The 112383-nt window shown below is 62.1% G+C and carries 108 protein-coding genes and 1 pseudogene (1 of these 109 cut by a window edge); 54 read left to right on the top strand and 55 right to left on the bottom strand.

The window, feature by feature from the left end; all coding sequences use genetic code 11:
* Positions 1–192: 192 nt before the first annotated feature.
* From FGK64_RS03540 to FGK64_RS03515, 6 genes are all read right to left on the bottom strand, one after another.
* Positions 193–441, bottom strand: coding sequence for a hypothetical protein (locus FGK64_RS03540; RefSeq protein WP_138862401.1), 249 nt, complete (start codon positions 439–441; stop codon positions 193–195).
* Positions 442–587: 146 nt separating this feature from the next.
* Positions 588–1343, bottom strand: coding sequence for an ABC transporter ATP-binding protein (locus FGK64_RS03535; RefSeq protein WP_138862400.1), 756 nt, complete (start codon positions 1341–1343; stop codon positions 588–590).
* A 12-nt stretch (positions 1344–1355) separates the two neighbouring features.
* Entirely contained in the window at positions 1356–2111 is a 756-nt protein-coding gene (locus FGK64_RS03530; protein WP_138862399.1) for an ABC transporter ATP-binding protein, read from the bottom strand.
* 12 nt (positions 2112–2123) lie between these two features.
* Positions 2124–3335 (bottom strand): branched-chain amino acid ABC transporter permease, encoded by a 1212-nt coding sequence (locus tag FGK64_RS03525; RefSeq protein ID WP_138862398.1) that lies wholly within the window; start codon positions 3333–3335, stop codon positions 2124–2126.
* A gap of 3 nt (positions 3336–3338) precedes the next feature.
* A complete protein-coding gene (locus FGK64_RS03520) occupies positions 3339–4370 on the bottom strand; it encodes a branched-chain amino acid ABC transporter permease (protein WP_138862397.1) in 1032 nt (343 codons plus the stop codon).
* A gap of 114 nt (positions 4371–4484) precedes the next feature.
* Positions 4485–5825, bottom strand: coding sequence for a substrate-binding protein (locus FGK64_RS03515; protein WP_138862396.1), 1341 nt, complete (start codon positions 5823–5825; stop codon positions 4485–4487).
* A gap of 230 nt (positions 5826–6055) precedes the next feature.
* Here FGK64_RS03515 and FGK64_RS03510 point away from each other — a divergent pair, with 230 nt between their 5' ends.
* From FGK64_RS03510 to FGK64_RS03490, 5 genes are all read left to right on the top strand, one after another.
* Entirely contained in the window at positions 6056–7363 is a 1308-nt protein-coding gene (locus FGK64_RS03510) for a helix-turn-helix domain-containing protein (RefSeq protein WP_138862395.1), read from the top strand.
* A gap of 106 nt (positions 7364–7469) precedes the next feature.
* Positions 7470–7847: a response regulator transcription factor gene (locus FGK64_RS03505; RefSeq protein WP_138862394.1), complete on the top strand. Its 378-nt coding sequence runs from the start codon at positions 7470–7472 to the stop codon at positions 7845–7847.
* Positions 7844–8152, top strand: a complete 309-nt coding sequence (locus FGK64_RS03500) for a hypothetical protein (RefSeq protein WP_342773931.1) — start codon at positions 7844–7846, stop codon at positions 8150–8152. The genes FGK64_RS03505 and FGK64_RS03500 overlap by 4 nt, the downstream gene beginning before the upstream one ends.
* The gene (locus tag FGK64_RS03495; RefSeq protein WP_138862393.1) at positions 8152–10842 is read left to right on the top strand and encodes a sensor histidine kinase; all 2691 of its coding nucleotides are present in this window, start codon (positions 8152–8154) and stop codon (positions 10840–10842) included. The genes FGK64_RS03500 and FGK64_RS03495 overlap by 1 nt, the downstream gene beginning before the upstream one ends.
* A gap of 69 nt (positions 10843–10911) precedes the next feature.
* Positions 10912–12126, top strand: a complete 1215-nt coding sequence (locus FGK64_RS03490; protein ID WP_138862392.1) for a FliM/FliN family flagellar motor C-terminal domain-containing protein — start codon at positions 10912–10914, stop codon at positions 12124–12126.
* On the opposite strand, the gene FGK64_RS03485 is transcribed toward FGK64_RS03490, so the two are convergent.
* Positions 12105–12533, bottom strand: coding sequence for a protein tyrosine phosphatase family protein (locus tag FGK64_RS03485; protein WP_138862391.1), 429 nt, complete (start codon positions 12531–12533; stop codon positions 12105–12107). The two genes, FGK64_RS03490 and FGK64_RS03485, sit on opposite strands and share 22 nt — an antisense overlap.
* 271 nt (positions 12534–12804) lie before the next feature.
* Here FGK64_RS03485 and FGK64_RS03480 point away from each other — a divergent pair, with 271 nt between their 5' ends.
* The gene (locus tag FGK64_RS03480; protein ID WP_138862390.1) at positions 12805–13020 is read left to right on the top strand and encodes a hypothetical protein; all 216 of its coding nucleotides are present in this window, start codon (positions 12805–12807) and stop codon (positions 13018–13020) included.
* A gap of 16 nt (positions 13021–13036) precedes the next feature.
* On the opposite strand, the gene FGK64_RS03475 is transcribed toward FGK64_RS03480, so the two are convergent.
* The gene (locus tag FGK64_RS03475) at positions 13037–13255 is read right to left on the bottom strand and encodes a hypothetical protein (RefSeq protein WP_138862389.1); all 219 of its coding nucleotides are present in this window, start codon (positions 13253–13255) and stop codon (positions 13037–13039) included.
* Positions 13256–13421: 166 nt separating this feature from the next.
* On the opposite strand from FGK64_RS03475, the gene FGK64_RS03470 reads away from it, so the two are divergent.
* Positions 13422–13682 carry a DUF2312 domain-containing protein gene (locus FGK64_RS03470; RefSeq protein WP_138862388.1) on the top strand — a complete coding sequence of 87 codons (261 nt, stop codon included), beginning with the start codon at positions 13422–13424 and terminating at the stop codon, positions 13680–13682.
* A 14-nt stretch (positions 13683–13696) separates the two neighbouring features.
* Here FGK64_RS03470 and modC read toward each other — a convergent pair whose 3' ends face one another.
* From modC to FGK64_RS03450, 4 genes are all read right to left on the bottom strand, one after another.
* The gene (gene modC / locus FGK64_RS03465) at positions 13697–14785 is read right to left on the bottom strand and encodes a molybdenum ABC transporter ATP-binding protein (RefSeq protein WP_138862387.1); all 1089 of its coding nucleotides are present in this window, start codon (positions 14783–14785) and stop codon (positions 13697–13699) included.
* Complete coding sequence (gene modB, locus FGK64_RS03460; protein ID WP_138862386.1) at positions 14782–15480, bottom strand: molybdate ABC transporter permease subunit; 699 nt, start codon at positions 15478–15480, stop codon at positions 14782–14784. Before modB ends, modC begins: the two co-directional genes overlap by 4 nt.
* On the bottom strand, positions 15477–16232 hold the full coding sequence (modA, locus tag FGK64_RS03455) for a molybdate ABC transporter substrate-binding protein (RefSeq protein WP_138862385.1): 756 nt from the start codon (positions 16230–16232) through the stop codon (positions 15477–15479). The genes modB and modA overlap by 4 nt, the downstream gene beginning before the upstream one ends.
* Before the next feature lie 91 nt (positions 16233–16323).
* The gene (locus tag FGK64_RS03450) at positions 16324–17199 is read right to left on the bottom strand and encodes a hypothetical protein (protein ID WP_138862384.1); all 876 of its coding nucleotides are present in this window, start codon (positions 17197–17199) and stop codon (positions 16324–16326) included.
* A gap of 184 nt (positions 17200–17383) precedes the next feature.
* Between FGK64_RS03450 and FGK64_RS03445 the strand changes: the two genes are divergently transcribed.
* Positions 17384–18205, top strand: coding sequence for an MBL fold metallo-hydrolase (locus FGK64_RS03445; RefSeq protein WP_138862383.1), 822 nt, complete (start codon positions 17384–17386; stop codon positions 18203–18205).
* A gap of 71 nt (positions 18206–18276) precedes the next feature.
* Positions 18277–19689 (top strand): FAD-binding oxidoreductase, encoded by a 1413-nt coding sequence (locus FGK64_RS03440; RefSeq protein ID WP_138862382.1) that lies wholly within the window; start codon positions 18277–18279, stop codon positions 19687–19689.
* A 57-nt stretch (positions 19690–19746) separates the two neighbouring features.
* Here the strand turns inward: FGK64_RS03440 and FGK64_RS03435 are convergent, their stop codons facing one another.
* On the bottom strand, positions 19747–20286 hold the full coding sequence (locus FGK64_RS03435) for an adenine phosphoribosyltransferase (protein ID WP_138862381.1): 540 nt from the start codon (positions 20284–20286) through the stop codon (positions 19747–19749).
* A 269-nt stretch (positions 20287–20555) separates the two neighbouring features.
* On the opposite strand from FGK64_RS03435, the gene FGK64_RS03430 reads away from it, so the two are divergent.
* Positions 20556–20735 (top strand): hypothetical protein, encoded by a 180-nt coding sequence (locus FGK64_RS03430; protein WP_138862380.1) that lies wholly within the window; start codon positions 20556–20558, stop codon positions 20733–20735.
* Here FGK64_RS03430 and FGK64_RS03425 read toward each other — a convergent pair.
* The 3 genes from FGK64_RS03425 to FGK64_RS22700 form a co-directional block, all read right to left on the bottom strand.
* Positions 20732–21361 carry a LysE family translocator gene (locus FGK64_RS03425; RefSeq protein WP_138862379.1) on the bottom strand — a complete coding sequence of 210 codons (630 nt, stop codon included), beginning with the start codon at positions 21359–21361 and terminating at the stop codon, positions 20732–20734. The two genes, FGK64_RS03430 and FGK64_RS03425, sit on opposite strands and share 4 nt — an antisense overlap.
* 67 nt (positions 21362–21428) lie before the next feature.
* Positions 21429–22307: an S-methyl-5'-thioadenosine phosphorylase gene (locus tag FGK64_RS03420; RefSeq protein WP_138862378.1), complete on the bottom strand. Its 879-nt coding sequence runs from the start codon at positions 22305–22307 to the stop codon at positions 21429–21431.
* Positions 22308–22420: 113 nt separating this feature from the next.
* Entirely contained in the window at positions 22421–23329 is a 909-nt protein-coding gene (locus tag FGK64_RS22700) for a calcium-binding protein (protein WP_138862377.1), read from the bottom strand.
* Positions 23330–23572: 243 nt separating this feature from the next.
* Here FGK64_RS22700 and FGK64_RS03410 point away from each other — a divergent pair, with 243 nt between their 5' ends.
* Entirely contained in the window at positions 23573–25201 is a 1629-nt protein-coding gene (locus tag FGK64_RS03410) for a SulP family inorganic anion transporter (protein WP_138862376.1), read from the top strand.
* A 152-nt stretch (positions 25202–25353) separates the two neighbouring features.
* Here the strand turns inward: FGK64_RS03410 and FGK64_RS03405 are convergent, their stop codons facing one another.
* The gene (locus FGK64_RS03405; RefSeq protein WP_138863047.1) at positions 25354–25959 is read right to left on the bottom strand and encodes a flavin reductase family protein; all 606 of its coding nucleotides are present in this window, start codon (positions 25957–25959) and stop codon (positions 25354–25356) included.
* Between the two features lie 72 nt (positions 25960–26031).
* Between FGK64_RS03405 and FGK64_RS03400 the strand changes: the two genes are divergently transcribed.
* The 5 genes from FGK64_RS03400 to FGK64_RS03380 all read left to right on the top strand — a co-directional run bounded on the left by FGK64_RS03400 (position 26032) and on the right by FGK64_RS03380 (position 29761).
* Complete coding sequence (locus FGK64_RS03400) at positions 26032–26541, top strand: GNAT family N-acetyltransferase (protein WP_138862375.1); 510 nt, start codon at positions 26032–26034, stop codon at positions 26539–26541.
* 48 nt (positions 26542–26589) lie between these two features.
* A complete protein-coding gene (locus tag FGK64_RS03395) occupies positions 26590–27348 on the top strand; it encodes an EcsC family protein (protein ID WP_138863046.1) in 759 nt (252 codons plus the stop codon).
* An 86-nt stretch (positions 27349–27434) separates the two neighbouring features.
* On the top strand, positions 27435–27929 hold the full coding sequence (locus FGK64_RS03390; protein WP_246057666.1) for an NUDIX hydrolase: 495 nt from the start codon (positions 27435–27437) through the stop codon (positions 27927–27929).
* A 68-nt stretch (positions 27930–27997) separates the two neighbouring features.
* Positions 27998–28429 carry a DUF1178 family protein gene (locus tag FGK64_RS03385; RefSeq protein WP_138862374.1) on the top strand — a complete coding sequence of 144 codons (432 nt, stop codon included), beginning with the start codon at positions 27998–28000 and terminating at the stop codon, positions 28427–28429.
* 93 nt (positions 28430–28522) lie between these two features.
* Entirely contained in the window at positions 28523–29761 is a 1239-nt protein-coding gene (locus FGK64_RS03380) for an aspartate kinase (RefSeq protein ID WP_138862373.1), read from the top strand.
* Positions 29762–29812: 51 nt separating this feature from the next.
* Here FGK64_RS03380 and FGK64_RS03375 read toward each other — a convergent pair whose 3' ends face one another.
* Positions 29813–31465 carry a calcium-binding protein gene (locus FGK64_RS03375; protein WP_138862372.1) on the bottom strand — a complete coding sequence of 551 codons (1653 nt, stop codon included), beginning with the start codon at positions 31463–31465 and terminating at the stop codon, positions 29813–29815.
* Positions 31466–31656: 191 nt separating this feature from the next.
* On the opposite strand from FGK64_RS03375, the gene ptsP reads away from it, so the two are divergent.
* Positions 31657–33900: a phosphoenolpyruvate--protein phosphotransferase gene (gene ptsP / locus FGK64_RS03370; protein WP_138862371.1), complete on the top strand. Its 2244-nt coding sequence runs from the start codon at positions 31657–31659 to the stop codon at positions 33898–33900.
* 156 nt (positions 33901–34056) lie between these two features.
* On the opposite strand, the gene FGK64_RS03365 is transcribed toward ptsP, so the two are convergent.
* Complete coding sequence (locus FGK64_RS03365) at positions 34057–35421, bottom strand: formimidoylglutamate deiminase (protein ID WP_138862370.1); 1365 nt, start codon at positions 35419–35421, stop codon at positions 34057–34059.
* A gap of 74 nt (positions 35422–35495) precedes the next feature.
* Here FGK64_RS03365 and hutI point away from each other — a divergent pair, with 74 nt between their 5' ends.
* The 8 genes from hutI to FGK64_RS03325 all read left to right on the top strand — a co-directional run bounded on the left by hutI (position 35496) and on the right by FGK64_RS03325 (position 46239).
* Complete coding sequence (gene hutI / locus FGK64_RS03360) at positions 35496–36713, top strand: imidazolonepropionase (protein ID WP_138862369.1); 1218 nt, start codon at positions 35496–35498, stop codon at positions 36711–36713.
* Positions 36710–38215, top strand: coding sequence for a histidine ammonia-lyase (hutH, locus tag FGK64_RS03355; protein ID WP_138862368.1), 1506 nt, complete (start codon positions 36710–36712; stop codon positions 38213–38215). The genes hutI and hutH overlap by 4 nt, the downstream gene beginning before the upstream one ends.
* Complete coding sequence (gene hutG, locus FGK64_RS03350) at positions 38212–39006, top strand: N-formylglutamate deformylase (RefSeq protein ID WP_138862367.1); 795 nt, start codon at positions 38212–38214, stop codon at positions 39004–39006. Before hutH ends, hutG begins: the two co-directional genes overlap by 4 nt.
* Entirely contained in the window at positions 39003–40685 is a 1683-nt protein-coding gene (gene hutU / locus FGK64_RS03345; protein WP_138862366.1) for a urocanate hydratase, read from the top strand. Before hutG ends, hutU begins: the two co-directional genes overlap by 4 nt.
* A 251-nt stretch (positions 40686–40936) precedes the next feature.
* A complete protein-coding gene (locus tag FGK64_RS03340) occupies positions 40937–42106 on the top strand; it encodes a serine hydrolase domain-containing protein (protein WP_171053957.1) in 1170 nt (389 codons plus the stop codon).
* 386 nt (positions 42107–42492) lie between these two features.
* Positions 42493–44814 (top strand): cache domain-containing protein, encoded by a 2322-nt coding sequence (locus FGK64_RS03335; protein WP_138862364.1) that lies wholly within the window; start codon positions 42493–42495, stop codon positions 44812–44814.
* Between the two features lie 116 nt (positions 44815–44930).
* A complete protein-coding gene (locus FGK64_RS03330; RefSeq protein WP_138863044.1) occupies positions 44931–45569 on the top strand; it encodes a response regulator transcription factor in 639 nt (212 codons plus the stop codon).
* Between the two features lie 70 nt (positions 45570–45639).
* Positions 45640–46239 (top strand): response regulator transcription factor, encoded by a 600-nt coding sequence (locus tag FGK64_RS03325; RefSeq protein WP_138862363.1) that lies wholly within the window; start codon positions 45640–45642, stop codon positions 46237–46239.
* Positions 46240–46245: 6 nt separating this feature from the next.
* On the opposite strand, the gene FGK64_RS03320 is transcribed toward FGK64_RS03325, so the two are convergent.
* The 7 genes from FGK64_RS03320 to FGK64_RS03290 all read right to left on the bottom strand — a co-directional run bounded on the left by FGK64_RS03320 (position 46246) and on the right by FGK64_RS03290 (position 53333).
* On the bottom strand, positions 46246–47952 hold the full coding sequence (locus FGK64_RS03320) for an FAD-dependent oxidoreductase (protein WP_138862362.1): 1707 nt from the start codon (positions 47950–47952) through the stop codon (positions 46246–46248).
* Positions 47949–48740: an SDR family NAD(P)-dependent oxidoreductase gene (locus tag FGK64_RS03315; protein WP_171053956.1), complete on the bottom strand. Its 792-nt coding sequence runs from the start codon at positions 48738–48740 to the stop codon at positions 47949–47951. Before FGK64_RS03315 ends, FGK64_RS03320 begins: the two co-directional genes overlap by 4 nt.
* The gene (locus tag FGK64_RS03310; RefSeq protein WP_138862360.1) at positions 48733–49467 is read right to left on the bottom strand and encodes an SDR family NAD(P)-dependent oxidoreductase; all 735 of its coding nucleotides are present in this window, start codon (positions 49465–49467) and stop codon (positions 48733–48735) included. Before FGK64_RS03310 ends, FGK64_RS03315 begins: the two co-directional genes overlap by 8 nt.
* Positions 49468–49572: 105 nt before the next feature.
* Complete coding sequence (locus tag FGK64_RS03305; RefSeq protein WP_138862359.1) at positions 49573–50712, bottom strand: C4-dicarboxylate TRAP transporter substrate-binding protein; 1140 nt, start codon at positions 50710–50712, stop codon at positions 49573–49575.
* Positions 50713–50734: 22 nt separating this feature from the next.
* Complete coding sequence (locus FGK64_RS03300; protein WP_138862358.1) at positions 50735–52042, bottom strand: TRAP transporter large permease; 1308 nt, start codon at positions 52040–52042, stop codon at positions 50735–50737.
* Positions 52042–52581, bottom strand: a complete 540-nt coding sequence (locus FGK64_RS03295) for a TRAP transporter small permease subunit (RefSeq protein ID WP_138862357.1) — start codon at positions 52579–52581, stop codon at positions 52042–52044. Before FGK64_RS03295 ends, FGK64_RS03300 begins: the two co-directional genes overlap by 1 nt.
* The gene (locus tag FGK64_RS03290; RefSeq protein ID WP_138862356.1) at positions 52578–53333 is read right to left on the bottom strand and encodes an SDR family NAD(P)-dependent oxidoreductase; all 756 of its coding nucleotides are present in this window, start codon (positions 53331–53333) and stop codon (positions 52578–52580) included. Before FGK64_RS03290 ends, FGK64_RS03295 begins: the two co-directional genes overlap by 4 nt.
* A 166-nt stretch (positions 53334–53499) precedes the next feature.
* Between FGK64_RS03290 and FGK64_RS03285 the strand changes: the two genes are divergently transcribed.
* Complete coding sequence (locus FGK64_RS03285) at positions 53500–54216, top strand: GntR family transcriptional regulator (RefSeq protein ID WP_138862355.1); 717 nt, start codon at positions 53500–53502, stop codon at positions 54214–54216.
* On the top strand, positions 54213–54809 hold the full coding sequence (locus FGK64_RS03280) for a glutathione S-transferase family protein (protein WP_138862354.1): 597 nt from the start codon (positions 54213–54215) through the stop codon (positions 54807–54809). The genes FGK64_RS03285 and FGK64_RS03280 overlap by 4 nt, the downstream gene beginning before the upstream one ends.
* An 18-nt stretch (positions 54810–54827) precedes the next feature.
* Here the strand turns inward: FGK64_RS03280 and FGK64_RS03275 are convergent, their stop codons facing one another.
* From FGK64_RS03275 to FGK64_RS03265, 3 genes are all read right to left on the bottom strand, one after another.
* The gene (locus tag FGK64_RS03275; RefSeq protein WP_138862353.1) at positions 54828–56342 is read right to left on the bottom strand and encodes a peptidoglycan-binding domain-containing protein; all 1515 of its coding nucleotides are present in this window, start codon (positions 56340–56342) and stop codon (positions 54828–54830) included.
* Between the two features lie 140 nt (positions 56343–56482).
* Positions 56483–57547 (bottom strand): FAD-binding oxidoreductase, encoded by a 1065-nt coding sequence (locus tag FGK64_RS03270; RefSeq protein WP_138862352.1) that lies wholly within the window; start codon positions 57545–57547, stop codon positions 56483–56485.
* 5 nt (positions 57548–57552) lie between these two features.
* On the bottom strand, positions 57553–58788 hold the full coding sequence (locus FGK64_RS03265) for an aromatic ring-hydroxylating oxygenase subunit alpha (protein ID WP_138862351.1): 1236 nt from the start codon (positions 58786–58788) through the stop codon (positions 57553–57555).
* Between the two features lie 141 nt (positions 58789–58929).
* Between FGK64_RS03265 and FGK64_RS03260 the strand changes: the two genes are divergently transcribed.
* The 3 genes from FGK64_RS03260 (at position 58930) to FGK64_RS03250 (ending at position 61798) form a co-directional block, all read left to right on the top strand.
* Complete coding sequence (locus FGK64_RS03260) at positions 58930–59832, top strand: LysR family transcriptional regulator (RefSeq protein WP_138862350.1); 903 nt, start codon at positions 58930–58932, stop codon at positions 59830–59832.
* 131 nt (positions 59833–59963) lie between these two features.
* Entirely contained in the window at positions 59964–60335 is a 372-nt protein-coding gene (locus FGK64_RS03255; protein ID WP_138862349.1) for a hypothetical protein, read from the top strand.
* Positions 60336–60442: 107 nt separating this feature from the next.
* Positions 60443–61798 carry a PepSY-associated TM helix domain-containing protein gene (locus FGK64_RS03250; protein ID WP_138862348.1) on the top strand — a complete coding sequence of 452 codons (1356 nt, stop codon included), beginning with the start codon at positions 60443–60445 and terminating at the stop codon, positions 61796–61798.
* A 425-nt stretch (positions 61799–62223) separates the two neighbouring features.
* Here FGK64_RS03250 and FGK64_RS03245 read toward each other — a convergent pair whose 3' ends face one another.
* The 5 genes from FGK64_RS03245 to FGK64_RS03225 all read right to left on the bottom strand — a co-directional run bounded on the left by FGK64_RS03245 (position 62224) and on the right by FGK64_RS03225 (position 67387).
* Positions 62224–62988, bottom strand: coding sequence for an IclR family transcriptional regulator (locus tag FGK64_RS03245; protein WP_138862347.1), 765 nt, complete (start codon positions 62986–62988; stop codon positions 62224–62226).
* Between the two features lie 62 nt (positions 62989–63050).
* Entirely contained in the window at positions 63051–64154 is a 1104-nt protein-coding gene (gene tcuB, locus FGK64_RS03240; protein WP_138862346.1) for a tricarballylate utilization 4Fe-4S protein TcuB, read from the bottom strand.
* Positions 64144–65532 carry an FAD-dependent tricarballylate dehydrogenase TcuA gene (tcuA, locus tag FGK64_RS03235; RefSeq protein WP_138862345.1) on the bottom strand — a complete coding sequence of 463 codons (1389 nt, stop codon included), beginning with the start codon at positions 65530–65532 and terminating at the stop codon, positions 64144–64146. Before tcuA ends, tcuB begins: the two co-directional genes overlap by 11 nt.
* Positions 65529–66425 carry an NAD(P)-dependent oxidoreductase gene (locus FGK64_RS03230; RefSeq protein ID WP_138862344.1) on the bottom strand — a complete coding sequence of 299 codons (897 nt, stop codon included), beginning with the start codon at positions 66423–66425 and terminating at the stop codon, positions 65529–65531. Before FGK64_RS03230 ends, tcuA begins: the two co-directional genes overlap by 4 nt.
* Positions 66425–67387, bottom strand: coding sequence for an SMP-30/gluconolactonase/LRE family protein (locus FGK64_RS03225; protein WP_138862343.1), 963 nt, complete (start codon positions 67385–67387; stop codon positions 66425–66427). Before FGK64_RS03225 ends, FGK64_RS03230 begins: the two co-directional genes overlap by 1 nt.
* Before the next feature lie 71 nt (positions 67388–67458).
* Between FGK64_RS03225 and FGK64_RS22320 the strand changes: the two genes are divergently transcribed.
* From FGK64_RS22320 to FGK64_RS03185, 9 genes are all read left to right on the top strand, one after another.
* Positions 67459–67947, top strand: coding sequence for a hypothetical protein (locus FGK64_RS22320; protein ID WP_210236536.1), 489 nt, complete (start codon positions 67459–67461; stop codon positions 67945–67947).
* Positions 67944–68615 carry an alpha/beta fold hydrolase gene (locus FGK64_RS03215; RefSeq protein WP_246057665.1) on the top strand — a complete coding sequence of 224 codons (672 nt, stop codon included), beginning with the start codon at positions 67944–67946 and terminating at the stop codon, positions 68613–68615. Before FGK64_RS22320 ends, FGK64_RS03215 begins: the two co-directional genes overlap by 4 nt.
* Positions 68615–68827, top strand: coding sequence for an alpha/beta fold hydrolase (locus FGK64_RS22460; protein ID WP_246057664.1), 213 nt, complete (start codon positions 68615–68617; stop codon positions 68825–68827). The genes FGK64_RS03215 and FGK64_RS22460 overlap by 1 nt, the downstream gene beginning before the upstream one ends.
* Positions 68828–68850: 23 nt before the next feature.
* Positions 68851–70017: an ABC transporter substrate-binding protein gene (locus FGK64_RS03210; protein WP_138862342.1), complete on the top strand. Its 1167-nt coding sequence runs from the start codon at positions 68851–68853 to the stop codon at positions 70015–70017.
* A 66-nt stretch (positions 70018–70083) separates the two neighbouring features.
* Entirely contained in the window at positions 70084–70947 is an 864-nt protein-coding gene (locus tag FGK64_RS03205) for a branched-chain amino acid ABC transporter permease (RefSeq protein WP_138862341.1), read from the top strand.
* Entirely contained in the window at positions 70944–71912 is a 969-nt protein-coding gene (locus tag FGK64_RS03200) for a branched-chain amino acid ABC transporter permease (protein WP_246057663.1), read from the top strand. The genes FGK64_RS03205 and FGK64_RS03200 overlap by 4 nt, the downstream gene beginning before the upstream one ends.
* Entirely contained in the window at positions 71909–72682 is a 774-nt protein-coding gene (locus FGK64_RS03195) for an ABC transporter ATP-binding protein (RefSeq protein ID WP_138862340.1), read from the top strand. Before FGK64_RS03200 ends, FGK64_RS03195 begins: the two co-directional genes overlap by 4 nt.
* The gene (locus FGK64_RS03190) at positions 72672–73385 is read left to right on the top strand and encodes an ABC transporter ATP-binding protein (RefSeq protein WP_138862339.1); all 714 of its coding nucleotides are present in this window, start codon (positions 72672–72674) and stop codon (positions 73383–73385) included. Before FGK64_RS03195 ends, FGK64_RS03190 begins: the two co-directional genes overlap by 11 nt.
* Before the next feature lie 26 nt (positions 73386–73411).
* Positions 73412–74890: an aldehyde dehydrogenase gene (locus FGK64_RS03185; protein ID WP_138862338.1), complete on the top strand. Its 1479-nt coding sequence runs from the start codon at positions 73412–73414 to the stop codon at positions 74888–74890.
* Between the two features lie 274 nt (positions 74891–75164).
* On the opposite strand, the gene FGK64_RS03180 is transcribed toward FGK64_RS03185, so the two are convergent.
* From FGK64_RS03180 to FGK64_RS03165, 4 genes are read right to left on the bottom strand one after another with little or no spacing between them, the layout of a single operon-like run.
* Positions 75165–76994, bottom strand: a complete 1830-nt coding sequence (locus FGK64_RS03180; protein ID WP_138862337.1) for an acetyl-CoA hydrolase/transferase C-terminal domain-containing protein — start codon at positions 76992–76994, stop codon at positions 75165–75167.
* Positions 76987–79044, bottom strand: a complete 2058-nt coding sequence (locus tag FGK64_RS03175) for a 3-hydroxyacyl-CoA dehydrogenase NAD-binding domain-containing protein (RefSeq protein ID WP_138862336.1) — start codon at positions 79042–79044, stop codon at positions 76987–76989. The genes FGK64_RS03180 and FGK64_RS03175 overlap by 8 nt, the downstream gene beginning before the upstream one ends.
* On the bottom strand, positions 79041–80324 hold the full coding sequence (locus tag FGK64_RS03170; RefSeq protein ID WP_138862335.1) for an acetyl-CoA C-acetyltransferase: 1284 nt from the start codon (positions 80322–80324) through the stop codon (positions 79041–79043). The genes FGK64_RS03175 and FGK64_RS03170 overlap by 4 nt, the downstream gene beginning before the upstream one ends.
* On the bottom strand, positions 80321–82561 hold the full coding sequence (locus tag FGK64_RS03165) for an acyl-CoA dehydrogenase (protein WP_171053955.1): 2241 nt from the start codon (positions 82559–82561) through the stop codon (positions 80321–80323). Before FGK64_RS03165 ends, FGK64_RS03170 begins: the two co-directional genes overlap by 4 nt.
* A gap of 144 nt (positions 82562–82705) precedes the next feature.
* Here FGK64_RS03165 and coxB point away from each other — a divergent pair, with 144 nt between their 5' ends.
* From coxB to FGK64_RS03140, 5 genes are read left to right on the top strand one after another with little or no spacing between them, the layout of a single operon-like run.
* A complete protein-coding gene (coxB, locus tag FGK64_RS03160; protein ID WP_138862333.1) occupies positions 82706–83722 on the top strand; it encodes a cytochrome c oxidase subunit II in 1017 nt (338 codons plus the stop codon).
* A complete protein-coding gene (gene ctaD, locus FGK64_RS03155; protein WP_138862332.1) occupies positions 83719–86280 on the top strand; it encodes a cytochrome c oxidase subunit I in 2562 nt (853 codons plus the stop codon). The genes coxB and ctaD overlap by 4 nt, the downstream gene beginning before the upstream one ends.
* Entirely contained in the window at positions 86277–86681 is a 405-nt protein-coding gene (locus FGK64_RS03150; protein WP_138862331.1) for a hypothetical protein, read from the top strand. The genes ctaD and FGK64_RS03150 overlap by 4 nt, the downstream gene beginning before the upstream one ends.
* Positions 86678–87250: a cytochrome c oxidase assembly protein gene (locus FGK64_RS03145; RefSeq protein WP_246057662.1), complete on the top strand. Its 573-nt coding sequence runs from the start codon at positions 86678–86680 to the stop codon at positions 87248–87250. Before FGK64_RS03150 ends, FGK64_RS03145 begins: the two co-directional genes overlap by 4 nt.
* Complete coding sequence (locus FGK64_RS03140; protein WP_138862329.1) at positions 87247–88230, top strand: c-type cytochrome; 984 nt, start codon at positions 87247–87249, stop codon at positions 88228–88230. The genes FGK64_RS03145 and FGK64_RS03140 overlap by 4 nt, the downstream gene beginning before the upstream one ends.
* A 366-nt stretch (positions 88231–88596) precedes the next feature.
* On the opposite strand, the gene FGK64_RS03135 is transcribed toward FGK64_RS03140, so the two are convergent.
* The 6 genes and pseudogenes from FGK64_RS03135 to FGK64_RS03110 all read right to left on the bottom strand — a co-directional run bounded on the left by FGK64_RS03135 (position 88597) and on the right by FGK64_RS03110 (position 95179).
* Complete coding sequence (locus FGK64_RS03135) at positions 88597–89151, bottom strand: exopolysaccharide biosynthesis protein (RefSeq protein WP_246057661.1); 555 nt, start codon at positions 89149–89151, stop codon at positions 88597–88599.
* A 50-nt stretch (positions 89152–89201) separates the two neighbouring features.
* A complete protein-coding gene (locus FGK64_RS03130; RefSeq protein ID WP_138862327.1) occupies positions 89202–91391 on the bottom strand; it encodes a xanthine dehydrogenase family protein molybdopterin-binding subunit in 2190 nt (729 codons plus the stop codon).
* Positions 91388–92359 (bottom strand): FAD binding domain-containing protein, encoded by a 972-nt coding sequence (locus FGK64_RS03125; protein ID WP_138862326.1) that lies wholly within the window; start codon positions 92357–92359, stop codon positions 91388–91390. The genes FGK64_RS03130 and FGK64_RS03125 overlap by 4 nt, the downstream gene beginning before the upstream one ends.
* A complete protein-coding gene (locus FGK64_RS03120; RefSeq protein WP_138862325.1) occupies positions 92356–92880 on the bottom strand; it encodes a 2Fe-2S iron-sulfur cluster-binding protein in 525 nt (174 codons plus the stop codon). The genes FGK64_RS03125 and FGK64_RS03120 overlap by 4 nt, the downstream gene beginning before the upstream one ends.
* 130 nt (positions 92881–93010) lie before the next feature.
* Positions 93011–93232: pseudogene (locus tag FGK64_RS03115) on the bottom strand (integrase core domain-containing protein); the annotation flags it as partial.
* A gap of 1197 nt (positions 93233–94429) precedes the next feature.
* Positions 94430–95179 carry a sulfite exporter TauE/SafE family protein gene (locus tag FGK64_RS03110; protein ID WP_093451336.1) on the bottom strand — a complete coding sequence of 250 codons (750 nt, stop codon included), beginning with the start codon at positions 95177–95179 and terminating at the stop codon, positions 94430–94432.
* A gap of 82 nt (positions 95180–95261) precedes the next feature.
* Between FGK64_RS03110 and FGK64_RS03105 the strand changes: the two genes are divergently transcribed.
* Positions 95262–95969 (top strand): FadR/GntR family transcriptional regulator, encoded by a 708-nt coding sequence (locus FGK64_RS03105; protein ID WP_138862324.1) that lies wholly within the window; start codon positions 95262–95264, stop codon positions 95967–95969.
* Here the strand turns inward: FGK64_RS03105 and FGK64_RS03100 are convergent.
* Positions 95966–96913: a DMT family transporter gene (locus FGK64_RS03100; protein WP_244525516.1), complete on the bottom strand. Its 948-nt coding sequence runs from the start codon at positions 96911–96913 to the stop codon at positions 95966–95968. The two genes, FGK64_RS03105 and FGK64_RS03100, sit on opposite strands and share 4 nt — an antisense overlap.
* Before the next feature lie 142 nt (positions 96914–97055).
* Positions 97056–97466 carry an Rrf2 family transcriptional regulator gene (locus tag FGK64_RS03095; RefSeq protein WP_138862323.1) on the bottom strand — a complete coding sequence of 137 codons (411 nt, stop codon included), beginning with the start codon at positions 97464–97466 and terminating at the stop codon, positions 97056–97058.
* A gap of 121 nt (positions 97467–97587) precedes the next feature.
* Between FGK64_RS03095 and FGK64_RS03090 the strand changes: the two genes are divergently transcribed.
* A complete protein-coding gene (locus tag FGK64_RS03090; RefSeq protein WP_138862322.1) occupies positions 97588–98289 on the top strand; it encodes a 5-formyltetrahydrofolate cyclo-ligase in 702 nt (233 codons plus the stop codon).
* Positions 98282–98710 (top strand): PAS domain-containing protein, encoded by a 429-nt coding sequence (locus FGK64_RS03085; RefSeq protein WP_210236535.1) that lies wholly within the window; start codon positions 98282–98284, stop codon positions 98708–98710. The genes FGK64_RS03090 and FGK64_RS03085 overlap by 8 nt, the downstream gene beginning before the upstream one ends.
* A gap of 149 nt (positions 98711–98859) precedes the next feature.
* On the opposite strand, the gene FGK64_RS03080 is transcribed toward FGK64_RS03085, so the two are convergent.
* The 7 genes from FGK64_RS03080 to FGK64_RS03050 all read right to left on the bottom strand — a co-directional run bounded on the left by FGK64_RS03080 (position 98860) and on the right by FGK64_RS03050 (position 104004).
* Positions 98860–99741, bottom strand: coding sequence for a DUF2189 domain-containing protein (locus FGK64_RS03080; protein WP_210236534.1), 882 nt, complete (start codon positions 99739–99741; stop codon positions 98860–98862).
* 156 nt (positions 99742–99897) lie between these two features.
* Positions 99898–100779, bottom strand: a complete 882-nt coding sequence (gene ccoP / locus FGK64_RS03075; protein WP_138862321.1) for a cytochrome-c oxidase, cbb3-type subunit III — start codon at positions 100777–100779, stop codon at positions 99898–99900.
* Positions 100770–100940 carry a cbb3-type cytochrome c oxidase subunit 3 gene (locus FGK64_RS03070; protein WP_093450887.1) on the bottom strand — a complete coding sequence of 57 codons (171 nt, stop codon included), beginning with the start codon at positions 100938–100940 and terminating at the stop codon, positions 100770–100772. The genes ccoP and FGK64_RS03070 overlap by 10 nt, the downstream gene beginning before the upstream one ends.
* A 4-nt stretch (positions 100941–100944) precedes the next feature.
* Positions 100945–101721 (bottom strand): cytochrome-c oxidase, cbb3-type subunit II, encoded by a 777-nt coding sequence (gene ccoO / locus FGK64_RS03065; protein ID WP_246057660.1) that lies wholly within the window; start codon positions 101719–101721, stop codon positions 100945–100947.
* A gap of 4 nt (positions 101722–101725) precedes the next feature.
* Positions 101726–103378 (bottom strand): cytochrome-c oxidase, cbb3-type subunit I, encoded by a 1653-nt coding sequence (gene ccoN / locus FGK64_RS03060; RefSeq protein WP_138862319.1) that lies wholly within the window; start codon positions 103376–103378, stop codon positions 101726–101728.
* Position 103379: 1 nt separating this feature from the next.
* The gene (gene ccoS / locus FGK64_RS03055; protein WP_138862318.1) at positions 103380–103562 is read right to left on the bottom strand and encodes a cbb3-type cytochrome oxidase assembly protein CcoS; all 183 of its coding nucleotides are present in this window, start codon (positions 103560–103562) and stop codon (positions 103380–103382) included.
* A gap of 64 nt (positions 103563–103626) precedes the next feature.
* The gene (locus tag FGK64_RS03050) at positions 103627–104004 is read right to left on the bottom strand and encodes a DUF488 domain-containing protein (RefSeq protein WP_093450893.1); all 378 of its coding nucleotides are present in this window, start codon (positions 104002–104004) and stop codon (positions 103627–103629) included.
* A gap of 597 nt (positions 104005–104601) precedes the next feature.
* Here FGK64_RS03050 and FGK64_RS03040 point away from each other — a divergent pair.
* The gene (locus FGK64_RS03040) at positions 104602–104871 is read left to right on the top strand and encodes a DUF6522 family protein (protein ID WP_093450898.1); all 270 of its coding nucleotides are present in this window, start codon (positions 104602–104604) and stop codon (positions 104869–104871) included.
* A 611-nt stretch (positions 104872–105482) separates the two neighbouring features.
* Here FGK64_RS03040 and FGK64_RS03035 read toward each other — a convergent pair.
* Both FGK64_RS03035 and rnk read right to left on the bottom strand, forming a co-directional pair.
* A complete protein-coding gene (locus FGK64_RS03035) occupies positions 105483–106502 on the bottom strand; it encodes a mechanosensitive ion channel family protein (RefSeq protein WP_246057659.1) in 1020 nt (339 codons plus the stop codon).
* 370 nt (positions 106503–106872) lie between these two features.
* Positions 106873–107313, bottom strand: coding sequence for a nucleoside diphosphate kinase regulator (rnk, locus tag FGK64_RS03030; protein ID WP_138862316.1), 441 nt, complete (start codon positions 107311–107313; stop codon positions 106873–106875).
* A 926-nt stretch (positions 107314–108239) separates the two neighbouring features.
* Here rnk and napE point away from each other — a divergent pair.
* The 6 genes in view from napE to FGK64_RS03000 are tightly spaced (at most 6 nt apart) and all read left to right on the top strand, a layout consistent with a single transcriptional unit that may run on beyond the window.
* Complete coding sequence (gene napE, locus FGK64_RS03025) at positions 108240–108515, top strand: periplasmic nitrate reductase, NapE protein (RefSeq protein ID WP_342773929.1); 276 nt, start codon at positions 108240–108242, stop codon at positions 108513–108515.
* A 6-nt stretch (positions 108516–108521) separates the two neighbouring features.
* The gene (locus tag FGK64_RS22820; RefSeq protein WP_138862315.1) at positions 108522–109013 is read left to right on the top strand and encodes a ferredoxin-type protein NapF; all 492 of its coding nucleotides are present in this window, start codon (positions 108522–108524) and stop codon (positions 109011–109013) included.
* Complete coding sequence (locus FGK64_RS03015; protein WP_138862314.1) at positions 109006–109281, top strand: chaperone NapD; 276 nt, start codon at positions 109006–109008, stop codon at positions 109279–109281. The genes FGK64_RS22820 and FGK64_RS03015 overlap by 8 nt, the downstream gene beginning before the upstream one ends.
* Positions 109266–111773 carry a periplasmic nitrate reductase subunit alpha gene (gene napA, locus FGK64_RS03010; RefSeq protein ID WP_138862313.1) on the top strand — a complete coding sequence of 836 codons (2508 nt, stop codon included), beginning with the start codon at positions 109266–109268 and terminating at the stop codon, positions 111771–111773. Before FGK64_RS03015 ends, napA begins: the two co-directional genes overlap by 16 nt.
* Positions 111773–112231: a nitrate reductase cytochrome c-type subunit gene (locus FGK64_RS03005; protein ID WP_093450916.1), complete on the top strand. Its 459-nt coding sequence runs from the start codon at positions 111773–111775 to the stop codon at positions 112229–112231. The genes napA and FGK64_RS03005 overlap by 1 nt, the downstream gene beginning before the upstream one ends.
* Before the next feature lies 1 nt (position 112232).
* Positions 112233–112383, top strand: the 5' end (the start) of a protein-coding gene (locus FGK64_RS03000) for a NapC/NirT family cytochrome c (RefSeq protein WP_138862312.1). The gene runs 542 nt beyond the window's last position; the window shows 151 of its 693 coding nt (coding positions 1–151); its start codon is at positions 112233–112235; the stop codon falls past the right edge of the window.

Below are 112383 nucleotides of genomic sequence, written 5' to 3'. Positions count from 1 at the left end.
GGATTCCGGGCGAATCCGGCAAGCTTCGGGCGAGATCAGCGGAACATAAGAGGAAATCGGGACGCAGAGCGCGCGGAATCGGCCGGCAAACCGGGGCAGGACAATCGCGATGCCGCGCCGAGGTGCCGTCAATACGTGACGCGCGATGGTCGGACCATGATCGGAAAATCAGACAGTAGGCGCGGAAAGCGCCTACTCTTCTTCGATTTCCTTGGCCTGCCGCTCCAGAATTTCCATGATTTTCCGCTGCATTGCCGAGGGCGGTGCAGTCTGATCATCGGATTGGGACTGTGTTTGCGTCTGCGCGCCCTGAGCCGATGCCCCGCCGGCGACGGGGGCGACACGGCTGTCCGGCGTGGTCACCTCTGGTTCCGGCGGAAGGGCCGCCGGATGGCCGGTAACGGACGGTGCGACGATCGGTACGCCATATGAAATCTGCATTTGATTGCTCCACATCTAACCAAGCAGAGCCCTCACCCGGATGACAATATCATCGGGCTGGGTTGATAAAACGTAAAAAGGCAGGGATCAATCCTGCCTTTTTTCTTAAAGTTAATAGTACGCTGGCGTCCTGTTAGCGGGACGGCTCAGATCGCCAGATATTCGGCGCGCAGCTCTGCGTTTTCCAGCACCTCGGCGGCGGTGCCGTCGAACACCACGCTGCCGGTGTCCAGGATCACCGCGCGATCGGCCAGGTTCAGCGCGCGCACCGCGTTCTGTTCCACCAGGATCGTGGTCATGCCCAGTTCCTTGATGGTGATCAGCGTCTTTTCGATCTCGTCCACGATCACGGGCGCCAGCCCTTCATAGGGTTCGTCCAGCAGCAGTACCTTGATGTCGCGGCACAGCGCCCGCGCGATGGCCAACATCTGCTGTTCGCCGCCCGACAGCGTCACGCCTTCCTGCTTGCGGCGTTCGCCAAGGCGCGGAAACAGGTCATAGACCCGCTCGATCGACCAGCCGATCGGCGGGGCGATCTGGGCCAGTTGCAGGTTCTCTTCCACCGTCAGGCCCGCGATGATGCGGCGATCTTCAGGCACCAGCCCCAGCCCGGCGGCGCTGGCCTCGTGGCTGGCCATGGTGTGCAGCGGCTGGTGGTCCAACCAGATCTCGCCGGTTTTCAGCTCGGGGTCGCCGAGGCGGGCAATCGCGCGCAGAGTCGAGGTTTTGCCCGCGCCGTTGCGCCCCAGCAGTGCGAGAATTTCGCCCTCGTGCACGTTAAAGTTCACGCCCTGCACGATATAGCTTTCGCCGTAGTAGGCGTGCATGTCCCAGACCGACAGGAAGGCGGGCGCGGTCGAGGCCTGATTGGAATGCTTGGAAAAGTCGGGTTTGACGTTCATGGCAATGCTCCGTTACGCGCTTTCGCCAAGGTAGGCTTCGCGCACCTTGGGATGGCCCTTGATCTTGTCCGGCGTGTCTTCCACCAGCGGTGTACCCTGCGCCAGCACGGTAATCCGCTCGGCCAGGCTGAACACCACATGCATGTCGTGTTCGATGATCGCGATGGTGATGTCGCGCTCCTGCTTGATCTGCTTCAGCAGGTCGATGGTGTTGTTGGTGTCGGCCCGCGCCATGCCGGCGGTGGGTTCGTCCAGCAGCAGAAGGCGCGGTTCCTGCGACAGGCACATGCCGATTTCCAGCCGCCGCTTGTCGCCGCGCGACATCGAGGCCGCGTGCATGTGCCGCTTGTCGGCCATGTTCATGTCTTCCAGCATGTGCTCGGCGCGCTCGATGATGTCTTTCTGATTGCCGACCGAGTTCAGGGCGTTCAACTCGAACGCGCCGTCGCGCTTGGCAAAGCAGGGGATCATCATGTTTTCCATCACCGTCAGATCGCCAAAGATCTCAGGTGTCTGGAATACGCGGGAAATGCCCATCTGGTTGATCTCATAGGGCGAGCGGCCCAGCACCGACTGACCGTCGAACATCACCGATCCGGTATCGGGGATCAGCTTGCCAACAAGGCAGTTCAGCAGGGTGGATTTGCCCGCGCCGTTCGGCCCGATGATCGCATGCACGGTGTTTTCCGCCACCGACAGGTTCACATCGCCCAGGGCCTGCAGCCCGCCGAAGCGCTTGTTGACGTTCTTGACTTCGAGAATGCCCATATCTTCGCCTCCTTATTCGGCGGGGGTGGATTGGGTGGCGCGGTTGTCCGTATCCTTGGACTTGCGCCGGGACAGCAGGGCCGCGATCTTCTGGCCGCCTTCAACAAGGCCGCCGGGCAGGAAGGTGACAACCAGCATGAACAGCAGGCCCAGCGTCAGGTGCCAGCCGGGTCCGACAAAGTGTTCGACAACCCAGATCACCCCGTTTTCCAGCCCGTCGGGCAGGAAACCGAACCAGGCATGCAGCACACCTTCGTTGATCTTGGAAAAGATGTTTTCGAAGTACTTGATGAAACCCGCGCCCAGAACCGGCCCGATCAGGGTGCCTGCGCCGCCAAGGATCGTCATCAGAACCACCTCGCCCGATGCGGTCCACTGCATCCGCTCGGCACCGGCCAGCGGGTCCATCGTCGACAGCAGGCCACCGGCCAGCCCGGCGTACATGCCCGAGATGACAAAGGCCGCCAGAGTATAGGGCCGGGTGTTCAACCCGGTATAGTTCATCCGCTGCTGGTTCGATTTGACCGCCCGCAGCATCAGCCCGAAGGGCGAGCGGAAGATGCGGATGGCGACGTAGAAGGACACCAGCAGCAGCACCGCGCAAAGGTAGTAGCCCGCGTTGAAGGTGAACAGCCAGCTTCCCAGCTCCAGCTGATAGCTCGACCGCATGGTCAGCCCGAACAGATGCGGCAGGTCAGGTGCTCCCGCCGAGGCCAGGATTTGCGGGTCGGAGGTGTAGACCTGAAGCCCGGTTTCACCGTTGGTCAGGTTGAAATTCGACGTGGGGTTGCCCAGCACCGAATAGGCCATGTTGTAGGACATCTGCGCGAAGGCCAGCGTCAGGATTGAAAAGTAGATGCCCGAGCGGCGCAACGAGACATATCCGATCACGACAGAGAACAGCCCGGCGACGATCACGCTCAGGATGATGCCGGGGATCACGTTGTAGCCCAGCAGCTTGAACATCCACACCGCCGAGTAGGAGCCGACTCCAAGGAAGGCCGCGTGCCCGAACGACAGGTAGCCGGTCAGCCCGAACAGGATGTTGAAGCCCACGGCGAAGATGCCGAAGATCACGAACCGCTGCATCAGGTCGGGGTAGCCCGCGTTGAACTGCGCCATGGCGCTGCCTTCGGGGAAGGGGTTCAGCAGGAAGGGTGCGAACAGGGCCAGCGCCGCGACGACCAGCAGAAGGGTTGTGTCTTTTTTCTGAAGTCCGAACATCGCTTATTCCTCCATCACGCCCTTGCGTCCCATCAGCCCGCGGGGCCGGGTCAGCAGGATGACGATTGCGACAAGATAGATGATGATCTGGTCAATTCCTGGCAGGATCGACTTGATCTGGTTCATCGAGGCGAAGGCCTCGAGGATGCCAAGCATGAAACCCGCCAGAACGGCGCCGGGCAGGCTGCCCATGCCGCCGACAACCACCACCACGAAGGACAGCACAAGGAAATCCATCCCCATGTGATAGTTGGGCGAGTTGATCGGCGTGTACATCACACCCGCCATCCCCGCCACGGCGGCGGCCAGCGCGAACATCAGCGTGAAGCGACGGTTGATGTTGATGCCCAGCAGGCCAACGGTTTCCCGGTCTGCCATGCCTGCCCGCACAACCATCCCGAAGGTGGTGAATTGCAGGAAGGCAAAGACCGCGCCGATGATAACAACCGCAAAGGCGAAATAGACCATGCGCCAATAGGGGTAGATGATCGCATTCGGATCGAACCCAAGCATGACACCGAAATCAAAGCTGCCCTTGAACGCATCGGGGGCAGGCGTGGGGATCGGGTTGGCGCCATAGTAATGCTTTATGATTTCCTGAAGCACGATCGCCAGGCCGAATGTCACCAGGATTTGGTCTGCATGGGGGCGCTTGTAGAAATGCTTGATCAGCCCGCGCTCCATCACGATGCCGACGACAATCATCACCGGGATCGCCAGCAGAATCGCCAATGGCACCGACCAGTCGATAATCGCCGCCCCCATGTCTGGGCCGAACCAGCTTTCGACGTAGGGGGTTTTCACCTTGAGCGGGTTGCCAAGGAAATCTTTCTGCGTCTCGTCCAGCGTGATGTAGCTGAGGTTCAGCAGGCGCTGCATCGACACGGCGCAGAAGGCGCCGATCATGAACAGCGCGCCATGGGCAAAGTTCACGACACCCAGCGTGCCGAAGATCAGGGTCAGGCCAAGCGCGATCAGCGCATAGGCCGATCCCTTGTCGAGCCCGTTCAGAATTTGCAGGATGATTGCGTCCATCGGTCCCCACCTTGTGGTTGTCTGGCAATATGCGTTCAGCGCCGCGCGCAGGACTGCGGCGGCTGGGGGAGGCCCCGGCCATCCCATGATGGCCGGGGGTATTTTAAGGTTTGATTAAGCGCCGGGGTTGCAGCTGCCCAGTTCGCCGCCGGCGAACATCGGGTGGTCGGGCGCATATTCGACCTGTGCGCGGGGCGTGACTTCGACCACTTCCAGAAGGTCGAATTCCGAGGTCGGGTTGTCCTTGCCCTTCACGACCAGCACATCCTTGAAGCACTGGTGGTCGGCGGCGCGGTACAGCGTCGGGCCGTTGCCCAGGCCGTCGAATTCGAACCCTTCCAGCGCCTCGACGACACCGCAGGGGTTGAAGGTTCCCGCGCGCTCGCAAGCATCCGCATACAGCAGCGTCTGCGCATAGCAGGTGTGGGCGGCCTGGCTCGGCGGGAAGCCGTATTTGGTGCCGAAGGACTTCACGAATGCCTGCGAGGCTTCGTCCTGCAGCGACCAGTGCCAGTTGGTGGAACCAAGGATGCCCTTGACGTTTTCGCCCGCACCCTTCGCCATCAGGCGCGAGTAGAGCGGAACGACGATTTCAAAGTTCTTGCCGTTGACCTGCTTTTCGCGCAGGCCGAACTGCACGGCGTTGGTGAGCGAGTTCACCATGTTCCCGCCGTAGTGGTTCAGAACCAGAACGTCGGCGCCCGAGTTCAGAACCGGCGCGATATAGGACGAGAAATCGGTCGCGGCCAGCGGCGTGCGGACCTTGTTCACCGTTTCCCAGCCCATAGCTTCGGTCGCGGCGGCAATGGATTCTTCCTGCGTCCAGCCCCAGGTGTAGTCGGCTGTCAGGTGATAGGCTTTACGGTCGCTGCCATAGAGCTTCTGCAGCACCGGCGCCAGCGCGGCGGCCGACATATAGGCGTTGAAGAAGTGGCGGAAGCCGTTGGCTTTCTTGTCTTTCCCAGTGGTGTCGTTCGAGTGGGTCAGACCGGCCATAAAGATCACGCCGGCATCCTGGCACAGGCCCTGCACGGCCACGGCCACGCCCGAGGACGACCCGCCCGAGATCATGATGGCGCCGTCTTTTTCGATCATCGACTTGGCCGATGCGCGTGCGGCGTCGGATTTGGTCTGGGTGTCGCCGGTGACGAATTCCACCTTCTTGCCCAGGATGCCGTTGCCCTGAAGCGCCTTCGAGCTGAAGGTATTCAGCATGCCGCCGTCGCCTTCGCCGTTCAGATGCTCGACCGCCAGTTCAAACGCACGCAGCTCGTCCGCGCCTTCGTCAGCATAGGGGCCGGTCTGAGGCACGTTGAAGCCCAGCGTCACCGAGCTGCCGGTCGGCGCGTTCAGGTAACCCGTGTCGGCGCGCAGATACGTCGGCAGCGCGAGACCCGCGCCGGCAAGTGCGCCAGTACGCAGCACGCCACGACGTGAGACATGAAATTTGGACATACAATCCTCCCGTTTTTTGGAAAGCGCCACGCAAACTCCTCAATCAGCGTGGCACAGGCACAGGTGTGCAAACGCACTATGCCGCAAAGTTGGAAAATTTCGCAATAAACCCCTTGTCGTTAACGATTTTTTTGTAAACAAATACACATGCCGCACCAGTTTTGTGTAAATCACCTTATGTTGCGATGCAGAAACCGATTGAAAATGCGGCGGAAAAGCGGGGGCAAGGAATGGCGCGCGACAGTCTGACCGGCACGCGAATTCGTGATCGGCGCTCGGTCGCCGGGATCCGTCAGGCCGATCTGGCGCGGCAGATCGGGATTTCGGCCTCCTACCTGAACCTGATCGAACACAACCGGCGCAGAATCGGTGGCAAGCTGCTGATCAACATTGCGCAGGCGCTGGGCGTCGAACCGGCGCTGTTGACCGAAGGCGCCGAAGCCGCGCTGATTTCCACGCTGCGCGAGGCGGCCGCCGATCTGGGTCCAAACCTGGCCGAAGTGGACCGGGTCGAGGATTTTGCGGGTCGCTATCCCGGTTGGTCCGAGGTTCTGGTGCGCGCGCAGCGCCGTCTTGCGGGGATGGAGCGCACGATCGAGACGTTGTCGGACAGGCTGACCCATGATCCGCACCTGGCGGCCTCGCTGCACGAGGTGCTGTCAACGGCGGCGGCGATCCGCTCGACCGCGTCGATCCTGGCCGAAACCGGCGAGATCGAACCGGAATGGCGCGACCGGTTTCACCGCAACCTGAATCAGGACAGCCGCCGCCTGGCCGAAAGCAGCAAGGAACTGGTGCGCTATCTGGACGACAGTGACAGTGGCGAAGACCAGCGCGGCGTGCCCCGGGAAGAGGCCGAGGCGTTCATGGCGGCCCGCGGCTATCATTTTGCGGCGCTGGAAACCGGCGGCTCAACGCCCGAGGCGCTGATCCGCGCCGCGCCCGAGCTGACGTCGCAGGCGGCGCGGGCCATCGCGCGCGGGTTCCTTGCGCAATACGTCGAGGATGCCGCCCGCCTGCCGCTGCGCCGGATCGAAACGGCCATTGCGGATCACGGGGCTGACCTCGCGGCGTTGTTGCCGCGCATCGGGGTTCCATTACCGGTATTGTTGCGCCGCCTTGCCACGCTGCCCGAAGGCATGTTGACCGGCGGGGCTGGGGCCATCGTTTGTGACGGATCGGGCAGCCTGCTGTTCCGCAAGCCTGTGGCCGGATTTGCCATGCCACGATTTGGCGCTCCGTGCCCTCTGTGGCCTGTGTTCACGGCGCTGAGCCGACCTTTAGTTCCCGTGCATCGCGAATTGGTGCAGGTGGGCCGATCGTCTGCACGGTTCGCCTGCACGGCCATCGCCTGGCCCGAGGGCGAAGCCGGGCTGGAGGAAGATCCGCTGTATCGCTCGGTCATGCTGATCCTGCCGCTACCCGCTTCCGACGCCGCAGGCGACGGCCATCAGCAGGTTGGCAGCAGTTGCCGGGTCTGTTCCCGCGCCGCCTGTCGTGCGCGCCGCGAGCCTTCGATCCTGCGCGAAGAATTTTGACTTTTCCAAAACCGATTGGCTAAGGTTGCCAAAGTCTTGCAAAAGATGACACGACGGCGCGCTACCTGAGGAGGGGCCGCCGCGCTTCTGGGGGAGGAGGCGAAACATGGGTCGACACGTCCTGCTGATCGAGGATGAGCCGAATATCATTGAAGCAATGCGGTTCCTGCTGGTGCGCGATGGCTGGACAGTGGATACGCATTCCGATGGCACCGACGCGGTGGATGTGGCGCGCGCCGCGCAGCCCGATCTGGTGGTGCTGGACATGATGCTTCCGGGGAAAAGCGGCATGGACATCCTGCGCGAACTGCGCGAGATCGCCGAATTCGCCAATCTGCCGGTTCTGATGCTGACCGCGCGCGGCCAGTCGCGCGACCGCGAGATGGCGGAAAAGGCCGGGGTCAGCCGCTTCATGACGAAACCGTTTTCCAATGCCGAGGTTCTGACGGCGGTGCGCGATCTGGTTGCGCAGGCCTCGCGGTGAACGACACGGGTGCACCCGGGCCGATGCAGCGCAAGGCGCTGTTTCTGGAACGTGACAGCTATCGCCGCCGTCGCCTGATGGATGCCGCGCGAGTGCTGCCGGTGTTGGGTGCGGCGCTGTTCCTGCTTCCGGTGCTGTGGCCCGATGCCGACACTACCTCCGCCGAGCCGGTGCGCACCTCGAACGCGGTGATCTACATCTTCGGAACCTGGCTTGTGTTGATTGGACTGGCCCTCTGTCTTGGCCGCGCCGCGCCCGACTGGCTGGATGCCGGCGCGCAGGACGACACGCCGGACGCAGGCTGATGGCCTCGCTCAACCTGCTTGTGCTGGTCTGCATCGGCTATGTGGCGCTGCTGTTCATTGTCGCCTTCGCGGCGGACAGGGCGGCGGCGCGAGGGCGCAGCACATGGCTGCGCTCACCCCTGATCTACACGCTGTCGCTGTCGATTTATTGCACCGCTTGGACGTTCTATGGCGCGGTTGGCTACGCCGCGCGCTCGGGGCTGGAGTTCGTCACGATCTACCTGGGGCCGACGCTGGTGATGGTGGGTTGGTGGTGGGGGTTGCGCAAGCTGGTGCGCATCGGGCGCAGCCAGCGTGTCACCTCGATCGCCGACCTGATTTCGTCGCGCTATGGCAAGTCGAACACGCTGGCAATCGGCGTGACCGTGCTGGCCGTGATCGCGGTGACGCCCTATATCTCGTTGCAATTACAGTCGATCACCCTGTCCTTCGCGATCTTCGCCGCCGCCGATCCGCTGGCAGCGCCCTGGCAGGAATCCAGCGTGTTCTGGGTGGCCGCAGGGCTTGCGGTCTTCGCCATCCTCTTCGGCACCCGCAACCTGGACGCCAATGAGCGCCACCATGGAGTTGTCACTGCCATCGCGCTTGAGGCGGTGGTGAAGCTGGTCGCGCTGCTGGCGGTTGGCATCTTCGTGGTCTGGGGCGTGGCGGGGGGCGTGTCGGATACGCTGGCACGGATCGATGCCTCGGACATCGGGCAATGGCGGGTAGATGCCGAACGCTGGGCGATGATCACCTTCCTCGCGGCGGCGGCTTTCGTGTGCCTGCCGCGTATGTTCCAGGTGATGATCGTGGAAAACGATGACGAACGCCATCTGCGCACCGCCGCCTGGGCCTTTCCACTGTACCTGCTGCTGATGAGCCTCTTTGTCGTGCCCATTGCCGTCGTCGGGCTTGATCTGTTGCCGCCCGGGTCGAACCCCGACCTGTTCGTCTTGTCCCTGCCTCTTAGTCAAGGGCGCGAGGGGCTGGCGATGCTGTCGTTCCTGGGCGGGTTTTCCTCGGCGACCTCCATGGTGATCGTCGCGGCGATGGCGCTCTCGACGATGGTGTCGAACCATATCGTGATGCCGATCTGGCTGTCGCTGCGGGTCGACGGCGCCTCGCAATCGGGCGACGTGCGGCAGGTCGTGCTGCTTGCACGGCGGGTGTCGATAGGCGGCATCATGCTGCTGGGGGTGATCTATTTCCGGCTTTCGGGCGGGGGGGCCGCGCTGGCGGCCATCGGCCTGATCGCCTTTGTCGGGATTGCGCAGATCCTGCCGGTGCTGCTGGGCGGGCTGTTCTGGCGCGGATCGACGCGGATGGGCGCGCTGGCAGGGCTGAGCGTTGGCTTTGCGGTCTGGCTCTATGCGCTGCTGTTGCCGGGCATCGGCGGCAGCCTGATGAGCGAGCAGCTCATGTCGCAAGGCCCCTTTGGCCTGTCGTGGCTGCGGCCCTATGCGCTGTTCAACATCGATGGGCTGGACCCGATCGTGCATTCCGGATTGTGGAGCCTGTCGCTGAACACGCTGGCCTTTGTCGCGGTGTCGCTGGTGACTTTCCCGGGCCCGGTCGAACGGTTGCAGGGGGCGCAGTTCGTCAATGTGTTCGACCATTCCGCGGGCCCGCGCGGCTGGACCGGCTCGGTCGCGCAAAGCGAAGACCTGATGGTGATGACCCAGCGTATCCTTGGTGCGGCGGACGCCCGCGCGCTGTTTCAGGCCGAGGCGGCGTTACAGGGCGGGCACGGGCATCTGCCAGATCCCACGCCGCGCTTCCTTGAACGGCTGGAACGCAAGCTGGCCGGCTCGGTCGGCGCGGCGACGGCCCATGCGATGATCGGCCAGATCGTCGGCGGCAGCGCGGTCTCGGTGCAGGATCTGATGGCTGTGGCCGACGAATCAGCGCAGATGCTGGAATATTCCAGCCGCCTCGAGGCGCAATCGGCCGAGCTGACCCGCACAGCAGGCAAACTGCGCGAGGCGAATGAAAAGCTGACCCAGATTTCACTGCAAAAGGACGGCTTCCTAAGCCAGGTCAGCCACGAATTGCGCACGCCGATGACCTCGATCCGGGCCTTTTCGGAAATCCTGCGCGACACCGCCGATCTGAACCCAGACGAAAAACGCCGCTATGCGACCATCATCCACGACGAAGCGCTGCGCCTGACGCGGCTTCTGGACGATTTGCTGGATCTCAGCGTGCTGGAAAGCGGGCAAGTGCATCTGAACAGCCGTCTGGCTCGGCTGGACGAGGTGCTGGATCATGCGCTCGCCTCGGCCCTGGCGGGGTACGATCACCCGCTTCGCGTGCACCGCGACGCTGCAGGCGAACGGGTGATGCTGAATTCCGATATCGATCGGCTGGCGCAGGTATTCATCAATCTGATCGCGAACGCCCAGAAATATTGCGATGCTGCCGATCCCGAATTGCGGATCAAGATCGAGCATGCGCCGGACGGGTTGCATGTAGAGTTCCACGACAACGGCGGCGGCATTCCCGAGGGCGCGCAGGCGATGGTGTTTGAAAAATTTGCCCGGGTCAGCTCGGAAAAGGCTGGTGGGGCAGGGCTGGGGCTGGCCATCTGCCGTGAGATCATGGAGCGGCTTGGCGGTGACATCGCCTATCTTTCGGGCAGGCCGGGCGCGGTGTTTCGCGTCACATTGCCGGTTCGGGCCACCACAGAGGCACTATTGCAGCAAGCGTAAAGCCAATCGTAACCAACCCGCCCTAGACCGGAGATCGCATGAACGGGTGATTGGGGCCGGTTGGAGGCGATGAAGGATCAGGGCGTTGTAACCACCAAGCTGAGAAAGCTTGCGGCGGGCCGGGACGGCCCGCAGGGCGGCGGGGGGCGTTCGATACTGCGTGCCCTGCGGCTTGGTGCGGCGCGCGCCGGGCGTGACGTGTTCTCCATGGCGTTATCGGTGATCGGCATCACCCAGACCCGCGTGTTGCAGGATGCGCTGCCGGATCACCTGAGCGATGATACGCTGCTGATCCTGATGGATGGTCCCGAACGGCGCACTGGCGTGATGTCGCTGGATCGCAGCGGGTTGATGGCTCTGATCCAACAACAGACGATGAATGCGGTCTTTCCCGGCGACCCTTCTGAACGGGCCTATACCTCGACCGATGCGGCGCTGATCGCCCCGCTGGCCGAATCGATTTTGAACCTGTCGACCGATATCGCCGAAAGCCTTGCCGACAAGGCCTGCCTGCGCGGCTATCGATTCGGCGCGCGCTCTGCCGATGTGCGCTCGGTCATGCTGACCGTCGAGGCCGAGCGTTTCCGCATCTTCGATCTGACTTTGGAGTTTGGCGGAGGTGTTCGGCAGGGCAAAATGTGCATTGCCTTGCCCGAGGTCGATCCGCCCAAGCCCGCAGGCGACAAGGCAAACACGAGCCAGCGCATGATGGAGGCCGCCGTTGGCGCGGCCCGGGCCGAACTGGATGTGGTGATCGGCACGGTAAAAGGCACGCTGCAGGATCTGGCCGGGCTTCAACCCGGCGCGCTGGTCACGCTGGAACCGCGCCCCTCGCTTAGTCATGCCGTGATCTACGGGATCACAGGCAATCGGATCGCCACTGCGCGGCTGGGGCAGACGGGCGGCGTGCGTGCGGTTCGGCTGAATGAAACGCCGGGCATGGGGCAGGGGGCGCGCCCGCCCGCCGGGTTCAACCCCGGGGCCCTGCCCGGGGCCGAAGACATGCCCCCGGATATGGGCCAGATGCCCGAGATGCCAATGCCGGGGTCGATGGTGAATGGTCCGGCAGCCTGGGATGACGCCGGTGGCTCGGATATCGATCTGCCGATGTCACTGCCAGACGGGCTGGGAGAGGACGACGGCGAAGATGCCGCACCGCTGCCAATGGCCTTCGGCGATATATCCGACGACAACCCAGGCGACGATTTCGAAATGCCGGCGATGTCGACGATGGAGATTTCGTCGCTCGCCGGCCTGACAGATCAGGACGAAGAAGAAAGCTGAGTGAGCATCGGGCGCAGGTTTTCCAACTGATAGCCCGCCGCTGCCGTTGTCGACAAGATCGCGTCAACGGGCATTTCACCTGCTTGCCCCAGCGCCCAGATGACCGAACACCGCGTGCCCGACGCGCAATAGGCCAGAACCGGTCCGTTCGCCGAGTCGATCATCTCGCGCTGCTTGGCAACATTGTCGGGCGTCATCGTCTGGTGCGTCAGCTCCAGCACTTCGAATTCCAGCCCGGCCGCCTGTGCGGCCTCAGCCATGGCAGCGGCCTGCAGGGCGGGGGGATTCTCGGCATCGGGGCGGTTGCAGATCACCTTGGTGAATCCGGCCGCTGCAATGGCGGGCATATCCGTGGGCTCGACCTGGGGCGAGACGCTATAGCGGGGGGTTATCTGACGCGGGTCCATGTGGCGATGATTACGCCGTGGCCCGCAGCCTGTCCAGCCGGTGTCATTAGCCGCGGGCGCCCGTGCCGCGTTTGATTCGCTTTTATGCCTTAGCCAGAAATGGCGAGCCTGTCAGAATGCTGGGGATAAACCCGCCAAGGTTGCATAATTCCTTGGCGTTTTACCGGCGATTGCGCGAAATTTGGCTGGTGATCCAACTTGTCGCGCATCCCACTCAGGCGTCGTGCTACTCTGAATCGCAAGTTGGATCATGCCAAGAGGGGAGGCTGACATGACCGAACACGATTTGTCGCTGACTGCGCGCCAGCTAGAGGCGCGCATCATCGCCGGAAACCTACGACTACGCCTTGAACTTCAACCCCAGCTCAGCCGCGTTCTGGAGCGGCTTTCGCGGGATGGCGCGCATGTCCCGGCGCGCCTGCGAAACCTGAACGCGGTTCTGCTGGACGAGGCGATAGAACACCGGTTCGACAATATGCCGGTCTGACAGGGTGTCGGCGTAATCACCCCAGGATTACGCCGACCACCACCAACATCAGCCCGATGACCGACAGGAACAGTGCACCCATGTTTATGGGCAAAACCGCGCTGACGGCCGCGCGCAACTCTTCGTCGGACAGGCCGGCCCGCTTCGCGCGGGTCACCCGCAGGATGCACCACACCAGCCCGCCAAGGCCCAGCAGCGACAGGGCTGCACCAATCCAGATGATGATCTCGAACATGGTCCGCTCCGCTTTTACAGGTGTCGAGGCGGCGTAACGGATCGCCCCGCGTCGCGCAAGCGGTGCAAATCGCGGCTTGCCCGGCGTGCGGCGGGGCGCTATCCGACATGTTCAGGCATAGGCGCAGGCACAAACCCTGAGCCGCGAGCAGCAGGAGACGAACCGGATGAGCGAGATGGACACAGATTCGACCTATCGGGTGACGGCGGACGAATTGCGCCAGTTCATCGAGCGGGTCGAGCGTCTGGAAGCGGAAAAGAAGGACATTGCCGAGCAGCAGAAAGAGGTGATGGCCGAGGCCAAGGCGCGCGGCTACGACACCAAGGTCATGCGTAAGGTGATCGCGCTGCGCAAGCGCGACAAAGACGATATCGCCGAAGAAGAAGCGATCCTCGAGATGTACAAAGAAGCGCTGGGCATGGCCTGACGCCCCGCTGGCGATCAGCCCGCGCCCACATCGGCCCGGGCCACCGCCACGGATTTTATCACCGCGAACAGGGGCTTGCCGGGGCTCAGGTCCATGGCCGTGGCCGACCGTCGGGTGATCCGGGCCAACAACCTGTCATCCCCGCATTGCAGCTGTGCGATCATCCCCGGCCCGTCGCCTTCGCGCAACGACAGCACGGTAACGGGCAGGGTATTCAGTGCGGACATGCCCTGCGGCGCGTGCAGCGACAGGATCACGTCATGCGCCAGGATACGCACGCGCACCGGTGTCTCGGGCGGCTTGTCGATCCGGGGCAGCAGCAACCGCCCGCCCGAGAAAACAAGCTCTGACAGCCCGTCGTCGTGATGCTCTAGAACGCGCGTCGGAATGACGGCACCCGCTTCGCGCAGACCGATCTGGCGTACAACGGAAGGGTCCGACAGGATACGCTCGGCCGGCCCAGCGCCGGTGACCTTGCCGGCATCAATCAGCACAACCGTGGTGGCCAGCCGCGCGATTTCCGGCACCGAATGGCTGACGTACAGGATCGGCAGCCCGGTGTCGTCGCGCAGCCGTTCGAGATAGGGCAGGATTTCGGCCTTGCGCGCCGAGTCCAGCGAAGCAAGCGGTTCGTCCATCAGAAGCATCCGGGGACGCGACAACAGCGCCCGCCCGATGGCAACCCGTTGTTTTTCGCCACCGGAGAGGGCGCCGGGGCGCCTGTCTGTCAGGTGCGACAAGCCCAGCATGTCGCACACACTGGCAAGGTCTGGGCCGGTGGCGCCACTTGGGGCAAAGCGCAGGCCATAGGTCAGGTTCTGGCGCACGTTGAAGTGCGGAAACAGCCGTCCGTCCTGAAACACATAGCCCAGCCGCCGCCGTGACGGGGGCACATGCATCCCGCGCGCGCTATCGAACAGGACCTCTCCGTCCAGGGTTATGCGCCCTCTGTCGGGGCGCACCAGCCCGGCCACGGCGTTGACGATCGAGGTTTTGCCGCTACCGGATTTGCCCAGCAGCGCGGTGATGCCCTCGGGCGCATCGAATGCGGCGTCCAGCGTGAAATCGCCTTGTTGGCGGGTAATGGAGACAGACAGGCTCATGTCCCGCTGACCCTGCGCATCGCGCGCCGCGCCAGCAACTCCGACGCCAACAGCGCCAGCATTGCCACCGCGACCGAGACAAGCACCAGCCGCAGGGCAGATGCTTCTCCGCCCGGGACCTGGAGGAAGGTATAAATTGCCGAGGGCAACGTTTGCGTCTGCCCCGGAATGTTCGACACAAAGGTGATGGTGGCGCCGAATTCGCCCATCGCCTTGGCAAAGGCTAGAACTGATCCGGCGATGACCCCGGGCAGGATCAGTGGCAGCGTCACCGTGGCAAAAACCCAGGCGCGCGAGGCGCCCAGCGTCTCGGCCGCCTGTTCAAGGCGCGGATCGACGGCTTCGATCGCCAGCCGGATTGCCCGTACCATCAGCGGAAAGGCCATGATCGCGGCGGCCAGCACCGCGCCCGTCCAGCGAAACGCCAACGTCACGCCGAACAGCTGGTCCAGCCACGCGCCAATCGGTCCCTGGCGGCCAAAGACAATCAGCAGCAGGTATCCGGTGACAACGGGCGGCAGGATCAGCGGCAGATGCACAAGCCCGTTCAGGAGTTGCCGCCCACGAAACTCCCACCGGGCGAGCGCAAAGGCCACCAGCACCCCCAGCGGTAGCGAGACCAAAGTCGCCCAAAGTGACACCTTCAGCGACAGCGCCACGGCCTGCCACTCAGTGGGAGACAGCCAGTCGGTCACGGCTGTCCTTCGGGAAAGGAAAACCCGTTGGCCTTGAAAATCGCGCGCGCCGCGTCGGTTGACAGGTACTCCAGAAAGGCGCGGGCCTCGGGCGTATCGCCGCCTTTGACCAGCGCAGCGGGGTAAATGATGGCCGGGTGCAACGCCGTATCGAACAGCCCGAGCACACGCACGCGCGGCTCGGCCACGGCATCGGTGGCGTATACGATGCCCAGCGGCGCTTCGCCCAGGGCCACAAGGCGCAGCGCCGCGCGCACGTTGTCGGCCTGCGCCACCTGCGGTTGCACGCTGTCCCATTGCCCCAGCGCCGTCAGCGCGGCCTTGCCGTAAATGCCCGCAGGCACCGCGTCGACCAGCGCCATCGCCAGCCGCCCGCCGTTCAGGACGCCGGCCAGATCCATGTCGGGGCCGATGGGAAGAGCCACGTCGCTGCCGGGGGCGGCGATCAGCGCAAGGCGATTGGTCAGCAGATCGCGCCGCGTGCCGGGCGCGATCAGGCCAGAGTCTTCGACATGGTCCATCCACGCCGTATTGGCCGAGATAAAGACCTGCGCCGGGGCGCCATGTTCAATCTGCCGCGCAAGGGCCGAACTGCCCGCGTAGGATACGGTAACCCCCGGCTGGCCGCTGACCTCGACAATGTTGTCCAGCGCGGTTTTCAAGCTTGCGGCGGCAAAAACCGTCACATCGGCCATGGCTCCGGCAGGCAAAAGCAGGCAGCAGAACAACGACAACAGGCGGAGAGAGGACATTCTGGCAATCTTTGCTGGGACGTGGGATGCCTTGATATGGCAAGCGCCGATGCTGGGATGCAAGGGGCCAAGGGCCACTGGCTGCTCGCGATCAGGCCGTAATCAGCCGCACATCGGCCATTTCGGCGATTTCGTCCATGTCGTGTTCGTAAATCTCGGTCAGTTCCTCGACCAGCGACTCGCTCCACCCCGGCAGGTCGAGTTCTTCCTCCAGCGCGTCCTCGATGGCGTATTTACCAAGAAAGGCGATCATCACTCCGCGCTTCTGCGCCTCGGGCATGGTGGGGTAGTCTTCCAGATAGGCGCGGAACCGCTGCATCCCTTCGGGCGACATGATGGTGCGCAGGATGTCGAAGCCGCCGGTGATTTTCTGGGTTGGCGGCAGGCCACCGATTTCACGGATGATCTGCGCCCATGTCAGCGGCGTATCTTCGACGCACCATGCGGTGATCTTCAGCTGTGGCAGAGTGGTGCGGATGCGTTTCAGCATGTCGCTCCACAGCAGCTGTTCGAAATCGATGGTGCTGATCAGGTCGATCTGCTGCTGCTGCCCGGCTTTCGACAAGGCCATCGGCACGAACATCGCCGGATTGCGCAGGGCGATGAACAGCTCCAGATCGTCATCCAGAAACAGCTCCGACAGTTGCACCAGCCGCTTTTCCGCCAGAGGGTAGAAGGTGTTGTCGCCGATGGCAAACCGGGGCGAGCCGAAGAAATTCGCGTTCGACAGAACCAGCCGTTGGGCCGCGTCTTCGTCGAGGATCGCGTCCAGCAGGATATCGCGCGCCTCGGGCGAGGGCGGCGCCTTGTCCATCGCGATGAAGGCGTCTTTCAGCAGCGTCCGATAGCGACCCGGCCCGGGAACCGCCGTTCCGGCCTTTGCGAACAGGTCGGAGTTGCGCAGAAGGCATTTCAACAGCCTGTCTTCGTCGGTGTGATGCGCGCCGGCGTGGAGGACGATCTGCATGAAACTTCCCGTTGTTTTCAGGCCGCTCGGGCGGTTTCGACCTATCGGCAGATGACGCGCGCGTCAATTGATAAGGCGGCTTGCGCGCCTGCGCAGCAGGCACAGGGCCGGTCGATTGGGCCTGTGCGCGGCTGTTCACGGAAGTTTTGACTGACGAATCGGGTGCGGCCTGTAGGCTGATCGCATGTTGCGCCAGTTTATTGCCCTTCTTTCAATTACGCTTGCCGCGCAGACGGCCGCGGCGCAGGATCGCCGCCCAAGCCATTGCATTGCCATCGCCGATGCCGCGCCGGGGGTGGAGTATGTGCATAAGGCGGCGTGGAGCGATGCCGTGCCTGCCGACATCGTGCGCCTGCATTACGTGACCCATGCCAGTTTCCTGCTGCAGACCCCCGGCGGGTTGAACGCGGTGACGGATTACACCGGCTTCATCGGCACAGTGTCGATGGTGCCCGATGTGGTGACGATGAACCACGCCCATGAAACCCACTGGACGATGGCGCCCGACCCGGCGATTCCGCATGTGCTGGAAGGCTGGGGCGAGTTCGGGCAGGGGATCGACCATCATCTGGATCTTGGTGAAATGCTGGTGCGCAATGTCTCGACAGACATCCGCTCGCGCTGGGGCGGGACCGAGGACCGCGGCAATTCGATTTTCGTGTTCGAGGTTGGCGGGCTGTGCATTGGGCATCTAGGCCACCTGCATCATGTGCCGAACGACGAACAATTCGCCGCGCTGGGCCGGCTGGATGTGGTGATGGCGCCGGTCGATGGCGGGATGACGCTGCCCTTGGCCGACATGATCGCCACGCTGAAGCGGCTGCGGTCGTCCGTGGTACTGCCAATGCATTGGTTCAGTACCGCGGCGCTAGAGGATTTCGTAACCGGGATGCGCGATGACTTTGCCATCGAGCGACCCGGCGGTTCCGAGATCGTGGTATCGCTGCGCACCCTGCCGTCGCGGCCGACGGTGGTTATTCTATCGCCGTCTTACCTGATCGAATAGCGGTCTCACTCAGGAGGGCGCCGGACGGCTTCGCCATTGCGCAGCGCCCGAGCATTGGGCATTCATGGCACATGACATTGAATTCGCTTGATGACGATCTGACCAAACGGCTGCGCGCGGCGCTGCCTGACGACATTCTGCGCGACGTTGAACCGCGCTACCTGAGCGAGCCTCGTGACAGTTGGCCGGGGCAGGCCGGGCTGGTGGCGTTGCCGCGGTCCGTTGATGAGGTGGCCGCCGTGGTGCGCGTGGCAGGCGAGCTGCGGATCGGGATCATTCCGTACGGGGGCGGCACTGGTCTGGTGTCGGGGCAGGTGATGCCCGAGGGGCCGCTGCCGCTGGTCTTGTCTTTGGAACGGATGAACAAGGTGCGCGCGGTCTTCCCCGAGGAAAACGTGCTGATCGCCGAGGCCGGGGTGATCCTGGCCGATGTGCAGGCCGCAGCCGAAGAGGCCGGGCGGCTGTTTCCGCTGTCGCTGGCCTCGGAAGGGTCGTGCCGGGTGGGCGGGGTGCTGGGCACCAACGCCGGTGGCGTGAACGTCCTGCGCTATGGCAATGCGCGCGATCTGTGCCTGGGGCTGGAGGCCGTGCTGCCCGATGGGACGATCTGGAACGGGTTGACCCGGCTCCGCAAGGACAACACCGGATATGATCTGCGCAACCTTCTGGTGGGCGCTGAGGGCACGTTGGGGGTGATTACGGCGGCGACGCTGAAATTGGTTCCTGTGCCTGCGGAAACCGGCACGGCACTGCTGCATGTGGCCTCTCCGGCGGCGGCGCTATCGCTGCTGTCGCTGGCGCGTGACCAGCTGGGCGAAGGGGTCAGCGCGTTTGAGCTGATGCACCGGACTGGCTTCGAGTTTTTGTCAGAGGCGCTGCCCGATCTGCGCCAGCCCTGGGCGCAGGCCCCGGAATGGAGCGTGCTGATCGACGTTGGTCTGGCGCGGGGGCTGGACCCGCAGGCGGCGTTGGCCGAACTGTTCGAGGCCGCGGCCGAACATGAACTGGCCGATGACGGTTTGATCGCGCAGTCCAGGGGGCAGGCGGTGGATTTCTGGAACATGCGCGAACATATCCCAGAGGCAAACCGCAAAATCGGCTCGATCGTGAGCAACGACATCGCCTTGCCACTCGGCGAGGTGGCGGAGTTTATCGACCGTGCGCCGGGGGCATTGGCTGCACTGGGAGACTTCCGGATCAACTGTTTCGGCCATCTCGGTGATGGCAACCTGCATTACAATATCTTCCCGCAACGCGGCGCCACGCGCGCGGATTACGCGGGCGTGGCCAGCGATGTGAAGCGCGTTGTGCATGACCTTGTGCAAGAGATGGGCGGGTCGTTCAGCGCCGAGCACGGGGTCGGGCGCGCCAAGGTGGGTGATCTGGAACGCTATGGCGATCCGGCGCGGCTGGCGGCCATGCGCGCGATCAAGGCGGCGCTGGATCCGCTTGGCATCATGAACCCGGGGGCAGTTCTGGCCTAGATCGTCGGGACGGGACTGTTTGCCTTTGGCAAAGGCGCCCGCCCGCCGACCCCGGCGTTACGCGCCGTCGTAGGTGCACAGCGCGTGGACATCCATGCCCATGCCTTCAAGCCGTTTGCGCCCGCCCAAGTCGGGCAGATCGACGATGAAGGCGCAGGACAGGATATTGCCACCCAGTTTCTCGACCAGCTTGATACCCGCCTCGGCCGTGCCGCCTGTGGCGAGAAGATCGTCAACCAGCAGGATGGATTCGCCCTCGGAAATGACGTCGTCATGGATTTCGACCGTGGCCTCGCCGTATTCGAGTTTGTAATCCTGCGAGAGGGTCTTTCCGGGCAGTTTGCCCTTTTTGCGGATCGGGACGAAACCGACCGAAAGCTGATGTGCAATGGCGCCGCCAAGGATGAAACCGCGCGCCTCCAGGCCGACCACCTTGTCGATGTTCAGGCCCGCATAGGGATGCAGCATCTGGTCGATCGCCATGCGAAAGCCGCGCGGATCGGCAAACAGCGTTGTGACATCGCGGAACAGGATCCCCTCGTGCGGGAAATCCGGGATCGTGCGGATATAGTCGCGCACGGTTGTCGGCTTTGGCATGGGCGGGTCCCCGTCTGGCGGTTATGGCAGCCCGGGTGTGGCCGATTGCCGGTTCGGTTGCAAGGAAAAGCCGGGGCAACGGAGCGCCCTGCGATGAGCCGATCCACCGCCGGGGATGACACGGCGCATTGGGATGTGGAAAATGCACCAGCGCGTGGGGGAAAGCGAGAATTGCCAAGGCGCCTGTCAAGGTGCTAGGCCGGAGAGATCGACAAAAGATAGAAGCTGCATATTCAAAGTATATGCATTTTCGGGATCGGGAGAACCAGATGTCCAAGAAAGATGGCAAGGTGGCCAAGAAAAAGGACAGTCAGCTGATCCTGCGTCTTGGCAAGGAAGAGCGGGACGCATTCGTAGAGCTGTGCAAGACGCTCGATACCAGTGCCGCGCGCGAGGTGCGGCGGTTTATTCGCGAGTTCCTGAAGGAACACGAAGGGTCGGGCGCTTAACCCGGCCGGCGCAGCAGCCCGGTCAGCACGCCCATGGCCACCAGCGTCGCGCCTCCGGTGCGGGTGATCCATACGATCACGCGGGGGCGGGCGATGGTGCGACGCAGGCGGTCGGCCAAAAGGGCGTAGGCCAGCGCGTTCAGTCCGGCCAGAGTAACGAAGGTCGCGATCAGCACGGCGAACTGAGGCGCCAGCGCAGCCTGAGGTTGCACGAACTGCGGCACGAAGGCGATGAAGAAGGCGATGGATTTCGGGTTGAGCGCCGTGACCAGCGCGGCGTGGCGAAAGACCGAGCCTGCGGTCACGTCGGGTTTGGCGCTTGGCGCCATCCCTTCGGCATCCGAGGCCGAGCGCAGCAGGCGGAGGCCCAGCCACACGAGGTAGGCCGCACCGACCCATTTCAGGATTGAAAACAGCAGGGCCGATGTCAGGATCAGCGCGCCAAGTCCGACAAGAGATGCCGTCATCGCTATGAAATCGCCAAGCGCGACGCCCGCAGCCGAGGCCAGTGCGACCGATCTTCCCTTGGACAGCGCATAGCTGAGGACCAGCACGACCGTTGGCCCGGGAATCATCAGCAGGGCGAGCGTGGCGAGAACGAAGGTGATCCAGAGATCGAACGGCATGGGCGGCTCCTCAGGTGGTGTTCCGTCAGACAGCCACGAACACACCGGCCCGCGCAAGCCTGATATGTTACAGGACCCGCCCGGCGACCGCATCCAGCCGCGCCATCACCTCTGGCGCGCGTTTGTCCGGGGCGGTCAGCAGTGCATACTCCAGCGCCCTGTCGCACCCGTGTTCGCAGGGGGGGCGCGCCTCTCCGTCACGGGCAGCCAGGGCTGCGGGCAGTCGGGCGACCATGGCCCGCGCCTTGCCGGCATTGCCGGTCAGGATTTCGATGATGCGGGTCACGTCGACTTCGCCGTGGTCAGGGTGCCAGCTGTCGTAATCGGTGACCATGGCGACCGAGGCGTAGCACAGCTCGGCTTCGCGGGCGAGTTTCGCCTCGGGCATGTTGGTCATGCCGATCACATCCGCGCCCCAGCTTTCGCGGAACATGCGCGACTCGGCCAGCGTCGAAAACTGCGGCCCCTCCATCGCCAGATAAGTCCCGCCATCGTGGACCGTGATGTCGGCGTCAAGTGCGGCAGCGAGGCAGGCGGCAGACAGGCGCGCGCAGGTTGGGTGGGCAAGGCTGACATGCGCAACGCAGCCTGTGCCGAAAAAGCTGCTCTCGCGGTGAACGGTGCGGTCGATGAACTGATCGACCAGCACGAAGTCGCCCGGAGCCATCTTTTCGCGGAACGATCCCACCGCCGAGACAGACACCACATCGGTGACCCCAAGCCGCTTCAGCGCGTCGATATTGGCGCGGTAGGGCACGGTTGAGGGGCTGTGCACATGTCCGCGCCCATGGCGGGGCAAAAACACCATGTCGAGCCCCGAGAGCCGTCCGGTCAAAAGCTGATCCGATGGTGCGCCCCATGGTGTGTCGACGCTGATCCACTGCGCATCTTCCAGCCCGTCAATGTCGTAGATGCCCGATCCGCCGATGATCGCGAGTTTCGTCATGTGTTGGCTCCTGCCCGAAAGGGGGCCGCCCACAGGCGGCGTTGGCCAAGGCTTAGCCTATCGTCCCGGCAGGTGCCAACCGGTCGGTGCCCCCGATGTGGCCGCGGGCCGGGTCAGAGAATCGTGATGTCGCCCGCCGTCAGGTCGGCCAGCATAATGCCGGTCAGTTCGATCATGTGATCGCCCGAGGTGATCAGCACGCCGCCTGCGCCATCCTGCATGGCGACAGGGCCGTCCGAGGTGATGACGATGCGATCGAGCCCTGCGGTGAAATCGGTGATCGTATCGGTTTCGGCGCGGATGCCGAAGGCGCGAAACACGAAACGGTCGGCGCCGGTGCCGCCGGTCAGGGTGTCGTTGCCCGCGCCGCCGTCCAGCCGGTCGCGCCCGCCATCGCCCATCAGCACATCGTCGCGGGTGCCCCCGCGCAGCACATCGCGCCCGCGCCCGCCCGACAGCGTATCGAACCCGGTGCCGCCGGACAGCACATCGTTGCCCGCGCCCCCCCACAGCTGGTCGTTCCCGGCGTTTCCGCGCAAGATGTCATTGCCGCCCGCGCCATCGAACACGTCGTTGCCGTATCGCAGGGTCACGTCGTTATGGCCCGAATAGACCACCGGCTGGCCGTCGGCATTGGTCAGGCCGGATGTCACATTGGCCGGGACCGAATTGTCGATGATGGTCCAGTCCAGAGGGTAGATCAGGGTTTCGAGCGCGCCGGGATCGCCTGCTTCGGCCTGTGCCGCAGCGGCGAGTATGGCGGCGTCCAGCGTCAACTCGGTCATCTCAACGATATAGCCCGGTTGCAAGGTGTAGATGACGCTGTCGATGATGCCGCCCGTCAAGACGGTGCCGAAGGTCAGGCCCGTTCCCGAGACGGTGAAGCTGGCCGTGCCCAATTGAAACGTGGCCTGCACAGCGTCGCCGGACACCAGCGACGCGTCGAGGAACAGGGATTCGATCAACCCGTCGATCGAACGGTGTACGTTGGCCATACCTTCGGAAATCGAGTAGCGGGGCATCGGTGCCTCCTGATTGAAATGCGATACAAGAATTGGCGGGATGATAGCCGAAAAACGCCTAAAAATCGTGCGGAAAATGAAGGTGCAATCCGGGTACGGGCCAGACACCGAGGCCGCCCCAAGTCATTATCCGGTCGCAGAGCCCACGCGGCATGGCCTTTCCGGGCGCGATCTTGTAAGGGGCCGCGCAAAGCAGGGCCGCCCCCGTCGCCTGCCTCCGAACGACCCCGCAAAGGATAACCGATGCCCCGAGCCATTCTGGCCTCTTTCGCCCGCCGCCTGGCCAGTCAGGATCTTACCCTGTTCTCCGACGAACGGCTGACGCCCGCACGCCTGAGGATCGAGCTTTTGTCGGGGCTGACCGTCGCGCTGGCACTGGTGCCAGAGGCAGTAGCCTTTGCCTTCGTTGCCGGCGTGCACCCGCTGGTCGGGCTCTACGCGGCGTTTCTGGTCGGTCTGATCACGGCGCTGATCGGCGGACGACCGGGCATGATTTCAGGTGCCACCGGTGCGCTGGCCGTCGTGATGGTGGCGCTTGTTGCCACGCACGGTGTGGAATACCTGTTTGCAACCGTGGTGCTGATGGGGCTGCTGCAGATTTTCGCGGGCATCATGCAATGGGGCAAGTTCATCCGCCTTGTGCCCCATCCGGTGATGCTGGGCTTTGTAAACGGGCTGGCCATCGTGATTTTCCTCGCGCAACTTGGGCAGTTCAAGGTGCCCGGCAGCATGGAAAATACGGGTCACGGCATGGGCGGGGGCACATGGCTTTCAGGCGGGCCGCTCGCACTTATGCTTGCACTGGTGGCGGTGACCATGGCGATCATCTGGGTCATGCCCCGGATCACGCGCGTGATTCCGGCGCCTCTGGCGGGCATCGGAATCGTGGCGGCCGTGGTGATCGGCTTTGGCCTCGACGTGCCGCGCGTGGGCGATCTGGCCTCGATCCAGGGTGGTCTGCCACAATGGCACGTACCGATGGTGCCGCTCAACTGGGAAACACTTCAGATCATCCTGCCCTATGCGGTGATCCTTGCGGCTATCGGCCTGATCGAAAGCCTGCTGACACTGAACCTGGTCGGGGAAATCACCGGCAAACGCGGTGGCGCCAGCCAGGAATGCGTGGCGCAGGGGCTGGCCAATACGGTCACCGGCTTCTTCGGCGGCATGGGCGGCTGCGCCATGATCGGCCAGTCGATGATCAACGTCAAATCCGGCGGCCGCACCCGGATTGCAGGCATCGCGGCGGCGCTGTTCCTGTTGGTCTTCATCCTTTTCGCAGCCCCGCTGATCGAGCTGATCCCGCTGGCCGCTCTGGTTGGGGTGATGTTCATGGTGGTGATCGGCACATTCGCATGGAATTCCTTCCGCATCCTGCGCAAGGTGCCGCTGACCGATGCCTTCGTGATCGTGCTGGTCACCGTGGTCACGGTGATGGAAGACCTGGCCGTCGCCGTCGTCGTCGGCGTGATTGTCTCGGCGCTGGCCTATGCCTGGAACAACGCGCGCCGCATCCACGCGCGCACCCGCACAACACCCGAAGGCGCGAAAGTCTATACCGTGCAGGGGCCTTTGTTCTTCGGCTCTTCCGACGGGTTTGTCGAACTGTTCGATCCCGAGAACGATCCGGACACGGTGATCGTCGATTTCGCCGAAAGCCGCGTGGTGGATCAATCGGCACTTCAGGCAATCGAGGCGGTCGCCTCCAAATACGAGGCATCAGGTAAACGCATCGTGCTGCAGCACCTCAGTCGCGATTGCCACCGCCTGCTGACCCGCGCCGGCCACCTCGTGGTCGACAGCGATGACGATCCAGACTACGGGTTGGCGGTCAACTACGGCGTGCGGACGGGCATCCTCGGCGGACATTGATCGCGCTGCCGCGCGAGGCCACCCTAGCAAGGATAATTATTGCCTGAAGAAGCACGCAGGAATTCCCCTTCATCATTCCGAAAATACTCCGGGGGACTCCGCGCAGCGGAGGGGGGCAGAGCCCCCAGCGACAGTGCCTCTGAATGGTCTCCTCAGTCGTCGGGGCGGCGGAGCTCGAACACGCTCTCGATTTTGCCGTAATCGCGATAGCCCAGGCGGGTAAGCGGCTGGAAGGTCGTGACGTCAAATCGTCCGTCGACAAGGCAATTGTCGCGGATGTGAATGCCGGTGACTTCTCCAAGCACGAGCCGGTTGTTCTTGCCGGGCAGCTCGATGATCTGTGTCAGTTTGCACTCCAGCGAGGCGGGCGCCTGCGCCACGCGCCCGCAATCGATGGTGGCACATTCCGCCATCTCGATCCCGGCGTGTTCGAATTCATTTACCTCTTTGCCCAACATCGCCGAAGTGGCATTCATCACGTCGCGCATCGCATATTCGACGATGTTCACGCAAAACACGCCGCTGTCGCGGATGTTGGAGACGCTGTCCTTGCTGTCGTCGCGGTCTTCTTTTGTCGCGGTCGAGGAAAACATCACCTGCGCGGGCACATAGGCGATGGCGTTAAAGAACGAATAGGGCGCCAGATTGTTGTTGCCTGCGCTGTCGCGAGTTGAAATCCAACCGATCGGGCGTGGGGTCACGATGGCGTTGAATGGGTTGTGGGGCAGGCCGTGGCCTTCCTCGGGACGATAGAACATTTGTGTCACTCCAAGCGTTTGCCCCAGACCTACCCCCGTGCTAGGCGAAGTTCCACAGGCAAGGACAGACATGTGACAGGTTCCGTTTTCGATATCACGCCGGAAACAGGCGAGGATTGGTGGGAGGTCGAGGCGCTGCTTGACCTGTGTTTCGCCCCCGGACGCACGGCGCTGTCGTCTTACCGCCTGCGTGAAGACGTACCGCCGGTGCCCGGGCTGTCGCTGGTGGCGCGCGATGCGCTGCGCATCGTAATCGGCGCGATCCGGTTCTGGCCGGTGTTGGTGGGCGGGCAGCCTGCGTTGTTGCTGGGGCCTGTCGCGGTGCACCCGACCCATCAGGGCGAGGGGCTGGGCGGCCTGCTGATTCGCGATGCGCTCGAAATCGCGCGCACCTCGGGCTGGGAACGGGTCATGCTGGTGGGCGATGAACCCTATTACCGCCGGTTTGGTTTCACCCGACTGGACGATGTTGACATGCCTCCTCCCACCAACCCCGACCGGGTGCTGGGGCAGGATCTTGCGACCGGCGGATGGGAGGGGGTGGCCGGCGATGTCACCCGCTGGGACGGACGCGCATATTGATTTTCCCGCCCCCGGAGCCACATGATATTCATGTCAGAGGGGGCAGCCATGCAGGACATCACCTTTCCCGGCCCGGTCGATACCGAGGCCGAGCTTGACCGGATCGCCGCGCGTTATCGCCGCGCAGGCGGGGTGGGCATGAAGGTACTGAACTTGCTGGGAGGGCAGGCCGAGGGCTTGCTTGACCGTTTGCCTGCCTCGGTACGGGGCGGGCTTACCGGGGCCACCGAAAAGGCGCTGAACGTCGCGGTTGGCGTGGCGCAACGGTCGCGCGGGGCCATTCCCGATCAACCGGGCTGGGTCAACACCGCTGTCGGCACCGCGATGGGCGCGGCCGGAGGATTTGGCGGCTTGCCCTCGGCGCTGGTCGAGCTTCCGGCGACCACGACCTTGCTGTTGCGCACGATTCAGGGTGTGGCGGCGGAACACGGGTTCGATCCGGCAGAAGAGGGCGTGCAGTTCGAATGCGTGCGCGTCTTTGCGGCCGCTGGTCCGCTGGATCATGACAATGCCAGCGATCTTGGGTTCGTCTCGCTTCGCCTGACGCTGACGGGTGGGGCGATGCACAAGCTGATCGCGGCGGTTGCGCCACGGCTTGCCACCGTTCTGGGGCAGAAGCTGGCGGCGCAAACCGTGCCGGTGCTGGGCGCTGTCGCCGGGGCAACGACGAATTACATGTTCACGTCATATTATCAGGATATGGCGCATGTGCATTTCGGTCTGCGGCGCCTGGCGGTCGAATCGTCCGTGCCGCACGATCAGCTTGTCGGACAGCTTGCCAGCCGGATGCGAGTCACGCGGGCATAAGCCGATATGGCTGGCGTCGCGCTGTCAAAAACGTTTGTCGCGGGGAAAGTCCCGTGCCATCGTCCATCACAAGCGTCGGGCCGAGGATGACCCGGACAACCGGTTTTACAATGCAGGGTCCGTTGAAACAGCTACCGATCATCGTCAAGGCCGCCCGCAAAAGCGACGTGCGCAGCCAGTTCGCGGCGCTCTGTTACCGGCGCGAGCGCGGGAAGCTGCGCGTTTTGCTGGTGACCTCGCGTGGAAGCAAGCGATGGATCGTGCCAAAGGGTTGGCCGATGGACCGCATGACACCAGCCGCCTGTGCCGCGCGCGAGGCGTGGGAAGAGGCGGGCGTGGTCGGCCAGCCCTATGACCGATGCCTTGGACTCTATTCCTACACGAAACTCGACAGTAGCGGAGTGATGCTGCCCTGCGTCGCGATGGTCTATCCGATCCACGTCAAATCACTCTCGGATCATTTTCCCGAACATGATCAGCGTAAGCGCAAGTGGTTTTCGCCGAAAAAGGCGGCGCGCAAGGTGGACGAGCCGGAATTGGCGCGAATTATCCGCGATTTCGATGCACGCGGGCTTGGGTAACGCCTGCGGTAGCGCTTGAAAATGCTGCTGGGATCCATATTTTAGGTCAACGCAGTTTCGGTTACGGAATGATCCAATACTCACTCAAATGTGCCAAGGGGCACACCTTTGACAGCTGGTTCCAGTCGGCCTCGGCCTATGATCGCCTTGCCAAGGCGGGGATGGTCGAATGTGGCGTCTGTGGTGGCACCGATGTGGACAAGGCGGTGATGACGCCGCGTGTCGGCACTTCGCGCGCCGACGCACCGCCTGTGCCGCGCAAGCTGTCGGAGCCTGCGTCTCCCGCCGAACAGGCCATGGCCGAGCTGCGCCGCAAGATCGAAGCGAACGCCGATTACGTCGGCCGCGATTTCGCGCGCGAGGCCCGCGCCATGCACGAGGGCGAAACGCCCGAGCGTCCGATCTTTGGCGAGGCCGCCGTGGGCGAGGCGCGCAAGCTGCTGGAAGACGGCATTCCCGTCGCGCCGCTGCCCTTCCTGCCAAACCGCAAGACGAACTGAGCCGCCAGACGCGCGCCAGCCTGTGCAATTCATGTTGCCCTTGCGTCCCGTCACGCGTAAAGCGAGCGCGTTTCGTGGCATGAAGGAAGATCGATGCCTGTTCTGGTGATGAAATTCGGCGGCACGTCGGTTGCGACGCTTGACCGGATCCGCCGCGCGGCCAAGCGTGTCGGGGTCGAGGTGGCCAAGGGCTATGACGTGATCGTCATCGTGTCGGCCATGTCGGGCAAGACCAACGAGCTGGTCGGCTGGGTCAACGAAACCTCGCCCTTTTATGACGCGCGCGAATATGATGCCGTTGTGTCCAGCGGGGAAAACGTGACCGCGGGCCTGATGGCGCTGACGTTGCAGGAGATGGATATTCCGGCGCGCAGCTGGCAGGGCTGGCAGGTTCCGGTGAAAACCACGTCGAGCCATTCGGCCGCCCGGATCGAAGATATTCCGCCGGCCAACATCATGAACAAGTTCGCCGAAGGCATGAAGGTGGCCGTGGTCGCCGGGTTCCAGGGCGTCAGCCCCGAGGGCCGGATCACCACGCTGGGCCGGGGTGGCAGCGACACCACTGCCGTGGCCTTTGCCGCCGCCTTCGATGCCGAACGCTGCGACATCTATACGGACGTGGACGGGGTTTACACCACCGATCCGCGCATCTGCGACAAGGCCCGCAAGCTGGATCGCATCGCTTTCGAAGAGATGCTGGAACTGGCCTCGCTGGGCGCCAAGGTGTTGCAGACCCGCTCGGTTGAACTGGCCATGCGCTACAAGGTCAAGCTGCGCGTGCTCAGCAGTTTCGAAGAACAGTCGGACGAGGCGGGAACGCTCGTGTGCGACGAGGAGGATATCATGGAATCCAAGGTTGTGGCCGGTGTGGCCTATTCGCGCGACGAGGCAAAGCTGACCCTGCTGTCGGTCGCCGACCGTCCGGGTATCGCGGCGGCGATTTTCACCGCGCTGTCGGAGGCCAAGGTGAACGTCGACATGATCGTTCAGAACATCTCGGAAGAGGGGCGGACGGACATGACGTTCTCGTGCCCGACCGATCAGGTGGCGCGGGCCGAAAAGGCGCTGGCCGAGGCCAAAAGCAAGGAAGTGCTGAACTTTTCCGAAGTCGTGGCCGATACCGGCGTCTGCAAGGTGTCGGTCGTGGGCATCGGGATGCGCAGCCATACGGGCGTTGCCGCCAAGATGTTCCGCGTGCTGTCGCAGGAAGCCATCAACATCAAGGTCATCACCACATCCGAGATCAAAATCTCGGTGCTGATTGATCGCAAGTATATGGAACTGGCCGTTCAGGCGCTGCACGACGCCTTTGATCTGGACAAGGCGGCGTAACCTGCGCGTTTCGGAGCTGCCTGCGACCCATCAGGGCCGCAGGCAAGGCCGTCAGGCATAGATGATGGAATTTGCGGCCAAGTCGGCTTCGTTCGTGTCCAGAACGACAACGCTGCCGCCCTCATAGCGGATCAGCAGGTCGCTGCCCCGATCGGAAATCGTCAGGTCATCCTCGGTCAGGCCGCGGAACCGCAACGTATCCGCCGACACGTCGAAATCGGTGACACGGTCGCGCCCGTCGCCTGCGCGAAACTGGAACACGTCCTTGCCGTCGCCGCCAACAAGCCTGTCCCGGCCCTGCTGGCCATCAAGGATATCGCGCATGTTGCCGCCCTTCAGCACATCGTGCCCGGTGCCGCCCTTCAGAACGTCGCGACCCTGACCGCCGTAGAGCTTGTCGCTTTGGCCTCCGCCAAACAGGCGGTCGTTGCCCTTGTTGCCCGCCAGGATGTCCTCTCCGCGCAAACCGGAAATCACGTCATCCCCCTTGCGGCCCCAGACCCAGTCGGCGCGGCCGGTATCGCGGATGACGTCATCCGCGGCTGACCCGAAATAGCTGGCTTCGAACAGGATGGTTTCCACCTCGTAATTGGAACGCGAGGCGGTGTAGGTCACGGCGAAGCTTCCGTCGCTTTGAACCGAGATTGAAGGGTCGCGGAAGAAATCGGTCGCGTCCGAGACCACATCGGTTTCGTCGCCCACCCGGACACCGCGGGCATCAAACCGCTGCATCGCGATCGAATAATCCACGCCATAGTCGGCCCAGGCAACAATGTACCCGCCATCCGGCATGGCCACCACGTCGGATTCCATCTGGTCGCCAAAGGTTGTCGTGTTGACCTGCCGATTGCCGCCGACGGTCGCGCCCGAGGCATCGTAGCGTTGCATGAATATGCCCCAGGCTGAACCGTCGTGATCGTAGCCCGAGGTATAGGTCACCACGAACCCGCCATCGTTCAGGGCTGCAACACTGCCTTCCCACTGGGCGCCGTCGCCATCCCGGTTGATCTGGAATTCGCTTCCCAGCCGGTTGCCCTCGGCATCGAACCTCTGGCCAAACATGCCCTGCACATCGCCATCGACATCCTGCGTATCCCAAATGGCAACCTTTGACCCGTCTTTCAGCGTCACCGCATCCAATTCGTCAAAGAGTTTCCCGGCCGAGTAATCTGAGGCGACGGTCACCTGAACGGGTGTAGACTGATCGTCGATCACATAGGCATTCAGGCGCTGCGCGATCCGGGCGCCATCGGCATAGGGTGCGTTATAAAAAAACGTCAGTGACCCGTCGGCCTCAGCGATGCCGGGGGCCACTTCGCTGACGATGGGCGGGCGCAGATAGTTGGTATCGGTCTTTGTGCCATCGGACGAATAGCTTTCAAGATAGATGCCCGCGCCGTCAAAGTCCTGATCGTATTCTGAGTAATAGACAATGTCGAAGCCGCCATTGCGCGCCACAATCCCGGGATACCCCTGGTCGCCATATGTCCTTGCGCTGACCTGAAATTCATCGGTTCGGAAGCTACCATCGGCGTTCAGGACGCGCGCGTAGATGCCGTCTCCGTCGCCGTCCTGGTCAACGGATTCCCACGCGACCGCATAGCCTCCATCGTCAAGCGCCGTCATCACCGCCTTGGACTGGTGATTATCGGTGAAATCATTGACGTCGATAATCGGGCCGAGCGGCCGGTAAAATTGAACCACTGAATTTGGTCTCCTTGAAGCTTCAATAACATTACGTTTGGCACAGCAGTCGGTTCCGAATGAATTTCGATCTCTTGCCGGTTGCAGCGTGGGTTTAGGGTGCGAATTCCGTTTCGTTCCGGCCCGGTTTGTGTTCTATAGGCGTGGGTCGGGAGAACACCCCAAAGTTGCAAGAGGCGCCTGACACGGGAATGGCCGACGGAACGGAAACAGAAAGCCGCAAACTGTTGCGCCGGCTGCGCGATGCCATGGCCAGCGACGTCGCAGGGCAGGCCCGACTTGACAAGATTACCAATCTTATCGCCGACAGCATGGGGACCGAGGTGTGTTCGGTCTATCTGTTTCGCGATGAAGACACGCTTGAGCTTTGTGCCAGCGAAGGGCTGAAAGCCGAAGCCGTGCACCAGACACGGATGCGTCTTGGCGAAGGGTTGGTGGGCCGCGTGGCACGCACCGGCGCCGTGGTCAACACGCCCGATGCCCCGTCGGAACGCGGCTTCCGCTACATGCCGGAAACCGGAGAGGAACGCTATTCCTCGTTCCTGGGCGTTCCGATCCAGCGGCTGGGCGAAAAGCTGGGCGTGCTGGTGGTGCAATCGTTGGATGCCCGGCAGTATTCCGAAGACGAAACCTATGCGCTGGAAGTCGTGGCCATGGTTCTGGCCGAGATGACCGAACTGGGGGCCTTCGTGGGCGAAGGCGCGGCCCTCTCGGCGCGGCACCAGCAGGCAGTGCTGTTTCGCGGCACCTCGGGTCAGGAAGGCGCGGCAGAGGGGCATGTGTGGCTGCACGAACCGCGTGTCGTTGTGGCCAATCCCATCGCCGACGATCCTGCACGTGAACAGGAGCGGCTGACGGAGGCCGTCGAGGAACTGCGTGTCGGCGTCGACAAGATGCTGGCCCTGTCGCTGAACGGCGATACCGATCAGATTCAGGTGCTCGAAGCGTATCGCATGTTCGCCAACTCCAAGGGCTGGATGCGCCGGATGGAGGAAGACATCAGCCGCGGGCTGAGTGCCGAGGCGGCGGTGGAAAAGGAACAGTCCATCGCGCGTGCCCGCATGGGGCAGGTGCAGGATGCCTATCTGCGCGAACGCCTGTCCGATCTTGACGATCTGTCGAACCGCCTTTTGCGGATCCTGACGGGGCAGGGCAGCGAAACGGGCGCCGAGATGCCCGCTGACCCGATTCTTGTGGCGCGCAACATCGGCCCGGGCGATCTGTTGGAATACGGGCGCAGCCTGCGCGGCATCGTGCTGGAAGAAGGTTCAGTCGGCAGCCATGCGGCCGTGGTGGCACGTGCGCTGGCAATCCCGCTGGTGGTGCACGCCGGGCGGATCGCAACCGAGGCGCTGAACGGCGATCATATCCTTGTGGACGGCGATCAGGGCACCGTGCACCTGCGCCCCGACGACACGGTGGTCAGCGCGTTCCGCGACAAGATCGCGATGCAGGCACAGGCGCAGGAACGCTTTGCCTCAATTCGCGACAAACCCGCGACCACGCTGTGTGGCACGACAATCGGGATGCACATGAATGCGGGGTTGATGGCCGATCTGCCGTCGCTTGCGGGGTCGGGCGCCGAAGGCGTCGGCCTGTTCCGGACCGAGTTGCAGTTCCTCGTGCGCAACCAGATGCCGAAACGGTCCGAGCTTAGCGCGCTCTATTCCAAGGTGCTGGATTCGGCCAATGGCAAGCGCGTGGTGTTCCGCACGCTCGATATCGGGTCCGACAAGGTGCTGCCTTACATGAAGCCCAACGACGAGCCGAACCCCGCGCTGGGCTGGCGCGCGATCCGGGTCGGGCTCGACAAACCCGGCGTCATGCGGATGCAGTTGCAGGCGCTGCTGCGGGCGGCCAATGGGCGCCCGCTGACTGTGATGTTTCCTTTCGTGGCGCAGTTCGACGAATTCCGCGCTGCCCGGGCCGAGTTGGACAAGACAATCGCACGCGAACAAAAACTGGGCCATATCCTGCCGTCCAAGATTGAGGTCGGGGCGATGCTTGAAACGCCCTCGCTTGCCTTCGCCCCGCGCAAATTTTTTGAAGAGGTCGAATTCCTGTCGATCGGGGGCAACGATCTGAAGCAGTTCTTCTTTGCCGCCGACCGCGAAAACGAACGGGTCCGCCGCCGCTACGACACGCTGAATGTCAGCTTCCTGAACCTGATCGAACAGATCGTCGATCGCTGCAACGAGGTCGGCACCTCGCTCAGCTTCTGCGGCGAAGACGCAGGCCGCCCGATCGAGGCGATGTGCTTTGCCGCCATCGGCATCCGCAACCTGTCGATGCGCCCTGCGTCCATCGGCCCGGTCAAAAGCCTTCTGCGCCGGGTCGACCTGCAAGAGCTACGCAAGGTCATCGACGCATCGCGGGACAGTGGCGATCAATCCGTGCGTCCGGCCGTCACCGATTGGCTTCGCGCGCAATCCTGACCTGCGTCACTGAAATCGCGCTGCGCGCGATGGCCTTCGGCGGGGATATTTAACGCCTTAAAGAAGGATTGGGTTTTGCCTTCTTTAAGGTCCAAATATCCCGGGGGAATCCGCGAAGCGGGTCGGGGCAGAGCCCCCTTTTTTGCGCTCTCAGGATCAGATCGCCGAAGACAGACGGGCAAGTGTCTCGCCAAATGCGGCTGAAATCGCCTCGTGCTGTTTGTGCCGCCCCTGTTGGACCATATGGCGCCCGGCCGACCAGACATCGCTGACCAACCGGTCATCTCGGGCGAATATCCAGGTGTCCAACACCTGATCCTCTGAGCGCCCGGCGAGGTCCGGCGCGCTGCCGTCCAGTGCAATGAAGTCGGCCAAAGCGCCGGTGGCAATGCGTCCGCTGTTACGCGCCACGGCCTGGGCGCCGCCGGCACAGACGGCATCGAACAGCCTGCGTCCGGTGCTGCCACCGGGGTTTGCCAGAATGGCGCGGCCCCGGTCGCGCAGGCGTTGCGAATATTCCAACTGACGCAGTTCTTCCGACAGGGCGATGCGGATATTACTGTCCGACCCGACACCGATCCGCCCCCCTGATTCAAGCCAGCGCGCGCCGTCGAAAATTCCGTCTCCCAGCGAGGCTTCGGTGATCGGGCAGAGCCCGGCCACAGCGCCGGTGGCGGCAAGCGATTGCGTTTCTTCCGGTGTCATCTGCGTACAGTGGATCAGGCACCAGCGCGGGTCGGGCGGGCAGTTTTCCAGCATCCAGGTCACCGGGCGCGCACCGTAGGCGGCTTCGACTTCTTCTACCTCTGGCACCTGTTCCGCCAGATGCATGTGGACCGGCCCCTGCGCTGTTTTTGCTATCTCGCGCAGCGTATCGGGCGCAACGGCACGCAGCGAGTGCGGAGCCACGCCGATGGCCGTATCGGCGGGCAGGGGGGCTGCCGCCTTTTGGCTGGCCTCGAGCAATTTCAGGAACTGATCGGGCTTTGTGCCAAAGCGGATCTGCCCCGGCGCCAGCGGGCGCTGATCGACGCCACCGAACTGGTAATGCACTGGCAGCAGGGTCAGGCCGATCCCCGTCATCTGCGCCGCTTCGCAGATCGCCACGGCGGTTTCCGCCAAATTATCGTAGGGTGTGCCGCCCGGCTGGTGGTGCAGATAATGGAATTCGCCACTGGCGGCGTACCCGGCTTCCAGCATCTCCATCTGAACCATCGCGGTAATGGCGCGGATATCTTCGACGGTCAGCTGGTCGAGAAAGCGGAACATCAGCTGACGCCATGTCCAGAAGCTGTCGCGCCCCTGCGGGCCGCGCGTCTCGCTCAGGCCGGCCATCGCGCGCTGAAAGGCATGCGAGTGCACGTTGGCCGGTGCGGGCAGCAGCGTGGCAACCCGTATTGCCGTACCAGGAGCCGCATCGGTCGCAATCTGGCCGAAATGGCCGGATGGCGTGATTTCGATCCGCACATCGCGGGCCCAGCCTTCGGGAAGCAGCGCGGAGTCCGCGTGGAGAATTGTCATGACGGCACCTCTTGACGAGTCGGTTATATGCATACATAAAATTAATAACGCAGACATAACTGGGGTCAATCGCGATGTCACATTCAGCCGCAACATCTGACCGATACGTCCTGAGTGACGCGCAGATCGCGACGATGACAGCGCCAGAGGGCTACGGTCTGATCGAGCGGGGCCATATCGCGGTTGAGGGAGGAGTCATTGCGCACGTTGGGGCCGATCTGCGGCCCGACTATGCCGATTGGCCACGCGAGAGCCTTGGCGGCGCGCTTGTCACGCCTGGTCTGATCGACTGTCACACGCATATCGTGTTCGACGGCAATCGTGCGCGCGAGTTCGAGATGCGGCTTCAGGGGGCTACCTATGAAGAGGTGGCGCGTGCCGGGGGCGGGATCGTATCGACCATGGCGGCGACCCGGGATGCGACGCAGGACCAGCTGGTTGACGCGGCGTTGGCCCGGCTGGATTCGCTGATCGCCGACGGTGCCACGCTGATCGAGGTGAAATCCGGCTATGGTCTGGATCGCGATACCGAACTGGCCATGCTGCGCGCGGCACGGGCATTGGCGCAGCGCCGGGGCATTCGGGTGCGGACCAGCTTTCTGGGTGCCCATGCCATTCCCAGCGAATTCTCGGGGCAGGCCGACCGCTATATTGACACGGTCTGCATCCCGGCGCTGCGTGCGGCCCATGCCGAAGGGCTGGTGGATGCCGTAGACGGGTTCTGCGAGGGGATCGCATTTGATACCGCCCAGATTGCCCGCGTGTTCGACGTGGCGGTCGAACTGGGGCTGCCGGTCAAGCTGCACGCTGAACAGCTGTCGCATATGGGTGGCGCTGCTCTGGCGGCGCAATATGGCGCGCTCTCGGCGGATCATGTGGAATACGCAACCGAGGCCGATGCGCAGGCGATGGCCGCCGCCGGGACGGTGGCCGTGTTGCTGCCCGGGGCATTCTATACCGTGCGCGAAACGCAATTGCCCCCGGTCGATGCCTTTCGCACCCACGGCGTGCCCATCGCGCTGGCGACCGATTGTAACCCTGGCTCGTCGCCGCTGACCTCGCTTTTGCTGGCAATGAACATGGGCTGCACCCTGTTCCGCCTGACCCCGGCCGAGGCGCTGGCAGGCGTAACGCGCCATGCTGCGCGGGCGTTGGGGATGACGGATTGCGGGCAGATCGACCCCGGCCTGCGCGCCGATCTGGCGATCTGGGATGTCGAGACACCGGCCGAACTGGCCTACCGCATCGGCTTTAACCCGTTGAGAAAGCGTATTTTTGGAGGTGAGGCATGAAGCTGACACCGGGGCAGGTCACCCTGGCCGATCTTGAGGCACTCTTCCGCGAGCAATCCGCCGTCACATTGGCGCCAGAGGTGCGCGGTGCGATTGATGCCTCTGCCGCACGGGTGGCTCAGGCGGCGGCGGGCGATGTGCCGGTCTATGGGATCAACACCGGATTTGGCAAGCTGGCCAACCGCAAGATCGCCCCGCAAGATACGGCAAAGCTTCAGGAAAATCTGATCCTGTCGCATTGCTGCGGGGTTGGTTCGCCGCTGGATGCCCCGCTGGTGCGGCTGATGATGGTGCTGAAGTTGCTGTCGCTGGGGCGCGGGGCTTCGGGTGTCCGGTGGGAGATTTGCGCCCTGTTGCAGGACATGCTGGCAAAGGGTGTCGTGCCTGTGGTGCCGCATCAGGGATCGGTCGGGGCGTCAGGCGATCTGGCGCCGCTGGCGCATATGGCGGCGGTGATGATTGGAGCGGGAGAGGCCGTGTATCAGGGCGAGGTGATGCCCGGGGCGGAAGCGTTGGAACGGGCAGGGCTGACGCCGGTTGTGCTTGGCCCGAAAGAAGGGCTGGCGCTGATCAACGGCACGCAGTTTTCGACGGCGTTGGCCTTGGCCGGCGTGTTTGGCGCGCGGCGTGCGGTGCAGACCTCGGTCGTGGTGGCCGCGCTGTCGACCGATGCGATCATGGGCTCGACCGCACCGTTGACCGCCGAAATCCACACGCTGCGCGGCCACGCCGGGCAGATCGAGGTGGCGGCGCGGATGCGCGCGCTGATGGCGGGCAGTGAAATTCGGGAAAGCCACCGCGATGGCGATACCCGCGTGCAAGACCCGTATTGCATCCGATGCCAGCCGCAAGTGGTGGGAGCGGCGCATGACGTGATCGAAATGGCCGCCCGGACACTCGAAGTTGAGGCCAATGCCGTCACCGACAACCCCCTGATCCTCACGGAAACCGGAGATATCGTTTCGGGGGGGAATTTCCATGCCGAACCGGTGGGCTTTGCCGCCGACCAGATCGCCTTGGCGCTGGCCGAAATCGGAGCAATCTCCCAGCGTCGGGTGGCATTGATGGTGGACCCGACGCTGAGCCACGATCTGCCCCCCTTCCTGACACCTGCGCCTGGGCTGAATTCGGGGCTGATGATCGCCGAAGTGACGACTGCCGCTTTGATGAGCGAAAACAAACACATCGCCATGCCCTGCGTGACCGATAGCACCCCGACCTCGGCCAACCAGGAAGATCACGTCAGCATGGCGGCGCATGGGGCTTATCGCCTGCTGCGGATGATCGACAACCTTGCCGTGATCCAGGGGGTCGAGGCGATTTGCGCGGCGCAGGGTATTGAGGCGCGCGCGCCGTTGCAGACCTCGGATCTGCTGTCCAAGGCCATCGCGCGGCTGCGTGCCGACGTGCCCACGTTGAAGGAAGACAGGTATCTGGCCCCTGATATCGCGAAAGCCGCCGAATTGGCTGCGTCGGGCGCCTTGGCGGAGGCAGTGGCATGATCGAGATAACACAAGGCGATAGCCCCATTCTGCTGGGTCTGCCGCACACGGGCACCGATCTGCCTGAAGAGGTTGCGAAGGCGCTGAACGATACCGGGCGCGCGCTGGCCGATACCGACTGGCACATCGATCGCCTGTATGCCGGTCTGCTGGATAGCGTGACCACCGTACGCACGCCCATCCATCGCTATGCGATCGATGTGAACCGTGGCCCCGACGGGGCAAGCCTTTATCCCGGGCAGAACACCACTGGCCTGTGCCCGCTGACGGATTTTGACGGCCGCCCCATCTATCACGAGGGGATGGCGCCGGATGCCGACGAGATCGAGCGTCGCCGTCTGGCTTACCACGCGCCGTATCACGTCGCGATGCAAGAGGAAATCGCCCGGATCAAGGCGGCGCATGGTGTCTGTATCTTGTACGATTGCCACTCGATCCGCAGTGAAATCCCGTTTCTGTTTCCTGATACCCTGCCTGATTTCAATATCGGTACGAATTCCGGTCACAGTTGTGCGGCATCGGTGGAAAAGGCGGTGGAAAACCTGTGCGCAGACGCCGCTGGCTATTCCCACGTGGTCAACGGACGCTTCAAGGGTGGCTATACCACGCGCCAATACGGTAATCCGGCGTCCGGGGTTCACGCGATCCAGATGGAACTGGCCCAGTCGACCTACATGGATGAGACGCCGCCGTGGCGCTGGAGTGACGCACGCGCTGATCGCCTGCGCCCGATTTTGAAGAACATTCTGAACACCTTGCAAGACATAGCTCACTCAGGAGAGTTGCGATGACAAACCCTCGCCACAACCAGCGCGATATCTTTCCGCCCACTGGCACCACGCTGACCGCCAAAAGCTGGTTGACCGAAGCGCCCCTGCGGATGCTGATGAACAACCTGCACCCCGATGTGGCTGAAAACCCTCATGAATTGGTGGTGTACGGCGGTATCGGCCGCGCCGCGCGGACGTGGGATGATTTCGACAAGATCGTGGCCTCTCTGACCGATCTGGAGGGCGACGAGACGCTTCTGGTGCAGTCAGGGAAGCCTGTGGGCGTGTTCAAGACCCATGAAAATGCGCCCAGGGTGTTGATTGCAAACAGCAACCTGGTGCCCCACTGGGCCAATTGGGATCACTTCAACGAATTGGACAAAAAGGGCCTTGCAATGTACGGCCAGATGACGGCCGGTTCGTGGATTTACATTGGAACCCAAGGCATTGTGCAGGGAACTTACGAAACCTTTGCCGAAGCCGGGCGCCAGCATTACGGCGGCGACCTGACCGGCAAATGGATCCTGACCGGCGGCCTTGGCGGCATGGGCGGCGCGCAGCCGCTGGCCGCTGTTTTTGCCGGGGCAAGCTGCCTTGCGGTGGAATGCAACCCCGACAGCATCGATTTCCGCCTGCGTACCAAGTACCTGGATGAAAAGGCCGAAACGCTGGACGAGGCGCTCGAGATGATCGACCGCTGGACCAAGGCGGGCGAGGCGAAATCGGTCGGGCTGCTGGGCAATGCGGCGGATGTTTTCCCCGAACTCGTGCGGCGCATGAAAGACGGTGGCCCGCGGCCCGATATGGTCACCGATCAGACCAGCGCCCATGACCCGCTGAACGGGTATTTGCCCAGCGGCTGGGGCCTGGCCGAATGGCGGGCCAAGCGCGAAAGTGATCCGAAAGCCGTGGAGAAGGCGGCGCGCGCCAGCATGAAGACGCATGTCGCCGCAATGGTCGATTTCTGGAACGCGGGCGTGCCGACGCTGGATTACGGCAACAACATCCGGCAGGTCGCGCTGGACGAAGGGCTGGAAAATGCCTTTGATTTTCCGGGTTTCGTGCCGGCCTATATCCGCCCGCTGTTCTGTCGCGGGATCGGGCCGTTCCGCTGGTGCGCGCTGTCGGGTGATCCGGAAGATATCTACAAGACCGACCAGAAGATGAAAGAGCTCTTCCCGGAAAACACCCATCTGCATCAGTGGCTTGACATGGCGCGCGAACGGATCGCCTTTCAGGGCTTGCCAGCGCGTATCTGCTGGATCGGGCTGGGTGATCGGCATCGCGCGGGGCTGGCCTTCAACGAGATGGTCCGCAATGGCGAACTGAAGGCGCCGGTGGTGATCGGGCGCGATCACCTGGATTCCGGGTCCGTTGCCAGCCCTAACCGCGAAACCGAGGCGATGAAGGACGGCAGCGATGCCGTGTCGGATTGGCCGCTGCTGAACGCGCTGCTGAACACGGCAGGTGGGGCGACATGGGTGTCGCTGCATCATGGCGGAGGTGTCGGCATGGGCTTCAGCCAGCACTCGGGCATGGTGATCTGCTGCGATGGCACGGAAGAGGCCGACAACCGGCTGGCGCGCGTGCTGTGGAACGACCCGGCAACAGGCGTCATGCGCCACGCCGATGCGGGCTATGACATCGCGCTGGATTGTGCCGCCGAACACGGGCTCAACCTGCCCGGGTTGAAGCGCTGACTGTATGGAATGAGCGGGAACCGGTTGGTAAAGACCGGTTCTGCTTAAAGATGACAAATGTCTGTGGCACTGAAATCCCGGACGCCCGGAGGCTATGTGGGCGAGCGGATGCGGTTATTCTGGGTTAACCGGGGCCTGCGGGGGCAAAGGTTGACAGGCTGCCGGCAGATCGCCCATTGGGGGGCGAATTTCAGAGCGCGAGAGCGGGTATGGCCCGGCTCGCGCTGGTCCCGTGACAGAAAGGCCCGCGCGTGCAAAGTTTTCGTGACCGCAACGGATTTGACCGCGACGCGGTGACGCTGGCAAATTGGCGCACGTCGCCATACAGCCGTTGGGCTTTTGCCCATGCGGGCGAAATGATCCCCTCGACACGGATCGGCGGGGCGGGTGCAGACCCTCTGTCACGCGCGACCGCAGGTGGAATACCCGAAGAACATTTTGATTGCGTTGGATTTTCCGGTGATCTGCGCGGCTTTCTGAGCCACAGCCAGAGCGATGCGCTGCTGGTCGCCAAAGCCGGGCGGCTGGTGATGGAATGGTGGGCCGATCACGCCTATCCAAACCGTCCGCATCTGCTGTTTTCGGTAACGAAATCGGTGGCGGGCCTGGTTGCGGGCATTTTGCAGGACGCAGGCGAGTTGGATGTTGCGCGGTGCGTGGGTGATTATCTGCCAAAGGCGCGGGGTGGGGCCTATGGCGAATGCCCGTTGCAGGCGCTGCTGGATATGCGGGTGTCGCTGGATTTCAGCGAAAGCTATCTGGATCGCGCCGGAGATTATGCGCGGTATCGCCGGGCCATGCTGTGGAACCCGCCAGAGCCGGACATGGCGCCGGAAAATCTGGCCGAGATGGTGGTGTCGATTCGCAAGGGAACTGAGGCCCATGGCGGGGCATTTCACTATCAATCGCCCAATTCCGATGTGCTGGGGCTGGTGATCGAGGCAGCTGCGGGTGCGCGGTTTTCCGATCTGGTGTCCGAGTTGATCTGGCGCCCGATGGGTGCGCGCGGGGATGCCGAGATCACGGTGGATGCGGCGGGCCATCCGCGCACCGCAGGTGGTATGAGTGCGCTGGCCGAAGACCTGCTGCGCCTTGGGTTGCTGATGAACGCCGGGGGCGGGGGGCTTGTGTCAGACCGCTGGCTCGAGGATTTGCGCACAGGCGGAGACGATGCCGCCTGGGCCAAGGGGAATTACCACGATTACATCGTCGGCGGACGCTATCGCAATCAATGGTACATGTGGCCGCGCCCGTCGCGCACCGTTGCAGCGATCGGGATACATGGCCAATACCTCTGGGCCTGTCCGGAACGGGATGTGGTGATCGTCAAGCTTGGGTCGCAGGCGCTGCCGCAGGACGATGCGCTGGACGACGCAAACATCGCGTTTCTGCCGTGGCTGGCGGATCTCGTCGCCGGGTGATCCGCGACAGACATTCGGGTGAATTTTGAGTATGTGAGCAGAAAAGACCCATGGGTTCCGTGGACGACCGGGCGGTTCTTTCAGCGATGAAGCAAAAAAGGCCGGCGCCGAGTGGGGATTCCCGGCGCCGGTTAAAAATTATAAACTCTATAAGCGCTCCACTCACACGCGCCGCAAAATTACTCCCTCAAACCGCCGCTCCAACACGCATTGATGGGACATCACCACGCGCCAATTTCGACATGAACACAGTGCCATGGGCGCAGGGCACATGGAATTCGTGTGATTGCCTGCGTAATATTGCCTATATGCCAAGGGCCCTGCGCGGTTGCCCGAGGGGATGGAATATGGGACTGAACGTCAACCGGGTTTGACAATGGGGTAGGATGCGCAATTCGCTTGGGGCATTGCTGGCGATCGGCCTGGCCGGGCTGCAGTTCATCGCGGTTCTGGCGGTTGTGTTTTCGTCTTTCCTGACCTCGGAACGCGCGCTTCTGGATCACGCCCGCGAATTGCTGAGCGACGTCGGCACCAACACTATCGAACATTCGCGCGGTTTCCTTGGCCCCGCACGCGGCGCGGCGGAACTGTCGGCGCGGCTGGCGCAGGACCGGGTGATTGCCAGCGACGTGCCGGAATTGCTGGAACAGCTGCTGTTTCAACAGCTTCTGCTCGCCCCGCAATTTGCTGGCGTGTATCACGGCGACGAGGATGGCGGCTTTGTCTATGTCATGCGCTCGGACGGGCCGGGGCCGTTCCGGACCAAGATCATCCGCACCGACGGCGAGTTGCGCACCACCGAGTTGATCTGGCGGGACGAGAACTACCGCGTGATCGAGCGGCGCTGGGATCCCGACGATACCTATGATCCGCGAACGCGGCCGTGGTACACCCGCGCCCGCGACAGGCTGACCACGATCTGGACCGATCCCTATATCTTTTTCTCGTCGCAGCAGCCCGGAATCACGCTGGCCTCGCCCGTGCTGGATGGCCCTGATGCCATTCGCGGTATCGTTGGCGTGGATATCGAGATCAGCGACATTTCCGATTTCCTGGCCCGTCTGCGCATCGGGGCGACGGGCCGGGCCATGATCATCCACGAAAATGGCGATGTGATCGCCCACCCGAACAAGGATTTTCTGAAAACCCGAGACGCCGATGGCACGTTGCGGTTTGTAAATATCGCGGAATTCGAAGACCCCATCGCCCGGGCGGCGTTTTCGGGACTGATGCAGGGGGGACGCGCACAGGTTGAGGGGGAAACCCTGTCGCAATTCACCTACGATGGCGAAACCTATGTTTCGGTGGTGATGCCGCCGATCAGTGACAAGCTGCCGTGGACCATTGCCGCCTATGCGCTGGAGAGCGATTTTACGCAGGTGATCAAGGAAAACCGGCTTGTGAACATCTGGATCGCGGCGGTGGTGGCGGCGGTGACCGGCGTATTTGGCCTGTTGCTGGCCAATTTCATCTATAAGCCCGTGCGCGCCTTTGCCGTGCGCTCGGCCCTGATTTCTCAGGGCGAGCTGGATCCAGGCGACCCGCTGCCCAAGACTTATCAGGAGCTGGAAAACGCCAACCAGACGCTGATGCAGCAGATCGCGGCGCGGCGCGAGACCGAGATGGAGTACGGACGCACCTTTGCGCTGTCGTCGCGCGGGATGGCCCAGATCGATCCTGAAAGCGAACGGTTCCTGAGGGTGAATCGCAAGTTCTGTCGCATCACCGGCTATTCGGCCTCCGAGCTTGAGGGGATGACGTTTTCCGATGTCGCCCACCCCGAGGACCGCCGCGCCCTGATCGTGGCGCGCGATACCGATGGCAGTACCCGCGAGATTGCGCGCGATATTCGCTGCGTGCGTCGCAACGGGTCGGTGATCTGGGCCTCGGTCAACGCGATCCAGATCCTCAATCAGGAAGGCAAACCGCTGCATCTTGTGCTGACGATGGATGACATCACCCAGGCCAAGCTGAGCGAGGACCAGATCGCCGAGTTGAACAAGGACCTGTCGAACCTGTCGCGCGATCACACCATGGGGCAGGTAGCGGCGGGTCTTGCGCATGAGTTGAACCAGCCGCTGACTGCGATCACCCAGAATGCCGACAGTGCGCTTTATGCGGTTGATCAAATGGCGGGTGCTGATCCCGATCTGCGCGTGATGCTGGAAGAAATCGCCGAACAATCCATGCGCGCGGGCGAAATCATCAAGGCGCTGCGCAGCTTTATCCGCCGCGACGAAGGCATTCGAAGTGATTTTGATCTGCCCGAGCTGGTGACCCAGACCACCCGTCTTGTGGTGGCAGAGGCGCGCGCCGCCGATGTAAAGATCAGCGCCGATCTGGGCGCGCTGCCGCAGGTCAACGCCAACCGGATCCAGATCGCGCAGGTGCTGGTGAACCTTCTGCGCAACGCGATCGAGGCGGTGGCAGAGGCCGGTGGGGACAGCCGCAGCATCGTCGTGACAGCGCGCGTCGAAGGCGAACAAGTGCACGTTGCCGTCACCGACACGGGCCCCGGGGTCGATCCTGACATCAGCCTGTTCACTGATTTTGAAACCACGAAGGCCAGCGGGCTTGGGCTTGGGTTGTCGATCTGCCGCTCGATCCTTGCCTCGAACGGCGGTCGGCTTTGGCATGAACCGGTGGTCGAGGGTGGGGCGCGGTTTGTCTTTACGATTGATGTGGCAACGTCAGGTTTGTCATCCTGACAGTTTTGGAACGCTGCGTTTTTGCAGGTATTGACAAGGTTGGTCCGTTTTTGGTGTGACCATTCCCGGCCCTTGCTGCTAGGCTGGGCATGGAAAAACAGGGTGATGGCCTGCGGATGAATGATCAAAGACCACCGGTGTACGTTGTCGATGACGATCAGGATATACGCACATCCCTGTCCCGGGGTCTTGGTCAGCGCGGGTTCGACGTGGAATGTTTCGCCTCGGCCGCCGAATTTCTGGACGCCTATGACGGCGAACAGGCCGCCTGCCTGATTCTGGATTACGGGATGCCCGAGATGAACGGGCTGGAACTTCAGGCGTTGTTGACGCGCCGCGATCTGCCGCTGGCGGTGATCTTTATCACCGGCCACGGAGGTGTTCCGGAATCGGTACAAGCGATGAAGGGCGGCGCGGTTGATTTTCTGGAGAAGCCATTTCGCCAGTCGGTGCTTGTCGAGCGGATCGAAGCGGCGTTCGACATTGCGCGCGCTCATCAATCCGCACGCGGGCTGCGCAACGACATCCACGCCCGGATTGGCAGGCTAACGGCGCGCGAAAAGGAAATCGTCGATCATATCCTTGCCCACCCGGCCGAAGCCTCCAGCAAGGATATCGCCAATTCGCTGGGCATCAGCCCGCGCACCATCGACCACCATCGCGCGCGTATCCTCGAGAAACTTCAGGTGCGCTCGGTCGTGGAACTGGTCGATCTGGTCGGCAAGCTCAAGCAGAGCGAGCCGGGCCGCACCTGATCGGTGCGCATTAAGGATTTGTGCGGATTTTGCTGTCTAGTCTGGGGCCGGGTCGCATCGGGGCAAAGTCATGCGGATTCTTCTGGCCGACGATCACGGGCTGGTTCGCGAAACCATCGCGATGTTCCTGCAGGGCGCGGGCGTGGGCGAGGTTGTCTGCGCCGAGGATCTGGACGGTGCGTTGGTCGAAACCCGGACCAGGGATGGGTTTGATCTGGTGTTGCTGGATTACGAGATGCCTGGAATGAACGGGCTGACGGGACTGTCGCGGATGAAATCGGCGGTGGGCGATTGCCCTGTCGCGATTTTGTCGGGCACGGCCACGGCCACGATGGCGGCCGACTCCATCGCGGCGGGCGCGGCGGGCTTTGTGCCCAAAACACTGGCGTCACGGTCGATGGTCAGCGCGATCCGCTTCATGGCCGCCGGAGAGGTGTATGTGCCGCACGATCTGATGGTGCAGGGCGACGATGCGGCACCTGATCTGACAGAACGGGAAACATCGGTTCTGCGCGGGCTGTGCGAGGGCAAGTCGAACAAGGAAATCGCCCGCGATCTGGGCCTGCAAGAGGTGACGATCAAGCTGCACGTCAAGACGTTGTGCCGCAAACTGGAGGCGCGCAACCGGACGCAGGCGGCGATGATCGCCCGCGACCGGCGGATTTTTTGACGGGGGCTAGGGCGTGGATTTTGCCGCCTCGGCAATCGCATTGGCCGCGATATAGCCAAAGGTCAGCGCGGGGCCCAGTGTGATGCCTGGCCCGGGGTAAGACCCGGCCATGATCGAATTCATGTCGTTGCCGGCGGCATACAGGTTGCCGATGGGCGTGCCATCGGCGCCCAGCACCCGTGCAGTTGCATCGGTTTCCAGCCCGATACTGGTGCCGATATCGCCGGGGTAGATCGACAACGCATAAAACGGCCCCTGCTCGATCGGGCGCAGGCAGGGATTGGGCTGGTTTTCCGGGTCGCCAAGGTAACGGTTGTAATCGGTGCCGCCCTTGCCAAACGCGCTGTCGGTGCCGCGCGCCGCATCGGCATTGTACCGCGCCAGTGTATCGGCCAGCGCCTGCGCCGGCAGGTTCGTTTTGCGTGCCAGCTCGGCGATGGTGGCGGCGCGTATGACATAACCGCTGTCGATGAACGGCTTCAGTCGCCCGGGGAAGGGCCGAACGGCGCCCAGCCCGTAGCGGCGGATGAACCGGTGGTCGCAGATCAGACGAAATTCGCGTGCGCCTCCTTCCATCGCTTCGAGCATTCCGGCCACGAAATCGTGGTAGGATGCGCTTTCATTCACAAACCGTCCGCCGCGGTCGGTCACAGCGATCAACCCGGGTTTGGCCCGATCCAGGAACAGATGCGGGAAGGGCACGGTGGTTCCATCCGCGCGTTTCAGCCGCGAAACCGGCGTCCAGAAGGCCGGGTGCAGGTTGTTTCCGCCCTGGCTTGCGCCCAGCAGTGTGGCGGCGCGCTGGCTGTCGCCTGTGTTGTCCTCGGGCGACATCGAATAATGCGGGCCACGGCTGGCATGGGCCATGACATCCGCGCGCATCGTATCATTCTGCGGGAACCCGCCCGAGGCAAGGATAACACCGTGCCGCGCCGCGATGCTGAGCTCGGCGCCTGCATGGCGCACCGTCACGCCGGTGACGCGGCCATCGTCCTGCTTCAGCCGGACCAGCGCGGTGTCATAGTAGATGGGAATGCCCAGATCATGCACCGTCTTGCCCAGCCGCGCTGCCAGCGCGTTGCCAAGAACCGAACGCGTGCCCCGGCGAAAGCGCAGCAGGTCGGACCCGTGGCGTAGCACCACGCGCAGCGCATGGGCAAAGGCCTTGCCCGAGCGGTGCATTTTCGGCAGCAGGCCCAGATCGGCCCGGCCCACCATCATGCCGCCAAGAATGGTGAACTCGGGGATGGGATGGCGCAGGCGGGGCAGGGCGGCACCCAGCTCTCGCGCGTCGTAATCCAGCGGGTCCATCACCCGCCCCCCCAGCGAGGCACCGGGCCTGTCCGAATGGTAATCGGGTCCCAGCGCGCGGGCGGCGAATTTCACGGCGGTCTCGGCTTCCAGGAACCGCACCACGTCGGGGCCGGTGTCGAGGAAAGCATCGACGAGAGGGCCGTTCATCCGGTTGCCGATCTCGCCTTCCAGATAAGTGCGTGCGGCCTCGCGCGTGTCGGGGCGGCCCACCTCCTCGGAATGGGGATTGTCGGGAATCCAGACCGCGCCACCAGAGACAGCGGTGGAACCGCCGAAAAAAGCCGTCTTTTCAATCAGGATCGGCGCAAGGCCCAGCTTGTGCAGGCGGATCGCGGCACACATTCCCGCCGCGCCGGTGCCGACGACGATCACGTCGGCGGAGTCGGGCAGATCGCTCATGCCACAGGCTCGCGCGGGGGGGGCAGGATGCGCCCGTTCAGCCAGCCGCCATCGACTTTCAGCACCTCTCCGGTGATGAAACCGGCGCGCGGACTGGCAAGAAAGGCGATGGCCTCTGCCACTTCCTCGGGGCGGCCAGCGCGGGCCAGCGGCGTGCCCTCCAGCATGGTTTTCTGGAAATAGGCCCCGGTTTCAATGCGTTCGCGGGTCAGGGGCGTGTCGATCAACCCCGGCGCGATCCCGTTCACGCGGATGCCGTCGCGCCCGAATTCGCAGGACAGCTGCACCGTCAGCGCCGCCACCGCGCCCTTGGTCATGGCGTAGACGGAACTGCCGCCCACCCCGGTCAGGCCGAATACGGACGAGATGTTGATGATCGCCCCGCCGCCCTGCGCGCGCATCACCGGCAGTGCGGCGCGGCACATGCGGAATACGGCGGCGGCGTTCACGTCAAGGTAACGGTCCAGCCGGTCATCCTCGGTGTCCATGATGCTTGGCGCGGCGGCGATCCCGGCGTTGTTGACCAGCACGGCCCAGGGCAGTCCGCTGTCAGCGACGGCCCGGGCAATGCGTGCAGGCGTGTCCGGGGCGGTCATGTCGCCCACGACGCGCGCGGCGACACGGTTCCCGAATTCGGAGTCGGGCAGGGCGGCAAGCGCCGCCTCGTTCATGTCGGCCAGCACCATATGGGCGCCGCGCGCGGCCAGCAGGCGAGCGGTGGCAAGGCCGATGCCATTGGCCGCCCCGGTGACAACGGCCACGCCGTCAATGCGATCAGGCTCAGACATTGCCACCTCCGACAGAGCGGCCCCCATCCACCACGATCACCTGACCGGTGATGTAATCGGTGCGCGGGCTGGCCAGCATGGACACGATATTGGCCACGTCCGAGGGCTGCCCGATCCGGCCAACTGGCTGATAAGATGCGAGTTTCGCGCGTTCCTCGTCATCCCAGCCTTTCAGGATGTCGGTGTCGATCACCCCGGGGGCGACGGAGTTCACAAGGATGTTGTCGCCCGCCAGCTCAAGCGAAAGGCACCGGGTCAGCGCCACAACCGCGCCTTTCGAGGCGGCGTAATGCGCCACGTTCGGCCCGCCAAGGAACGAGCGCGAGGAGATGTTGACGATCCGCCCGCCGCCTGTTTCGCGCATCTTCAGCGCGGCGGCGCGGCAGAGTTCGAACAGCGCCACGGTGTTGATTTCATACATCTTGCGGAAATCGTCGCCGGTCAGCTCCAGCGCCGGTTTGGCCGAGAAGATGCCCGCGTTGTTGACCAGCGCGAATAGCGGGCCGCAGGCGTCGATCAGCGCGGCACGGTCATCCGCGTTGCCCAGATCGGCGCGCAGCACCTGAACCGAGCCTTCGACGGTTTTGGCCGCGGCCGTCAGCCGCGCCTCGTCCATATCGGTCATCACGACGTGGAAGCCGTCTTCGGCCAATCGCCGCGCGGTTGCCAGACCAATCCCACCGACCGCGCCGGTGACAAGGGCCGTTTTTCTGTTCTCGCCAGTCATGTCTGTCAGGTCTTTCAGCTGCGATTTGCAAAAGCGGGGGCAGGAAGGCATGCCCCCGCCCATTGTGCGGCCGCCCCGCGAGGGACGGCGCGGCCGCCGTCAGGATCAGTCGATCCCGTAGGTTGCGACGTCGATCGGATCGAACAGGTTTTCGCGGATCAGACCGGCGATCGCCTCTTCGTCGTGGCGGTCGACGCCGTCCAGCAGGCCTTCCCACTTGGCGACATATTCGCGGAAGCGGCTATAAAGGGCTTCGGGGTCGTCGATGCCGTGGGTGTCTTTCGCGATGTCGGCCATGCCGCCCACGCCACCGGCTACCCAGTCGTCATAGGCTGATTGCAGGCTGGCGTCAGGCTCGACCATTTCGATGCCGTTGGCCTTGGCTTCTTCCAGCGAGGATTCGACCGCCTTGTCATAGGTGATCTGCATCCGCGCCATCGCCAGCGCCGACTGGTCGAACAGGGTGCGGCGCTGCTCTTCGCTCAAGCCCTGCCAGAAGGTCGGGTTATAGGCATAGGTCACACCGGCGTAGAACGGGCTCATCTTCAGCAGGGTCACCGATTTGGCAACTTCCTGAAGCGTCGCGCCCGAGGTCAGGTGCGTGGGGTCGGATGCGGTACAATCGACCGAGCCGCGTTCAAAGGCCGTGTAGATTTCAGAAGAGGGCACGTTCACGCCGACCACGCCGATTTCCTGACCGAAGCGGGCCCAGCCGCCACCGGGCATCCGCACGCGCTTGCCCTGGATGTCTTCCAGCGTTTTCACCGGCTCGCGGCAGATGAAATAGTAGATCGGGGTGGAATAGCTGCCGCCAAAGATCACGCCGTTCTTGCGCCAGTCGTTATAGCCTTCTTCGTCGTTCATCATGAAATCGCCAAAGGCGAAGGACATGACATAGGCGTCGGGCGTTTCAAAGCCCATGTCGGCCAGTGCGTTGGCAACGGGCAGATCGGTGGGCGTATAGGTGGCGGTGTGAAAGCCAACCTGCGCAAGGCCGTCAGCGGTGCCCTGCATCGTCGATTTCGCCGGGATCAGCGCGCCGCCGACGAAGACTTCGAAATCGATCTCGCCGTTGGTGGCTTCCTTCACCAGCTCGGCCCAGCCCTGGTGGCCTTCGATGGTGATGATGTGGTTGGGTTCCAGCCAGGTTGACAGCATCTGCTGTGCCGATGCGCTGCCCGCAGTACAGGCCAGGGCAATCGCCGCGGCCGAAGCGGCAAGTTTCGTACGAAGGTTGGGTTTCATTTCAGGTCTCCTCTCCCATTTTTCATTTCATGAGGCTTGGCAGCCAGAGTGTGATCGCGGGGAACGCGACCAGGATCACGATGGTCAGTACGTCCATCGCCATGAACCAGAGCGCGCCACGAAAGATGGTGGGCAGCGGAACCTGCCCGCGCAGCGCGGAATTGATGACATAGACATTCAAGCCCACCGGCGGCGTGATCAGCCCGATCTCCAGCAGCTTGATGACGATGATGCCGAACCAGATCATGTTGACATCGGCCGCCGCCAGCAGCGGCATCAGGATCGGCAGCGTCAGCAGCATCAGCCCGATCGAGTCGATGAACATGCCCATCAGGATGTAGATGACGGCAATCATCAGGATCAGCGTGATCGGGTCGTCACCGATTGACAGCATGGTTTCCGATACCGCGCGCGGCACGCCGCTGAGGCCCATGAAGCTGGTGAACATGCTGGCGCCCATCGCGATGATGAAGATGACCGACGTTCCGGCGGCGGCATCCTTCAGCGCGCCGCGCATCATCGTTACACCCAGCCGGCCACGGGCGGCGGCAATCAGCAGCGCAAGGAACGCGCCCACGGCTCCGGCCTCTGTCGGGGTCATGATGCCCAGGAAGATGCCGCCCAGCACGCCGAAGATCAGCAGCGGCAGCGGCCAGATTTCCTTCAACGCGGCCTTCAGCTCTCCCTTGTCGATGGCTTCGGGGCGTTCAGGGGCCAGCGAGGGGCTGAATTTCACGCGCGCCACGATCATGCCCATGTAGATCACGGCCGACAGCACGCCGGGCAGGAAGCCCGCCATGAACAGCTGGCCCACCGATTGCTGGGTGAACACGCCGTACAGCACCATCAGGATCGACGGCGGGATCAGCGAGCCCAGCGTGCCCGAAGCCGCAACGCAGCCCGTCGCCAGCGCCTTGTCATATCCCGCGCGGATCATTTCTGGCACCGCGATGCGCGACATGGCGGCCGAGGTGGCAACCGAAGACCCGGACGCGGCGGCGAACAGCGCGCAGGCGCCTACGGTCGAACAAGCCAGCCCGCCAGGCAGCCGCGCCAACATCACCCGCATCGCGCGGAACAGCCCGTTGGTCAGCCCCGCGTGGCTGGCGATATATCCCATCAGCAGGAACATCGGCACCGCGCTGAACGACCATGTTGCGATGAACTGGTAGGGCACGGCGCGCACCAGCCCCCAGGCGGCGGTCAGGTTGGTACAGGCCCAGATGCCGCCAAAGCTGACGACGGCCAGCACAAGGCCGATAGGCATCCGCAGCCCGATCAGGGCAAGCACGATGGCCAGCCCGCTAAAGCCAATCTCGAGACGGTCCATCAGATATCTCCGCCTTCTTCATGCAGGTCGGTCAGCGCGTTGCGCGCGCTTTGGTCGGTCAGCATCCGGAACAGGTGGTAAAGGCACACCAGCGCCCCCAAGGCAAAGCTGATCGGCAGGACGAACCGGCTGGGCCAGACCACAACGGTAACAGGGCCCATCACGACCTCGCCCCGGGTGAAGGATTTGATCGCGTCGCCATAGGTGATCCAGGCAAGGCCGGAATAAATCGCAACGCACATGGCAAGAACGAAGGCCATGCAGGCGATCTGCGCCCGCCGCCCCATCATGCCATAGAACAGATCCACCGCGACCGAGCCGCGCGTGAGTTCGATAAAGGCGATGGGCAGGAACACGGTGCCGACCATGTAGTAATAGGATACCACTTCCAAAGTGCCCGGCACGGGCTGGTTCAGCAGATATTTCAGCGCCACGTCCAAAGTGACGTGCAGCATCATCACCAGCAGCAGCAGGCCCGAGATTTCAAGAAGGCGGTTCGACAGCCAGTCGAGGGTGGCAAGGGGGGCAGGGCGGGTCATTGCATCCGGAACCCGCCGTTCACGTCCAGCACGCCGCCGGTCATGTAGCTTGAATCAGGGGACAGCAGGAAGGCGACGGCGCCGGCCACATCTTCGGGGGTGCCGATGCGGCCCAGCGGGATATTTGCAGAGGCCGCGGCCTCGCTGCCCGGGGCCATCGACAGGCGCAGCATCGGCGCGTCGATCATGCCGGGCGCCACCGCGTTGCAGGTGATCCCGTCCGCCGCGCATTCCCGGGCGACCGCCTTGGTCAGCCCTATGACGCCGGATTTGGACGAGATATAGGACGATGAACTGCGGTAGCCGCCCAGCTGTGCGGCGCTGGAGGTAAAGGTGACAATCCGCGCATTGGATACAGGCGCGACCCGGCGGCGGCGCAGGAATTCGCGCACCGTCAGGAAGGTGCCCGTCAGGTTCACGTCATGGGTGCGCTGCCATTCGTCCAGTTCGGTGTCGATGATCGGGGTGCGTTCGCCCCCCTCTTTCAGCAGCAGGATCCCGGCGTTGCAAATCACCCCGTCGAGCGGCGCGGCAGCTTCGGCCACGTCATACCCTTCCGCGACCGAAGCCGCATCGGTGACGTTCATGGCAAAGCCCCGGTGGTTGGTGCCCGGCAGGGTGGCGGCAGCCTCTGCGGCGGAGTCGCCGTTCAGGTCGCCGATGGAAATGCGCGCACCATCACTGGCCAGTCGCCGGGCAATGCCCAGCCCAATTCCACGTGCGCCGCCGGTTATCAGGTAGTGTTTCGACACAGCTCCCCCTCTGTGTGAATATCAAGATTGGATGCAATTTGACCAATCTTGGCTTAAAGTCAAACCATAAAATGCACCTATTGGATATTTTGGATACGATCTTGCGCTGTGCCGTTTGCGGTGTATTCTGTGCGCCACCACCCGTCTGCCAAAGGATTTTCCCGCCATGGCCCATACAAGTACCGAGGAAAGCACGCGGATCCTGCGCGAACATATCATGAGCGGTCAGATCCATCCGGGCGAGCGTCTTCAGCAGGAAAGACTGGCCCGCGCGCTGGGCGTATCCCGTACGCCGCTGCGTACGGCGCTGTCGAATCTGGCAAACGAAGGGCTTCTGCAATACGAAGCGAATCGCGGTTACACGGTGCGCGAATTCGACCGGAAGGATATCGTCGACGGCTATGCCGCCCGCGCGGTGCTAGAGGGCCTGGCGGCGGCTTCGGTTGCTTCGACCGGGTTGGAATTCGGCGTGATCGAGAAGATGGAAGGTTGGCTGGAGGTTGGGGATAGCGCGCTGCAACATGGGCGATTGGATCCAATCGATATCGACCGCTATCGGAACATGAACGTCCAGTTCCACGATGAAATCCTGTTGCGCGCCGACAATCGCTGGATCGCTGAACTGGTGCGCCAGACCCAGCTTATTCCCTTTGCCTCGAACCGCATGATCGTCTGGCAGGACTATGACATCATGAAACGCACCCATGACGACCATCACCGCATCTGTGACGCGATCAAGCGGCGCGACCCGTTCCGCGCCGATTACCTGATGCGCGAACATGTGAATTTCGCCGGGGAATACCTGGCGGATTGCATCGAAACCGGGCGCATCACCACCACCGCGCCCGACCCGACACCCGACACATTGGAGACCGTGAAATGAAACTCTACCACTCGCCCGCCTCGCCCTATGTCCGCAAGGTCATGGTGGTTGCGATTGAAACCGGGCAAGAGGTTGACATCCTGGGCTCGGCCGCCAGCCCGGTGAACCGCGATGCCACCATCGTGGCGCAGAACCCCACCGGCAAGGTGCCGACCGCGCTGATCGACGGCGACCAGCCGCTGTACGACAGCCGCGTCATCACGCAATGGCTGGCCGCGCAGCAAAGCGCGGTGGCGATCTATCCGGCGGGCGATGCGCTGTGGCCGGTGCTGCGGCGCGAGGCGCTGGGCGATGGGCTGCTGGATGCGGCGCTGCTGGCTCGCTACGAAACCGCGATGCGCCCCGAGGCGCTGCGGTGGGAGGACTGGCTGCGCGGGCAGATGGAAAAGATCGAGTCCTCGCTTGACCAGATGAACGCCGAGGTCGCTGGTTTCGGAGAGGTCGACGCCGGGGTGATCGCCATCGCCTGCGCACTGGGCTACCTTGATTTCCGTTTCCCCGATCTGGATTGGCGCAGCTCGCGCCCGGCGCTGGCCGATTGGTTCAAGACCTTCAGCGCGCGCCCGTCTATGCAACAGACGCGCCCCGAATAGGAACCGTGGCTGGCCCCGTCAGGCCGGGGTCAGCTTTTTCTTCTTGATCTCCTGCGCCGCCATCAGCCCGATCATCTTGGCGCGCGCGGGCGAAATCAGCTTGTCGCGCAGCTCTTTCTCAAAGGCCGCAGGGGACATCGGGCCTTTGACCCGGTCGTAAATCTCGGCAATCACCTGATCGATGTTCTTGGCGACCTGATCGTTGATGATCTTTTCCACCAGATCCTTGGCGCGGTCGTTGATCGCGCCGATGTGGATCGTGTCGCCCTTGGCCTGTTTCGACAGTTCCTTCAGCACCACGTCCCAGATTTTCTGCTTGTCCTTGGCGTCCAGCTTGGCCGATGCCTTCTTGGCAAAATCGCCGATGATCTTGCCGAAGGGGCCCATGGCCGCGCCCTTCATGAAGTTGACGGCAAGGTTGTCGAGGAACTTGTCCACCGTCATCGTCTTGTCGCCCTTCACGGCGGCGGCCACGTCCTTCACCGCGTCTTCCAGCGTTTTCTTGGCGCCTTCGGTGATCAGGTACATCGTCGCCTTCTTCACCGTACCGGTCGAGAGCAGCTTGAACCCGGTTTCCTTGGCGAGCTTTGGCATGATCCGCGCGGCGGCGGCCTCGACGATGTTCTTGCCGCCCGATCCGCCCTTGGCGAAGAAGCCGATGATCGCGCCCACACCGGCATCGACCACGGTGTTCTTCAGCGCGCCGCCGGGTGTCCAGCCTGCGGTGCCCGCCGACCAGTTGCCCAATTCGCCAGCGGCCGTCTGCGTGGCCGAGACCGCCGCGCCGCCGATCATGGCAGAGGCGATCACCCCGGTGCCAAGCGCGGCGCCCGTGACCGGCGCGGCAAAGACGCCGACAAAGGTAAAGGCGCCGGTTTTGGTGAATTCCAGACCCGTGACCCAGTTGCCGCCGCCGTCGATCATCTGTTCGCGGTAGTATTTCATCTGCGCAGCGGCATTGTTGGCCAGCAGCTCGGCGCTGGGGTAGAGCTTGTGAAACTTGGCCAAATCGCCCGAGTTCACGGCCGATTCACATTGCTTGTAGGCGGCCATTGCCTTGGAGATCATCGACTTTGGCGGCAGGTCCACGCCGCGCGTGGTTTCGATGCAGAACGACACAAACCACTGGTCCTTGTTCTGCTTGTCGAAATGGTTCCATTCAACCTCGGCGGCGCCCACGTTCTGGCACATCTGCAACAACGGGCCCGAGCGGATTTTCGCAATCATTTCCTTCTTGTAGGCAGCATATTCCTTTTTCGTCATGCCAACCCACTTGCTGCCTACCTGAAAGAAATACTCGGGCTGTTCCTTCTCGATCGTCTTGGTCTTCAGGCCCCGGGCGATCACGGCGGCGGTCTCGCTGTCAACCTCGCCGGTCTTCTTCAGACCCGCCTTGCCCTGCATCAGCTTGATCGCCTCTTTCGTCTTTGGGCCGATGAGACCGTCCACCTCGAGCGGGGGGCTGGGTTTCACCAGCTTGTTCAACATCTCCTGCAATTTCTTGGCTTTTGCGGCAGGCATCTTGCTGGCCATCGGGGCGCTCCGGGAAATTTGTTAACCTTTGATCCGGTTAACATGGCCCGTCCCGGTGAGTCGGTGAAGTAGGTTACACAGCCCGACTATCGGATTGTGCCCCGTCCGCCCCGGCGTGGGGGCGGGCAGGGCAGGTGGCATCAGGCGTCGATCGCGACCTTGCCGATGGGGTTCGAACAGCAGGCGAGGATGTAGCCGTCGGCGATGTCTTCGTCGGTGATGCCGCCGTTGTGGACCATATGCACCTCGCCCTCGGTCTTTTTCACCTTGCAGGTGCCGCAGACGCCAAAGGTGCAGCCGGATGGAATGACCAATCCAGCAGAGCGCGCCGCGCCCAGCAGCGTTTCGGTTTCCGCACAGTCGATGGTTTTGCCCGAAATGGTGAATTCCACCTGTGCGCGGGCCTCTTCGTCGAGCGTAACGGGATCGGGGAATTCATCGGTTGTCCCGACCGGAGCGTGAAAGCTTTCCTGATGATAGCGGTCCATGTCGAAGCCGAGCCCGGCCAGAGCCTCGCGTACGGCGGTCATGAACGGCTCGGGTCCACAGCAGAACACCTCGCGCTCCAGATAATCCGGTGCGGCAAGCCCCAGCAAAAGCTGGTTCATCTGGCCTCGATAACCCGTCCACGGGATATAGGGGTCAGACTCTTCCACCACCCAGGCCACGTCGATGCCGGTGATGCGCGAGGCCATCATCTCGACCCGTTGACGAAAGATGATTTCCGAGGGGCGGCGGGCGCAGTTGATGAACACGATGTCCGGTTCGCGCCCCGCGTCGTACATATAGGTCGTCATCGACACCATCGGCGTGATGCCCGACCCGGCCGAGATGAACAGGTATTTCTTTGACGGGTGGTTCACATGCGAAAACGTACCGCCCGGGCCGATGGCTTTCAGCCGGACACCGGGGCGCAGATTGTCCAGCATCCAGCGCGTACCCACCGAATTGCCCTGAGCTTTGACAGTGATGGTCAGCGATGTGGGGCGCGAGGGCGAGGATGAAATCGTGTAGGTCCGATGCAGCGGGCCGCCGGGCACGGGCAGTTCCAGCGTCACGAACTGCCCCGGCTTGAACCGGAACAGCGCGCCCGACGGCGCCTGAAAGGTAAACGTCACCGTGTTGGGTGCCTCGGGCAGGCGCGAGACGCATTCCAGCGGTTCGTCGTCATTCCAAAAGGCCAGGGTGGGGGTCATCGCCGTCATCGCGTCTACTCCGCCGCCAGGGTAGCACGCGGAGCCAGCCCGCGCTGCATCGTCTGGATGTACCAGTCGACGAATTGCACCACGCCGTCTTCCATGATCGGGCTGTAGGGGCCGGGTACATAGGCGGGCGAATTGATGCCCTGCTGGTTGCCTTCGACGATCTCGCGGTCTTCGTCATTGGTGGCGATCCACACTTCGGTCAGGCGTTGCAGGTCGTAATCCACGCCTTCCACCGCGTCCTTGTCGACCAGCCAGGTGGTTGTCACTTCGGTTTCCTGCGGCCCGATGGGGGTAACGCGGAAGGTCAGCGAGATATCGGGCAGGAAGTGATTCCAGGTGCTGGGGTAGTGGAATTTCAGCAGCGTTCCGGCATCGGGCAGGCCGACGCGGCCCAGCGGTCGGCGCGAGGCGGGCTGAAGGTCCATCGTGTAACTCAGCGCTTTTTCCTGCAGCGGCATCCGGGCCAGCCGGTACTGTCCGGCGAATCCACCCATCTGGAACCGGGCCGGCGCGCCGGCGGCTTCGCAGCGGTCGAAATGCGATTGCAGCTGCGGCGGGGTTGAACCATCGGCCGACACGCCCGCCACCGCCGGATCCAGCGGAAAGGACCGGCACAGCGCCGGGTGGGTGCCCGCGCAGTGGTAACATTCGCGGTTGTTTTCCCAGACCAGTTTCCAGTTGCCCTTTTCGATGATGGACGAGCTGTAGGCGACTTTCGCGCGGCTCAGGTCGTGCACCTCCAGGTAGGGGCGGGCCATGGCGGCAAAAGCGTCGAAATCGGGCGGCGTGTCAGCCAGGCAGATGTAGATCAGACCGGCCAGCTCGCGCAGGTGTACGGGGCGCAGGTTGAATTTCGACGGGTCGAAATCGGGGCCCATGTCACGCGCCCAGATCAGTTTGCCGTCAAGATCATAGGTCCACTGGTGGTAGGGGCAGGTCAGTTTCGCCACCGTGCCTGCGCGGTTCTTGCACAGCACCGACCCGCGATGGCGGCAGGAATTGTGGAACGCGCGAATTTCGCCATCGGCGCCCTTGACCAGCACCACGTTGTAGGCGCCGATCTGCACGCGCTCATAGGCGCCGGTTCGGGTCAGCTGACAGGCGGGAATCGCAAACAGCCATTCGCGGTAAAAGATCGTTTCAAGGTCCTGCGCATAGATGTCGGGATCGACATAGAAATCGCGCTCCAGCGAATAGCCGGGCGTCTGGGCGGCAAGGCGGGCAGAAAGATCGGCGGACATGGCTGGCCTCGTGAAAATAGTTTGCGTCAACTGCGTCGATGCGCACAAATTTCACCGCTCTCAATGGCAAAAATTCTCAACTTGAGTTAGCGTGATTCATCTATGGCGGTTTGCGCCATTCCCTTGTCTGAAAGCGACGAAATGCAGCGCCCCTACGATCTTCCATCGCTTACGGCGCTGTCGTGTTTCGAGGCGGCTGCCCGAAATCTAAGCTTCAAGCGCGCCGCGGCCGAACTGAACGTGACCCCGGCTGCAATAAGCCACCAGATCCGCAAGCTGGAAACCGATCTGGCAACCGAACTGTTCCGCCGCCAGCATCGCGGGGTCGAGCTGACGGAAAGCGGTGCCTACCTGTTCCTTGCGCTGCAACGCGGGTTTGAAGGCATTTCCGACGCGGTGCGCGATCTGCGCCTGCCATCAGATGCCGAGGATGTTGTGATTCAGGCGACAAGTTCGGTCAGCGCCTATTGGCTGACGCCGCAGATCACCGCCTTCTGGAAGCAGCGCCCCGATATCAGCGTGTCGCAGATCGTGTCGGACACCGGGCAGGCGGCGGGGCGGGCCGATCTGTCGATTCGCTATGGCGAGGTCGAGGCGGGTGACGGCGCAAGCGTGCCGCTGTTTCGCGGCGACATCATTGCCGTGGGCACCGCTGCCTTCGCGCGGGAACACGGGCTGGCCGAAGCGCGCGACCTGCGCGATGTGCCGTTGATCCATGTGATGGCCGAAGGCACCGACTGGACGGGCTGGGCACAATGGCTGGATCATGTGGGGCTGGGTGCGCCTCGCAGCCGGGGCATGGTGGTCAACAACCACATGATTGCCTTGCAACTGGCGCGCGACGGGGTCGGGGCCGTGCTGGGCTGGACCGGGCTGATCGGCTCGCTGATGCAGGAGTGGGGGCTGATACAGCTGGTGCCGGAAACGATGCCTTCGCCGCACAGCTTTCAGCTGCTGGCACACCCGCGCGCCACTCGGCTGGCTTTGGTATTGCGCGACTGGCTGGCCGACACGGCCCGCGCCGGGGTCATTCCTGCCGGGTAATTGCCGTACCCCTCTGCGCGCCGGGCCATACAGACGAAAGGGGCAGGACGGGGGCGCGCGTGCGGAATATATGGCGCGCATGCCCGTTTCGCGACGCGACCCGGAAAACACGCTGGCGTGAGTGTCTGGCGATGGTTTATCTGCCGGGCATGTTCGGGGCTGTGCGTCACTTTCTGTTGTGCCTGTTCTGCCTTGTGGCGCTCGCCCTTGGCAGCGTGACCTCGGCCGCTTTGATGGCACCCGGTCAATCCGACAGGGCCGCGGCGCGGATTGCGGCGCTTGGGTTCACCGAACACGATCTGTGTGGCCACATGGATCACATGCAGCACGACCATCGCTGCCCCTATTGCCACCTCCTGCCCGAGGTTTCGGTGCCCGGCCCGGCTTCGGTTGTGCGCCGGTTCCTGCCATCTTCCGGCTGGCAGCAAGCTGATGATCTGCATCGCCGCGCACAGGCGCGCGATCACGCGCGGTCGCCCCGCGCCCCGCCCACCATAGCCTGACGCCTCTCTTGCGTTTTTCCGGGGGTGCTCCTGCATCCCTTCCGACGATCTCGCCGGCGACGACAGGCGCGCCGGTGTTCTTTGGCTATGAAAACGGACCATCTGACATGTCTGACACATCGACCCGCGCGGCATCCTCCGCGCTCTACCGCGCCGTCTGGCGCTGGCACTTCATCGCGGGGCTGCTGATCCTGCCCTTCGTCATCATCATCGCTGTCACTGGCGGCATCTATCTGTTCAAGGATGAAATCAACAACGTCGCATATCGCGACCTGCGGATCGTCGCCCCCGTCGAAACGGCAGCACTTCCGGCGTCGACTCTCACCGCCAATGCGCTGGAGGCGCATCCCGGCGAGCTAAAAGCCTATCACCCTGCGCCTGGCCCCGACCGCGCCGCCGAGGTCAAGATCAAAGGCGCCGACGGGCTGAAGAATTCGGTTTTCGTGAACCCCTATACCGGCGCCGTGCTGGGCACGCTCTGGGATGGTGGAGCGTCGGGCAGCCCGGCCATGTATGTTGTGCGCAAGCTGCATTCGCTGGAATACATCGGCTGGTTCGGCAATCGCGTGATCGAGGCGGTCGCAGGCTGGATGGTGCTGCTGACGGCCACCGGTATCTACCTGTGGTGGCCACGTGGCAAAGCTGTGGGCACCACCACCATCAAGGCCAGCAAAGGCCGCCCGTGGTGGCGCGATCTGCACGCCGTTACCGGCATTTATACGGCGGCCTTCATAGTGTTTCTGGTAATGACGGGCCTGCCGTGGTCGAAAGTCTGGGGCGGCTATTTTTATGACAGCGCCTATGCGATGGGGCTGGGAATGCCCGATGGCTATTGGTCGGCTTATCCCAAATCGACGGTGCCCACTGGCGATGTGCTGGATCGCAGCCCTTGGATCATGGAAAAGCTGCCGATGCCGGAATCCGCCGCACCTGCAGGTGTGCCGGCCGGGATCGATCAGGTTGTGGCCACGGTCGAGGGCTTGGGCATCGCGCCCGGCTACGCGCTGAACGTGCCTTCGGGTGAAACCGGCGTGTTCACCGCCTCGGTCTACCCCGACGACATCACGCAAGAGCGGGTGATCCACCTCGATCAATATACTGGCGAGGTGCTGTACGACGCGATGCTGGCCGATCTGGGTGCGCTGGGCTGGGCGGCTGAATGGGGCGTGTCGATCCACATGGGGCAGGCCTGGGGGCTGGCGAACCAGCTGGTGCTTCTGGGCGCCTGCGTGGGGATGATCGCCATGGCCGTCGCGGGCGGCATGATGTGGTGGAAACGTCGCCCGGTCGGCGGCATCGGTGTGCCGCAAATCCCTGCCGACTGGCGCATTCCGCGCACCTTGCTGGTGATGGCCGTGGTAGTCGGGGTCTTCTTTCCGCTGGTCGGTCTGACCCTGATCGTGCTGGCCGCGATCGAGGTCACAATCTTCCTGTCCCGCCGCAACAGACCGAGCGTCGCGTAAAAGCGAAACGGCCGGCCTCGACACGGGCCGGTCGAACCGCATCGCCAATCCGAAGATGGCAAACAGGACTAGTCTGCCTCAGACAGAGGACGTGGCGGTGCAGCCAGTTTCGAGCGGTTCTGTCTCTGCCTGGAACTTTTGCCATCAAGGACTTTGCAGGCTGTTTCCAAGCTTTCGATAAGCTCCTTTATCGGACCTTCGCGTCCGCGATATGATCGTCAGGCCGTGGTCTTGTGTGGCGGAGGGGCCCAACTGTTCATGCCATCCTCAATCCCGGCGGAAACACACGGTGAATCCATCGGCCGATTTAGGTATGAAGCCGCTCGTTTTCTCAAAATTGCGCGAACCATGTCAAACTCCAGACCAGCGGCGGATATCATCACTTTGATGCCGTTCTTGGTTTTGGGCGCAGGGCGCAGAGCGGCTTAACCGGATCGGCTATCGCTGCGCCGGTCGGATTGCAGCGCATAGATCCCGCCAAGAGCATCGGATATCTCGCGCGCCGCAGCCAGAAGCGGTGGCTTCATTTTCGCGACGTCCTCCGGTCCAAACCGTTCCTTCGGGCCCGATAGCGATAAGGCTCCCATCAGATTGTCACCGCTCGAGAACACGGGCGCCGCAATACCGGCGCAAAACTTGTCCCGTTCGCCAAGAGAAATCGCAAAGCACTCCTCTCGGATCTGCTTCAGCTCCGGTGTGTCCGGCTCGTCCGGGTGGAAGGCGAGAAGGACCTTGCCGGCCGCACCGCGCCGGATGGGCAGGCGGTCGCCTGCGTGAACCCGGTCGAGTGTTGAATGCCGGGAGTCCATCCTGAACAGGCACAGTCTTTCATCCGACGTTTGCCGGATGTGGAACGAGGGGCTTTCGGTGCCCGTATCGACCAACCGTTCCATCACGGGCATCACGATGTGCCGCAAGGGGTTCGAGCGTTCGTAGGCCAGCCCGAGGTTCATGATCGACGGACCAAGAGCATACTTCGAGTCCTCGACGCGCATGATGTACCCGGCGTCAAGCAGCGACTCGAGGATGCGAAGGATCGTGCTTTTGTAAAGGCCGGTGGCGCGGGCGATTTCGCTCAGGTTCCGGGGCAGGGTGGATTGTTCGATCGCCGTCAGGATCGCCAGGGCGCGGTCGACTGCGGCGACCCCTCGGGCGGGCTTTTCCTCTTGGTCCGTGTCCAGCTTACTCACGCGATCGTCCTCTGTGTGGGGTCGGTGTCATAATTGGCATCTGGCTGGTGCAATGCAACGATCTACTTGGCTGTCTTGTGGTGCCGCAGGTCGCGGGCGTGACGGGCCAGGGCAAGGTAACGGTAGAGGCCGTGCACGAACTTGCCGTAGGGCATGGTCAGGAAGAATGTCAGCACCGCGCCAAGGTGCAAGGCAAGCAGACCGCCAAGCAGGGTCGTTTCGCCCAAAAGCCGCAACGCCAAACCGGTGGCTCCCGTCAGGAGCAGGATAAGGAGAAAGCCGACTTCCATGCCGCGGAACCCTGTCGCGCCCAATTCAGGCATGCGGCCCCGTTTCGCAGAGAGAAGCCCGATGGGGCCGATGACCAACCCGATCCCGCCGGCAATGCCCAGCAAGGCCGGGCCGCTGTGCCAGGAATAAGGCGCGTGCCACCCCAGGAGGTAGTGATAGATTGTGGCCAGCGAGGTCGCGGCGAAGCAGAGCAGGAAGCCGTAGAAGGTGAAGTGGTGCCACATCCGCCGACGGTCGTCGGGCCTGTCGTCATCGTTGAAGCACCCCATTCCGCCACCGTCGAGATACGTCAGGCGGGCAGCGTCGTGCGCGGCCTGAGCGTGATCCCTGCTGCCGGTCTGTGACGCGCCGGTATCCCGCCAGAACGCTCTGGCGCCCATGGTGATGGCAAGGATCATCCAGGCGAAGGCCGCACCGAAGACGGCGATCATCGCATTGTGGGGCATCAGGGCATAAAAGCGGGCGTCGTCCTGATGGGCGGACCATAGTGCACCCGGATCACTGGCAGCGACGAAGCCTGCGATGAAAAGCGCGGTGGTTACCATCAGGCCGAGCGCAAGCGCCGTGCCATGCCGTGCAAACAAGGGCCTTGCAGCTTTGGGCCAGGCGTATTGCGCGTAACTTTCCGCCCGCACCTGCGCCAGCGTGCCCGGCACGTTGACCGCGAATTCATGCGGCGGCGTGAACTGGCAATCGTGATAGCAGGCCCCGCAATTGTGGCAGAGGTTGGCAAGGTGGTTCAGATCACCGTCGGTGAACGAACGCTTCAGTTCCATCGCCGGAAAGACAGCGCAAAGCCCTTCGCAATACCGGCAGGAATTGCACACCGTCATCAGACGGTCGGCTTCGATCAACGCCGGGGTGCTATGCGACATAAGCGGCGGCCTCCTCTCCGGCGAGGCGACCGAAGACGGCGCCGATCGTCATGCCGATCCCGGCGGCATAGCCTTGGCCCAGCACGTTACCGGCCATGATCTCGCCTGCGGCGAACATGTTCTCGGCCGGTGTACCGTCCTTCATGACCATGCGGGCGCGATCATTCACACGAGTGCCAAGGTAGGTAAAAGTGATGCCTGGCCGCACGGGGTAGGCGTAGAATGGCGCGGTCTCGATCCGCTTCGCCCAGTTCGTCTTGTCGATCCCAAGGCCCTCGGTCCGGTTTCCATCGGGTTCCGTGTGATCGAAGGGGCGTCCTCCGACGACGGCTGCGTTGAAATCATGGATGGTTTCGGTCAGCTGGTGCGGGTCGAGCGAGAGTTTGCCTGCCAGTTCGGCAATGCTGTCCGCCTGCACCGGCGGGTAGAGGGAGGGCATGAATTTCTCCAGGTTGGGCGCGTCGAAGACGATGTAGGCAATCTGGTCAGGCTGTTCGGCAACGAGACGCCCCCAGATGGCGTAGCGTTTGGGCCAGATGTCTTCTCCTTCGTCATAGAAACGCGCGGCGTTCTTGTTGACGACGATGCCGAAGACCACGCAATCAAGCCGCGTGATGATGCCGCCGTCGTATTTCGGGGCGCGGGCGTCGATGGCCACCGCATGGCACTGTGTGGCATCCCCGATCTGCTGGACGCCGTTGTCGATCAGGGCGCGCGTCAGGCTGCCGCGATTGTGGGGCGTTCCACGGATCAGGAAGTTGTCTGCCCTCTCGCCCCAGCCCTGTTTCAGCCAGTCGATATCCGCTTGAAAGCCGCCGCTTGCTGCGATCAGGCTGCGCGCCTCGATCCGGGTCTTGCCTTCAGGGGTGGTCACCGTCGCCGCGCGGAAGCTGCGGCCATCAATCTCGACCTCGGTCACCTCGTGCTCGTAGCGGACTTCGACGCCCAGTCGTTGGGCCGTGCGGTAAAGCGCGTTCAGCATCGACCGGCCACCGCCCAGGAAGAAAGAGTTCGTCCGGCCAAGGCTCAGGGTCCCGCCAAGTGAGGGTTGGAACCGCACGCCCTGTTGCTGGATCCACTCCAGCATGTCGTAGGACCGTTCGATCATCATGCGGGCCAGCGTTTCGTCGGTGTTGCCTGAAGTCACGCGGAGCAAGTCCCGCATGAATTCATCGCCGGTATAAGGCCCGGTCAGCGTGCCTGTCGCCGTGTCATGGGCGCAGCGCATGTTGCGCGTGTGCCGGGTGTTGCCGCCGCGATAGAACTTGGGGGCTTTTTCCAGAACCAGAACGCTGCGCCCCGCGCGCCGCGCCGCGATGGCTGCGCACAGGGCGGCGTTGCCGCCGCCTGCAACCAGAACATCCCACCTGCCTGTCATGTCCGATCCATCAAACGGACAAGGGCAGGGAAGTAGGCATCGCCCAGCCCGGCCTCGCGCGCCTTTTCCATCCTGTCGCGTGCAAGTTCCGCGCCCTGGGCCCGAAACCCGGTGAGCCTGGCCAGTTCAAGCGCATAGCTCATGTCTTTCAGGGCGTAGTCGGTCGGAAAGGCGCCAGTCGGGAAATTATCGGGCAACATTGCCTTCATGCCGTGGTTTCGCAGGGCGAAGCTGTCGGCAGAACCCTTCGAGAGCGTGTCGAACAGAAGCCCGGGATCGACGCCGGCAGCGCGGCCAAGGTTCAGGGCTTCGGACAGTGCGACGACAGTTTCAAACAAGACCATGTTGTTGAGGATTTTGACCACCTGACCGCAACCAACGGGCCCGCAATGGGTGATGTCGGTTGCCGCATAGGCAAGTAGAGGGCGCAGTAGGGCAAAATCATCTTCCGCCCCGCCAACCATGATAGACAGGGTGCCATCCTCGGCGGCTTGGCGGGTCCGGGCAACGGGGGCGTCGCACAAACGGGCACCCTTGGCCACCAGTTCCTCGGCAAGATCGCGCGTCAGCCCGACCGGAGAGGTCGACATGTCGACGATGATCTGGCCTTGGCGCACGGCGGGCAGAATGTCGTGCCTGACCACAGCCTCGACCTGTTTCCCTCCTGGCAACGAAAGAAAGAGAATATCGACGTCTGCCACCATCGCGGACACGCTGTCAGCGGCAATGGCGCCCTGCGCGCATAGCCGCGTAACAGGGGTGTCGGACAGATCGAAGACCCGCATGGGCAGGCCCGACTTGGTCAGGATGTTCCGGCAAATCGGTTCTCCCATGACTCCCAGCCCGGCAAAGCCGAGTGTCGGGGTCTTGGGGCGGACAGTGTGCGCATTCATTACGCCTGGTCTCCTTTGGGAATGGGAATGGACAGAATGGAGGTGCCGCAGAGTGAGCCAAGGTAGGCACGGCTCTCGTCCTTGGAAAAGGCGATTGATGCGATATTTCCCAGGCGGCTTTCGCCGGTGTCGTAAAAGTGCTCGCGCCCCATCCGGCCTTCGCTCAGCGCGGTTTCCACCCGGTCGACAAGCGCGTGGTCGCAGTCTTCCAGTATCAGGCGCGCCGTGCCGTCGGGAGCAACACGCCACAGCCGGTTCGAGACAATACAGGTGACCCAGAGGTTGCCCGCGCTGTCGAACCGGATCCCGTCGGGGAAATCGCCGCGACCGAATTGGGCCAGTGTTCGGCGGTTCGTCAGACCTTCGGTGCCGAAATCGAACCGTGTGATCCGGCGGGAGAACGTTTCCGATACAACAAGGCCTGCACCATCGGGTGTCAGGCGGCATTCGTTGGCAAAGCAGATATCGTCTGCCAGAATCCTCGCTCTGCCATTCTCTACCAGCACGACAAGCCCGTCCGCGACCTTGTCTGAATAGGCTTGGTAACGCGGCTGCTTGATGGTGCTGACCGTGATCCAGATCCTGCCCTGTTCGTCCGTCATGACAAAATTGGCGGCGGCAAGCGGTATGCCCTCGGCTTCCATCAGAACCGGCTCGAGTCGCTCGTCAGCTGTCAGTCGCCAAATCCCGCCGCCTTCACCGATATTCGCGATCAGGGTGCTGCCATCCGGTTGCGGGGCAATGCCATTCGGAGTCAGCTCGGTGCCGTTGGCCATCGCCGGGTTGGGGCCATGTGTACTGATCCGGCCGTCCGGCGTGACGCGGCTGATTCCACGTCCTCGGTGTGACACGACCAGGCCGCCGTCGCCCGTGACGTGAACCGATTCCGGACGGTCCAGCCCGGATCCGATTGGTGTGGCGTCGGCAGCCGACAGCAGGGCGGTGCTCGGTAGGTCACTCATGTGCCGAACCTCCGTATTTATGGACTTTTTGTTCTGATCTGGCGTCGGTGGCGCGGGGGTCAGAGCGGTTTGTGCTCAACGGTTTGCCCGTATTTTTCATTTTCATCTTGCATCCTTACGTATTGGCTATTTATGAAATAGACCAAATGTTCTGTTTTAAGCAACACAAAGCGGGTGGCAAAATGACCGAACACGTCGAAAGCATATTTGCGGCGCTGCCGGATCTTTATCTTCGTCGATCTGATTTGATCGTGAGGAGTAAGGCTGCAAGCGCGGTCTTGTTGCTGGATGCAGGTTCCGATCGTGTCCGGCTTGTTGTTGCGGAACAGATGGTCACGGTTGTTTCGGCTGACGGACCGATGGCCGGCTGGGATATCGCGCTAAGAGCTGATCCCGCGGCTTGGGAGGACCACTGGAAGGCCGTTCCAGCCCCGGATGCGTTCGATATCTTCGGCATGGTGCGCCGTGGACGAATGCGGATCGAGGGCGATTTCGGCCCGCTCATGCGGCACTTGCAACTGATTAAGGATATATTGGCACTGCCGAGGGCGGCGGCATGACTGCGCGTTTCGATCCGATGACCGGGCGTTATTTGCGTCTTGATCTCAACGGGCGGGCCCATCGTGTCTACGTTGAAGAGGCCGGGCAGGGGATTCCGTTGCTGTGCCTGCACACGGCCGGCGCGGATGGGCGGCAGTACCGTGGCCTGATGCTGGACGAGGCCGTGACCTCGCGGTTCCGGGTGATTGCGTTCGACATGCCGTGGCATGGTAAATCCAGCCCACCGGACGGGTGGCAGCACGAGGAATATCGGCTGAGCACGGCAGAATACGTCGGGATGATCCTTGATCTCTGCGCCGCGCTGGAACTGGATCGCCCGGTGGTTCTGGGCTGCTCGATCGGCGGCCGGATCGTGCTGCAACTGGCGGCGGATCATCCCGACACATTCCGGGGGCTGATCGGGGCACAGGGCGCTGCCTGGCAAGAGCCATGGTACGATACCGACTGGCTGCACCGGCCCGATATTCACGGGGGCGAGGTCTGCGCCGCGCTTATTTCGGGCCTGATTGCACCGGGTGGGCAGAAGCCGACCGTCACGAAACCCTCTGGCACTACATGCAGGGCGGCCCCGGTGTCTTCAAGGGAGACCTTTGGTTCTACCGGGTCGACGGAGACCTGCGGGACACGATCGCGCGGATCGACACGACGCGGTGTCCACTGTGGCTGATGGCAGGGGAATACGATTTCTCGTGCCGGCCCGAAGACATGCAAGCCACTGCCGATGCCATTCCCGGCTGTCGCGCCGTGGTGATGGAGCGGCTCGGCCATTTTCCAATGAGCGAGAACTACGGGCAGTTCGCCCGCAGCCTCATCCCGATCCTCGACACGATCGAGGCATCGGCTCCGGCGGTGCAGGGCATCGCGGCGGAGCGCACTTAGCCATTCATGGGAGGAGAACCAAAATGAAACGGAACAGCATTCTCGCGGCGGCCTCGGTCTTTGCGCTGATCTCGGGCGGCGCCATGGCGCAGGAAACGCTGAAGATCGGTGCGCTTGTCACCATGTCCGGCGCTGGCGCAAGCTGGGGCAACGGCATGAAGCGCGCCGCCGAGATGGCGGCGGAAGACGTGAACGAGACTGGCGGCCTCGATGTGGGCGGCACAAAGTACATGGTCGAGGTCATCGCCTACGATGACAGTTACAAGGCCAACGAGGCGGTGACCGCCGCAAACCGCCTCGTTTTCGAAGACAAGGTGAAATACATCATCGGCACTGTCGGTTCGGCCCCGATCCTTGCCATTCAGCCGATCACCGAAGAAAACGGCGTCATCACCATGACGCTGGGTTTCACGGCGCAGGCCCTGACGGCTGACAAACCCTATACCTTCCGCCCCAACCCGACCACGGCCGAGGTGGCGCAGCCGCAGATCGACTGGATCGTGAAGACGCAAGGGGTGAAGACCGTCGGTGCGCTTTTCCCCAAGGACGAGACCGGCGAAGCCATCGCAAAGGATCTTGCCGGGGCCTATGAAAAGGCCGGCGCGACCTTGGCCGCGACCGAGTTCTTCGAACGTGACCGCGTGGATTTCATTCCGTTGCTGACCCGGATCATTGCCCAGGGCGTCGACGCGATCGAACTGGACGGCAACTCGCCGGTGACGGCGGGGCAGATCGTGCAGCAGGCGCGTGACCTTGGCTTCGAGGGCGTGATCCTTCGGACAGGTGGCCCTGCCACGCAGGAAATCGTCAACGTGGCTGGCGAGGCTGCGACCGAAGGCATGTTCGTGCACTCTGCCTTCGACCCCGGCGTGGAAAGCGCCAAGGCCTACGAAGATCGGTATGTCGCGACCTACAACGAGCCGATGAACGGCTTTTCGCCCTTCTTCTACGACGGCACCAAGATGCTGTTCCAGGCGATGCAGGACGCGGGGACGGTCGAGGACACCGAGGCGGTGAAGGCCGCACTTGAAGGTATCTCCGACTATGGAGGCATCCTCGGCACGATGAACTGGACGGGAGAGGATCGTTACGGGATCGCGCATCAGCTGGACAGCCCCTTCTACATTGCCCGCGTGACGGGCGGCCAGGAAGAAATCGTCGCGCGCTGCACCTCTGCTGGTTGCGAATAAGCATCGCCCGGCCGCGCGTTGTTCCTGCACGGCGCGCGGCATTTTTCTGCGAAAGGACCGGCTTCCGTGAGCTTTCTCATCGCCCAGTCGCTGATCAACGGCGTGATCCTGGGAACACTTTACCTCTTGATGGCAATCGGATTCACGCTGGCCTTCGGCGTGATGCGTATCGTCAACTTCGCCCATGGCGAATTCTATATGGTCGGGGCTTTCTGTGCCCTGATCGGCGTCACCTGGCTGGGCTTGCCCTTTCCGGTGACGTTGGCCCTGACGATTGCGGTGGCAATCCTTCTGGGTGCGCTGGTGGAGCGCGTGGTCTTCAGGCCATTTCGCAATGACGAGCTGTCGGGCATGATCGCCTCGCTTGGATTGGCGATGATCCTTCAGCACGGCGCACTGATCCTCTTCGGTCCCGATCCGCAGGCCTTTCCGGCCCTGGTTTCCGGCGTGTTCAAATGGGGCGCGCTGATCGTGCCGAAGTCGCGCGCGCTGGCGCTTGGCGTTGGCATCGTGATCCTGCTGATCTTCTACATTTTCCTGATGCACACCCGGCATGGCCGTGCGCTGCGCGCCATCGTCCAGGATCAGGAGGTTGCCGCCGTTTTCGGTGTCCGGCTCGAAATCATGTACCCGCTTGGTCTGGGTCTTGGCGTGGCGCTGGCCGCTGTTGCGGGCGGGCTGATGGCGCCACTTTTTGGTGTATCGCCCTTCATCGGGGCGACCCCGCTGCTCAAGGCCTTCATCGTGGTGATCCTCGGCGGATTGGGCTCCATCCCCGGTGCGGCGCTGGCCGCGATCCTGCTGGGCTTGATCGAAAGCTTTACGTCGTCATTCGTCAGCGCCTCTGCCGCCGACATCGTGACATTCGCGCTGGTGATCGTGGTGCTGTTGGTGCGTCCCGCGGGACTTCTGGGGAGGGCCGAGGCATGAGCATGTCGGCAACGTCCTCCGCGCCCGCCTTTCAACCGATGACCGTCGTCTGGATTGCGGGCATCGTGCTGGCCGCGCTGATCCCGTGGTTCACGGGCAGCGTCTTTCATTTCCACATTGCGATCATGGTGTGCATCTCGGCCATGGCAACCGGCGGGCTGGCCGTCATCGCCTGGGTCGGGCAGCTGTCACTGGCCCATGCGGCCTTTGCCGGGATCGGAGCCTATACCTCGGTCTTGCTGGTCACGCGGCTCGACGTGCCGGTGCTGCTGGGGCTGCCAGCGGGGGCGTTGGTGGCCGGTGCCGTGGCATTTATCATCGGCGCGCCCCTGCTGCGTTTGCGGGGGGTGTATTTCGTGCTGATCACCTTTGCGCTGAATGAACTTTTTCGCCTGATCATGCTGGATATTCCCGAATTTTCGGGCGGGTCGAGCGGCATCGCGGGCATTCCCAAAATATCGCTCTTCGGCGTCACCCTGTCGAACTACCAGTCGGTCTATCCCTTCGCCCTGTTCTGTCTGGCGCTGGTCATGGGGCTGCTGGTGCTGATCCGGCGCGGGCAGCTGGGCCGGCGCTTTGCCGCGGTCGAGGAGAACCTGGCGTTGGCGGAATCCTCGGGCATTCCTACGGCGAAGACGCAGACTATCGCGTTCACCATCGGCAGCGCCATTGCCGGTTTCTCGGGTGCCTTCCTGGCGCATTACGTCGGCTTCATCTCGCCGGAAACCTTCGGGTTCCAGCTGTCGGTCTCTTACGTGATCATGTTGGTGACGGGGGGGCGGTTGGCGCTCTGGGGGCCTCTGGTCGGGGCTCTTTTTCTTACACCGCTGCCGGAATTTTTGCGGGGTGCGGTAGAGTACCAGCACGTCATCTACGGCGTCGTGCTCATCGCCGTCTTGCGGTTCCTGCCGCGTGGGCTGGCAGGTTTGCCCCGGCAACTGTCGCGGAAAGGAGGCCGCGGATGAACGCGCTTCTTGAAATCAGCGGCCTGACTAAGCGGTTCGGCGGTTTGACAGCCCTGTCGGATGTGAGTTTCGGCGCGTCCGAAGGGGCCATAACAGGGCTGATCGGGCCGAACGGGGCAGGCAAGACGACCTGCTTCAACCTAATCACCGGCACGTTGCCCGCAACATCCGGGACCATCCGGTTTCGGGGGCAGGACATTGGCGGGCTGTCGCCGCACAAGGTGGTAGAGCATGGGCTGGCGCGGACCTTTCAGGCCGCGACGACCTTCCCGGCAGCAACGGTGCGCGAGAACATCCTGCGCGGGGCGCTTCTGCGCCATCCGCTTGGGCTGGGGGCTATGGTCTTTGGCGGCGCGGCGGCGCGGGATGCGGAACGCAAGGCGCGGCAGACTGTCGACGAGGTCATGGAGGCGCTCGACCTGACCGAGCACGCGCACCGGGAGGCCGGCACGCTGGCCTATGGGCATCAGAAACGGCTTGGCGTGGCGATCGGTCTGGCCACGCGGCCGGGTCTGCTGTTGCTTGATGAACCTGCGGCGGGTTTGAACCCGGACGAGGTGGACCGTTTCGCGACCATGCTGAAAGAGATCCGTACCCGGTTTGGCCTGTCGGTGTTGATCGTCGAACATCACATGCGGCTGATCATGCGGATCTGCGATCATATCGTCGTTCTCGATCATGGCGAAAAAATCGCCGAAGGCGCGCCGGAAGCGGTGCGCGATGATCCGAAGGTGATCGAAGCCTATCTTGGAGCAGATCATGCGAAGTGACCTTTCCGTCCGAAATCTTGTCGTGAACTACGGGCCGGTGCGCGCCTTGCATGGGGTAAGTTTCGATGTGCCCGAAGGCCAGATTGCCGCGCTTGTCGGGTCGAATGGCGCCGGCAAGAGCACGGTGCTGAAATCCATCTGCGGCCTGCTGAAGCCGGTGGAAGGCGAGATACGCGTGGGCGAAGAGGTAATGAAACCTCGTCCCGGCGATCCACTGCGCCACGGTGTTGCCCTGTCGCCCGAAGGCCGCCGACTTTTCGGTCGGCTGTCGGTCGAGGAAAACCTGATGATGGGCGCCTATACCGTCAAGGACGCCGCCGCGCGGGATGACATGCTCGACAGGGTTTACGGCTATTTCCCGCGCCTGAAGGAACGGCGCCGCCAGATGGCGGGGTCGCTCTCGGGCGGGGAACAGCAGATGTGCGCCATCGGAAGGGCGTTGATGGCGCAGCCGCGCGTGCTGCTGCTGGACGAACCCTCGCTTGGCATCGCGCCCATCATCGTGGCAGAACTGGCGAAGATCATCGAAGAGATCAGCCGGGATACCTCCATGACGGTTCTGCTGGTCGAACAAAACGCCCAGATGGCATTGTCGATTGCCGCGACCGGTGTTGTGCTTGAAACCGGGAATGTTGTCCTGACCGGCACCGGGCGCGAGCTGCTGGCAAGCCCGGAGGTCCGGGCAGCCTACCTGGGAACCTGAATTCGGAACATCGGAAGGAAACGACCATGTCGCTTCTCGCAAAAGAGGCCGGAATTCCACCGGTAGATCAGACACAGGACCTTTTGATCGCGGGACGCCCCGTGGCAGGGGATGGCCCGCCGCTTGATGTTTTCAATCCGGCAACCGGCGCTTTGCTCGGGCGGGTCGGAACCTCGAGCCCGGCGCAGGTTTCCGCAGCCATCGCGGCAGGCCGGGAGGCATTGATAGAAACCGGATGGTCGGCTTTTCCCCCGCATGAGCGCGCGCGCGTGTTGTCCCGGGCCGCCGACGAGATCGAGCGTCAGGCCGACCACCTTGCCACTCTCCAGATGTCAGAAAACGGTAAGACCCGCAAAGAGAGCCACGCTCAGGCCATCTCGGCCGCCGGCATCTTTCGATATTACGCAGCCGTTTGCGAATGCAGCGAAGAGGCCATGCCTCCAGCGCGGGGCGATTATTTCACCATGCAGGTCCATGAGCCGGTTGGCGTGGTCGCGGCGCTGACGCCGTGGAATTCGCCCCTGACAATGGGCGCGCAAAAGATCGCCCCCGCGCTGGCGGCGGGCAATGCCGTGGTTTTGAAGGCGGCAGAAACAACCTCCTTCGTAACGTTGGCGCTTGGGCAATGCGTGGTCGAAGCCGGGCTTCCGCAAGGGCTGCTCTCGGTCATTGCCGGGGGGCGTGAAACTGCGGTGGCCCTTGTCGAGGACCCGGGCATAGGGCTTATCAGTTTTACAGGCGGCACCGCCACCGGGCAAAGCATTGCGCGCGGGGCTGCGGACCGGCTGGTTCCATTGATCCTCGAATTGGGGGGCAAATCACCGCATATTGTTTTTGCCGATGCAGACCTTGAAGCTGCGGCCAAGGCCGTTGCAAACGGGATCTTCGGAGGCACCGGACAGTCTTGCGTAGCCGGATCGAGGTTGTTCGTTCAGGCGTCGGTGGCGGATCGGTTCCGCGCCCTTCTGATCGCCGCCGCCGGGGCGATGACGCTTGGTCCGCCGTCCGACCCGGACAGCGTGATCGGTCCGTTGTCGTCCTTCGCGCATCGCGACCGCGTCGAGGCCTTCGTGGCCGCTGGTCTTGAGGCTGGCGGGAAGGTTCTTTTCGGGGGACAGCGCCCCGAAGGCGACGCCTTTGCGGAGGGCGCCTATTACCAACCGACCATTATCGGCGGGCTCGATAATTCCGCTACTATCGCGCAGGAAGAAATCTTTGGGCCGGTGCTTTGTTTCATGACATTTGAAGACGAGACCAGTCTGATCGCCGCGGCGAATGACAGTGCATACGGACTTGCCGCCGGTATCTGGACGCAAGACTATCGCCGCGCCTGGCGGGTTGCGCGTGCAATCGAGGCGGGAACGGTCTGGATCAACACCTACAAGCAACTGTCCATCGCCGCGCCTTTCGGGGGCTTCAAACTTTCGGGTGTTGGCCGCGAAAAGGGGCTTCAGGGGATGCGCGCGTACCAGCAGACGAAAAGTGTCTATTGGTCGACCACATAGACGCTGCTGGAACGCCGCGTTTTACTGCTGGTGCGAGACGACGCGCGTAGAGAGGAATTACGCCTTCGGGCTGTTCTTGGCCTGACGCTCGGCCGATGTGCCGAAGAGGGAACATTTGATCTACGTTATCACCGGAAGCTGGTCATGGTGTGGCGCTTACCAAGCAACGCGTGGCACCTGCCGATCGGGCTGCCGCAATCGATACGACTAGCGTCCACGTCTCGCGCTTTTTCCTTTGGCGACTTTCAGCAGAGTGCCCTGCCAGAGCGTAGGATCAGCGCGCGTCACCACGTCCACGATAGAGTTGGCGCGCTGCACCTGTCAGGGCATAGGACATCGCGCGTTCCTTCATCCCTTTTGGGTTGTCCAGTCCCAGCCGTGCGAGCAGACCATCAGGCTTGTCTGACGTCATGCCAACGAAGATTAGCTTGGCCATATCAAAGCTGTTGCCCTTGGCATCGGACAACACGCCAAGCGCCGGAAGCAAGCGGCGTTCTGTTGCGTCAAAGTCAGTGCCGAAGGGAAACTCCGGCAGATCGAACGGGCTTAACCATTGCCTGATGGTATCAGGCATGTTTCGCCTTGCACTGTCCGGCAGTCGATACTCGGCAGCGATCTTGCCGGCGGATTTCGCCCGGTCGAGCAGGTCATCCTGAAATCGGCTGTCGGTGATGGCGAGCATCCGGGCGATTGCATCTTCGTCGCGTTGTCCGCGCAAATCGGCGATCCCGTATTCGGTGACAATGATGTCGCGATAGGCGCGCGGCACGCTTTCATGGGGATGGTCCCACACAATGTTGGACACCGTTTTGCCCTTGCTGGTGCGGGTCGCGGGCAGCGTCAGGATGGATCGGGCACCGTCGAGCGCAAAGGCCTGTTCGATAAAATTGAACTGACCGCCGATCCCGCTGACCTCCTGCGCAGAGGAGGTGATGTCGCTGACGGCGCCGCCCAGAAGCGTGACTTTCATGGCCGCATTGACGAAGCGGGCGTTGGTTCGGGCGGCACGTTTTGCACGCTCATCGCCATAGAGCTGGTTGGTGAAGCTGACGGGCATCATGCGGATTTTGTCGCGTTGTGCCTTGGGCAGCGCGCGCAGGCGGTCGTAGAAGTCACGGCAATCGACGAAGAACCCGGCATGGATCGCGGCGCCGTCCACCTCGCGCCTGATGACGCCTTGTTCGAACAGGTGAAGCAGGCCATCAACCAGCATTTCCGTAACGCCGTAAAGGCCTTCGTCAAACGGCCGGTCTGCGTCAAAGCCTGTTTGGGCGAACGGATTGGCTGCATGGATTTTCGGGAATTCGCCGGATTGTCGCAACAGCAGCGCGTTGGCGACCGCATCGCCAATGGCACCGATACCGATCTGGAGCGTACCGCCATCAGGAACCGTACTGGCGACATTCAGGCCAATCGCGTGTTCCGTCAGGCCGATCGGGCGTTTCACGACCGAGAAAAGCTCGAAGTTCGAGCCCGGGTCGAGGCAGAGGTCGACCTCGTCGCGGGGCACGTGCGCCTCGGGGCCGGACATTGCCGGCAGGTTCGCGTTGGTTTCACCCACGAGCAGAAAGGTCTGCCGCCCCTCGCGCCGGGCGCGCAGCAGATCGGCAGAGATGTCGGTGTTGCAGGACAGGCTGTAATCGTCACCGAACGGCGCCAGAAGCTGCATCATCACGTTCGGTTGCCACGCGGCAAGTACGTTATAGGCATGTGTGTAGTTCGACGCGATATAGCGCCGCTGCATTGCGGGCACGCCGATCCACCGCCCAGCCAGCAGAAAGAATTCGGAAACTTCGATGTTCTTGGGAAGCCTGTCCTCACGCATCATCGTTGCGTAGTCCAGAGCAGGGTAGCGGCCAAACAGCCTGTCTGCTGCGGGTTCCAGAAACCGTCGGGTCATATCTTCGGCCATGTCTGGCCGCTCGAGAGTCAGGGCCGTCAGTATCGACAGCCGCGTGTCGGGGCGGTTCGCGACAGCGCGGGTAAGCGCATTGACGAGCGTGACAGGCTTGCCCAGGCCAAGCGGCAGGGCAAGCCGGATGTCACCCCCTGTAAGATTGATGATCTCGGCGGCGATGGCGTCGGCTGTCTGCGGGTCAGCCAAGGTCGTTCCATCCCGGGTCCGGTTCAAAGCGCGGGCCGTGTTTCTCGGCGAGCCGCCGGAGGACATCGGGCACGTCGCGGCGCACTTTCGCATATTGCAGCGGGCCACCGCGGAAGGGCGCCCAGCCTGTGCCGAATATCATCGCCGCGTCGATTGTATCCGCATCGGGCGCAACGCCCTTGCGCAGCACCTCGACCGCTGCGTTGCACATGGGAAGGATCAGGCGGTCGATCACCTGGTGGTCCGGGTCATCCGCAGGCTCTTTGGGCGGGTCTTCGCTGTCGTAATCGTAAAGTCCCTTGCCAGCTTTCTTTCCGGTCTCGCCATTTTCAACCTTCTCGCGGAGCCAGTCCGGCGTCTCGGCCACCGGCGTATCAAGGCCCTTCCGCAGCGATCGCCCGACCTCGAGGCAGATATCGAGCCCGACCTGATCCGCCAGCGTGACAGGACCCATGGGCATCCCGAACGCCAGCGCGGCCCGATCTATGGCGACCTTGTCGTGGCCCTCATCCAGCATCAGGATCGCTTCCATCATGTAGGGCGCGAGGACGCGGTTGACGAGAAAGCCCGGGCCGTCGGTGACCCGCGCGGGCAGACGGTCGATGCCTGTCGTGAACGCGGCCAGCCTGTCCAATGTATCCTGTGAGGCCAGATCGTGCGACACAACCTCGACCAGGGGCATGCTGCTGACCGGGTTGAAGAAATGCAGCCCCGCAAAGCGCGCCGGGTCAGGTGCCGCATCGACAAGCGCGGCGAGCGAGAGGCTCGACGTGTTGGTCGCCAGGATCGCGTCGGGCTTCATCGTGTTGGTGAGTTCGGCATAGATCGCCTCCTTGACGGCGGTCTTCTCCGGTCCGGCTTCGATGATCAGGTCGGCCCGCGCGCGGCCCAGGCGGTCCGGGTCGGGGATCAACCTGTCCAGCGCGTCGCGCGACTTGATCCCGCTCAGATGCTTGCGCTCATATATCCGGGTGGCACGGCGGATTGTTTTGCCCAAGGGGGTCAGGTCGACATCCTCGATCGTCACCCGCTTGCCCTGCATGGCAGCCCAGGCCGCGATCTCGCCGCCCATGGCACCCGCGCCGATGACGTGGACATGGCTGATGCCGTCCTCGCGTTTGCCGGCGGCCTTCAACCGCTGCCGCAAGAAGAACACCCGGATCAGATTTTGCGCCGTGGTGCTGTCCAGCAGCGTGGTAAAGGACTCGATTTCGGCTGTCTGCATGTCGTCCGCGTCGCCACCATGATCTTCCCATAGGTCGATCAAGGCGAAGGGGGCAGGGAAGTGTCTGCGCGGCGCCTTTTTCTCGCTTTCCGATCGCATCCGGGTTGCCGCCAGACTGCGCGCAGCGCGTGTGCGCAGGGCCGAGGCGCGCAAGCTGCCATCGTGGTCCATTTTGCCTGAGGCGGCTGCCGCTATGGCCGCAGCAACGTGCCGCTCGGGCACGAGCGCGTCGATGATGCCAAGCGACTTGGCCCTGCGGTCATAGGCGCTGCGACCGGTCAACATCAACTGCATCGCTTCCACCGGGTCGATCAGGTTGGTCAGCCGGACTGTCCCGCCAAGGCCGGGATGCAGGCCCAGCTGGATTTCAGGAAAACCCAGCTTGACGCCGTCCACGCCGATCCGGTGGTCGCAGGCAAGCGCCAGTTCGAAAGCACCGCCAAGCGTTGTGCCGTGCACGACAGCGACGGTGGGAAAGGGCAGGGCGGCCAGTTTGTCCAACACGGCGTGCCCCTGGTGCAGCATGGCCTTGGCGTCTTTACCCCGGAGGTTTTCAAAGCCGTCGATATCCGCGCCTGCGCCGAATCCGCCGGGCTTGGCCGAGCGGATCACCAGAACGTCAGGGCGGGCCTGCTTGCCGTCGTCCAGAAGAGTGTCCAGTTCCCGCAGCACAGCTTCCGAAATGACGTTCGTTCCGGTGTCGGCGCAGTCGAGCCAGAGGGTCAGCGTACCGTTCTGCTCCTCCCGTCGCCAGTTCAGCGCCCCGGGCGCTTTCGGAGCTTTGGTGCTTTCATCCGGGGTGATTTCATCAAGAACGTCGGTCATGCGGCCTCCAGCAGCATGGCGCCGCCTTGTCCGCCGCCGATGCATTCCGTTGCAATACCGCGCGTGGCGCCGCGCTGTTTCAGGGCATTTGCCAGATGCAGAACGATACGGTTGCCGCTGGTCCCGACCGGATGACCAAGGCTGATCGCTCCGCCGTCGATGTTCAGGCGACCTCGGTCGATGCGGCCGAAGGCGCTGTCATAGCCAAGCACCTCGCGGCAGAAACCGTCGTCCTTCCACGCGGCGAGGCAGGCGAGCACCTGTGCTGCAAACGCTTCGTTGATCTCCCACAGGTCGATGTCTTCACAGGTCAGGCCATGGCGCTGGGCCAACGGCGTTGACGCCAGAACAGGACCCAGCCCCATGATGCCCGGGTCAAGCGCGGCCCATTGGCTGTCGACGATCCGGGCAATCGGGTCCAGCCCGTGGGCTTCGACCGCGGTTTCCGATGCAAGGATCACCCATGATGCGCCGTCGGTGATCTGGCTGGAGTTGCCCGGCGTGACCTTGCCGTAGGGCTTCTCGAACGCCGGGTCGAGTTTGGCCAGCGTGCCGACCGAAGAGTCGGGGCGCAAGCCATCGTCGTGTTCATGCGCTTCACCGTCGCGGTCGAAGACAGGCAGCACTTCGCCTGTCAGGCGGCCCTCAGCCTGCGCGGCGGCAAGGCGTTTGTGGCTTTCGACCGCATAGGTGTCGGCTGTCACGCGGTCGATATTGAAACGATGCGCCAGCACTTCCGCCGTCTGTCCCATGTTCAAGGACGTGATCGGGTCGGTCAGCCCACGCTCCAGCCCTATGATCGGGGAGAAGAAATCCGGTCGGATCTCGGCGATCGCTTTCGCCTTGTCCAAAGGCCCTTTCGCCTGCGCCATCCGGCCGAACCATTCGGTGGCGTCCCGGCTGTAGACCAGCGGCGCATGGCTCAGCGCCTCGGTGCCGCCCGCAAGGATCATCTCGTGACTGCCATCGCGGATATAGCGAAAGGCCGTATCGATGCTCTGCATCCCCGAGCCGCAGTTGATCTGAACGGTAAAGGCAACCTGCTGTTCGCCCATGCCAAGGCGCAGCGCAGCGACGCGGGCCGGGTTCATTTCGTCCTGAATAACGTTCACACAGCCAAGGATGACAAGGTCGAAGGCCGTTGCCGGAAAGGGCTGGCGCATCAAGAGGGGGCGTCCGGCCTGTACCGCAAGATCGACGGGGGTGAACGGGCCGGGCTTGCCACGTGCCTTAAGGAATGGCGTGCGGGCGCCATCAACAAGGTAGACAGGGCGGCTCATTCTGCGGCCTCCGGCCAGGTGGACCGGCGGTTCATGTCGGGGAAAAGCTGTGCCAGTTCTTCGGGCGCATATTCGTCCACGGCGACAACTTTTTGAACCGCGTCTTCGGCCCGCTTCAACTGTTCGAATTCGGCATCGGTCAGAATACCTGCGTCGAGTCCTTCGCGTGGCGACTTGCGGGCAGAGCGCAGCCGTTTCGTAATCGGCTCGGCCTCGAGTACAAGCTTGAAGGCCGTGTCGAGCAGGCCGAGGCCGCTGTCTGGCTTGGGCGGATGTGCGCCCCATACAAGGCGATCCCGCGATGCATTTGGTTCATAGACCAGTTTGGCCACGGCTTCGGTGACCTTGTCAGATGGCCCGCGCGTATGCGCACCCGGCCGCAGGATCGGGCGCAAGACCCAGCCGACCCATTTTGCGGGCATGTTGGCGATGGTTTCGTCCAGCGCCCTGCCAATGCGGGCAAACCCTGTGTCGGCGGCGTGGTGCACAAGCGGCAGATCTGCCTCGTGACGGCCTTCATCTTCCCAGCGTTTCAGGGCGGCTGCGATCAGATACATTTCCGACAATGCATCGCCAAGCCGGGCCGAGATCATTTCTTTCCGCTTCAACGCGCCGCCCAAGGTCAGGAATGCCATGTCAGCGGTCAGGGCAAATGCCGCGGACCAGCGCGACAGGCGCCGATAGATCGGCGCGACCTTGCCGGCATCCGAGGGCGCATTGCCACGCCCCGTCCAGGCCGACCACCCGGCACGGAAGGTCGTGCGAACGGAATGGTTCACATGGGCCCAGAAATGCGTATCAAACGCGTCGAGCGATGCGTCTTCGTCGGGTTCCTGAAGGGCCTGCATCTCTTTCAGAAGGTGAGGGTGGGCGCGGATGGCGCCCTGACCGAAAATGATCAGGTTGCGGGTCACAATGTTGGCGCCTTCGACGGTGATGCCAATCGGGATGGTCCGGTAGATCGGTTGCAGGTAGTTCAGCGGCCCGTCGATCACGGCCTTCCCCGAATGCACATCCATCGCGTCGTTGATCGCGTCGCGCATCCTGTCGGTCGCGTGGTATTTCATGATGGCCGAGATCACGGCCAACTTGTGCCCTTCGTCCAGCGCGGCGGTCGTCAGCCGCCGACCGGCGTCGATGACATAGGCGCTGGAGGCGATGCGGGCCATCGGCTCTTGCACTCCGCCAAACAGGCCGATGGGCAGACTAAACTGCGTGCGGATACGGGAATAGGCACCGGTTGTATGGGCCGCCATCGCCGTTGCTGCGGCCGAGAGCGAGGGCAGCGAGATACCGCGCCCGGCGGCAAGGGCGCTCATCAGCATCATCCAGCCCCGGCCGGCATACTCCGGGCCGCCGATGATATGGTCGAGAGGAATGAACACATCCTTGCCGGTTGTCGGGCCGTTCTGGAACATGGTGCCCGAGGGCAGGTGCCGCCGCCCGATTTCGACCCCGGGCAGATCCGTCGGAACCAGGGCGCAGGTGATCCCGATATCTTCCGTCTCCCCCATCAATCCGTCGGGGTCGCGCAGCTTGAACGCCAGACCAAGAACCGTACAGACGGGCGACAGCGTGATATAACGTTTGGCCCAATTCAGGCGAATGCCCAACACCTCTTCGCCATTCCACTGGCCAGTGCAGATTACGCCGTCATCGGTCATCGCCGATGCGTCAGACCCGGCATCTTCGCTGGTCAGGCCAAAAGCGGGCAGCTCCTCGCCGCTGGCCAGTCGCGGCAGCCATGCCGCCTTTTGGTCGTCGGTGCCGAACTGAAGGATCAATTCGCCCGGGCCAAGAGAATTGGGAACCATGACCGTTACGGCAGCAACGACAGAATGGCTGGCGATGTAACGGACGACTTCGGAATGGGCATAGGCCGAGAATCCGAGCCCGCCGTGCTGTTTCGGAATGATCATGCCGAAAAACCCGTTCTCGCGCAGGAAATCCCAAGCCTCTGCCGGGAGGTCGCCGGTGTGGTGATCTATCTCCCAAGGGTCGACCATGTCACAGAATGCGCGGCAGGGCCCTTCGATGAACGCGGTTTCCTCGTCGTTCAGCTGCGGCGCTTTCATGTTGCGCAGCATGGCCCAGTCGGGTTTGCCTGAAAACAGTTCGGCTTCGAAGTGGACGTCGCCGGAGTTGATCGCCTCTGCTTCGGTGGCGGACAAGGTGGGAAGAACCCCTTTGGCCCACTTGTGGATGGGGCGGGTGAGGTAACGTTTCCGAAATGACATCTGCACTCCTCCTATGCTGGAAACGCTTGTGCTGCGAAGGAGGTTCCTGCCGCGGCATCGACTGACCCGAGTGTTCTTGCTTCGCCCCGGCGGTGCGCGTTGAGCCGACAGGGAACCTTTCCGCGCTGTTCACGTTCTCGTGCTATGGTCGTGATTGAGGGCGATCCACTCGCCTGCCGCCGTCGGTGCGGACGAATTCTGAGGTTGTGCGTCCCGATTTTGGCTGTGGCCGGGTGCGGGGGGGAACAGTCATCGCTGAATCCCGCCGGACAAGACGCGATTTCAATTTCCACGCTGTTCTGGGTGATGCTGGCCGGGGCCGTCGTGCTTTGGCTGCTGGTGAATGGCGCTTTCTATTACACCTCTAAGGTCAGACCTGGCGCATTCGATCAGCGCCACGCCCGCAACATCCTGATCGGTGGCGGTATCGTTCTTCCGGTTGTCGTGCTGACCGCACTGCTGGTTTGGGGCCTGAGCATTCTGCCCGACCTACGCCGCCCGGGCGACGGGCTGGTGATCCGGGTGACGGGCGAGCAGTGGTGGTGGCGTGTGGAATATTGGCCCGAGGGCGCGGATGCGCCGGTTGTTACGGCCAATGAAATCCGCTTGCCTGTCGGGCAGAGAACCGAAATCCACCTGACGTCGGACAAGGTGATCCATTCGTTCTGGATACCGGCGCTTGGCGGCAAGATGGATATGTTTCCAGGCCGCGAGACGATGATCAGCCTCGCGCCTGAAAAGGTTGGAACATATCGCGGGCAATGCGCCGAATTTTGCGGGGCCAGCCATGCGTGGATGGCCTTTGCGGCAGTTGTCATGGAAGAGGGCGCATTCGACCAATGGCTTGCAAATGAGGCCGCCGATGCTGTGGAACCCGTGTCCGAGGCGGCAGAACGCGGTGCGAAAATATTCCTCACTGAAGGCTGCGGCGCATGCCATGCGGTGCGCGGCACCGATGCCGTCGGTCAAGTCGGTCCCGACCTGACCCATGTCGGCAGTCGCCAGACGCTGGGGGCCGGGCGGATAAAGGTCACGCTGGACGACCTATCCGACTGGATCAGCCACACGGACCTTCTCAAACCCGAGGTAAAGATGCCGAGTTATGATCTGGAACCAGAACAGCTTTCCGATCTGGCGACATATCTGGAGGGGTTGAAATGACACCCTCCACTGGTCTGCCGCAGCCCGGGGGGCCGTATCCGCCAACCGAGGAAATGCTGGCCGTGCCGGTGCCTCAGGAGGTGCAGCAGGCCCAGGCGCGCCGGTTGCGGGCCGCATGGGAGACGCCGAAGGGATGGCGCTACGTCACGGCCGTAAACAACAGCGAGGTCGGCAAGTGGTATTGCCTGACCGCGCTGGTCTTCATGTTGCTCGCCGGTGTGATGGCGCTGATCATCCGGTTGCAACTGGCGGTGCCGGAAAACGATCTGGTCTCGGCCGACCGGTTCAACCAGCTGTTTACCATGCACGGATCGGCGATGATGTTCCTCTTCGCCGTCCCGATGTTCGAGGCGGTGTCGATCCTTTTGCTGCCGGGGATGCTGGGCGCGCGGGACATGCCATTTCCGAGGCTGTCGGCCTTTGGCTACTGGTGTTTCCTGATCGGGGGCGTCTTTGTCATCGGCTCGATCTTTTTCGACGTCGCGCCGCGTGCGGGATGGTTCATGTACCCGCCACTGGCGACAAAGGACGAAGGACCGGGGTCAGACATCTGGCTACTGGGCCTGTCGTTCATCGAGGTTGCCTCTATCGCGGCGGCGGTCGAACTGATCGTCGGTACGCTTAAATGCCGCCCGCCTGGGATGCGGGTGAACATCATGCCGCTTTACGCCTGGTACGTTCTGGTTGTCGGTGGGATGATCCTGTTCGCCTTTCCGCCGCTGATCGCGGGGGATTTCCTGTTCGAGCTCGAACGCTCGTTCGACTGGCCGTTCTTCGATCCGACGCGGGGCGGTGACCCGATGCTATGGCAGCATCTGTTCTGGATCTTTGGCCATCCAGAGGTCTACATCATCTTCCTGCCGTCCATTGCGATTGCCGCGATGGTGATCCCGACGGTCGCCCGTCGTCCGATCTTTGGATATTCGTGGATCGTTCTGTCAGCCGTGGGCACGGGGTTCCTGAGCTTCGGCCTGTGGGTTCACCACATGTTCACGACGGGATTGCCCTCGATCTCGCTTGGCTTCTTTTCGGCTGCGTCCGAGGCGGTGGTGATCCCGACGGGCATCCAGATCTTCGCCTTTCTCGCCACGCTGATGGCGGGCCGGGTGAAGATGACTCTGCCGATGCTTTGGATTTCGGGCGCGCTGGCGATCTTTACGATAGGTGGGCTGACCGGCGTGATGCTGGCGCTCGCGCCCTTCGATTTTCAGGCGCATGATACCTATTTCATCGTGGCACATCTTCATTACACGCTGTTCGGTGGCATGGTCTTTCCGGTGATCGCCGGGGTCTACTATTTTTTCCCGTTCATCCAGAAAAAGCTGCTGTCGGAGCGGCTGGGAAAATGGGCCTTCTGGCTGACCTTCAGCGGCTTCAACCTGTGCTTCCTGCCGATGCATCTGACCGGGCTTTGGGGGATGCCGCGCCGGGTCTATACCTATCCAAGTGGGCTTGGGTGGGATTGGCTCAACCTGATCTCGACCGTCGGGGCCTTTGTCATTGCCGCGGGCTTCGCCACCTTCGTCTGGGATTTGATCCGGCCCAAGCACCGGCAGGCGCAGATACTGCGCAACCCTTGGGGCGGCGGCACGCTGGAATGGACCCATGACGTGCCCGAAGAAGCCTGGGGCGTGCGCTCGATCCCGCATGTGTCAACGCGCTATCCGCTGTGGGACCAGCCCGACATGCTGGCGCGGCTGGACGCAGGGCGCTACTATCTGCCCGACGCTGAAGAGGGCAAACGCGAGACGCTGGTGACCTCGGTCATCGACGCAGCACCCGTGCAGGTTCAGCGGGTGACCGGGCCAACATGGATCACCCTATGGGCTGCGGCCTTCACGGGCGGGGCATTCATCTTTCCGACGTTTCACTGGTATCCCCCCGCGATCATCAGCGGCGTGCTGGCGATCTGCTGCATCATCTGGTGGCTGTGGACCGCCACGGCGCAGGTGCCCGAGGCAGACAGCAAGGATGCGGGGCTTGGCCTGCGCCTGCCGACCTATGCGGCGGGTCCTGCCTCTGTCGGGTGGTGGGCCATGTGGATCACCATGCTGGGGGATGCGACGGCTTTTGCGTCTTTGGTGTTCGGATTCTTTTTCTACTGGACGGCGTCGCCCGATTTTCCGCCCGATGGCGCGGCCCATGCGGTGCCGGGCCTTGTCGCCTTGGCGGCAGTTGCCTTTGCGCTGAACTGGGGGCTGATGGTCGGGGCGCGCTGGCTCAACCGGCACGAGCGGGTGGCCCTGGCGCGGGCCTGCCTTGGTGTCGCGCCGCTGATGGCGGCAAGTGGCACGGCGGCGCTGGTTTGCGCGGTGATTGATCTGGAGCCGACGGCGCATGTCTATCCGGCTATCCTGTGGGCGCTGGCGATCTGGATCGCGGTCCATTCCGGGGCCGGGGTAATCATGCAGCTGTATTGTCTGGCCGGATCGCTCTTCGGCAAGCTGACCCCGCGCTATGATGCGGACATCTGGAACGTCTCGCTCTTCTGGCATTTCGTCACGATCTCGGCTCTGGTGACCTGCGCGGTTCTGGGCCTGGCACCGGGGGCGCTATGACGGACGAGCATCAGCCACGCCGGGACGAGGACGAACGCGAATTCGCCGAGGAACAGGCGAGCCTGTTCAAGATCACGCTCGCCCCCCTGATCTGGGCGGCGCACTTCGTTGCTTGTTATGGGCTGGTTGCGGTCACCTGTGCGAAGGGTTGGGACATCGACGCAGTTCGGATCGGGCTGCTGGTGTTCAGCGCCCTTTCGCTTGGTGGCATCGGGTGGGTCGGGTGGGCGGCCTGGTGGCAGTGGAACGTATCGCAGACCCGCGACTATGTGAACCGAGGCGGGCGGGCTGAGGACCGGCACCATTTCCTGGGCCATGCGGCGTTTCTTCTGTCGATCATTTCGCTGATCGGGGTGGTGTTCGTTTCCCTTCCGCTCGTTCTGATCGGGGGATGCCAGTGAAGCCGGTGTACCTTTTTCCCGCGTTGGCGCTTCTGGCCATGATCTGGCTGGCCCCTCTGGATCGGCTCGTGCCAGCTTTTGCCGCTCACATGGTGCGCCATATGGTGCTGGTGGCCCTGGCCGCGCCGCTGATCGTTCTGGCGTTGCCGAACATCGCCGATCGGGCAGCGGTGCCGCCACTGGCCGCAGCGCTTGCAGAATTCGTCGTGGTGTGGGGCTGGCATTTGCCCGCCGCCCATGCGCTCGGGCGGTTGCAAAACCTCGGTTTCGCGGCAGAGCAGGCAAGTTTCCTTGCTGTCGGCCTGATGGTCTGGGCCAGCTGTCTGCGGCGCGACCAGCCGCTTGCCGGGGCGGGAGGGCTGTTGCTGACCTCGATGCACATGACATTGCTGGGGGCGCTGTTGGTTCTGGCGCCGCGCGACATCTATGCCGATATCTGTGGCACCGCGTCGGACCTGTCGGGACAGCAAATCGGGGGCATGCTGATGCTGGCCATCGGAACGCCGATTTACCTGATCGCGGGCCTGTGGCTGACCGGGCAGGCGTTGCAGGAAAGGCGGCAGGCATGAGAGGTTTGACAACTCTGGCGCTTCTCGCCGGGCTTGGCCTTGGGGGGGCTGCGGCCGTCGTGGGTTTCGGTCTGTTCAACGTGTCTGCTCAGGTGGGCCATTTGCCCGGCGTTACCTGGGTGCTGCATACCACCTTTCGCAATTCCGTCAGCCTGCGCGCCCCTGCGGATGACGAGGTGCCTCCGCTGAGCGATCCCGACCTTGTCTCACTTGGCGCAGGTCACTACGCAACCGCCTGCGCGATGTGCCACGGCGCGCCGGGCGAACCGCGCAGCGCCACCGCACGTTCGATGCTGCCCGCCCCGCCGCCGATCACAGAAGCCGTCGCGCATTGGGAGGCGAACGAGTTGCACTGGATCATCCAGAACGGGGCGAAGATGACAGGCATGCCGGCCTGGCCCGTCGAAAAGCGGGAAGACGAGGTCTGGGCCGTCGTTGCCTTCCTTGTTGCGATCAAGGGCGGCACGGCGCCGGATGTGCCGTCGCCGACCCTGACCGGGACGGCTTATTGCCAAAGCTGCCACGGAGACATCGGTGGCCCGGTGCCTCGGCTGGACATTCAGCCCGCCGACTACCTCGAAGCGCAGCTTGACGCCTACCTGACCGGAAAGCGGCCAAGCGGGATCATGGCGCAGGCGGCAACGCACGTGCCAGAGAACAGCTTTGCGGAACTGGCAGCTTACTTCTCATCCAAGCCAGCAGCACCGGTGCCGGGTCTGGTGCCGGAGGAGGGGCTTGGCGCGGCGCTGGCGGCGCAGGGTACCCGCGACGTGCCTGCCTGCCTTGCCTGCCACGGTGGGCAGGAGACCGGCAAGGGTCCCCGCCTGTTTGGACAGAACGAAGCCTATCTTGTGTCTCAGCTCACGCTCTGGCGGAACGGTGTCCTCAGCCATGATGCGCTTATGGCCGCGGCAGCGCGGGAATTGACTGATAAAGAGATCACAACACTGAGCCGCTATTTCGCAAGCGTCGGCCGATAGGCAGCGAGATCTCCTGTTGTCATATCCCGGAGTCCTTTCTGCGCTTTACTATCAACGGCGACGGTCGTGCACCGTTCCAAACGCGGCAGTCTGCTGAAGGCAACTTTCCGCTGCGATTTTCGGCAGAATGTGGCGTTGCGATTATCGGAAAATGTTCCCGGGCAAATGCGTCGGCAGCTATTGCATGGTGCCGCATGCCGGAATGCACCGGGACTTTGATGTTCAATGGTTAGCTGTAGCCCGGGCGATCACCTCGCCCCGTGAGGCGTGTGAAACGGTCGCCCACGGCAGACGCCATCACGTATTGGTATGTTCCGAACAGTCAGTCCTGTTCCACAGCAAGACGGTTCGATGCCGCCAGAGGTGTCAAATGTAATACAACGTCACGGGAACCACCAGAAGCAGGCAGAACGACAGGCAGGCGAGCACGCCATCGCGGGTCAGAAGGGCTGCCGCGAACAAGGCGATGACGGCCGAGGCAACCGACCCGGACGTGGGCACGATTTCCATGAACGGCATGAACAGTGTCAGCGCGGCAATCAGGATCATAGGCAGCCACAGCCACGGCCGGTGGAACAGGAACGTCAACCTGGGACGTATGAAGCGTTCGACCCAGGCGACCGGCTTTCGCAGCCAGTTGACGCCGTTTTCGACTGTCCTGGCATCCAATCGCTTCGATGCGACGAAATCGGGCAGCCACACGGTTTCACGCCCCACCATCATTTGGACGATCAGAAGCAGAACCAGCATCGCGACAACCGCAGTCACGCCGGGGATGGCACTGGCTGGCGATGTCGAGATCAGGGAAAAGATCAGCATCACCGATGCGAAGGAGGCGCGGCCGAGCTTGTCCACGACATGCTCGACCGTCACGGTATCACCGTCCAGCGACGCCTCCAGGGCGTCGAGGACATCGCTCAAGGCGTGTGTCTGACCGTTTGGCATTTCACCCACGTCCGCATACCTCTTTGCTACAATGGCATGGCTGCCAGTACCCGGTCCGGCGTCGCGGGCATATCTCGGACACGCGCGCCACAGGCGTTGTAGATTGCGTTCAGGATAGACGCGCCCGCGCCGCAGATGCCCAGTTCCCCAATGCCCTTGGCCTGCATGGGCCCGGCCCAGTCGTCAAGTTCTTCGACGAAATGAACGTCGAGAGGAGGAACGTCGGCGTTGACCGGCAAATGATAGCCCGCAAGGTCGCGGTTCACCGCATGGCCATCGCGGCGGTCGTGCGTCAGCTCTTCGGTCAGGGCCATGCCGATGCCCCATGTCATGCCGCCGTGGCACTGAGACCGGGCGGTACGCGGGTTCAGGATCCGGCCTGCGGCAAAGCTGCCCAGCATTCGGCGGACGCGCACCTCGCCGGTCACGTCGCTGACGGCGACTTCGGCAAAATGCGCACCGAACGTGGCCTGACGAACCTTTTCAAAGGCGTCCCCAGGTTTGACATGGCCGTGGCCTTCGATGGTCTCGTCCGACAGAAGGTCATGCAAAGTGGTGCGCTGGTTGGCGACGGTTGCAACGCCGTCCTTCAAGGTCAGCTCCGCTTCGGCGCAGCCGAGCCTGTCGGCGATCTGCTGCCGGATTTCCATGCCCGCGAGCCAGACCGCTGTCCCGGTCGAGGCCGCGCCGAACGACCCGCCCGACCCGGACCCCGGTGGGAAACGCGTATCCCCCAGTTGCACATCAATCTGGCTTAGGGGCAGGCCCAGCAATTCGGCGGCGATCTGGCCGAATATCGCGTAGCTGCCGGTGCCGATGTCCGTCATGTCTGAACGGATGGTCGCACCATCGTGCGTCAGGGTTATGCGCGCTTCGGCTTCGATCACCATATTCACGCGGAATGCGGCGGCCATGCCGGTGCCGATCCACCATTCGCCCTCACGCTGCTGCCGCGGGGCGGCATGGCGGCGCGACCAGCCGAAGGCGTCGGCGCCCTGGCGTAGGGCCGCTTCCAGCCTGTGGGATGAAAAGGGTTTGCCGCTCTCCGGGTCAGTTTCGGGAATATTGCGCAGACGCAGTTCGACAGGATCGACTTCTGCGGACAGCGCCAGTTCATCCATCGCAACTTCGAACGCGGTGACGCCGACAGACTCGCCCGGTGCGCGGACCGACCCGGCTGCGGGCCGGTGAATCCGCGCGACTTTCATGCCAAGATGTCGGTTTGATGCGGCATAGGCAAAGTGGCTTCCCTGAATCACGGGCTCCGCGAACTCCTCTTCGGGGAGGTTCGAGACCAGCGCCTCGTGGCCCAGCCCGGTCAGGCGGCCTTCGGCGTCGGCGGCCAGGCGGATGTGCTGGCGGGTCTCCGAGCGGCGCGTGTTGACCTCGAACACGTGGCGGCGGTGCTGAACGACCCGCACGGGCTGCCCAAGCTCCATCGCGGCCAGCGCCGCCGCGACGCAATCGGCGGAAATGCCCAGCTTGGATCCAAAACCGCCGCCAACATAAGGCGCCAGCACGCGAACGTGCTTCGGGTCGAGCCCGACACTGTCAGCCAGCTCATTGCGGTTGAATTTCAGCATCTGCAGTGACCCGCGCAGCGTCAGCGTCTCGCCGTCCCAATGGGCGGTGGCGGCATGCGGCTCCATCGCGGCCGACACCATCGACGGCGTGGTGTAGATCGCATCGACCTTGAAGGCTGCCTCGGACATGGCGCGATCCAGATCGCCGATCCGGGTGTTCTGGTCCTCGGGCTCCTCCGGGGTGACCGTATCGGGCAGGACGGGCACGTCGTCTTCTTCGACGGACACGACAAGCGCCTGCGCTGCATGTCGGGCCTGCTCAAAGGTGGCGGCCACAACAAGCGCGACCGGCTGCCCGACATAGGCCGCGCGGTCGACGCCTTGAACCGGCGCTTCATTCGCGGTGCCCTGAGCGGCATTGCGGATCATGCGCGGGTCCCGCAATACACTGCGCACACCGTCCATGGCGCGCACCGCGTCGAGGTTCGGGCATGTCACCGCGCCAATCTTCGGGGCGCGGACAAGGAACCCGTGCAGCATGTCGTCCGCCTGTTCCTCGGCCGCATAGGTGGCGGCCCCGGCGACCTTGAGCCATCCGTCGGGGCGGTCGCTCTCATGCCCCAGAACACCTTGGGCAAGGCCGTCGGCGCGGTGGTCGGGATGCGGTTCGTCGATCTTCAGATCAAAAGTCATTGGGTCAACTCCGTCAGGGTCGCGGTCAGCAGGCGGCGCACAAGCGTGTCCTTGAATTCCAGCCCGTCATACAGAACAGCATCCTTCATCAGGATGTCTCCGGCGGTGTCGAACAGCTTTTGCGACGGGGCTTCCCCGATCAGCAGGTTTTCGACATCCCGGTCTCGCCAAGGCCTTGTGCCGACCCCACCAAACGCAAGGGCGACGTTTGAAATACGGCCGTTATCCATGCGCACCATCGCGGCGACGGACACCAGTGCAAAGGCATAGGACGCGCGGTCCCGGACCTTGCGATAGGTCTGCCTGCCGCCGAAAGGCGCGGGGAGGATCGCACCCGTGATCAGGTCGCCTGCGTTCAGCGTCGTCTCTTGATCCGGGCGGTCGCCGGGCAGGCGGTAGAACTCGTCTAAGGCGATTGCGCGACGGGTGCCATCTGAGTCTTCGACCTCGACCTTGGCATCAAGCGCGCGCAGCGCCACGGCCATGTCTGACGGGTGTAGGGCCACGCAATGGTCAGATGTGCCCAGAACGGCATGGTTCCGCATCTCTCCGCCCAGAGCGGCGCAGCCGGAGCCCGGAGAGCGTTTGTTGCAGGGGGTGTCGGTGTCGTAGAAATAGGGGCAGCGCGTGCGCTGAAGCAGGTTGCCGCCCGTCGTCGCCTTGTTCCGAAGCTGCCCGGAGGCACCCGCAAGCAGGGCACGCGCGAGAACAGGATAGGCCTGCCGCACGCGCATGTCGGCGGCGAGGTCGGAGTTGGTCACTGTGGCACCGACATGCAGCCCCTCTTCGTGCGTGTTGATCTGGTCAAGGCCCAGCCGCGAGATATCGACGAGTGTGTCGGGCGCCATCACCTCGAGCTTCATGAGGTCGATCAGGTTGGTGCCGCCCGCGATGAAGGTTGCGCCGTCACGGGCGGCGACATGCGCGCCCGAGAGGGTCTCGGGGCGCTGATAGTCGAAAGGTCTCATTCCGCGGCCTCCGCATAACCGACATCTTCCTCGGCGATTTCAAGGATCGCCGCATTGATCCCCGGGTAGCAGGAGCAGCGGCAGATATTACCGCTCATCCGTTCGGCCAGCTCTTCCCGGGTCATCGCGTATGGACCGGCGAGCGTGTCGCTGACATGGCTGGGCCAGCCGTCGGCGATCTCGCTCATGACGGCAGTCGCCGAACAGAGTTGCCCCGGCGTGCAATAGCCGCATTGCATCCCGTCGTGCCGCACGAAGGCAGATTGCAAAGGAGAGCGCCCGTTTTCAGACAAGCCCTCGACTGTCGTGATCTGATCGCCGTCGTGCATGACCGCAAGGCTCAGGCAGGCGTTGATCCTGCGTCCGTCAACAAGCACCGTGCAGGCTCCGCACTGACCGTGGTCGCACCCTTTCTTGCTGCCCGTAAGGTCCAGATGGTCGCGGAGCGCATCGAGCAGAGTCACGCGCGGGTCCAGATCGAGCGAGCACGGCGTGCCGTTCACAGTGAATGACGTTTTCATGGAGCGTTCCTTTAAAGTGTCGTCAGCCCAACGAACGGAAGCGGCTCATGTTCCAGCCGCGCTCACATCGATGCAAAAGTCAGCGGTCGCTGAGTTGATGCGAGGTGATTTCTGACCTGCCACTTAACTGTCATCCGGCTACGACTTGAGCCCGGTTGGCGTTTACGCCGATCGGCGCAAGTTGAGTAATCGCCCGACGCGCGGAGCTTTCATCTCGCGCAGCAAGGCAGGCGATTGCGGTGTTCAGCGCCTGCGCGTAGTCAGCCGGGGTTTGATAATCCAAGGCCGAATGTGGACGCTCGATGTTCTAGTCTGCGGCCCAAGCCGCGATCACGACGCGCGCATGTGCCAGCAATTCTCTTGCGACAACGGGATGCTTAAGATCCTCCAGCTGAACACTTGCAACGGGGGCTGTGCTGGCACCGAGTTCCGCTGCAAGGGTCCGGCTACGGCGTGGCAGCGCGACTTTGACACTGTTCTGTTTTCTCTCCAAGTCGCGCAGATAGCCGATGCTCTCCTCTTCATCGAAGCAGGCTTCTTGTCGGGCCAGCATCCCGGCGACACCCAGGCGCACCTGGTCGCGGACCAAGACTTTGGTGCGCAATTTGTTGATCGGGGCGTCTGCCAGCTCCGAAAGCATGTGCTTCTCTCCTGCCTCTATTGCAGCGAGGATATCAGCTGATCGCCTTACCGCTTCGGCGAGGATATCTTTTCGGAGCCAGATCGAGCAAAATTCAGGTGCCCGCACGTCACGCAGAGACTTTGGCCAACGTCGGCGAAAATAGAAATTTCGTTTCGGCGAACGAGATGAAGACCCCATCGACGGCCCGGGCTCGATGCGCGTGATTTGCGCCTGTGTGAACCACTTTGTGAACCACGACTGCGTGCACACGGGAGGCTGGCCGCTTGATCAACGGCTCCCCCATTAACAGGGCCGGATTTTTTGGAAGTCATGGCTGGGGTGGTAGGATTCTACGCTAACTTATTGATAATAATATAAATAATAGCAAACACAAGTATATGGTGTCAAGTGCCCGACGCCGGAAGCGACATAGTGTTTCATCCAGTGTCCCTCCACGTGGCCCCTTTGATCGTCGCAACCAGACCGGCCGTGCCGATGAGCCACCGTAGCTGTTATCGTGGTGCATATCACGGGCGGCCTGCGTGGTTCGGACAAGCCTCGCGACCTCGCGCGCAACGGTGAATGGGGCCATTGGGTCAAAGCCGTAGGATCGTGGTTCGCGCCCGATTAAGGTCGCGGGCTTTGGTGGGCACGTTTGCCATGCCCTATCGTCAGATATTGGTGCTGCCGTTCCTGGCAAGCTTTCGCGGAGGTCACAAGTCTCGACAATTTTGCCGTTCTCGAACCGAAGGATATCGACATCCGTCTGGCCAAGGTTCTCAGCCGACGGGGGGCTTTATGGGGCACAGTGTATCGGCTGACCAGTGAGCGAAGTATCTTCTGCGAATTCCGTTCACCGATCTTCGAAACCAAGGTGATCAAGACGCGGTGCTGCTTTCGCCCTCAGCCATACTCGTAAGCTCCAACCTATTGTAAAAAGAAAACAATGGTCATCGTAATTCCGACCACGGTGATGAAAGCTCTGAGTAGAGTAGGATTTCTTATTCGCCGTGACATAGTTGCACCGAGGTAACCGCCGGATGCACAAGCGAGGCCCAAAACAAGCGCGTGCTGCCACGCGATCAAACCCGCGCCGATGTAGACGATGACCGAGACGAGCGAGAGAATTGAGGACACCAGGTTCTTGAGGCCGTTCATTTCGTTCAAGTTGGTAAGCCCGATCAGCCCCATCGCAGCGAGTAACAATATCCCGACGCCTCCGTTGAAGTAGCCACCGTATGTTGCGACGAGAAGCAGAACAATCGTCGCAGCGCCAAGACCTGTCTTGGCGCGACCACGCCTTCGCATGGAGGCCGTGATACGAGGGCCAAGGGCAAAGATCACAGTTGCGAAAGCCAGTAGCCAAGGAACAATCCCCTCGAAAACGGTTCCGGGTGTAGCAAGCAGAAGGGCTGCGCCCAAGCCGCCGCCAAGGGATGCGATGGCAATGACCATGAGCAAGGGAAGGCTGTCGCTGGCATGAATATCATCTCTGAAGGCCCAGGCGCTGCTAATGTAACCAGGCAGCGCTGCCAGTGTCGCCGTCGCGTTAGCCATGATGGGAGGAATGCCTGCCCACACCAAGGCTGGAAAAGAGAGAAATGTGCCCCCGCCGGCAACGGCGTTCAAAGCCCCGGCTGCCAGGCCAGCGATGATTAGGACCAGAGTTGTGAGCATGGGGTAGTTTCCGAGAACGAGAATCACGAGACGGGTGTTGCCTATTTGTGTTTTGGTCTGCAAATTGGTCTGTGGGGATATCATGACACGGTGGACTAAAGACGCGGCGCTGACCCGGATGCGCGAACTGATAGAAACAGCCGCGCCGCACCCGGGCGACCAGCTTCCCACTGAACGAGCCCTTGCCTCTATGCTTGGAAGTAGCCGACAAACGGTTAGGTTCGCGCTGGCTCGGCTGGAAACAGAAGGCGAGGTCTGGCGTAAGGTCGGCAAGGGCACCTTTCGCGGGCGAGCTCCTCTGGGACATCCGGTGCGGGAAACGGTGCTTCTCCATGCCGTCTCGCCCGAGCAGCTGATGAAGGCGAGGCTGATGATTGAGCCTGCCATCGCTGCGGAGGCCGCGCGCTGTGCTACCCGGGCAGATGCCCGCTATCTGGAAAAGCTGGTGGACGCGGGGCGTGCCGTGGCGACTCGCTCAGTTGCTGAGGCGGCGGATGCCAGGTTTCATCACGGTGTCGCCGAAGTCGCTGCAAACCCAATACTCGTCGGGCTTCTCGACCACCTTGCTGACGCTCGCCGGAGAGCCGCCTGGCAGAGAGAATGGGACCAGACCTATAGGCGGCTTGGTGTTGGTGAGTTTGTTGGGTTACACAGCGAGCAGCATTCTCAGGTGGTGCAGAACATCTTTGATCGCGATCCGGATTCTGCCGAAAGATCGATGCGCGACCATCTGGAAACCATCGCCACTGCTATGCGTCGCGGTAGCGATGGAACCGGTGTGTTGCCTTAACGCTCACTTGGGCGGGTGGCCGCGCCGTCTACGCCGCGAACACGTTCGCGATAGAACACGTATGCTCCCGATGTGAGAATGATCGCCGTTCCGAATAGGGTCATTCCATCAGGGACTTCATTGAAGAACAGGTAGCCAACCGCAGTTGCCCCTACGATCTCAAGATACTGGAACGGCGCGAGAAGGCTCGCCTCGACTTTGCTGAATGCGAAGGTGATCATCATGAAGGTCACAAGAGCAAGCGCACCCGCAGAAGCCAATGCCCACGGCCCCCATTCAGGAAGGGTGGCGAGGCCTGTTGTGTCAATATCGAGCCCCTGCGCCAGCAAGACCGCAAGCAGCGAAAGACCTCCTGCGATCATCGAAGCACCAAACTGAAAGCTTAGCGCGGATCTTGTTCGCGTGGATTTTCGCATGACGATCATGTTCATGGCATAGGCGAGCGCTGCCAGTAGCGGCAGTAGAACGACCGGGCCGAAGGTGGCGAAATTCGGCCGTATCACCACAAGAGCGCCGATGAGGCCAACGCCTACAGCGGCATAGCGACGCCATCCGGGAACCTCTCCCAGAAAAGGACCTGCAAGTAGCGTGAGCAGCAATGGCTCTACGAAAAAGATGGCGATGGCCGTCGCGATCGGCATCGATGCAAAGGCGGTGATCAAAGATAGTGTCACTGTCAAGATCAGGCACGCGGACAACAGCGATCCGAGCGATAGGATCGAACCACGAAAATGACGGCGAAGTAACACGGCTCCTGGCAAGAAGAATGCCGCTTGGGCGACCGTTCGCCATACGGTCACCTCGAAGGGGGCGGCATAGGCTGTCAGTGATTTTGAGATCGCATCCCCGATTGGCAGGAACACCATAGCAAGGCACATCGCGAGCATACCGAGGCGCTTATCCATATCGATTTCGCGTGTGGAAACAGCATCTAAAAAAGCCATGAAAAACCTCCTCTGCATCGGCAACGATGCGCGAACAGGTCCGGGCGTCCAGGACGGTCTGAATGGGAAACGGGATGACGCCATCACCCCGTGAAGCGGACTTATTGCTTCGGCCTTGGTGGGTCAATGGCCATCGTCAATGTCACTCAATCGGAGTGAGGGTGATATCCGCGAGTGTTGACCGGTTCAGGTTGTCGATAAAGCCCATTTCCGCCACCCGGAGCCGTGACTTCAAGCGGCACCCTCCATCTATTGTGCAATCGCCACCCGAAGGCTCAAAACACTCGACCAGAGCCTGGCCTTCTTCCAGTAGCCGGACGATGTCACCCAATCGGATCTCCTCTGGTGGTCGGGCAAGCCTTGCTCCTCCGCCGCCGCCACGTCGTGTCTGGACCAACCCGGCACCCGCGAGCTTTTGCATGATCTTGGTCAGATGGTTGCGCGAGAGTTGGAACTCCTGAGCGAGCTCAGCGGTGGAGAACGCGCGCTCCGGAGCGCTGCCCATCCGCATCAGCATGCGCAGCCCATAATCGGTGAAAGAGGTCAAACGCATCCTACATCCATGAATTGGTATTTTAGGTGTCTATTCGAGTCATCCACGCTACTATATGTATCAGATGAGTTGAATGCGACCATCTGTGCCGTGTGGCATTTGGATTTTTAAGGAAATCACGATGACTGATGACTTTGAAGGCTTCAAGTGTGTCGGCGGTTTCTCTTCTCCCCCATGCTTGGCAGGAGAAGTCGCTCCGGACTACTTCGATCCCTTGGCTGTGGACCCGCAACAGGCGCGAGATGTGGCCAGATGGCGTGTAGCCGAGCGTAAGCGCCTTTTGAATGAGCGAAAGGCAATGCGCTCACAGAACAAGCAATACGTAGCGAAAGCCCTCACTACTCATCTTACCGAGCTGCTTGCAGAACAGCGCTCTACGGCAACCGTCAAAATCGTAAGCCTATTTTGGCCGATTAAAGACGAGCCGGACCTGCGCTTGCTCATGCATGATCTGCATGGGCAGGGCTGGCAGATTGCTTTGCCTGTCGTTGTCCGGAAGGCCGGGCCGCTCGTCTTCAGGGAATGGTGTCCGACAACGCGCATGACGAGAGGGCGCTGGAACATACCGGTTCCATCAGCCTCCGAACCTGAGCTGCACCCTCAGATCGTCATCGCACCCTTGGTTGGCTGGGACGCTGAAGGTTATCGTTTGGGATACGGCGGGGGATATTTCGACCGGACCCTCGGTGCCACACTGCCTAAGCCATTGAGTATTGGCGTTGGGTTCTCCTCGGCCCGTGTCTCCACAATTTTCCCCCAACCACATGACATACCTCTCGACGCGATCATAACTGAGGCAGGAAGGGAGTTCGAGCGTGAGTGAAGAGAAGCAGGCATTGGCAAGCGCTCTCATTGATGGAATGCCGGACGCACTCGTCGTTTCCGACAGGGATGGTATCATTCGCTTCTGGAACGAGGGTGCTGAGCGGATCTTCGACTTCGCAGCGTCGGAGGCAATTGGTCAGTCACTCGACATTATTACGCCGGAAAGGCTTCGTGCCCGTCACTGGGAAGGCTATGAGCAAACAATGAAGACAGGTCGGACACGTTATGGTGCCGGCGACCTTCTGTCGGTTCCCGCGACCCGTAAGGACGGCGTTCAGATATCGGTTCAGTTCTCGATTATGCCGATTTTCGATAACGGCGGGCAAATAAAAATGATCGCCGCTATAATGCGAGATGTGACTGGTGAATTCGAGGAGCGGAAGGCGCTTCGTAATGCCTTGCGAGCTGTCAAAAATTGAACGCAATAAATTCCGACAGGTTCAAAAATTCATGCCGTTCGTGTGAAAGTTAGTGCAAGGCTACCGCGCCGTAAGATCTCCGAGACGTTGCCTGGGAACTACGGCTGATGCTTATTAGGCGAAGGGCTCCAAAAAAGCAGGTTGAGCACTCACGCCGGTCGCACGAACATTCGATCATCATCATGGTCCACTTCTTCGCGACCTCGTATCTCACGATAGCTGTGCCAGGTAGCATGTCCAAGGAGTGGGAAGATGATGATCAGAGCAAGCCCAAATGTGAGAATGGACGCGGCGAACAACACGACCACGATCGCGCCCCATGCCAGCATCACAGACAAATTATTCCAGACCATAGCCATGCTGATGCCAAGTGCAGACATAGCATCTGTTCGTTCGGTCAAGAGCATGGGAAAAGCGAAGGCACTAATGGCGAAAGCGAAAGCTGCAAAGAGTGCTCCGACGATACACCCCACCATCAGCAGGCTCCATCCGGTCGGAGTGAGAAACAGCATTGGTAGGATTTCCATTATGCCGGGGAAAGCGACCATGCCGAAGAACAGCGCATAGATCAAAACGGCTGCGCGCATCCAAAGTAGGAAGAGCCCGAGTAGCAAAACTCCCATCATGAAGCCAGCACGAGCCGACCGTGGTCGGACAAGGAGCATCCCAGCGAACCTTGTGGTGTCGCCTACCTCCAACCTTCGGCTCTTTTCGTATAGGCCGCTGGCGATGAGTGGTCCGAGCACCATGAAACCAGACAGAGCAGGAAGCAGCGCGTAGTCGAAGTCCAGCCGGAAAAGGCACCAGACCACAAGCGCTGATAAAAGGAACACTCCGAAACCATATGCGAGACTGGGGGTTGGATTGGACCACAGGTCGCGCCACCCGGAACTGATCCATGAAAAAGCAGTGCGCCAAGGCAGATTGCGGGCATGACTGCTCTGGCGTGGCAAAGGTGGAACGACTTTAGGGATCATTCCCGCATCGTGTGGATTGTCAGGCGGAGGAGGGGCAAGCTTGTCGCTCAGCATGACGGTTTCGCCGCGCGATACGTCGCGGCACCTTCTGTCTCAACGGCAATGCATGCGGGCTGCGACGCCAGTGAAACCTTCACAAGATGGGTGTTGGCAAGGACGAAGACCGAAATGATCGTCAGTGCACCGAGTGTGAGCCACATTCGTGTCCTGTCAGTCGCCATGGTGCGTCTCCTTCAGTTGACCAAGGTAGATGGTCAGTATGCGCCGCTCCGTTTCGCTCAGGCGCTCTTCCCAAGCCGGCATCCAGCCTTGGCGGCCATGGAAAATCGTATCATAAATCGAATTTTCATCTCCGCCGTAGATCCAGTGCTCGTCTGTCAGATCGGGTGCCCCGAGGTCCTGAGACCCTGTGCCATCTTCGCCGTGACAGCTGGCGCAATTTTCGGCGAAGAGCGTGGCACCAGCAGTGAGCCGGTCAGCATTGATTTCTTCAGCTGGTCGCGACAGAGATTGCACGTAGTCGGCGGCAATGCGGATCTGTTCACGGTCTAAAAGGCCATCTCGCCCAAATGCCATCATCTGTGAAAAACGAGATTCAGGGTGTGGCGCATTGATGCCAACCCGGAGGGTTTCCAGAACCGTCTCATCGTCCGCTCCCCAGAGCCAGGCTTGATCCACGAGAGAGGGGTAGCCGGGACCGCCCTGAGCCTGCGCACCGTGGCACGCTGCACAGTTGTCACCGAATAGGGCAGGGGCGGTTCGTTGGACATGAGCCATCAAGGTGGGGTCGGACCTGACCTCGTCCAGCGTCAACGAAGTTATGGGATCAGACCAGGAGGAGCGCTTGGCATCTGCTGCGGTGACTCGCGCTTCGACCTGTTGCCGTTGGTCCACGCCCAGAAGACCTTTGGTGTAGGTGTTTACCGTCGGCCAGGCGGGCATTAGGACCCAGTAGAACAACGCCCATACATGGGTCACAATGATGAAGAACCAGATCGCACGCGGCACGCGTGTATTGAGTTCGGTTATCCCGTTCCACTCGTGTCCCGTAGTCTGGTGGCCGGTCAACGGATCGCGTTCTTTCACCGACATGGTCCGTCCTCATCGTCAAGGATACTGTTGGCGGCTCTCTCGAAGCGTTTGCCAAGAGAAGGCCAGAATGCGTAAGCTGCGATGCCGATCGAGAGGGTGAGTAGATAGAATAATCCGAAGGACTTGGCGATGACACTTGTCAGGTCGTGGGTGATATCCATTGTGTCAATCTCCTTCCAGAGATCGGGTTTGCGAGGGCAAATCAGTCAGGCCGCCAAGGATCTGCAAATACGCGACGAGCGCATCCATCTCGGTAACGCGATCACGGCGGCCGTCAAAGAACCGCACGTTGGTGTCATCACCGAAACGCTGGAAAACCCCGTCGGCTGCCTCTGTTTCGGGACGGGCTTGGCCGCGTGCATCAATTGCCGCGTTGTCTATTTGATCCTCGGTGTATGGCACGCCGACTCTGCGTAGAGCATGCAGTCGAGCAGGAAGGCTTTCCACATCGAGCTCGTTCTCGAGAAGGAAAGCGTATTGCGGCATGACAGATTCCGGCACGACCGCGCGCGGATTGATAAGATGCTGGACTTGCCATTCGTCCGAAAATTTCTCACCGACGCGGGCCAGATCTGGGCCGGTGCGTTTGGAGCCCCAGAGCATGGGATGGTCATACTGTGACTCAACAGCCAGGGAATACGGGCCGTATCGATCCACCTCGTCCTGGAGCGTTCGGATCATTTGACTGTGGCAAGCATAGCACCCTTCTCGGATGTATATGTCGCGCCCAGCCTGTTCGAGAGGCGTATATAGCCGCATGTCCGGTGCTGCTTCGACAGTTTCGTCGATCGTGAACAACGGCGCAATTTCAACAAACCCTCCGACGCCAGCCGCAAGAATGATACCGATCGTCAACGCCATCGAGTGCCGTTCGGCGCGGTAGTGGGTTCGAGCTTGGAATTCGAACATTCGGGCGAAAGGAGAAAGGATTTTTCGAAACATTCGATTACTCTGCGACCGGCACGGCCGGTTCCGTAGCTTCCGATGGCGTTGGGTAGTCTCCTTCAGTTCGCTTTTGCGGGACATTACGGATTGTCAGGTAGACATTGATCGCCGCGAGGATTGCGCCAGCCAGAAACAGAGCACCACCAGCAGCACGGGCAACATAGTAGGGATGCATAGCAACCAACGTGTCTGTGAAGGAGTAGGTAAGCGTCCCGCTTTCAGTGTAGGTGCGCCACATCAGCCCCTGGGTTATGCCACTGTTCCACATCGCGAAGACGTAGATGACCGTTCCTGCCAATGCGAGCCAGAAGTGCCATTCAACCAATTTCCAAGAATACATGGTTTCGCGCTGCCAGAGGGTCGGCACAACTGCGTAAATTGAACCGAAAGTGATTAGCGCGACCCAACCCATTGCACCAGCGTGAACATGGCCGACTGTCCAGTCGGTGTAGTGCGACAGGGAGTTGACTGCACGGACGGCCATGAACGAGCCTTCGAACGTCGACAGGCCGTAGAACACCGCAGCGACCATCATAAAGCGCAGCGTGGCGTCGTCTCGCACCTTGTGCCAAGCCCCATTGAGCGTCATCAGTGCATTTCCTGCGCTGGCCCAGCTGGGCACGAGCAGCATGACCGAGAAGGTCATGCCAAGGGTCTGCACCCACTGTGGAAGAGCGGTGTAGTGCAGATGATGCGACCCTGCCCAGATATAGAAGAAAGTGATGCCCCAGAATGAGAGGATCGATAGCCGGTAGGAATAGATCGGCCGCTCAGCCCGTTTTGGCAAAAAGTAGTAGAGCATTCCCAGAAAGCCGGCTGTCAGGAAGAAGGCCACGGCGTTGTGACCATACCACCATTGAGTCATCGCATCCTGGACACCTGCAAAGGCGGAATAGCTCTTGGCGCCGGCGAAACTGGCAGGCACAGCAAGGTTGTTGACGATATGCAAGACTGCCACAACGAGTATGAAAGCCAGATAATACCAGTTGGCGACGTAGATGTGCGGCTCATTCCGTCGCGCGAGGGTCCTGATATAAAGCACGAAGTAGATGACCCAGACCACGACGAGCCAAAGGTCCGCATACCATTCGGGCTCGGCGTATTCCTTGGATTGAGTGACGCCCATGAGGTAGCCTGAAGCTGCTATCACGCAAAAAAGGTTGAAGCCGAGAAGAACGAACCAAGGAGCGACATGGCCAGCAAGTCTTGCGCGACTGGTGCGTTGCATGACGTGAAACGATGTCGCGATCAAAGCGTTGCCACCGAAGCCGAAGATTACACCAGACGTGTGCACCGGCCTGATACGCCCGAAGCTTGACCATGCTGCATCGAAGCGAAGGTCAGGCCAGGCCAACTGCGCTGCGACCCAGACTCCCATGCCCATCCCGATGACCGCCCAACCAAGCGATATTAGCAGACCCACGCGCGTCGGGTCGTCGTAGTAATTTTCGGCTCTATTCTCGAGCGGTTCAGGGTCCTGTATTACACGAAGAACAGCAAGAAATACGATCGCGCCCGCGAACATTACGATGGCACCGTGCGGTCCCATTGGGTCGCCGCTACCGGCGGCCGCCATCAGCAAACCTGCTAAAATGATCGCAATCGAAATGGCAAGCGCCAACTGTCTTTCCGCGATTGTGAGGCGTTGCAGCATCCTATAGTTTCTCCTCGTCCGGGCGTGCCGTCGGCAGAAGAGGGCGGTCTTCGCTTTGAAGTATTCGCTGTGCATCGCCCTGTGGGTCGTCGTATTGCCCGTTGTTCAGCGTCCAGAAGAAAGTCAGTAAACCGACGGCTCCCATCACCATCGTCAACGGGATGAGCAGGTAGAGAATTGTCATACTGGTGCTCCTTTCCTGCGCCCTGGCGCAAAGCGATCGGGCAATGCGCTCGACTGCGGTCTTGTCACACGTCAGTGCTTTTTAGCCGTTGCGTGAGATATTCCCGAAGAACCACAGCCTGATTGTGATCGCGGTCTTTTGCAGCGTAGAGCAGAATGACCGGACCTTTTCGACACCAGTCCAGGCACTCGCCTACTGCGTCTCGGTTATCTGCGAGTTCATGGAGGTAGCGATTTCGAAATTCGCCCCACTTTTCCCGGTCGTGGTCGAACCACTTCCTTAGGTTTGCGCTCGGGGCTACATTCTTGATCCAGGCATCGATCGAGAGTTCGTCCTTCGAAACACCTCGTGGCCATATGCCATCGACCAATAGACGTGCACATGAGTTGTCTACTGGGGTATCGTAAACACGCTCTATCGAAATTCTTGCGGTTTCAACCATTGTCAGCTCGCGAAAGGCTGGGCACGCCATCACGATCGGCATCTTGGATGGCCATATTCAGAGATCGTGCTATCCGCTCGGCCCGTTCTATGACGTGCGCGGCCCCGGCGGGTGGACAGACTTCTACTGCGGTTTCGCGGAAAAGGCTGAGCCAGCGTTCAAAGTGGCTCCAGCGGACTGGGAGCCCGATATGCTTGGGAACCGGCGCGCCATGGTAGCGCCCCGTCATCAGGGCTACTGATGACCAGAACGCTGTCATTCGGTCGAGGTGTGGTTCCCAATCGACAATGCGACTTTCGAAGATGGGACCCAGTTGGGCGTCGGATCTGACCTTCGCGTAGAACGCGTGAACAAGTTCGTGCAAGACCGCTTCGTCCAGTCCAGTTTCGGCTTGAAGTCGGGCCGTCATGGCTGGTCGCATCGATGGGACAGGGGATGTCTGTGCATGTGCCATCCAAATGCATCCTTGTTTGCCTTTGCCTTAACGGAGTATGTGCTTTAATAGGTATTGTAAATACCAATTTGTTGGCGCAGGCCGAGGCGAAAGCGCACAGGCGGATCCTCTCTGAGCCGGAGTGTGGTGCAAGCGAGGCTGAAATGAGTGAAGTGTCGTTGTCCGCGGAAGGATATGTGGTTGATGCGCAGCTTTTGGCGCATGCTTTTGGGGTGTCGTTAGAGGCGGTGCGGGCCGAGATGCGTGATGGAATGATCACCAGCCGTTGCGAGACCGGTGTCGGCACAGACGAGGGACGTTCCAGGATGACGTTCTACCGAGGTGACCGGGCATTCCGCATCGTCGTTTCAACGGATGGAACGGTGTTGTCGAGAAGCACCTTTCCAGTCGTGCCGTCCAGGGGCGAACAGTGAACTTTGTTGACAACCCGACTTTCAGGTTGAAGCATGTCTGTCATGATCAAGTTTGAGATCATTTTTCGGTTTCTGCTTCTGAACCGCCCGTAACCCCGGGCGGTCTGTGTTGTTCTGATCTGAACGACCACCCGGGGATTTCTCAAGAACCTCCACTGAGAAACCGGGGTTTTGCGCCCCGAGCGGGGACGCAAATGACACTTCCGATACACGTTACGAATTCCATAAGATCGCAGAACGTTGATACTTCTCGTCGAGAAGAGGACGTCTGGCTCACAGTAACCGACCAGTTTAATATCAGGCAGTTTCTGGCTTTTGCCGATACTGGGCGCATCACATATCCTTGCCAGCTGATTCAATTGCTACGTCGAAAGCTGTTGGTCGCGCGTTGCGCCGACAATCCTGCACCTGGAAATTTGGCAACCATTGGTAGGCAAGTCAGATATAGTTTGGATGGCTTGCGTGTTTGCAACGGCCTCCTGGCTGTCGGCCTTATAAGTTCAGTTGGTGAGGTTCCGATCCACTCTATGGCGGGAGCAACGCTGATAGGTATGTCCGTCGGTCAATCCGCGACATTTTTGGGTTCGAGCGGGGTTACTCGAACAATAACCCTAATCGAAGTCTCCAGCTGCCATCTGAGGTCGACGAGTGCATAGCTTTGGTGTTTCGCCATGCGATGCTTCTGATCGCGCTTTCTGGTTTTGGTTGACCTTGAATAGTTTGGTCAGCTCTGTCGTAAGCGCGACACCGCTTTCAAAATCCTCCGATGAACCAGCTAACTCGACATTCATCGATGGAGCCGGCACTCTTGCTCGCCTCAAGACCTTGTCCACATAAGAAAGAACTTCGTCGCGACTGTCGGCATCAGTCTCAAATTTCGTCAGCCAGAACCGCAGCGCATACGTCGTCGTAACCGGCCCAAGTTCCACTACCTTCACGTCGGGTGCAGGCTCTGACTTAATGAGCTTCGCTGAAGCGGTGGCTTCCAGCAGCAGGCCCTTCGCTATTTCTACGGAAACCACCCGCGACAGCTTGACCAAGACATGTGCTCGGTATTGCGGCTTGGGTGCCGAGTAGTTCGTAATACGCCGCCGAGCGATCTGACTGTTAGGTAGGATGACGTAGGTTGAATCAAGAGTAAGCAACCTGGTCGTTCGCCATCCTATCTCGATGACTCGTCCGCGAGCAGCTTCATCGATGTCCACCCAATCGCCGATCCTGTATGGGCCTTCGATGCCAAGTGCGACCCCTGACAAGGTGTCTGCCACGACGTTCCTGACAGCGAACCCGAGCACGGCCAGTATAAGGCTTGATCCAGCAAGTGCGCCGACTAATCCTTGTTCCAGCATGGATGCAGCTGATGCGAAGAGAGCGGCAAAGAAGAAAAGAAACGCCATCAAGTCTTTGAGTAGTTTTGGGTAGGGGCGATTTTGTGAGCGTCCGTGATCCATGGCAAAGCCGAAAATACGACTGCCGAACCACGCTACGCCGATATAGGTCAGTAGTGAACCGGCGGTTTCAACGCGGAAACCGAGGTATGGTTCTACTTCATGACGATAGATCCCGATGAGCACACCGCTGGTCATGATGCCAAGTGGCCATGTGAATCTGCGCGCGATGGACCAGATCATTGCACCAACTCCTTTGCCAACCGGGATGGACGCTGCTTGCGGCAAGAAAGACAGACAGCAGAAGTCGCCGGTTGAACAGTAGTCTCTCCGCATCTCACACAGAGATGCCCGGTTCTGGTGCTGGGAACTCGTAGAGGGTGGTGGCAACTCGGGCAACGCGTGGCGGCGGCACGCGGCACGGATTCCTTACAGGCGGGGCAGGTGTTTGGTATGAAGCGCATTATGACACTCTTGTCGTTCCGTTCTTGGTAGGGCGTGCAGTCACACGCGACTTCCGACCCGGAAGGAGTGTCAGCGTGCCTAATGCCGCTGGAACCTCCCTCCGGGCGCGACATGCGCGTCGTTCAGCCCTCTCGCCTGATGTCGCATCTCAGCCCTCATTCGGTGCTGCACAGGCAACATCCGCCACGTTCAAAATTGACAGTTCCCGGACCTCGCCCGAGCGGGTCTGCCAGGCGAACTTGGCACCTTGGGCGAGGCCAATGAGAGCGACTCCAATGGGGGTCATCACGGATATCTTTCCAACCGAGATGTCGGCGTCTTCGGGATATACGGGCGTAACCGTTTTCTCTTCGCCGGTTGTTTCGTCGCGATACGTGACGTTTCGGCCAATTGCGACGACATCATTCGGCACCTTCCGTGTTGGAACGATGCGAGCTCGACCCAGCTCGTCCAGCAGTAGGTCCGCAATCATCGGATTGCGGGAATAAGCGGCTTCAGCCATGGCCTCGAGCCGGCTCAGTGTCTTCTCATCAAGGACGACTTTGGGTCTGCGAGATGTTGCAGTCTTCGTTCTCAGAGGTTTGTTCATTGGTTTCTCCTTCGCCGCGACAGAGATGTGCGGAGTCTGAAAATTGGTTCTTCTAATACTATCTGGATCAGGTCGCGTTTGGACTGACGTCGAGCACGACCACTGTGTCGATCTGGCCGTCTTCCCGAAGCAGGGGGACCTTTTGGAGGGTCCGCATGCCGATAAGCGTAGCTCCCAACAGAGATGTGACGAGAATGTTGCCCGGGTGCGGGAGTGGGTCCAGACTTAGGACGCCGCTACGGGCACCTTCTCCGCTGATCATGTAGGATACCAGTCGACCTGAAATGGCCAGATCCGATGGGACAGGCTCGTTGACATGCGCCGAAATCCTGAGCTTGTGTCGCAGAAAGCCCTGGAGCATCGGTGGGTTTGCGGCGAAGCGCGTCCCCTGTGTGTCAAGCAAGGTCTGAATCCCACTTCTGTCTTTGGTTGTCAGGAAATACCCCCGACGGCTCGTGGCACGACGCACACGTTGGCGAAAAGTCTCATAGTGGCTCGGCTTGGGTATGGGGGCGTTGAACATGCCATTTCTCCCGGGGCGCTAAAGCCCTCGATCTCAAGTTGCATTTGTTTGAGATGCCCCGGTTGGTCGTGGACGCGACTATGCGCGGACCGCCCGGGGGACCGGGCGGTTCAGAAGCTGAAACCGAAAATGATTCTCATGCTTGACCATGACACCCAGCGTAGACTCCGCGCCCAGTAAGTCAACGCCGCCATCAGCGGCTTCTCGCCCGGCAGATCGAGCAACTTTTCATTGACTGAGGCTCGTAAAGCTATGGCCGATTTATGGTGCTCAGCTCTCTTCTTTCCTGATCGTTGAGCGTGAGAGACCATCCAGATGGTTTCCGCTCATTTTGAGTTTTCCATCGCCTCACGGTTGCGTGATGCCATGCAGAGCTGCCAATATGCATCCAAGATGCTGATTCATGGAGCGCTTGCTTCAACAGTTCCAAGACCGTGCATCGGCCGGAACGATCCGGCTTTCGCATCGCGGCGAGTATCGCAGGGGCATAATGATAGATAGCAGCAACAATCCGCCAGATGGCCCTCAAATCCTTAACAGGCGGCAAGAATTATTCAGGTTCTTCGTGCTCGCATTTGGCATATGGCCGATTGTAGCCGTGGGCGTTGTCGGCGGTTATGGCTTCCTTGTGTGGATGTATCAGATCATCGCCGGTCCACCGGGTCCCCTCGGGCATTGATCCTGAATGCCAGCCCAAGCCAGCATATCCCGCCGCCAACTTCTGAAAGGGTCTCCTCGACCGGCTGATTTCAGGCCGAGGCCGCCAGGTGTGACCGTGGCGTCGCTTGGTGAATGCACGCGCTGCGGGGATTGTGTTTGGGCTTGCCCGGAGGGGGTTCTCGGCCTTGCCGATGACTGTGTGGTCCTTTTTCCGGATCGGGGTGAATGCACCTTCTGCGGCACCTGCGCGGAGGTTTGCGAGGAGCCGGTCTTTGCGGTTGATCTGAGCATGTCCCACACGTTCGTGATTTCGAACGATTGCCTTGTGCAGGCCGGTATCACCTGCATGTCATGCCGGGACGCCTGTCCGGAGGAGGCCATTTCCATGCAACCGCGGATCGGTGGGCCTTTCCTGCCGGTCCTTAACCAGTCGGCCTGCACGGGCTGCGGCGCTTGCGTCGCACCGTGCCCGGCAGATGCCATTCATGCCGTGAGAAAGGAGCCCGCCGATGCCTGAGCGCTGGCACGTCTCGTCCGCAGTTGTGAGCGTCAGGAACACGCATCGCGATGCCGTCGCAGAAGGTCTCATGAGCCTGAAAGGGGTGGAAATTCACGGTGGCGATGCGACCCGGCTGATCATCACGATCGAGGGTGGCAGCACTGGTCAACTGGGGGACCGACTGACCGAGATCAATCTCATGCCCGGCGTGCTCGTGGCGAACATGGTTTTCGAACACGCAGAAGAACCCGACGAAACGGAGGAGCCAATATGCCACTCGACCTGAACCGACGTCAGCTTCTGAAGGCACAGGCTGCTGCGCTCGCCGCATCCGCCGCAGGGATTCCACACGATGCGCTTGCGCAGCCGGTTCCGGGCGGTGTCGAAGCCCTGAAGATCAAGTGGTCCAAGGCGCCTTGCCGGTTCTGCGGCACCGGCTGTGGCGTGATGGTCGGCGTGAAGGAGGGCAAGGTCGTCGCCACGCACGGGGACATGCAGCACGAGGTCAACCGCGGCCTCAACTGCGTGAAGGGCTATTTTCTCTCCAAGATAATGTATGGCGAGGACCGCCTGACGACGCCGCTCATGCGCAAGACAAACGGTGAATTCGACAAGAACGGCGAATTCGAGCCGGTTACATGGGACGAGGCTTTCGACGTGATGGCCGAGCGGGTCAAGAAGCAGCTCAAGGAGAAGGGGCCGGAGAGCATCGGTATGTTCGGCTCCGGTCAATGGACCGTGCTGGAAGGCTACGCCGCGACCAAGCTGATGCGGGCGGGGTTCCGGTCGAACAACCTTGATCCGAACGCGCGGCATTGCATGGCCTCTGCTGCCGTTGCTTTCATGCGGACCTTCGGCATCGACGAGCCCATGGGCTGCTACGACGATTTCGAACATGCGGATGCCTTCGTGCTCTGGGGCTCCAACATGGCCGAGATGCACCCGATACTTTGGACCCGCCTGGCCGATCGTCGGCTGGGCACGCCCGGTGTGAAATGTGCGGTTCTGTCGACCTTCACGCATAGGTCCATGGACCTTGCCGACATCCCCATGGTTTTCAAGCCTGGCACCGATCTGGCGATCCTGAACTACATTGCCAACCACATCATCCAGACCGGCCGCGTGAACGAGGAGTTCGTCGGCAAGCACACGACCTTCATGAAAGGGCAGACGGATATCGGCTACGGCCTGCGCGACGAGGACCCGCGTCAGCAGGCTGCGACGGGTGCGGCCAATGCAGGGCTTATGGAACCCTCGGATTTCGAAGCGTTCAAGGAGCACGTATCGACTTATACGCTCGACTACGTCAGCGAACTGTCGGGGGTCGAACCGGGGTTTCTCGAGGAACTGGCAGAGCTTTATGCCGACCCGAACACCAAGGTCATGTCGCTCTGGACCATGGGCTTCAACCAGCATGTCCGCGGTGTCTGGGCGAACCAGATGGTCTACAATATCCACCTTCTGACCGGGAAGATCTCCGAGCCGGGCAATTCACCGTTTTCGCTGACCGGTCAGCCTTCGGCCTGTGGCACGGCGCGAGAGGTTGGGACCTTCGCGCACCGTCTGCCTGCGGACATGGTGGTGACCAACCCGGAGCATGTCCACCACGCGGAGGAGCTTTGGAAGCTGCCACACGGCTTGCTGAACACCAAGCCGGGGTTCCATGCGGTGCTTCAGGACCGGATGCTGAAGGACGGCGTGCTGAACTTCTACTGGGTGCAGGTGAACAACAACCTGCAAGCGGCACCCAACTCGCAGAACGAGACCTACCAGGGCTACCGGAACCCCGACAATATGATCGTGGTCTCCGACGCCTATCCGACAGTTACCGCCATGGCCGCCGATATCATCCTGCCCGCCGCCATGTGGGTTGAGAAGGAAGGCGTCTACGGCAATGCTGAACGCCGGACACATGCCTGGCACCAGTTGGTCGATGCGCCGGGTGAGGCGCGGTCGGACCTCTGGCAACTGGTCGAGTTCTCGAAACGCTTCACGACAGACGAGATCTGGCCGGCCGAAATCCTCGATGCGCATCCTGAATACCGGGGGAAAACGCTCTACGATGTCTGCTTTGCCAATGGTCAGGTCGATGCCTTCCCCCTGGATGAGGTGCGCGACGATTACGAAAACCAGGAGGCGAAGGATTTCGGTTTCTACCTCCAGAAGGGTCTGTTCGAGGAATACGCCGCCTTCGGGCGCGGTCACGGCCATGATCTGGCGCCCTACGACACCTACCAAAGCGACGAGGTGCGCGGGCTGCGCTGGCCGGTCGTTGATGGAGAGGAGACCAAGTGGCGCTTCAAGGAAGGCTATGATCCGTATGTGAAGCCAGGCAGCGGGTGGGAATTCTATGGAAAGCCCGACGGCCGGGCCGTCATCATCGCGGTCCCCTACGAGCCGCCGGCGGAAAGTCCGGACGACGAGTTCAACATGTGGCTGGTGACGGGCCGGGTGCTGGAACACTGGCATTCCGGGTCGATGACGATGCGCGTGCCCGAGCTCTACAAGGCGTTTCCGGGGGCCAAGGTCTTCATGAACGCGATCGACGCCAGGGAACGCGGGCTGAACCAAGGGATGGAGGTGCGGGTGATCTCACGCCGGGGGGAGATACGCAGTCGGGTCGAAACACGCGGTCGAAACCGGATGCCGCCTGGCGTGATCTTCGTGCCGTGGTTCGACGCCAGCCAGCTGATCAACAAGGTGACGCTGGATGCGACTGACCCGATATCGAAACAGACGGACTTCAAGAAATGCGCTGTGCGCGTGGAGAAGGTCTGATGAGACATCTTCGCCTTCCCACTATCCTCGGCGCCTGCCTTACGGCGACCTTCGTTCTTGCTCAGAACGTGCCGGAGCTTTCCGGACCGTCCCCTAACCCGATGGAGCCTGTGCCAGCCGCCCCGTTGGAACGCTATGTGACCGACGACGTGCGCCAGATGCGGGCTTATCCAGAACAGCCGCCGGTGATCCCGCATTCGATCGAGGGTTACCAGCTGTCGGTCAATGCGAACCGCTGCATGTCCTGCCACAAACGCGAACATTCACTCGGGTCCGGTGCCCCGATGATCTCGATCACGCATTATATGACGCGCGACGCTCAGATGCTCGCCGACGTGTCCCCCCGTCGGTATTTCTGCACTCAGTGCCATGTGCCACAGGCCGATACGTCGGCACTGATTGGCAATACCTTCACAGACATGTCTGAAATGGGCGCGTCAGGCGCTGGGAGTGAGTGACATGCGCTGGATACTTGCCCCTTTCCGCTGGTTCTGGAATGTCTTGTGGACCCCCGCGGGGACGCTTGGGCTCGGGTTCTTGACCCTGGGAGGGTTCGTTGGCGGGGTGATCTTCTGGGGCGGTTTCAACACTGCGCTCGAATACACCAACA

It is taken from the genome of Arenibacterium halophilum (assembly GCF_005938225.1).
Taxonomy (GTDB): Bacteria; Pseudomonadota; Alphaproteobacteria; order Rhodobacterales; family Rhodobacteraceae; genus Arenibacterium; species Arenibacterium halophilum.
Note: the sequence above shows the minus strand (reverse complement) of the source record. Positions and strands in the feature narration are given on the sequence as shown.

Coding starts and splice junctions, on each gene's coding strand:
- FGK64_RS03540 (WP_138862401.1), bottom strand. CDS start 441: ATGCAGATTTCATATGGCGTACCGATCGTCGCACCGTCCGTTACCGGC.
- FGK64_RS03535 (WP_138862400.1), bottom strand. CDS start 1,343: ATGAACGTCAAACCCGACTTTTCCAAGCATTCCAATCAGGCCTCGACC.
- FGK64_RS03530 (WP_138862399.1), bottom strand. CDS start 2,111: ATGGGCATTCTCGAAGTCAAGAACGTCAACAAGCGCTTCGGCGGGCTG.
- FGK64_RS03525 (WP_138862398.1), bottom strand. CDS start 3,335: ATGTTCGGACTTCAGAAAAAAGACACAACCCTTCTGCTGGTCGTCGCG.
- FGK64_RS03520 (WP_138862397.1), bottom strand. CDS start 4,370: ATGGACGCAATCATCCTGCAAATTCTGAACGGGCTCGACAAGGGATCG.
- FGK64_RS03515 (WP_138862396.1), bottom strand. CDS start 5,825: ATGTCCAAATTTCATGTCTCACGTCGTGGCGTGCTGCGTACTGGCGCA.
- FGK64_RS03510 (WP_138862395.1), top strand. CDS start 6,056: ATGGCGCGCGACAGTCTGACCGGCACGCGAATTCGTGATCGGCGCTCG.
- FGK64_RS03505 (WP_138862394.1), top strand. CDS start 7,470: ATGGGTCGACACGTCCTGCTGATCGAGGATGAGCCGAATATCATTGAA.
- FGK64_RS03495 (WP_138862393.1), top strand. CDS start 8,152: ATGGCCTCGCTCAACCTGCTTGTGCTGGTCTGCATCGGCTATGTGGCG.
- FGK64_RS03490 (WP_138862392.1), top strand. CDS start 10,912: ATGAAGGATCAGGGCGTTGTAACCACCAAGCTGAGAAAGCTTGCGGCG.
- FGK64_RS03485 (WP_138862391.1), bottom strand. CDS start 12,533: ATGGACCCGCGTCAGATAACCCCCCGCTATAGCGTCTCGCCCCAGGTC.
- FGK64_RS03480 (WP_138862390.1), top strand. CDS start 12,805: ATGACCGAACACGATTTGTCGCTGACTGCGCGCCAGCTAGAGGCGCGC.
- FGK64_RS03475 (WP_138862389.1), bottom strand. CDS start 13,255: ATGTTCGAGATCATCATCTGGATTGGTGCAGCCCTGTCGCTGCTGGGC.
- FGK64_RS03470 (WP_138862388.1), top strand. CDS start 13,422: ATGAGCGAGATGGACACAGATTCGACCTATCGGGTGACGGCGGACGAA.
- modC (WP_138862387.1), bottom strand. CDS start 14,785: ATGAGCCTGTCTGTCTCCATTACCCGCCAACAAGGCGATTTCACGCTG.
- modA (WP_138862385.1), bottom strand. CDS start 16,232: ATGTCCTCTCTCCGCCTGTTGTCGTTGTTCTGCTGCCTGCTTTTGCCT.
- FGK64_RS03450 (WP_138862384.1), bottom strand. CDS start 17,199: ATGCAGATCGTCCTCCACGCCGGCGCGCATCACACCGACGAAGACAGG.
- FGK64_RS03445 (WP_138862383.1), top strand. CDS start 17,384: ATGTTGCGCCAGTTTATTGCCCTTCTTTCAATTACGCTTGCCGCGCAG.
- FGK64_RS03440 (WP_138862382.1), top strand. CDS start 18,277: ATGACATTGAATTCGCTTGATGACGATCTGACCAAACGGCTGCGCGCG.
- FGK64_RS03435 (WP_138862381.1), bottom strand. CDS start 20,286: ATGCCAAAGCCGACAACCGTGCGCGACTATATCCGCACGATCCCGGAT.
- FGK64_RS03430 (WP_138862380.1), top strand. CDS start 20,556: ATGTCCAAGAAAGATGGCAAGGTGGCCAAGAAAAAGGACAGTCAGCTG.
- FGK64_RS03425 (WP_138862379.1), bottom strand. CDS start 21,361: ATGCCGTTCGATCTCTGGATCACCTTCGTTCTCGCCACGCTCGCCCTG.
- FGK64_RS03420 (WP_138862378.1), bottom strand. CDS start 22,307: ATGACGAAACTCGCGATCATCGGCGGATCGGGCATCTACGACATTGAC.
- FGK64_RS22700 (WP_138862377.1), bottom strand. CDS start 23,329: ATGCCCCGCTACTCGATTTCCGAAGGTATGGCCAACGTACACCGTTCG.
- FGK64_RS03410 (WP_138862376.1), top strand. CDS start 23,573: ATGCCCCGAGCCATTCTGGCCTCTTTCGCCCGCCGCCTGGCCAGTCAG.
- FGK64_RS03405 (WP_138863047.1), bottom strand. CDS start 25,959: ATGTTCTATCGTCCCGAGGAAGGCCACGGCCTGCCCCACAACCCATTC.
- FGK64_RS03395 (WP_138863046.1), top strand. CDS start 26,590: ATGCAGGACATCACCTTTCCCGGCCCGGTCGATACCGAGGCCGAGCTT.
- FGK64_RS03390 (WP_246057666.1), top strand. CDS start 27,435: ATGACCCGGACAACCGGTTTTACAATGCAGGGTCCGTTGAAACAGCTA.
- FGK64_RS03385 (WP_138862374.1), top strand. CDS start 27,998: ATGATCCAATACTCACTCAAATGTGCCAAGGGGCACACCTTTGACAGC.
- FGK64_RS03380 (WP_138862373.1), top strand. CDS start 28,523: ATGCCTGTTCTGGTGATGAAATTCGGCGGCACGTCGGTTGCGACGCTT.
- ptsP (WP_138862371.1), top strand. CDS start 31,657: ATGGCCGACGGAACGGAAACAGAAAGCCGCAAACTGTTGCGCCGGCTG.
- FGK64_RS03365 (WP_138862370.1), bottom strand. CDS start 35,421: ATGACAATTCTCCACGCGGACTCCGCGCTGCTTCCCGAAGGCTGGGCC.
- hutI (WP_138862369.1), top strand. CDS start 35,496: ATGTCACATTCAGCCGCAACATCTGACCGATACGTCCTGAGTGACGCG.
- hutH (WP_138862368.1), top strand. CDS start 36,710: ATGAAGCTGACACCGGGGCAGGTCACCCTGGCCGATCTTGAGGCACTC.
- hutG (WP_138862367.1), top strand. CDS start 38,212: ATGATCGAGATAACACAAGGCGATAGCCCCATTCTGCTGGGTCTGCCG.
- hutU (WP_138862366.1), top strand. CDS start 39,003: ATGACAAACCCTCGCCACAACCAGCGCGATATCTTTCCGCCCACTGGC.
- FGK64_RS03335 (WP_138862364.1), top strand. CDS start 42,493: ATGCGCAATTCGCTTGGGGCATTGCTGGCGATCGGCCTGGCCGGGCTG.
- FGK64_RS03330 (WP_138863044.1), top strand. CDS start 44,931: ATGAATGATCAAAGACCACCGGTGTACGTTGTCGATGACGATCAGGAT.
- FGK64_RS03325 (WP_138862363.1), top strand. CDS start 45,640: ATGCGGATTCTTCTGGCCGACGATCACGGGCTGGTTCGCGAAACCATC.
- FGK64_RS03320 (WP_138862362.1), bottom strand. CDS start 47,952: ATGAGCGATCTGCCCGACTCCGCCGACGTGATCGTCGTCGGCACCGGC.
- FGK64_RS03315 (WP_171053956.1), bottom strand. CDS start 48,740: ATGTCTGAGCCTGATCGCATTGACGGCGTGGCCGTTGTCACCGGGGCG.
- FGK64_RS03310 (WP_138862360.1), bottom strand. CDS start 49,467: ATGACTGGCGAGAACAGAAAAACGGCCCTTGTCACCGGCGCGGTCGGT.
- FGK64_RS03305 (WP_138862359.1), bottom strand. CDS start 50,712: ATGAAACCCAACCTTCGTACGAAACTTGCCGCTTCGGCCGCGGCGATT.
- FGK64_RS03300 (WP_138862358.1), bottom strand. CDS start 52,042: ATGGACCGTCTCGAGATTGGCTTTAGCGGGCTGGCCATCGTGCTTGCC.
- FGK64_RS03295 (WP_138862357.1), bottom strand. CDS start 52,581: ATGACCCGCCCTGCCCCCCTTGCCACCCTCGACTGGCTGTCGAACCGC.
- FGK64_RS03285 (WP_138862355.1), top strand. CDS start 53,500: ATGGCCCATACAAGTACCGAGGAAAGCACGCGGATCCTGCGCGAACAT.
- FGK64_RS03280 (WP_138862354.1), top strand. CDS start 54,213: ATGAAACTCTACCACTCGCCCGCCTCGCCCTATGTCCGCAAGGTCATG.
- FGK64_RS03275 (WP_138862353.1), bottom strand. CDS start 56,342: ATGGCCAGCAAGATGCCTGCCGCAAAAGCCAAGAAATTGCAGGAGATG.
- FGK64_RS03270 (WP_138862352.1), bottom strand. CDS start 57,547: ATGACGGCGATGACCCCCACCCTGGCCTTTTGGAATGACGACGAACCG.
- FGK64_RS03265 (WP_138862351.1), bottom strand. CDS start 58,788: ATGTCCGCCGATCTTTCTGCCCGCCTTGCCGCCCAGACGCCCGGCTAT.
- FGK64_RS03260 (WP_138862350.1), top strand. CDS start 58,930: ATGCAGCGCCCCTACGATCTTCCATCGCTTACGGCGCTGTCGTGTTTC.
- FGK64_RS03255 (WP_138862349.1), top strand. CDS start 59,964: ATGGTTTATCTGCCGGGCATGTTCGGGGCTGTGCGTCACTTTCTGTTG.
- FGK64_RS03250 (WP_138862348.1), top strand. CDS start 60,443: ATGTCTGACACATCGACCCGCGCGGCATCCTCCGCGCTCTACCGCGCC.
- tcuB (WP_138862346.1), bottom strand. CDS start 64,154: ATGTCGCATAGCACCCCGGCGTTGATCGAAGCCGACCGTCTGATGACG.
- tcuA (WP_138862345.1), bottom strand. CDS start 65,532: ATGACAGGCAGGTGGGATGTTCTGGTTGCAGGCGGCGGCAACGCCGCC.
- FGK64_RS03230 (WP_138862344.1), bottom strand. CDS start 66,425: ATGAATGCGCACACTGTCCGCCCCAAGACCCCGACACTCGGCTTTGCC.
- FGK64_RS03225 (WP_138862343.1), bottom strand. CDS start 67,387: ATGAGTGACCTACCGAGCACCGCCCTGCTGTCGGCTGCCGACGCCACA.
- FGK64_RS03215 (WP_246057665.1), top strand. CDS start 67,944: ATGACTGCGCGTTTCGATCCGATGACCGGGCGTTATTTGCGTCTTGAT.
- FGK64_RS22460 (WP_246057664.1), top strand. CDS start 68,615: ATGGCAGGGGAATACGATTTCTCGTGCCGGCCCGAAGACATGCAAGCC.
- FGK64_RS03210 (WP_138862342.1), top strand. CDS start 68,851: ATGAAACGGAACAGCATTCTCGCGGCGGCCTCGGTCTTTGCGCTGATC.
- FGK64_RS03200 (WP_246057663.1), top strand. CDS start 70,944: ATGAGCATGTCGGCAACGTCCTCCGCGCCCGCCTTTCAACCGATGACC.
- FGK64_RS03195 (WP_138862340.1), top strand. CDS start 71,909: ATGAACGCGCTTCTTGAAATCAGCGGCCTGACTAAGCGGTTCGGCGGT.
- FGK64_RS03190 (WP_138862339.1), top strand. CDS start 72,672: ATGCGAAGTGACCTTTCCGTCCGAAATCTTGTCGTGAACTACGGGCCG.
- FGK64_RS03185 (WP_138862338.1), top strand. CDS start 73,412: ATGTCGCTTCTCGCAAAAGAGGCCGGAATTCCACCGGTAGATCAGACA.
- FGK64_RS03175 (WP_138862336.1), bottom strand. CDS start 79,044: ATGACCGACGTTCTTGATGAAATCACCCCGGATGAAAGCACCAAAGCT.
- FGK64_RS03170 (WP_138862335.1), bottom strand. CDS start 80,324: ATGAGCCGCCCTGTCTACCTTGTTGATGGCGCCCGCACGCCATTCCTT.
- FGK64_RS03165 (WP_171053955.1), bottom strand. CDS start 82,561: ATGTCATTTCGGAAACGTTACCTCACCCGCCCCATCCACAAGTGGGCC.
- coxB (WP_138862333.1), top strand. CDS start 82,706: ATGGTCGTGATTGAGGGCGATCCACTCGCCTGCCGCCGTCGGTGCGGA.
- ctaD (WP_138862332.1), top strand. CDS start 83,719: ATGACACCCTCCACTGGTCTGCCGCAGCCCGGGGGGCCGTATCCGCCA.
- FGK64_RS03150 (WP_138862331.1), top strand. CDS start 86,277: ATGACGGACGAGCATCAGCCACGCCGGGACGAGGACGAACGCGAATTC.
- FGK64_RS03140 (WP_138862329.1), top strand. CDS start 87,247: ATGAGAGGTTTGACAACTCTGGCGCTTCTCGCCGGGCTTGGCCTTGGG.
- FGK64_RS03130 (WP_138862327.1), bottom strand. CDS start 91,391: ATGACTTTTGATCTGAAGATCGACGAACCGCATCCCGACCACCGCGCC.
- FGK64_RS03125 (WP_138862326.1), bottom strand. CDS start 92,359: ATGAGACCTTTCGACTATCAGCGCCCCGAGACCCTCTCGGGCGCGCAT.
- FGK64_RS03120 (WP_138862325.1), bottom strand. CDS start 92,880: ATGAAAACGTCATTCACTGTGAACGGCACGCCGTGCTCGCTCGATCTG.
- FGK64_RS03110 (WP_093451336.1), bottom strand. CDS start 95,179: ATGCTCACAACTCTGGTCCTAATCATCGCTGGCCTGGCAGCCGGGGCT.
- FGK64_RS03105 (WP_138862324.1), top strand. CDS start 95,262: ATGACACGGTGGACTAAAGACGCGGCGCTGACCCGGATGCGCGAACTG.
- FGK64_RS03100 (WP_244525516.1), bottom strand. CDS start 96,913: ATGGCTTTTTTAGATGCTGTTTCCACACGCGAAATCGATATGGATAAG.
- FGK64_RS03095 (WP_138862323.1), bottom strand. CDS start 97,466: ATGCGTTTGACCTCTTTCACCGATTATGGGCTGCGCATGCTGATGCGG.
- FGK64_RS03090 (WP_138862322.1), top strand. CDS start 97,588: ATGACTGATGACTTTGAAGGCTTCAAGTGTGTCGGCGGTTTCTCTTCT.
- FGK64_RS03080 (WP_210236534.1), bottom strand. CDS start 99,741: ATGCTGAGCGACAAGCTTGCCCCTCCTCCGCCTGACAATCCACACGAT.
- ccoP (WP_138862321.1), bottom strand. CDS start 100,779: ATGTCGGTGAAAGAACGCGATCCGTTGACCGGCCACCAGACTACGGGA.
- FGK64_RS03070 (WP_093450887.1), bottom strand. CDS start 100,940: ATGGATATCACCCACGACCTGACAAGTGTCATCGCCAAGTCCTTCGGA.
- ccoO (WP_246057660.1), bottom strand. CDS start 101,721: ATGTTTCGAAAAATCCTTTCTCCTTTCGCCCGAATGTTCGAATTCCAA.
- ccoN (WP_138862319.1), bottom strand. CDS start 103,378: ATGCTGCAACGCCTCACAATCGCGGAAAGACAGTTGGCGCTTGCCATT.
- ccoS (WP_138862318.1), bottom strand. CDS start 103,562: ATGACAATTCTCTACCTGCTCATCCCGTTGACGATGGTGATGGGAGCC.
- FGK64_RS03050 (WP_093450893.1), bottom strand. CDS start 104,004: ATGGTTGAAACCGCAAGAATTTCGATAGAGCGTGTTTACGATACCCCA.
- FGK64_RS03040 (WP_093450898.1), top strand. CDS start 104,602: ATGAGTGAAGTGTCGTTGTCCGCGGAAGGATATGTGGTTGATGCGCAG.
- FGK64_RS03035 (WP_246057659.1), bottom strand. CDS start 106,502: ATGATCTGGTCCATCGCGCGCAGATTCACATGGCCACTTGGCATCATG.
- rnk (WP_138862316.1), bottom strand. CDS start 107,313: ATGAACAAACCTCTGAGAACGAAGACTGCAACATCTCGCAGACCCAAA.
- napE (WP_342773929.1), top strand. CDS start 108,240: ATGGAGCGCTTGCTTCAACAGTTCCAAGACCGTGCATCGGCCGGAACG.
- FGK64_RS22820 (WP_138862315.1), top strand. CDS start 108,522: ATGCCAGCCCAAGCCAGCATATCCCGCCGCCAACTTCTGAAAGGGTCT.
- FGK64_RS03015 (WP_138862314.1), top strand. CDS start 109,006: ATGCCTGAGCGCTGGCACGTCTCGTCCGCAGTTGTGAGCGTCAGGAAC.
- napA (WP_138862313.1), top strand. CDS start 109,266: ATGCCACTCGACCTGAACCGACGTCAGCTTCTGAAGGCACAGGCTGCT.
- FGK64_RS03005 (WP_093450916.1), top strand. CDS start 111,773: ATGAGACATCTTCGCCTTCCCACTATCCTCGGCGCCTGCCTTACGGCG.